The sequence below is a fragment of the Methyloversatilis sp. XJ19-49 genome, from assembly GCF_024580145.1.
Taxonomy (GTDB): Bacteria; Pseudomonadota; Gammaproteobacteria; order Burkholderiales; family Rhodocyclaceae; genus Methyloversatilis.
Map to the genome: position 1 here is coordinate 1 of NZ_JANINI010000003.1, position 115,343 is coordinate 115,343.

The following is a 115,343-nucleotide window of genomic DNA, read 5'->3' on the forward strand; positions in this document are numbered from 1 at the left end:
GGGCGCGCGCCGCAGGCCGTCCGGCAGCCGGGCGTCGCGCGCACTGGCCAGCCGGCGCAGCAGCGCGCTGTCGGTCACGCCGGTCGACGTCAGCGCCTGCGCCTCATCGCTGATAAGGTGGCCGAGTGATGCCAGGCGATGGCGCGACAGCACCAGTTGCGGCACGCTGCCGGTCAGCAGTTGCGCATCGGCCAGCGCATCGTCGGTCAGTCCTTCGACCGGCAGGATCAGAGTGTCGCTGCCGACGTCGGCCAGCAGCACCGGGACGCCGCGTCGCAGGTCAAACAGGGCTCGTTCGGCTTGGCGCATGTCGTTTTTCCGATTTGATATTGATGTTGTCTGAAGACGTCCGTTGTCGTGTCGAGGCAGTCACCCCATGAAGGAATGCATTGCGGATGTCGCTGACCGAAGTCGCCGAAGATGAAGCTTGGGCCCTGGTCCTTCAGGCCCGTTGCGTCGATTGGTCCGCAATCGGGCTGACAAGTTTCCGTCATGAGCACGTCACGCTCGACGTGGCACCCGGCGGCGCGTGGACAAGTACCCCGCCGGCCGGCCCCGCTGCGGCGGCGCTGTTCGACATCTTTATGCCGCTGGTGGCGCGTTGCGCGCCGCTCGCCATCGCGCAGATCGGCCAGAGCCTGGACGGGCGCATCGCCACCGAAAGCGGTCATTCGCACTATATAAATGGCGACGAGGCGCGTCGTCACCTGCACAGGGTGCGTGCCGTGGTCGATGCGGTCGTGGTGGGCGTCGGCACGGCGGATGCCGATCAGCCGCAACTGACCGTGCGCCATGTGGCCGGGCCGCATCCGGTGCGCGTGGTGCTCGATCCGCGGGGGCGCGCGCAGCGCAGCGGACCGCTTTTCGACCAGGCGGATGCGCCGACGCTGCATGTGGTCGCAGCCGGTCAGTGCGCCGACGTGTCCGCCTCCGGGCACGTCGAACGCGTCGAGCTCATCACGGATGCAGAAGGATTCGCGCCGCAGTCAGTGCTCGCGCTGCTCGCGTCGCGCGGCCTGAAGCGGGTGTTGATCGAAGGGGGCGGGGTGACCGTGTCGCGCTTCCTGCAGGCCGGCGCACTCGACCGGCTGCACGTCATGGTCGCGCCCCTGCTGATCGGCTCCGGCCGACCGGGTCTGACCTTGCCGCCGATCGGCACGCTCGACGCGGCGCTGCGGCCGCGCTGTCGCAGCTATGCCTGCGGCAGCGACACGCTGTTCGATCTTGAACTGGACGCGACGCGGGCGCGCTGACGCAGCAGAACGAGCGCGCCGGGCAGGCTGGACAGCAGCACCACCAGACCGTACGTCACGGAAATCGCCACGCCCTGCGCCGGGTCCAGCCCCGCAGCCGCCCAGATCAGCGCGGCTGCGCCTTCGCGCACGCCCCAGCCGGCGACCGACAGCGGGATCGCCATCGCGAACAGCACCCAGGGCACCAGCGGCCACAGTTCGGCAGTCGGCAGCGTCACGCCGATCATGCGCGCACAGCATATGTATACGGTGATGTAGCTCAGCACGACGCCCGCCGACGCCACGAGCTGCACCGGCCACACGTCGCGCGCCAGCAGGCCGCGCCCGAGCACGGCAGCGATGCGCCCGGACAGCGGGCCACGGCGGCGGCGCAGAAGAACCGCAGCCGCAGCCACAGCGACGGCCACGGCAAGCAGCACGCCGAAGGTCCAGCCGCCGGTGCGACCATCGATCGCGCGCGCCAGCGCGGACTGCAGCGGCAGCGATGCGGCCAGTGCCGCCAGCGCGCACAGCAGCAGCACGAACTGGCCGGATGCGCGCTCGATCACCACCGCCTGCCAGGCTGCATGACCGGCATCCAGATCCCGCGCATGTCGCCAGGCACGCGCGGCATCACCAGCCACGCCACCCGGCAACACCTGGTTCAGAAAGGTGGCCAGGTAGTACTCGGCGTACGCCTGCCGCCAGTCCAGTGGCGCGCCCAGGCGCGTGGCAGTGTAGCGCCAGCGCCAGGCCGAAAGCGCCACCTGCGGCACGCTCAGAAGGATGGCGGCGATCAGCCAGCCGGGCGATGCGCCGCCGATGGCCGCGCCGATCGCTGCGCTGTCCAGCGTGACGGCGAGCCCGATCAGCAGTGCGGCACCGATCGCATAGCGCCAGAGGACGCGCCCCCGGGTCATGGGCGGACGCCTGGCTCGGCGTACAGATCGAAATGGCCGACTTCGATCCGGGTCGAATCGCGCGCCAGCGCCAGTTGTCGGCGGGCGTGCCAGGCTTCGATGCGCGCGGCGGCATGCGGGCATTGTTCAGCGGCTGCGGCGCGCCAGCCGTCGAGCAGGGCGGCCGCGAGCGCGCGCTGCCCGGGGTCGTCGGTATGCAGCAACCAGGGACTGTCGGCCAGCGTGACGCGATACCCCTGCGCCTCGAGCAGCGTGGCCAGCCGAGGCGCGGCGCGCGCGCCGAGTGCCGGGCCTGACGTCCTGCCCGCACCATCGCCGGCGCCCTTGTGTCTTTGCTGGTGTGCGTTGAATGCCGTGCGCACGAAGGCGTCATCGGGATCGACGACCTCGCCATCGTCGATCGCCCAGTGACCATCGACACTGAGCGTGATCAGTACCGCGCAGCCCGCATCGGCGCAGGCGTCGGCGAAGCGGATCAGCCAGCCCTCGTCGACCAGATCGATCAGCGCCGAAGCGCTGACCAGATCGCTGCCGGCGAAGTCGTCTTCGGCCAGCATGTGCAGCGCACGCAGCAGGGTGTCGACCCCGACCGGTCGGCCGTCGCCGTCGCACAGCGCGCCGCAACTGCCTTGCGCCAGCTCGAGCAGCGCCGGGTCGTGATCGACCAGTTGCCAGTGCTGCGGCCCGGGCAGCCGGGGCGCGAGGTAGTGCGGATTGGCGCCGCTGCCGCTGCCCAGATCGATCAGTCGCAGCGGCCGGCCGACCCGGCTGCACAGCCAGTCGTGCGCCAGCCGGTTCAGCGGGTCGGCGCGGGCGGCCGTGTCGGCCGGGCGGCGCAGGGCGAGCCAGCCAGCGTCGAAGACCGTGTCCGGGTGCGGTGCGTCGAGGCGCCGGGGCGGGGCGCTCATGCTGCGTGGTCCTCCACCGCAAGCAGGTTCCGCAGTGCGGCGGCGAAGACGTCGCCGGCGGCGGTCCAGTCAGGCAGGTCGGCGCGCCGGGCGCGCGCGCCTGCGCGCAGCGCGTGGCGGGCCGACGCGTCGCCGATCAGGTGGCGCAGCGCAGCCGCCAGAGCCGGCGCGTCACCCGGCGGTACGGCGACGCCGCTACCCGGCGGCAACGTGTCGGACAGCGCGCCGCCGGTCGTCGTGAGCACCGGCAGACCATGCGCGAGCGCTTCGGTGATTACCATGCCATAGCCTTCGTAGTGCGACGGCAGCACGAACAGGTCGGCCGCCCGCCAGGCAGCAGCTAGTGCGGCGTCGCTGCATTCGCCGTGCAGGCGGATGCGCGCGTCGAGGCCGGTGGCGGAAATCTGCGCGGCGACCTGCGCTGCGTGGCTCGGCGTACGCCGGGTCGAGCCGATGCAATCGCAGGTCCAGTCGAGGTCGGCGACCGATGCCAGCGCGGCCACCAGTACATCGTGGCCCTTGCGTGGCGTGATCGTGGCGACGCACAGCAGGCGCGGCGGTTGCTGGTCGGCAGCGGCCAGTGGCGCGGCATCGACGCCCGGCTCGACGACGGCGAGCGGCCTGCCGCCGACGCCGTAGTGGGCCAGCCGGCGCGCGGTGAATGGGCTGCTGGTGACGATGCCGGTCATGTGCGAAAGCGCCGCGCATTCGCTGTGCAGCAGGGCGCTGCGCCGGTCAGCGTCAAGACCGGTCTCGTCGGCAAGAGGATGATGGATCAGCGCGATCAGGCGCAGCCGCCCGGCGTGCGCTGCCGCGACGTCGGGCAGGCCGCCCAGTGCCAGACCGTCGATCACCACGGCGCTGCCGTCGGGCAGTGCGGCCAGCGTGCGCTGCAATCCACGGCGCGCCGTGTCGTCGGCGTCCGGGAAGCGGCCGGGCAGGCCGGTCACCTCGACTGTCCAGCCGCGTGCACGCAGCGCGCCCACGATGCGTGCGTCGTAGCGGTAGCCGCCGGTGTGCTGCGCCGGGTCGCCCGCGACGATGAAATGCAGCGTCACAGATCCGCTTCGTAGCCGGCCCAGGCAATATGCGATTCGTGCAGCGTCACCTTCAGCCGGTCCAGCCCGCGACCGCTGTCGCCCAGCCGGCCGTCGCGCGTGGCGGCGGCGATGCGGTCGAACACCACGCGCGCCATGAATTCGGTGGTGGTGTTCTTGCCGCTGAACGCCGGTTCTTCGTCCAGATTGCGGAAGTTCAGGTCGGCCAGCACCTCGTGCAGCACGGTGCTGGCGAGACCGATGTCGATCACCAGTCCGTCGGCGTCGAGTTCGGCGCGCTGGAAACACACGTCGATCAGGTAGGTGGCGCCGTGCATGCGCTGCGCCGGGCCGAAGATTTCGCCCTGGAAGCTGTGCGCAATCATGATGTGGTCGCGGACGGTGAGGCTGTACATGGGAGGTCCTTGGTAAAGGAAACAGGAATGAGTACTCAGGCGGCCGGGTAGCGGATGCGGTGGCACAGCACACCCGCGCCATCCGCGGCCAGCGCGGGCATCAGGTCGGGCAGATCGGCGAAATCGCTTTCGCCGCTGATCAGGATATCCAGACTGTGGTCGACGAGCAGCGACAGCGCGAGTTCCATGCGCCGCCGATAAGACCAGCGCGGCAGCCGCGCGGGTGGCAGGTGACCGACCTGGCTGGAACGCAGCGTGAGGCGCTTTGCGTGGAAGGCTTCGCCCAGTGGCAACGCGACCGCCTGCTGACCGAACCAGCTCATTTCGATCACGGTGGCTTCGAAGCCGGCGATCGCCAGCGCGCTGCGCAGACCGGCGGCGCTGCCGCTGGCGTGAATGACCAGATCGCACTCCCGGCTGCACTCGGCCGTGTCCGGTGCGCGCAAGGCGAGGCCGAGCGCCGCGGCCGGCGCGGCGCGACCCGGGTCGATATCTATCAGTTCGACCAGCGTGCCCGGGATGCGCGCACACAGCCAGGCCACCAGCGTGCCGACAACGCCGGCGCCGATCACCGCGATGCGATCGCCGACTGACGGCGCGGCGTCCCACACCGCGTTGATGGCGGTTTCCATATTGGCGGCGAGTACCGCGCGCGCAGCCGGCAGGCCGTCGGGCAGCGGTACGACCGCGTCGGCGTGCACCACATAACGCTGCTGATGCGGGTGCAGGCAGAACACGGTGCGGCCGCACAGCGCCGCAGCCTGTTCGCCCCTGCCGTCCTCGACAATGCCGACGCTGATGTAGCCGTACTTCACCGGCCCCGGGAAATCGCCCTGCTGGAACGGCGCGCGCATGCGCTGGTACTCGCTTGCCGGCACTTCGCCGCGGAATACGAGGCTTTCGGTGCCGCGGCTGATGCCGCTGTACAGCGCGCGCACGCGTACTTCACCGGCGCGCAGCACTGGCAGCACTTCGGTGCGCAATTCGCCGGTGCCGGGTGCGACGGTCCAGAATGCAGACGTGTGGTCGATGGACATGTCAGTTGGCACGGTTTTTCATCGTGAGCGAACGATTAGGTGCTTCAGGGTATCGAAACGCGAGTGGAAGTATGCAGGCCGATGGACGTGCCGCCACACCGGAAGGTTGCACGACGAACGACATGCAGTCCTCCGGACAGCGTTAAGGGAGATCGGCTTGGCAGCAGGACTGGGTAATGCGCGACCGTTGGACGCGGTGCCGTCGATGTGGGTGGATCTGCTGACGGGGGGGGCGTTGCTCGCCCTCCTTGCAGCCGTCCTCACGCATGCGCTTGATCTACCGCTGCGGGTCGGTGGTGCTGCACTTGGTGTGTACGTGGTGATGGCGGCACTGCTGCTGCGCCACGGGCCGGACAGACGCCGGCCGCTGGGCGCAGCGAACCGGGTGACGCTGTTCCGCGCGCTGCTGGTGGCCTTGCTGGCCGGCACGCTGGCGAGCCCTGCTGCGCTGGCGGCGCAGGCGACGCCATTCGCCATGCTGACGCTCGCGGCGCTGCTGCTCGACGGGGTCGATGGCTGGGTCGCCCGCCGTTTCGATTCGGCCAGCGAGTTCGGCGCGCGCTTCGACATGGAACTCGACGCTTTTCTGATCGCAGTGCTGTCCCTGGCACCGGTACTGCTCGGCAAGGTCGGGCCCTGGGTGCTGGCGATCGGCGCGATGCGCTACGCCTTCGTCGCCGCGATGCCGGTCTGGCGCTGGCTCGATCGCCCGCTGCCGGACAGCCTGCGCCGCAAGACGGTGTGCGTGGTGCAGGTGGCCTGTCTGCTGGTGTGCCTGCTGCCGGCCGTCGATGGGAGCACCACCGCCGCGCTGCTCGGCAGCGCGGCGGTGGTGCTCGCAGTCTCTTTTTTCATCGACATCCGCTGGCTGTATCGCCGGCGGACACACGCATGACATCGTCGGATTTCCGACTCCAACCGGGAGGGCTTTCCATGAAAACGACGCATCCGCTGCTGCATCACCTGTATCGCCCGCTGCTTGTCGCGCTGGCATGCGGCACATTCGGCACCACGGCACAGGCCGAACCGCGCACCTATGAAATCGATCCCGATCACTTTTCGATCGGGTTCGGCGTGGCCCACATCGGCTACGCCGACATTCTCGGCCTGTTCCTGAAGGGCAAGGGCAGCTTCGTCTATGACGAACAGACCCGCAAGCTGAGTTCGGGCCGCGTCGTGGTGTCGGCCGACAGTGTGTTCAGCAACCACAAGGCGCGCGACAACCACATTCGCGAGAACGATTTTCTGGATGCGAAGCAGCACCCGGACATCGTGTTCGAAGCCACAGGTTATGAGACGACCAGCCCGACCGCCGGCAAGCTGGCCGGGAAGCTCACGCTGCTCGGCCAGACCCGGCCGGTCACGCTGGACGTGACGCTGAACAAGGCGGCCAGTTATCCGTTCGGCCACAAGAAACACACGCTGGGCATTTCGGCGCGCACGACGATACGGCGCAGCGACTGGGGCATGACCTACGGCGTGGAAAAGGGGCTGGTGGGCGATGAAGTGGCGCTGACGTTCGAACTGGAGGCGATCAGGCAGTAGCCGGCTCGTCGCCGGCGGAGCGGACCTGAATCAGGCCGGCTCGCACGCGTACTGACGCGACATGTCCTGCTTCATCTGGTCGTACAGCGGTTGCATGAAGGCCGGCAGGTGCGCCATCAACTCGGTGCGATAGATGACGGAAGGCACACGTTTGCCGCGGTGCTCGATCGCCTGGCCGATCAGGTGGATGCGGAAACCGAGCGCCGACAGGTGTCGCGCCAGCCGTGCTTCGGTGAGCGTGAACAGGTGTTCGATGCCGTGCAGTTCCGCCGCCACGAGCAGACCCAGATAAAGGCCAACCGGTATGTACGGGAAACGCGGCTGATCGCGCGTGCCCATGTCCTCTTCTGAAATCGCCATCGGGCTGCCACTGTCGCCCTTGCGCTTGCGGTAGTCGGACAACACCGCAAGGCGCGAGATTTCGACCATGGCGCGTCGATCCACCTGTGCCGGATCGATGATCGACCGGTCTATGGCATCGGTGCAGAGTTTTTCGAACGGCAGCAATTTTTCCGGCGCATCCGGGTCGCACTGGACCAGCCGGACACAGCCCACGATGCGGCCGTGTGCCTGCGCACGCAGCGCGATGTGCAGTGATCGCGCATCGTAGCCGTCCGATTCTTCCTGGTCGGGATTGGTGTTTTCGTAGCCGAGTTCTTCGCAATACACCGCGTGGCGGACGCGAAACACCTCATGCTTGAGTTCGTCGCTGACGGCCGCTTCCACCGAGAAATACTTGGCGAAATTATCTTTTAGGTTTCCGACTTCGAGCAGAAACATGATGATCTGACCACGAAAGACGACGCTGGATGCGTTCCGCGACGTGACGGCAGGATGCGGCTACTCCACCTTTTTCAGATATTCCTTCGTGAATATCTTGTCCGGGAGTTCGCGCAACTGCAATGCACTGTATTCAAGCACAGATTGGTCACCTGCCCTGAGGGCATCCTGCATAGTCAGGCGAGTCGGACGCAATTTTCCGCCCAAGGTCTTGTATTCGTCGTACACGCAGGTCTTCAGAAGCTTTCCGGAGAGCGAATAAAACTCGGCCTTGTGTGGTGCGCCATTGCTCGCGCGGACCCAATAAAGCACACGTGCATAGGTCACCGAGCGATCCACGGCCGTGAGTTCAAGTGCATGGTGATCGACGCCGTCGATCTTCTCGACACCGATCATTCTGGGCGTGTAGTCACCCGAAAAATTGGCACGCGCCAAGTCACCGTTGGCCACCTGACCTGTCAGCCGCTGGGCGAGGGACAGGCGAACAGGCTGCGACACGGTCGGAAGGAATGCCCACAGGTCACGTTCCTTCATCAGCAGTATCTGCCCGCGCTCAGAAGCCGGTTCGATGGTCTGGATGATCGTGTTGCTGCTGCCCTTGGACAGGATCCTGAACTTGCGGAATTCTTCGCCGCTCGCGCTGTTTGACGTAATGCTGACTTCGACCTGGAAGGCCTCGCGCGGGAAGCGGATCGAGTCCGCCTTTTCAACTATACTCGCGGCATCCTGAGCAAAGGCAGGCTGGGCAACAAGAAATGCCGAACCGAGTGCGACCGAAGCGAGTATGCCTCGCGCAAGCGATCCCAGGCGATTCGGGATTGCTGCAGAAAGCAGGAAGCGTGTCGGCCGTGCAGCCGGACGGATGCAGGAAAGCAAAGCCATTCGTGATGTCTCCAGTGGCGGGCGTTCCGCCCTCAACTCTAGCCGGGCGTATTGATGAATAACGTCGTCCAGATCCGGAACGTGAGCCGCAGTTATATGCTGGGCGGCCAGCTGGTAACCGCGTTGAAGAATATCACGCTCGATATTGAGGACGGCGTGTTCATCGCCATCGCCGGCCCGTCCGGCAGCGGCAAGTCGACCCTGCTCAATCTGATCGGCTGCATCGATACGCCGACCAGCGGGCAGATACTGATCAACGGTCAGGACGTGTCCGGTCAGACGCCCGATCAGTTGGCGGGTCTGCGCGCGCGCACCATCGGTTTCATATTCCAGACCTTCAATCTGCTGCCGGTTCTCACTGCCTATGAGAACGTCGAGTATCCGCTGCTTCAGTTGCCGGAAGTCGGCAAGGAAGAACGTGACCGCCGTGTCCGCTATTTCCTGGACGTGGTCGGACTGGGCAAAAAGATGAATAATCGGCCGAATGAATTGTCGGGCGGCCAGCGCCAGCGCGTGGCGATCGCCCGTGCGCTGGCCGTGCAGCCCACCATCGTGCTGGCAGACGAACCCACCGCGAACCTTGATCGCAAGACGGGTGACGCCATTCTTGAATTGATGCGTGAGATCAACCGTACCTTGAAGACAACCTTCATTTTTTCCACACACGACAAGCGCGTCATGTCGATGGCCGACCGTCTGGTCCGCATCGAGGATGGCGAATTGACCGCTCTGGGCGTACAGAAATCGCCGGGTGAGTGGTCGTATGTCAAGCCGCCCAAGCCGGCTGCCGACAAGGCGGCGTGATGATGTCTCGAGTCATGCCCCCAATGAAGCGGAACGTGGTCCTTCCATTGCTGGCGGTCGCGCTGCTTGCTGCATTTCCGCCGGTGCACGCCGCAGACCCCCTGGATGACCTGTTCCTCGACGCGCCGGCTTCAGACACGCCGGCGAAGTCGGAAGCAGGCAATGCATTGCCTGATCTGGGCGAAGCGTCAGCGCCCGCGACCTCCGGCTGGAAGGGTTTCACGCAGTTTGAGCTGGCCCGTACGGTTGCCGGCGAAAGCCACTGGTCGAAGGCACGCTGGCGCAATGAACTGGGGCGTAGCGGCAGCTTCGGACAGGGCATCAAGTGGAAGGCTTTCGGGCGCGTCGATTACGACTTTGCCTACGGTTGGGAAGATGACTTCTACCGGGCGAATGTACGCGACGACAAGCGCAGCGAGTTCCAGTGGCGCGAAGTGTTCGTCGACGTGCCGCTCGGCAACATGGAACTTCGACTGGGACGCCAGCACATCGTGTGGGGCGAGATGGTCGGCCTTTTCTTTGCTGACGTCGTATCGGCCAAGGACACCCGCGAATTCTTCAACCCCGAATTCGACCAGCTGCGCATTCCGCAATGGGCCGCGCGCGCCGAGTATTTCATGGGCAACGTGCACGCCGAAGTCGTGTGGATACCCTATGTCAGCGTCGACAACATCGGGCGTTTCGGCGGCGACTACTACCCTGTCCAGCCCGAAATTTCCGGGCTGACAGCCGTATACAACGATCAGGTGCGTCCGGATCGCAAGTTGAGCAATTCGAACTACGGTTTGCGCGTGAGCACGCTGGTCAAGGGCTGGGACCTGTCGGCCTTCTATTACCGCAGCCTCGACGTCAATCCGACCTTCGCCCGCCAGATCGTCGGTCCGACCGCGGTGTATACGCCGGAACATGACTGGATACACCAGTACGGCTCGACGCTGAGCAAGGACTTCGGCCGCGTATTGCTGCGCGCCGAAGGGGTGCTGACACTGGACAGGCGCGTGCCGACGTCGTTGCCCGGCGCGGACGGGCTCGTCAAGCAGAACATGGTCGACTACGCGGTCGGCCTCGACTTCCCGCTCGAGAACGAAGCACGTTTCAACGTCCAGTACTTCGAGCGGTATCACAACGATCGCCCACCGGAACTGCTCGCGTCCAAGCGCGAGAACGGCATGTCGCTGCTTTATCACCACAAGTTCGGCGAACGCGTGGAAGGCGAGGTGCTGTGGGTGCAATCATTGGTGCGCAACGACTACATGTTCCGGCCGAAGGTCATCTGGCGCGTGCAGTCGAATCTGCGTGCCATGTTCGGCGCGGATCTTTTCGGCGGCAACTCGAACGGCTTCTTCGGTCGGTACGGCGAATCCGATCGCTACTACGGCGAAATGCGCTACTCATTCTGAGCCAGGAGCGGGGTCGTCAATGCGAGTACTGATTACGGGTGGTGCTGGTTTCATTGGCTCGCATACCGCCGATGCGCTTCTAGCATGCGGTCACAGCGTGCGTGCGCTCGACATCCTCGATCCGCAGATACATGGAGAGGGGCGACAACGACCGGTCTACCTTGCGCCTGAAGTCGAGTTGATGGTCGGAGACGTGTGCGATGCAGCCGATGTCGCACGCGCACTGGAAGGCGTGGATGCCGTTTTCCACTTCGCTTCGCTGACCGGCGTCGGGCAAAGCATGTATGACATGGCCCACTATGTGCGCGTGAATTGCCTCGGCACGACGACCCTGGTCGAGGGCATCGTCAAGGGCGGACACAAGCTCAAGCGCTTCCTGCTGTCGTCATCGCGGGCCATCTACGGCGAGGGCGCCTACCGGTGCGCCGAACATGGCGTGCAGTTTCCGGGCGCCCGCGCCAGGGAGCGTCTGCAGGCGGGCAGGTTCGCCATGCCCTGTCCGGTGTGCGGGGCTGACCTCGAAGTGATACCGACGCCCGAAAACAAGCTGGCAGAGCCGTTTTCGGTCTACGCGATCACCAAGAAGCAGCAGGAAGATTATGTGCGGTATGCCGCGTCGACCTTCGGTCTCCCGGCCACCATCCTGCGTTACTTCAATGTGTTCGGCTCACGCCAGTCCTTGCGTAATCCTTACACCGGCGTGGCGTCGATCTTTTACTCGCGCATCTGCGCCGGCCAGCCGATCTCGGTCTACGAAGGTGGCCTGCCGGTGCGCGACTTCGTGCATGTATCGGATGTGGTGGCCGCCAACCTGCTGTCGCTCACGCAGGACGTAGCGCCCGGCGCCGTCTTCAATGTGGGTGCGGGGGTGTCCAGCACCATCGCAGACATCGCGAATGCGCTCGCCCGCGCCGCCGGAAAGCCGGTGTCGATGGAGGACAAGGGCGAGTTCCGCGTGGGCGATATCTTCGGCTGCGTTGCAGATCTGAGTACCTCGCGCGCGCAGCTCGGCTACGAGCCGGCCTGCACACTCGACGCCGGCATGGCCGAATTCGAGGCCTGGGCGCGCACGCAGGCGTCCGAAGACCGTTACCAACAGACAGTTTCCGAGCTGACCCGCTTCGGTCTGTTCGGTCGCGCCGGAGGCGCATGATGACTGCGCGCCGCCGCGTGCTGTTCGTGGCGGAAGCGGTGTCGTTGGCGCACGTCGCCCGCCCGGTCGTTCTCGCTCAGGCGCTCGCGCCCGAATGCGATGTCAGTATTGCGGCGGCCGGGGCTTTCGACCTGTGCCTGCGCGGCACGGGTCTGTCGCGCATCGGCCTTGACAGCATTCCGCCCGCGCTTTTCCTTGAGCGTCTCGCCGAAGGTGCGCCGTTGTACACCCAGGCCGAACTGGCGCGATACGTCGAACAGGACGTCGAATTGCTCCAGCGGGAGAAGCCGGATGTCGTGGTGGGAGATTTTCGCCTGTCGCTCAGCGTGTCGGCGCGGTTGGCGGGCATTCCTTACATGGCGCTGTGCAATGCGCACTGGAGCCCGTGGTCTGTGCATCGGCGCTTTCCCCTGCCCGACATCACGCTCACCCGCCTGCTCGGCCCGGCCTTCGCCACACTCATATTCCGGATGGCGCAGCCGATTGCGTTCCGCCTGCATGCCCGACCGCTCAATGCACTGCGGCGCAAACACGGCTTGTCGACCTTTCCCGATGTCCGTTACGCCTATACCGACGGCGACTTAACGCTGTATGCCGACACGCCCTCTCTGGTGCCGGTCAGCGCAGACTGCCCATCGAATCATCACTTCATCGGCCCCATCGTCTGGTCACCGGATACGCCTTTGCCCGAGTGGTGGTCGCAGATTCCCGATGGACCGCTGGCTTATGTGACCCTGGGGTCGACCGGACGTGTTGACCTCCTGCCGGCCCTGTTCGAAGTGCTGGAGCACCAGGGCGTTCGCTGCATGACCGCCACGGCCGGGCGCTCGAACATCGCCGCCAGCAGTGCATCATGCTTCGTGGCGGACTATCTGCCCGGTGCCGCGGCGGCCGCGCGCGCGGATTTCGTCATCTGCAACGGTGGCAGTGCAACCGTCTATCAGGCGCTGTCGGAAGGTCGGCCGGTGATCGGGCTGTGCTCGAACATGGATCAGTTCCTCACCATGTCGCGGGTGCAGGATGCGGGAGCGGGCATCTGCCTTCGCGCGGGGACCGTAGAGAGGAATGAGTTGAAGGCCGCGGTTGAGCGCATGGTCGGCGAGCCGGGCTTCAAGGCTGCGGCCACGCATGTTCGTGCCGATTTCTCAGGTTTCGATGCAGGCATGCGATTGCACGACCTGATCAGGGCACACGGCAAGGTCTGAATCACTTACCTTGAAGAAGGCGGGGTTCGATCCGGCATTCGACTTCAGGACAAAAAAAACGGGAGCTCACGCTCCCGTTTTTTTCAATCGGATTTAACCGATCAGGCCTTGCGGCGACGTGCCAGGCTGAGTGCGCCCAGAGCGAGGCCAGCCAGAGCCAGCGTGCCGGGTTCCGGAACTTGCACCGGGCCGTTCGGATCGGTCTGGAACAGGATGTCCGGGCCAGCAGCCACGAAACCCGTACCCGGAACGAATGCCGTACCGCCATTCACTGCGCCGATGTTCGGAACGATGGTGCCGCCGATGAAGGTTGCCGACGGATCGACCGACGTGAAGGGCAGGTTCTGATTGATGTTCGAAATCAGGAACTCGATCAGTTCGCCATTCCAGAACGACTCATCGAACGTTGTCGGAACAACCGACAGCAGATCGATGATCGGCGTGCTGCCGCTGCCGGTCACGCTCGGGTTTGCCGCGAAGGGCGAAACACCGTTGCCATCGTCGCCATCATCACCCAGCGGGAAGATGCCAGCACCGGTTGCGAAGTTCGAGAACACACCGACCTGCGATGCGGCCGGAGCGACGACGCCTTCAAACACCTTGAGGCCGTCCGAGAAACCCAGGCCGGAAGCGTAGTTGGAAGCGACTGCACCGCCTGCGTCCAGATCCTGCACGAAGATGCGGAAGTAGTTCGTCGTCTGGACGGCGGCGAAGTCGAAGAATGCCTGGTTGGTCGGGAAGGTCGATGCTGAGCCGACGATTTCCGTGTACGCCAGTTCAAACGTCACTTCGTACTTGCCTGCGGTGCTGCCGGCACCGGTCCAGAGACCCGAGGTGGCTGCGCCGGTTCCGTCCTGGAACAGGTTCAGACGACCTTGCGAGTAGACCGTGAAGGCGTTGCCGGCGAGCGGGGTGCCGAGGGTGGTCAGATTGGTGCCGAGCACACCATCGTTGATACCGTTGGCGAGGCGGGCAAAGGCTTCGTTGCCGCCTTGGGCCAGCACCGGCGACGGTGCCCAGTCAAACGACGTGATGCCGCTGACCGTGCCGTTCGGGGTGGTGACACTGATCGGCGCTGCCTGCGCCGAAACCGAGAATGCAGTAGCGATTGCCGCGGCGATCGCAATCTTCGAGAACTTGATCATTTTTTAACTCCGACTGGTTGGTTACTGAACCCACGGAACTACTAAAGCAATCACCGGGCCAGTTTTAAAGTCATGAAATAACTCATTGAAAAATTGGATTTATATTTTCAGTTTTCCGGGCTGGAAGTCTGTCCGTTGAATCACGGGTCCAGATTTGTAAAGAATTCCGACATAGGTGTTGTGTCGGCTCAACCGGGATGCAGGACGGTCAGTTCGAGTCGGGCTGAAGGCGCTGCAGAGATTTGCGCAGGGAGCGTCCGGGCGCGTTGCGTGACCGGCCCACCCGGCAGAGCCAGGCTGCGCGATCGAGATCGGCTTTGCCGAGCATGGATTCAAGCGTCTCGCTCAGTGTCCGAGCGCTGGTCAGTGCGCTGTCGGACGTCGTGAAGCGCAGCCCGCTGCGCGTGTAGTGGCTGAAAATGAGGGGTGTCATTTCCGGCTGGTGCTGCAGGCCGAGCTGTTCGCAGGTCAGCCAGAAGCGTTGAACCGCGGCGCCCGCGATCACCCGCTGCTCGATTGTTGCCATGGGCTCCGGCGCGATCAGGCAGGCGTGCGCCGAGCATGCGATGCCGGGAATCAGGTCGAGCTGGACGCGAGGCGCGAAGGTGCCGGCGAGCCACGCGTTAAAAAACTCGACACGCGGCCAGCTGTGCATGACCCACTTCATCATTTTCGCCGTCATCGGATCCACCCCGACCGCCGCTTCGGGGATGCGGTCCTCGCTGAACCGCGCGCCCCACTCGATCACCCGCTTGTGGACTTCGTACGCTTCGCGGATGGTCAGGCGGATTTTCGCATTGGCGAAATTCAGGCGCGCGATCGACCAGCGTTCCGATCTTGATTCGAACCAGCGCACCTTGAGCGGATGTGCGGCGCTTTCTAGGGCGGTGCGCTCGGCACTCGTCAGTGGCGCACCGGGCATGGGGCGCCGCTGCACGCTTCGCTTATCTAGATATGCAAGGAGTGGATCTTCCTTCGATGTCGGGTCGGGTTGCAATCGAACGTCGTACAGAAGATGGGTGTCCGGCGTTCCGGCCCGACGAGTCCACGCGGCGCTCAGGCCGTGCCGGGTGGCGGCGATGCGCAGTGTTTCAAGCAGTGCGCCGTGCGCAAGCTGGCTGGCGTGCCCTTCGAGGTCATACACGCAGTCGTGTCGCGTGTCGAAGCCATGGATCAGGACATGGTCGTCGGCGAGGATTTCGAAGCGCCAGGGCTGGGTGTTGTCGCCGCTGGGCGCCCATCGGGCGAGGTCGAGGATCTGTTCGATGACGCGCATGGAGGTGCCTCGCGTGGGGTGGGGGGTCAGACCGAAGGTTTGCGCGCGAGCTGACGACGACCGATGGCCATGATCAGCCGCTGCAGCGGGTGGTTGTTGCCGCCCGGCCGCCAGGTACGCACCAGCTTGTTGCGGAAGGCGTCGTACTGCAGGCCCCAGGGCGCAGCGCGCACCTCGCCGCGACCGAGCAGCAGTTTGATCCCTTCGGCCGCGGCAAAACCCGCGCACAGATTGCACGCGATCATGGTCGAAGGGCCTCGTCGCGCGGCCAGATCGATGCGCGAGGGCTCGACCAGATACGGGCGGTGCAGGCCTGCGGGTGCCAGACCGACGAGAAAGCGCAGCGCCTGTTCTGTTTCGTCGCACCCTTCGAGCCGGAAGTACTCCTCGAAACTCATCCGGTCGGGCAGAAAGACGAGCAGCGCCGAACCCATGCCAAGCGGCGCCGCAGTGACAGCCGGAATGCGCAGCCGATGACATGCCGCGAACGTCGCGCGCCGTGCCGAAAAGGCGAAAAAATCGAGTCCATCTATATATATATCCGCACCGCGCAGGAAGTCGTCGGGAGATTCGGCCGAAACGCCTTGTGGAAAAAGTTTCAACTGGACTTCCGGGTTGATGTCTCGCGCCTGAGCGGCCAGCACGTCAAGCTTGCGCTGGCCCAATGTGCTCATCGTGGCGCCCACCTGCCGGTTGAAGTTGGCGACGTCGAAGGTGTCGAAGTCCGCGATGTGGAAGCGGCCGACGCCAAGTCGCGCCAAGGTCAGCAAGTGAATGCCGCCGACACCACCAAGTCCGGCGATGGCAACTGTGCTGTGGCGCAGTTTCTGCTGCTCAACCTCGGTGAACCACCCAAGATTCCGGCTGAATGCTTCGTTATAGTCAAACGCGGAGTGATTCATCGTCGTCCTGCCATTCGGCAATCGCTCCAGCGGAACTTCGCGCTGAAGGTTCACGGCTGCTGGAAAGTAAAAAACTGTTATGCTGGCAATACCTTAGCATCTTACCCCTCGAATCCGCATGAAGTTTTGGCTGCTTGATCTGCGACTGGCCATGCGCAGCGTGCTGCGGCAGGGGCGGCGCACGATGATTGCGATCGGAGCGGTCAGCTTCGGGGTTGTCGCCATGATCCTTTCGGCCGGATTCATCGAATGGTTGATGGACGGGATGCGCGAATCGACGATCAAGTCACAGCTCGGCCACATCCAGGTCGTCAGGCCGGGGTATGTGGAGCGCGGCACATCGGATCCGTTCGGCTTCATGATCGAAGGCGAGGATGCTGCGCGTTCCGCGGTGCAGTCCAGCAGCGGCGTGAAGGTGATCGCGCCTCGACTCAGTTTCAATGGCCTGGCGAGCAAGGGCGAAAACACCTTTGCATTCCTCGGGCAGGGGGTGTCGCCGCAGGCCGAGGCCGTGCTGTCGAGTTCGATCCGCATCAGTCGCGGTCGAAACCTCTCAGCAGACGGTGCGAACGAAATGATCATGGGGCGCGGCCTGGCGATCAATCTCGATGCCGAGGTCGGCGACACCATCGTGCTGCTGACCACGACAGCCGGCGGCAGCATCAATGCGGTCGAGGCGCCCATCGTTGGTCTGTTCACTTCGGTCAGCAAGGAATACGACGATTCTGCGCTGCGCATGCCGATCGCGCTGGCTCAGCAGCTGGTCAAGGTCTCAGGCGCACAGCAGTGGCTGGTGCTGCTTGAACGCACCGATGACACCGACAGCAAGATCAAGGAATTGCGCAAGGTTCTTCCCGCCGCCAAGCTCGAACTCGTGCCGTGGTATCAGCTCGCCGACTTCTACAACAAGACGCGCGACTTGTTCTCGAGTCAGATCAATGTGGTGAGGCTGATCATCCTGATGATCATCGTGCTGAGCATCTCGAATACGCTGTCGATGAGCGTCATGGAGCGGGTCAGCGAGATCGGCACCTGCATGGCGCTGGGCCTCACGCGCAGCCGCATCCTGCGCATTTTCGTGTCCGAGGGCCTGATGTTGGGTGTTGTGGGCGGTGGTTTGGGCGTCGTGCTGGGTTGTCTGCTGGCGGTCGGGATCTCGGCGGTGGGCATCCCCTTGCCGCCGCCGCCCGGCATGGAGGAGGGGTTTGACGGCAAGATCATGCTGACCTTCGATATCGTGGCGCAGGCCATGCTGGTTGCGGTGGTCAGCAGTTTCGTGTCCAGCCTGTATCCCGCTTGGCGAGCTTCGCGCATGAACATCGTCGACGCCTTGCGCCAGAGTCGCTGAGCCGCCATGTTCAAACTTGCCCTGCGCAACATCCTCCGTCAGAAATCGCGTACCGCGATGACGCTGGCGGCCATCGTGTTCGGCGTATCAGGTCTCATTCTGACCGGTGGTTTCGTGGCGGATGTGCTGACCCAACTGGGTGAGGCCACGATCCACAGTCAGCTCGGGCACGTGCAGGTGTTCAAGCAGGGCTTTTACGAGAAGGGCTCCCGTTCGCCGGAAAAGTACGTCATTGAAGACGCCGACGAGATCGCGCGCTTCGCGGCCAAGATGCCCGAAGCGGATACCGTGCTTCAGCGCATCCGCTTCGCCGGCCTTCTCAACAACGGCAAGGCGGACTGGGCCATCGTCGGCGAGGGCGTGGAGCCGGACAAGGAAAATCACCTCGGTACATTCGTCCGGATCACCGCGGGCCGGCAGCTGAAGGACGAAGATGCGTCGGGCGTGCTGATAGGCGACGGCGTGGCGAAGGCATTGGCTCTTGAACCCGGCGACACGGTCACGCTGATCATGAATACTGCTGACGGTGCCCTGAACACGACCGAACTGAACGTGGTGGGCGTTTTTCAAAGCTTTTCGAAAGATTTCGATACCCGTGCCGTAAGAATTCCCATTGCAGCAGCGCGGGAGTTGCTTGCGCGCGACGGTGCCAATTCGATCGTGTTGCTGCTGCACCGCACGGCCGACACTGCGCTGGTAAAGGATCTGCTGGTTCCGCGGCTGCAGTCGCTGGGATTCGACATCCGCGACTGGGTGGAACTGTCTGATTTCTACGCCAAGACGGTCGAGCTGTATCGCACGCAGTTCGGCGTGCTGCAGTGGATTGTGCTGATCATGGTGCTGCTCAGCGTGTTCAATACGGTGAACATGAGCGTTTTCGAGCGTGTGGGAGAATTCGGTACGCTGATGGCGCTGGGCAACACGCGTGGCTATGTGTTCAGGCTGGTCATGGTGGAGAACGCAATGTTGGGTCTGTTCGGCGCCGTGGTGGGGGTCGTGCTGGGTACTCTCGCAGCGCTGGCGATCAGCGAGGTCGGCATCCCGATGCCGCCGCCGCCGAACTCCAACGTCGCCTACACCGCTACAGTCAGGGTGCTGCCCCATACGGTTCTCCTCGCGTTCGGGGTCGGTTTGATCGCCACCTTGGTGGCCGCGCTTTTGCCGGCCCACAGGGTGTCGCGCACGCCAATCGTCGATGCGCTGCGCTACAACATCTGATGAGCCGTGACGCAATAGAGCGCGCTGTCTTGCGCATTGGCTATCATTCGCGGCTTGTCTCGCCGCTGTCCTTCTGGAGGATGCAATGCTTCGTTCGATCTTTCTGATGTCCGCCCTGCGCAAATGTGCGTTGCTCCTGGCGCCGCTTGCGCTGGTGGCCTGCACTTCGTCACCTTACCCGGCCGCCCCGACGCAGGCTTACAGTGATGGTTACAACTACATCCTGGGCCCGGGCGACTCCGTGAATATCGTCGTGTGGCGCAACCCCGAGATATCGTCGACGGTCACCATCCGGCCGGACGGCAAGATCACCGGCACGCTGTTCGAGGACCTGCCAGCCGCGGGTCGCGATCCCACAACACTGGCACGCGAAATCGAGCAGGTGCTGTCCAAGTACATTCGTGATCCCATCGTCAGCGTGATCGTGGCGGGCGGCATCGGCCCTTACAGCGAACAGATCCGGGTGATCGGCGAAGCGGCCAAGCCGCAGGCGCTGGCCTACAAGCAGAAGATGACCCTGCTTGACGTGATGATTGCGGTGGGCGGCATCACCGACTTCGCCGACGGCAACGCAGCGACCATCCTGCGCACCTCCGAAGGTGACAAGCAATACAACGTGCGTCTGAAAGATCTCATACGGCGTGGTGATGTCAGCGCGAATGTGGATGTCAAGCCGGGCGACATCCTGATCATTCCGCAGAGCTGGTTCTGAGCTCCATGAGCCACGACAAGAGGGAGGTCTTTGCACGTGGATGATCTTCTACGCCAGTTGTCCGGTTACATAAGGCAGGCGTGGGGCTACCGTTGGGTAGGTCTGCTGACGGCTTGGTTGATCGGAACGGTAGGCATGGGTGTCGTGCTGATCCTGCCGGATCAGTATCAAGCCTCGGCGAAGATTTATGTCGATACGCAATCGATACTGCGGCCGCTGATGTCCGGTTTGGCCATCCAGCCGAATGTCGATCAGCAGATCAACATGCTCAGCCGAACGCTGATCAGTCGCCCCAGCATCGAGAAATTGATCCGGATGGCCGATCTTGATCTCGAGGCGAAGACAAAAGCCGAAAAGGAAGCGCTGGTCGATGAACTGATCAAGAAGGTCGTTCTGTCAGGATCGGGGCGCGACAACCTCTACTTCGTGTCTTTCCGCGACGAGAAGCCTGCCCGCGCGCAAAAGGTCGTTCAGGCAATAGTGACGCTGTTCGTCGAATCGGGGCTCGGCGGCAAAAGACAGGATTCAGACCAGGCTCGCAAGTTCATCGAAGAGCAGATCAAGGCATATGAAGCCAAACTCTTCGAAGCCGAGAACCGCCTCAAGGAGTTCAAGCTGAAAAACCTTGAGCGTCCCGGTGGCGGGCAAAAGGATTTTTACGGGAGTCTCGGAGATGCCCAGCAGCAGCTGAATCAGGCACAGCTGGAACTGCGTGAAGCATCGAATTCCCGAGATGCGCTGTCCAGACAATTGCTCGGCGAAGAGCCGACGATTGCGTCAGAGTCCACTTTCCCGGGCATGACCTCGTCGAGCGGCGGGCCCTCAACAGCGGAGATAGACAGCCGCATCGCCACGCTGAATAACGACATTGAGGCGCTTTTGCAGCGGTATACCGATCGTCACCCGGATATCGTTCAGATGCGTTCGCGCATACGGACACTCGAAGCCGAGCGGAAGAAGATCGTTGAGCAGTATGCCGAGGAGGTGAAGGAGGCCGCGTCGAGCAAAGAACCGGCTGTCGCAAAGAAGATGGTGGCTGGTGCGCAACAGATACCCAATCCCGTTTATTTGCAGATCAAGGTTGCATTGGCATCGGCCGAAGCCTCGGTTGCTTCGCTGGGTGCCCGCGTAGCGGAGTACCAAAGCCGCCTCGAAAAACTGCGTCAATCGTCCCGGCTGGTGCCTGAACTCGAGGCTGAATTCACTCAACTGAATCGGGATTACGAGGTTCACCAGACCAACTACAACAATCTCGTATCACGGCGCGAGTCTGCATCGATGTCCGAAGAGATGGACGCGACCGGCGTGGCCGAGTTCCGGCTTATAGAACCCCCGCGGGTTTCCCCTGAGCCTGTGGCACCCAACCGCCTCATTCTGCTGACAGTCGTAATCGTCGCGGCGCTCGTCGTGGGCATTGCCTCTTCAGTTGTCGTTTCCCAGATACGCCCCGTGTTTCACGACGGACAAACACTCGCTGACGTTGCCGGTTTGCCGGTCCTTGGCTCGATTTCGATGTTGCTGGCCGATGAACGCAAACGATATGAGCGGCGACGTCGCATCGTGTTCCTCGGTGGCGTTGGCGGCCTGGTTGCGGCCTACGTTGCCATGCTTGCGTTCGTCTCGCTTGTGATGCGCAGTGCGTGAGGAAAAATCATGAGCATCATTGAACAAGCTGTTGCACGAATGGGGCTGCTGAAGCGAGCAGGCGTAGAGATCGGTTCCATTGAGGAAATCGATCTGCAAGAGGCGATCAACAAGCCGGAGGAACATGAGCCCCCGGAGCGGTCAGGCGCAGGCAGCACGGCTGCACGTGCCCCAGGCGGTAAAACGCCGGGCGAACTGCGGCCTGTCGACACGATGCCGGACGCCACGTCGCGTCGGGTGGAACTTGATCTGAATCGGCTGGATTCGATGGGTCTGGTGGTGCCCTCTTCGCCGCGCTCCCAGGTTGCAGAAGAGTTCCGGGTCATCAAGCGGCCAATTCTTGCAAACGCCCACGGCAAAGGCGCTGCGCCGGTAGATAACGGCAATCTCATCATGGTGACAAGTTCTGTCCCTGGTGAAGGCAAGAGCTTCAATTCCATCAATCTGGCGATGAGCATTGCGATGGAACTCGACAACCGGGTACTGCTCGTGGATGCGGATGTGGCCCGTCCATCCGTGCTCAACCTGCTTGGATTGCCTCCTGCAAAAGGCTTGATGGATGTTCTCCTCGATGACGAAGTCAGCCTGCCAGATGTGCTTCTGCGCACAAATGTCGAAAAGCTGACGATATTGCCGGCGGGCATGCCGCACAAGAACGCAACGGAATTGCTCGCGAGCGGAGCGATGCATGCGCTTCTCGTCGAACTCGCGCATCGTTATTCGGACCGCATCATCATTTTTGATTCTCCGCCGCTGATGGTGACAACCGAAGCACCTGTTCTTGCTCAATCGATGGGTCAGATCGTGGTTATTGTCGAGGCGGGGCGGACCACGCACGCAACGCTCAAGCAGGCGCTGTCACGAGTTCGCAACTGCCCGGTCAAGATGGTGGTTCTCAATAAGGCGCGCTATGCGCGTACGGATGGCTACTATGGTTATTACGGATACGGCTATGGCTACGAGGCTGACCGGAACCGAGTGCCGGGCGAGAAGGTTGTTGATTAGTCGGCAGAGCTTCCGCGGGGGGCGTTTTTTTGCTGCCGCGCTCCTCGTCGCCATGAGCAGCCTGGATGCGCCGGTTGCTCTGGCAGAGAACTGGAGGGTGACGCCCACGTTGTCGACCCGGATGGTTGCATCCGACAACATCAACTTCTCTGCGACAGATCCGAAGTCTGACACCGTGTTCGAGGTGAACCCGGGGATCAGCGTTCGACGGGTGAGCCCCCGGATCAACCTGGCGGCTGCCTATACGCCGCGCTACTTCCATTATGTGGACGAAACTTTCTCGTCCAGGGTGTCGCACGCCTACAACGTGAATGGTCGCTTCGAAGTCATCGATGATCTTTTCTTCATTGATGTGCGTGCCATTTCAAGTCAGAGAAACCGGTCGGTCTTCAACGCAGTGCCCACCGACAACGTACTCGCGGCGAACCAGCTCAACAACACCCGTACCTTTTCGATTACGCCTTCTTTCCGCGGCAAGGTGAGGCTGGGCGATATCGCCACCTGGTCCTCCAGTTTCTCGTCGGCTCGAACGGAATCGACCCGTAATCTGGGCAGCGTCAGCACCGAGACGTTCACCGGAGCGCTTGAAAGTGCGCCGGCCAAGATTGGTTGGCGGGCAGACGTCAGTTCGACGTCGACAGATTCGGATCGTGGCAACACCAAGCGCGACCGCATCACGGGCTCCCTCATCTTCCGCCCGGATAGCTCGCTGCAACTGTCCGTGCGCTATGGTCTCGAGAAAGGCAATGCTTTCAACGCCAGGGGCAATCCTTCCGCTCAGGGATATCAGGATACCTATGGCATGGGTCTGGTCTGGACGCCGACCCCTCGTACCTCCATCAAGGCGGATATCAACAAGCGACCCTTTGCCACGACGAGGTCACTGAACGCCACGCATAGGATGGCGCTGATGGCTTTCAGTGCAACGCATACGCGCACGCTGACAAATCGCGCGCAGCAACTTCTCGAACCGACAGGGGTGTCCGATCTTTTTGACAACCTTTCACAGACTGAGCCCTTCGCCAGTGTCACGGACCCCGTTCAGCGCGAGCAATTGATGAACGAGTTCCTCGTAAGTCGAGGACTCGATCGTTTTGTCGTCGGACTCAGTCCCATCCTTACGGATCTCGAATTCCTCCAGACCCGATCGCAGCTTTCCGTTACGCGCACAGGTCCGCGCAGCCTCGTGTCGTTGAGTGTCTTTCTGAACGAGAGCGACAGGGGAATTGGCTCGGGCGGCATCACGGGGGGAGATGACTTCGATCTCGCCAGCGTGATACGGCAGCATGGCTGGAACGCGACCCTGTCGCATCGCGTTGGATCAACGTCATCGCTGGTCCTCAACTACACATCCACCCAGTCGAACGGTCGATCGAACTCCCTGTCCGGGTTGAGCAGCAACAGGGATGTCCTGAATCTGACGTTGTCGACCCCGATCGGCGCCCGCACGAATGGTTCGATAGGTTTGCGCATGACACGTGCCACAGTCATCAGCGGAGATGTGGACGAAAATGCAGTCATTGCAACCTTGACTACACGTTTCAACTGATTGCACGGGGCGTGCCAGGTGAAGTGCTTCAGTCGGACAGGTCGCTCCACCACATTTCGCCTGCTTAATGTACGAATCCTTCTACGGCCTCTCCGGCAAGCCCTTCCAGCTCAATCCTGACCCATCCTTCTTCTTCGGCAGCAAGGGGCATCGCCGCGCGCTCGCCTACCTTGAGTACGGACTGCATCAGAGCGAGGGTTTCATCGTCATCACGGGTGAAATCGGCGCCGGCAAGACCACGCTGGTGCGCAGCCTGCTGCAGAAACTCGATGTCAAGAAGGTCGTGGCGGCGCAGTTGGTCAGCACCCATCTTGATGCCGAAGACACCTTGCGTCTGGTTGCGGCCGCTTTCGGCCTGCCTAACAAGCAACTGAAGAAGGCCGACCTGCTGTTGTCGATCGAAATGTTCCTGCTTTCGCTGACCGCAGCGGGCAAGCGCGCGTTGCTGATCGTCGACGAGGCACAGAATCTGACGCCGCGCGCCATTGAAGAATTGCGCATGCTGTCAAACTTCCAGCTTGGCGAGCATGCGTTGCTGCAGAGCTTTCTGGTCGGTCAGCCTGAATTCCGGGAAACCATGCAGAGCCCGGACATGCAGCAGCTGCGGCAACGGGTGATCGCGTCCTATCACCTCGGACCGATGGACCCGGCCGAAACCGAGGCCTACATCGAACACCGGCTCAAGCATGTCGGCTGGCGCGGGTCACCGGCCTTCCTGGCCGGCACGCACGAGGCCATCTTCAAGGCCACCGACGGGGTGCCACGCCGCATCAATACGCTGTGCGACCGGCTCATGCTGGCAGGATTCCTGACCGGCGCCACCTCGTTCTCGCCGGATGAAGTGGCGGTGGTCGTCAGCGAGATCCGCGATGAAGCCGGAGATGCGGCCGCAGCGGCTGCCGTGGCCAAGCATGGCGATTCGGGTGTTCCTCTGGCATCGTCGGGCCGGGCGTCCTTCGGTGGCTCCCACATGATCGGCACGCCCGAGCTGTTCGATATGGATCTTTCGCAATTCAAGCTCGATGCGCCTTCGGCGCAGCGATTGCGGGATTTTGTCAATGCGCAGCAGGCCGGTTACCTCGAAGATCGACTGGTGCGTATCGAGCGTTCGCTCGAACAGACCATTTCGATGCTGCGCGAGCTTGCCGACCGTTCGCTCGATAGCGGGAAGGGCGCAGAATGACTGTCGCGCACGCCGTATCCATTGCACCGGTTCTGTGCATCGTCGGTGCCCGCCCCAACTACATGAAGATGGCGCCCATCCTGCGCGCCTTCGACGAACATTCGCCCGCCATTCCATGGGTGCTGGTGCATACCGGCCAGCATTACGACCATGCGATGAACGAGCGCCTGTTCAGCGGCCTGCGCCTGCCGACACCGCAGCACAACCTCGAAGTGGGTTCCGGCACGCACGCCGTGCAGACAGCCGAGATCATGAAGCGCTTCGAACCGCTGGTCGACGACATCAAGCCGTCGTGCGTGCTGGTCGTCGGCGACGTGAATTCCACGCTGGCGTGCGCACTGGTCGCGGTGAAGAAGCACATCGCCGTGGTGCATGTCGAAGCCGGCCTGCGCAGCGGCGACCGCGCGATGCCGGAAGAGATCAACCGCATCCTGGTCGACCGCATTTCAGACCGGCTGTACACGACCGAACGCAGCGCACTGGCGAACCTGGTGGGCGAAGGTGTCGATGCATCCTGGGTGCATTTTGCCGGCAACGTCATGATCGACTCGCTGCTGTCGAGTCGTGCGCTGGCGGTGCCCCCGGCGTCGACGCTGACCGAACATGGCATCGATCCCGCGCTGATTGCCGGTGGCCGTTACGGCGTCGTCACGCTGCATCGCCCGAGCAACGTTGACGATCCGGAACAGCTCAAACGCCTCGCCGGCATGCTGTCCGAGGCCGCCGAGCGTCTGCCGCTGGTGTTCGCCATCCATCCGCGCACCCGCAGCAATCTCGAAAAGTTCGGTCTGGGCGCCTTGCTGGACAACCCGCGCATCGCACTGCTGCCGCCGTTGGGTTATCTGGAAATGCTCGGCCTGATGGATGGGGCGACGGTCATGATCACCGACTCCGGCGGTCTGCAGGAAGAAACGACAGCGCTTTCGGTGCCGTGCATCACCCTGCGCGAAAACACCGAGCGGCCGATCACGGCGGAGCAGGGCACCAATACCGTCGTGGGTTCGGACGCAGCCTTGTTCGTGCGCTGCCTCGATGACACGCTCGCCACCGGCGGCAAACGCGGACGCGTTCCCGAATACTGGGACGGCGCCGCCGCTCCGCGCATCGCCGCCGATCTGCACGCGTGGCTGCAGGCGCGCACCGCATCGTGAGCCGGACCTCGTGACGGCCATCCGCAACGCATTCACCGTCGACGTGGAAGATTACTTCCAGGTGTCGGCGCTCGCGCCCTACATTGCCCGCGCGGACTGGGATCGCATCGAGTGCCGCGTCGAACGCAATGTGGATCGCATCCTCGCGTTGCTCGATGCGTCGGGCAACCGCGCCACCTTTTTCACGCTGGGCTGGATTGCGCAGCGCCACCCGGCGATGGTGCAACGCATCGCCCGCGCCGGGCACGAAATCGCCAGCCACGGCAGTGCGCACCTGCGTGCCACCGACCAGTCGCCGGCCGAGTTCCTCGACGACATTTCGCGTGCCAAGAAGCTGCTGGAAGACATTACCGGCGTCGAAGTGCGCGGTTACCGCGCGCCGAGCTTTTCGATCGGCCACGCAAATCCGTGGGCGCTCGACTGCGTGGCCGAAGCGGGTTATCGCTACAGCTCCAGCATCTATCCGGTCAAGCATGATCACTACGGCATGCCCGACGCGCCGCGCTTTCCATTCGCCTCGCGCGACGGTCTGATGGAAGTGCCGGTCACCACCGTGCGAGTCGGAAGCCGCAATCTGCCGGCCGGAGGCGGCGGCTATTTCAGGCTGCTGCCGTATGCGGCGTCGCGCTGGCTGCTGCAGCAGGTGAACCGGCGCGACGGCCGACCGGCCATGTTCTATTGCCACCCGTGGGAAATCGACGCCGCGCAGCCGCGTGTCGCCGGTGTCGATGCGAAGTCGCGCTTTCGTCACTACATCAACCTCGACCGCACCGAAGGCCGGCTGGCGCGCCTGATGCGCGATTTCCGCTGGGGCCGGATGGACGAGGTGTTTCCGGAGATTGCACGTGCGACCTGAGGCGGAATTCATGACAGCTGCCAGCGTGAGCGTGCGCGCCGCGACCGATGCGGACCGCGCGAACTGGAACGCATTCGTGGAAGCGAGCCCGGCGGCAAGCTTCTTCCACCTGTTCGAGTGGCGCGACATCATGCGCGACGTGTTCGGCCACCGCACGCACTACCTGCTGGCCGAACAGGCCGGGCGCGTCTGCGGCGTGGTGCCGCTGGCGCAGGTCAAGAGCCGGCTGTTCGGACACTCGCTGGTGTCGCTGCCGTTCGGCGTATATGGCGGCGTGGCGGCAGACAACGAATCCGCTGCACTGGCGCTCGAAACCGAAGCGCAGCGCATCGCGCAATCGCTCGGCGTCGACCACCTCGAATTCCGCAACGTCACCGCGCGCCACACCGACTGGCCGACCGAGGACCTGTACGTCACCTTCCGCAAGGAGATCTCGCCCGACGTCGAGGCGAACATGAACGCCATTCCGCGCAAGCAGCGCGCGATGGTGCGCAAGGGCATCAAGAACGGTCTGGTCGCGAAGTTCGATGCCGACAATGCCCGCTTCTTCGAGCTGTATTCGGACAACGTGCATCGTCACGGTACGCCTGCGCTGTCGCGTCGCTACTTCGACACGCTGCGCACCACCTTCGGCGAGCGCTGTTCGGTCATGACGGTCGAAGGGCCGGACGGAGCCTTGCTCAGCAGCGTCATGAGCTTCTACTTCCGCGACGAAATCCTGCCTTACTACGCGGGCGACGCCGAGGCGGCGCGTGATCTGGCCGCGAACGATTTCAAGTACTGGGAACTGATGCGCCACGCCTGCGAGCGCGGCATCCGGGTGTTCGACTACGGCCGCAGCAAGCAGGGCACCGGATCCTATTCGTTCAAGAAAAACTGGGGTTTCGAGCCGGCGCCGCTGCACTACGAGTACTGCCTGTACAGGCGGGACAGCCTGCCGCGCAACAACCCGTCCAATCCCAAGTACAAGCTGATGATCGAAGTCTGGCGCCGCATGCCGCGCAGCTTTGCCAACGTCCTTGGGCCATTCATCGTTCGCAATCTCGGCTGAGTCGGGCGGCCTCATGGAAGCGCTGCTCTTTCTTGCTCATCGCCTGCCTTTTCCACCCAACAAGGGCGACAAGATCCGCTCGTATCACCTGTTGAAGCATCTGGCCCGGCGTTACGAAATTCATGCGGGTACGTTCGTCGATGACGAGGCAGACCTTCCGCATGTGACGACGCTCGCGACAACCTGTGCCCAGCTTCACACGGAGCAGATCCATCCGCGCACCCGCAAACTTGCATCCCTGCGTGCGCTGGCGACCGGCGAATCGCTGAGCGTTGCCTACTATCGCTCGGCGGCGATGCAGCGCTGGGTCGACGACACGATTGCGCGACACGATATCCGCAAGGTGGTCGTCTTCTGTTCGACCATGGCGCAATACCTCGATGGTCATCCGCAATTGAGGCGAATCGTCGATCTGGTCGATGTCGACTCGGAGAAGTGGTCCGAGTACGCAGCACGTCATCGCTGGCCGATGTCCTGGCTTTACCGTCGGGAGGCGCGCACCCTTCTGCAGTACGAGACGCGGGTGGTCGATGCTTCGAACATGAGTCTGCTGGTGACGCCGGCCGAGGTTGCCTTGTTCGAGTCGCTTGCCCCGGCGCTGAGAGGACGCGTTACCGCTGTGCCCAATGGCGTGGACGTCGATTTCTTCCACCCGTCGCAGGTCGGTGCCAACCCGTATCCCGCATCGGGGCAAGCGATCGTATTCACCGGTGCGATGGACTACTGGCCCAATATCGACGCTGCGAGCTGGTTCGCCACCGACGTGATGCCGCTCATCCTCGCCGTGCAGCCTTCGGCGCGTTTCTACATCGTCGGCATGAATCCGGCCGCCGAAGTGCGTGATCTCGAACGCCTTGGTCATGTCACGGTGACCGGGCGGGTGGACGACGTCCGCCCGTGGGTTGCACACGCTGCCTGTGCCGTGGCGCCGCTGCGTGTGGCGCGTGGCATCCAGAACAAGGTGCTTGAAGCGATGGCCATGGCGCGGCCGGTTGTCGTATCGACGACCTGCGCCGGCAGTCTCGACGCCGAAGCGGGCACTGATTTCGCTGTGGCGTCGGATGCCTGCTCGTTTGCCGAAGCCGTACTTTCGCTGTTCGATCCGGCGCATGCAGACACGGTCGGCAGCAGCGCGCGTGCGCGCATCGAACAGGTCTATCGCTGGGACAGCGCGCTGAGTGCCCTGGACGCGTGCCTCGATGCGCCCGCATGCGAGGCGGCCCAGCAATCACTCGACAAGGGAATTCAAATCCATGCTGAACCCGGCATCCTCCGCGCCCGTGGCTGAGGCGCGTCAAATCGCAGGGTCGTGGCGCAGTGCGGGTCCGGTGTTCCTGCTGCTGCTCGCGGTCCTGCTCACGCTGTACCGGGATACGGCCATTTCGATGGCGGAGATCTGGTGGCGATCCGAAACCTTCGCACACGGCCTTCTGGTGGTGCCCATCTTCGCCTGGCTGGCCTGGCGCAAGCGGGAGGCGATTTCGAATGTCTCGCCGCAGCCCTGTCTCTGGGGCCTTGCGGTACTCGCACTCTGTTTGGCTGGCTGGCTGGCTGCGGAAGTCTCTGGTGTTCAGGTGGTACGTCAGCTTTCCTTCGTGGCGTCCATCCCGGCGCTGGTCATTGCCGTGCTGGGCTGGCGCATCGCGTGGGTGATCGCCTACCCGCTGGCATTTTTGTTCCTCGGCGTGCCGATGGGCGAGAACCTGATGCTGCCGCTGATGAATTTCACGGCAGATTTCACCGTAAGTGCGCTGCAACTGATGAACTTCCCGGTCTATCGCGAAGGCACCTTCTTTGAACTGCCCTCTGGCAGCTGGTCGGTAGTCGAGGCCTGCAGCGGGCTGCGCTATCTGATCTCGTCGGTTACCGTCGGCGCGTTGTTCGCCTACGTGAGTTATCGCTCGATTTGGAGACGTGCAGCCTTCATCGTTGCGTCCTTCGTCGTGCCCATCATCGCCAACGGTTTCCGGGCGCTGATGATCGTGCTGCTCGCCCACTATTCCGACATGAAGATCGCGACCGGTGTCGATCACATCATCTACGGCTGGGTGTTCTTCGGCGTCATCATGCTGCTGCTGTTCTGGGTCGGATCATTCTGGCAGGAACGAGAAGCCGAAGATGTTCCGCCACAAGCCGGTTCGGCCGCGTGGCGTACGGTATCGGCGCTGCGGACGGGGGCTGTCGGCATCGGTGCTGCCGTGTTGCTGGCGGGGCCGCCGCTCTATGTCGCGCAACTCGCGCAGCGCCCGCTGCCGCTGTCGCCCGGATTGGTTCTTCCGGTCGAGCTTGGCGATGGCTGGATACTTGATCAGGGGGCTGTGCTGACAGACTGGCGCCCGCGGTTCCAGAATCCGGACCGGCAGACCACCCTGCAGTATCGCCGCAATGACGATGTGATCATCGTGCATCTGGCCTGGTACGGGCGTCAGCGTCAGGACGCCGAACTGATCAACTCCGGCAACTACATGATCGAGCAGGAGCATGACGTGTGGTCGAACGTCGGCGAGCGCATCCTTCCGGTTACGCCCCATGCGCTGCGCGAGACTGAACTGCGCTCATCGCGGCTGCGTCTGCTGATCCACGACTGGTATGTAGTGGGTGATACGCCGACCGCGAACGGCGTCATCGCGAAACTGCTGTTCGCGCGCAATCTGCTGCTGACCGGTGACGATGCGGGTTACGCGGTCGTGCTGTACACACAGAAACTTGAGGATCGTGCGATGTCCCAGGCGCTTCTGCGCGAGTTCGCGGCCCTGCTGGAACCCGGGCTCGAGAAAGCTGTTTCGCCGTGACGCGTATTGTTCATGTCGTTCATCATTTCGGCACGGGTGGCCTGGAGAACGGCATGGTCAACCTGTTCAACAACTTCCCCGAAGGCGAATTCGAACACCATGTGGTGTGCCTGCAGGGGCATTCGGACTTCGTCGAGCGCATCCGGCCCGGCCGCGTGATCTTCCATGACGTGGAGAAAAAGCCGGGCAAGGATCCGGCGCATTACTTCCGCCTGTGGCGTACGCTGCGCGCACTGCGCCCGGACATTCTGCATACCCGCAACCTGTCTGCGATAGAGGGCGTTCTTGTCGGCTGGCTGGCCGGGGTGCCGATACGTGTGCATGGCGAACACGGTCGCGATGTATTCGACCTCGATGGGAGCAACGTGCGCTACAACCGCCTGCGCCGCATCGCCCGTCCGTTCGTGCACCGATATCTGACGGTCAGCCGCGATCTGCAGAACTGGCTGGTGGACGCCATCGGCGTCGAGGCGTCGCGCGTGACGCAGATCTACAACGGTGTCGACAAGCAGCGTTTCAGTCCACCTGCCGTCCGATCGCGCGATCTGTTGCCGGAAGGCTTCCGGCAGGACTGCTTCGTGATCGGCAGTGTGGGGCGCATGGTGGGCGTGAAGGACTATCCGACGCTCGTGTCAGCCTTCATCCGTGCCTGTGCGCAGCCGGGTGGTGATGCCTTGCGCCTTGTGATCATCGGAGATGGCGTTGCTCGCCAGCCCTGCCAGCGCATGGTCGACGACGCCGGACGGGCTGCGCAGGTGTGGTTTCCCGGCGAGCGCAGCGATATTCCCGCACTGATGAAGTGCTTCGATCTTTTCGTGCTGCCCTCTCTGGGCGAGGGCATTTCGAACACGATTCTCGAAGCCATGGCGTGTGGTTTGCCCATCGTATCGACCCGGGTCGGCGGCACGCTGGAACTGGTCGATGATGCGGTCAATGGTCGCTTGTTCGACCCCGGTGACGTTGCCGCCCTGTCTTCGATCATCGGACATTACGCAGCCGAACCTGCGCTGCTCGCCGCGCACGGCAGTGCGTCACGGCAGAAAATCGAGTCGTCCTTTAGCATTGAAGCGATGGTTGCGGCTTACCGTAATACCTATCTCACGCTGTCGGGCAAGCAAGGTCGTCCTGGCGCATCCACCACCTGATCGGATCCTCCTGCATGTGCGGTTTCGTTGGCATTTTCGACACGCGCAACCGTCGCGACATCGCGCGTGACGTACTGCACCGGATGAACGAGTCGCAGCATCACCGCGGCCCGGACGAAGGTGACCTGCACATCGAGCCCGGTGTCGGGCTCGGACATCGCCGCCTGTCCATCATCGACGTCGCGAGCGGCCAGCAGCCGCTGGCCAACGAAGACGGATCGGTCATCGTCGTGTTCAACGGCGAGATCTACAACTTCCAGTCGCTCATTCCCGAACTGACGGCGCTGGGTCATACCTTCCGCACACGCAGCGACACCGAAGTGATCGTGCATGCGTGGGAGCAGTGGGGCGAAGACTGCGTGCAGCGCTTCCGCGGCATGTTCGCGTTCGCGCTGTTCGACCGCAACACCGGTACGCTTTTCCTCGCCCGCGACCGACTCGGCGTCAAGCCGCTCTTCTATGCCTTGCTGCCGGACGGCCAGCTCATCTTCGGATCGGAACTGAAGGCCCTGACCGCGCATGGCGGTTTGTCGCTCGCGCTTGATCCGCATGCCGTCGAGGAATACTTCGCGCTCGGCTATGTCGCCGATCCGCGTACCATCTACCGCCACGCGTTCAAGCTGGAACCGGCGCACAGCCTGTGCATCCGGCGCGGAGAGGTCGCACCGGCGCCACGTCGCTATTGGGACGTGGATTTCGGTTCGGTCATTGCCATCGACGAGGTGGAAGCGGAGGAAGAACTGATCCGCCGCCTGCGCGAGTCGGTCGGCCTGCGCATGATTTCCGAAGTGCCGCTCGGTGCGTTCCTGTCGGGTGGTGTCGATTCGAGTGCCGTGGTTGCGATGATGGCCCAGGCGTCGGACACGCCCGTGAACACCTGTGCCATCGCTTTCGACGATCCGGCGTTCGACGAATCCCGATTCGCCCAGCAGGTGGCTGACCGCTACCACACCAATCATCGCGTCGAAATGGTCGCGTCCGACGACTTCGATCTCATCGATACGCTGGCCTGGCTCTATGACGAGCCATACGCCGACAGTTCGGCGCTGCCGACCTATCGTGTGTGCCAGCTGGCGCGCAAGCACGTCACCGTTGCACTGTCGGGCGATGGCGGTGATGAAAGCTTCGGTGGCTACCGCCGCTACCGGCTGCACACGATGGAGGAACAGCTGCGCTCGCGCCTGCCGCTGGGCCTGCGCCGCCCGCTGTTCGGCACGCTCGGCCAGCTTTATCCGAAGGCCGACTGGGCACCGCGCGTGTTCCGCGCCAAGAGCACCTTCGAATCGTTGGCCCGCACGTCCGTCGAAGCCTATTTCCACTCTGTTTCCATCCTGCGCGATCCGATGCGCCGACAGCTCTTCAGCCCTCGCATGAAAGCGGAACTCGGCGGCTACAACGCGGTGGAGGTGTTTCACCGTCACGCGGCGCGGCATCGTTCGGACGAGCCGCTGTCACTGATCCAGTACCTCGACCTGAATACCTATCTCGTGGGCGACATCAACACCAAGGTCGACCGCGCAAGCATGGCGCATTCGCTCGAAGTGCGCGAACCGCTGATGGACCATCCGCTGGTGGAATGGCTCGCCACGCTGCCGGCATCGCTGAAGATCCGCGGACAGGAAGGCAAGTATCTGCTGAAGAAGTCGCTTGAGCCGCATCTGCCGCACGACATCATGTATCGCCCGAAGATGGGCTTTTCGGTGCCGCTCGCGCGCTGGTTCCGCGGCCCGCTGAAGCAGCGCGTGCGCGACGCGGTGCTCGGCAGCCGGCTGGCCGATACGGGCTGGTTCAACCGCCCGTATCTGGAGCATCTGGTGGATGCCCATCAATCCGGGCGCAGCGACTACAGCGCATCGCTGTGGATCCTGCTGATGTTCGACGCTTTCCTGCGAAATCAGGAGCGTCAGGGCAGACCGGCAGTGGAGCGGGTTGCATGACCGCTGCAGCGGCACCTCGCGGCGGATTCCTGCAACCGATACACCAGTTCCGAGCGATCGCGATAGTTCTCATCGTCGGTGCGCACGTGCTGCCCGTCGTCGAATGGAAATCGCATCTGGCCGAGCGACTCGTCGCCGGATTCACGAATGAGTCCTCGACCTTCTTCATGTTCATCTCGGGTTTCCTGTTCCAGCACCTGAGTCAGCGTTTCGAGTACCGGCGCTACCTGTGGACCAAGTTTCTCAATGTCATCCTTCCCTACCTGCTGCTTTCGCTGCCGGCCATCGCGATGTTTGTGTTCGTCACCCAGCGCAGCGGCTTGTGGCCCGGCTTCTACGACATGCCGAAATGGCAGCAGATCGCCATGTTCGTGCTGACCGGCAAACATCTGGCCCCGATGTGGTTCATTCCGCTGATGGCTCTGTTCTACCTTGTCGCGCCGCTGCTTGTCTGGGCGGACCGTCATGCGCGCAGCCTGTATTGGCTCATCCTGCCACTGCTGGTCTTCTCGGCACTGTCCGGACGTGGCGGCCAGTACGGACCGATCAGCATGTTCGTGTACTTCCTGCCGGTCTATCTTTTCGGCATGGTGTGCGCCCGGTATCGCGAGCGCGTGCTCGATTTGACCGAAAGGGCGCTGCTGCCGCTGTCCGCGTGCGCGCTCGTCCTCTACGCCCTGTTCGTCGCCGAGGTGCCGCTCGGTTTCACGATTCAGACCGTGCTCAAGCCAGTCATGATTCCGCTGATACTGTGGGCGCTTTTTCGCTGGGGAGGGCGGTTCGGCACGAAGCTGGACTACCTTGCGGAGATCAGTTTCGGCATTTTTTTCGTACATGCCTACTTCATCGCTGCCGCCCGGCTTGTGCTTGCCGGCAAGTCCGATACGCCCGGCACAGTGATTTCGCATGAAGTGCTTCTGCAGGGGGATCTCTTCATGTTCGTGGTTGCCATGTTTGTGGTGATTCTCGGTTCGATGGCGTTCATCCGGCTCGCTCAGCACCTGTTCGGACGACACAGCCGGATGCTTGTTGGAGCGTGAAAGCGATGCGTATTCTTCATGTGCTCGATCACTCGATTCCGCTGCACAGCGGGTATACCTTCCGTACCGCGGCCATCCTGCGCGAACAGCGCAGACTGGGCTGGGACACGCACCATGTGACCGGCGTCAAGCACACCGCCTCGGGGCCGCCGGTCGAAGAGGTCGACGGCCTGACCTTCCATCGCACGCCGTGGACCCCCGGCCCGCTGGACAACATTCCTGTGTTGCGTGAGCGCGCCCAGATGCGCGCCCTTGAAAGGCGCCTGCTGGAAGTCGCGACAGAACTCAAGCCGGACGTGCTCCATGCGCACTCACCGGTGCTGAACGCCTTTCCGGCCCTGCAGGTCGGGCGGCGGCTTGGCATTCCGGTCGTGTACGAAATCCGTGCCTTCTGGGAAGACGCGGCAGTCGACCATGGCACGACCACGGAAGGCAGCCTGCGCTACCGCTCCACCCGCATGATGGAAACCCGCGCCGTCCAGAAGGTCGACGCCGTGACGACCATCTGCGAAGGGCTGCGCCGCGACCTCGTCGCGCGCGGCGTACCCGAATCGAAGATCACCGTGATTCCCAATGCGGTCGACGTGGACAATTTCGCCTTCGGCGTCGCCGGCGATGACGCCCTGCGCGCGCAGCTCGGCCTGTCCGGCAAGCGCGTGCTCGGCTTCATCGGTTCGTTCTATGCGTATGAAGGGCTGGACCTGCTGCTGCGCGCCTTGCCGGCCATCCTGCGTTCTGCACCCGATGTCGCCCTGTTGCTGACCGGTGGCGGTCCGCAGGAAGACAACCTGAAGCGGCTTGCACACGAACTCGGCCTGCAGGATCACGTGATCTTTACCGGTCGCGTGCCGCACGGCGATGTGCAGCGTTATTACAACCTGGTTGATGTGCTGGTGTATCCGCGACATTCGATGCGCCTGACCGAACTGGTGACGCCACTCAAGCCGCTGGAAGCAATGGCGCAGGGCCGGCTGCTGGTGGCGTCGGATGTGGGCGGTCACCGCGAACTGATCCGTGACGGCGAGACCGGCGTGCTGTTCCGTGCAGGCGATGCGGACGATCTTGCGCGCAGCGTGCTGCAGCTGCTCGGCATGCATGAGCGCTGGCCGCAACTGCGCGCCGCGGGACGGCAGTTCGTCGAAAGCGAGCGCACCTGGGCGGCATCGGTCGCACGCTACCGCGACGTCTATGCGTCGCTCACCGGCCGGGCGGCTGCATGACGCAGGCGCTGCCGCACCTCGTCGTGTTCTCGACGCTTTTTCCGAACGGTGCGCAGCCGCAGGCCGGTGTGTTCATCCGCGAGCGCATGTTCCGGGTCGGTCGCCAGTTGCCACTGACGGTCGTGGCGCCGGTACCCTGGTTTCCGCTGCAGTCGCTGTTGCGATATCTGCGTCCGCATTTCCGGCCGGATGTACCGGCAGTCGAGGTGCAGCAGGGCGTGACCGTGCTGCATCCGCGCTTTCTTTCGGTACCCGGCCTGTTCAAGCGACTGGACGGTCTTTTTATGGCGCTCGGTGCTTACCGTGCGCTGGGCCGCCTGCAGAAGCAGGGCCGGCTCGATGTGCTCGATGCGCATTTCGGCTATCCGGATGGCTACGCCGCCAGCCTGCTGGCACGCTGGCTTGATTGTCCTTTCACCATCACGCTGCGCGGCACCGAAACGCGCCACGCCCGCACGTCCGGTCTGTCGTCCAGATTGCGTCAGGCGCTCGATCGCGCCGACCGCGTGTTTTCGGTGTCCGCGTCCCTGATCGAAATTGCGGCCGGTCTCGGCGTCGACCGGGCGAAACTGCAGGTGGTGGGCAACGGCGTCGATACCGGAAAGTTCTTTCCGATCGACAAGGCCTCCGCGCGACGCGAACTGTCGATTCCGGACGATGCAAAGGTACTGATCAGCGTCGGCGGCCTGACCGAACGCAAGGGCTTTCATCGGGTGATCGAACAGTTGCCGGCGCTGCGGCGCGAGTTTCCGGGTCTGCTGTACCTGATCGTTGGTGGTGCCAGCGCCGAAGGCGACTGGGGGCCGCGCCTGAAGGCGCAAGTTGCCGATCTGGGTCTGGCGGAGTGTGTGCGCTTTCTGGGCACGCTGCCGCCGGAAGCGCTCAAGCAACCCTTGTCGGCGGCCGATGTATTCGTGCTGGCGACCCGCAACGAAGGGTGGGCCAATGTGTTTCTGGAAGCCATGGCCTGCCGCCTGCCGGTTGTTGCCACCGATGTCGGCGGCAACCGCGAGGTGGTATGTCGCGACGATCTGGGTGCGATCGTTCCCTTTGATGACGGGCCGGCGCTGCAGGAAGCGTTGAGACAGGCGCTGGCGCGCGACTGGGACCGTGACCGCATTCTTGCCTACGCGAAGGAGAACGAATGGGACGGACGCGTCGCGACGCTGGTTGCAGCGTTCCGCGAGTTGTTCGCCGATCGGAATGCGCGTGGCACACAGGGAGACATCGGAGTTGGCTGAAGCGTCCTACTGGAAAAATGCGTGCGAACAGATCGAATATCGTACGCTGCTCGCCCGAAAATGGCTGGCGCATCGCGCGCCGCGCGAGGCACAGCCACGCCGGCACGTTTTTGTGGGTGGTATGCAGCGCTCCGGTACCAACATGCTGATGGATCTGATCGAGCGCAGCATGCAGACGGATGTCTTCCACGAGCGAGATCCGCGCGCATTCGACAACTACATCATGCGTGATCCGGATGTGATCCGCTCGCTGATCAATCAGTCGCGCGCGCCTCATTTCGTCATCAAGTGCCTGTGCGAGCTCGATCGCTTGCCTGCGCTGATGGATGAGTTCACGCCATCGAAGGGCTTGTGGATCGTCCGCGAGTATCGCGATGCGGTGAACTCGGCACTGGTGTCCTTCAGCCGCTTCACGCAGCAGGTCGAGCGGGTTGCCAAGGGCCAGGCCGACGGCGAATGGTTTGCCGGCGGCATGTCCGACGAAACGAAGCGCCTCGTGCGCGAACTCTGGCACGCCGACATGAATGAAGCGACTGCTGGCGCGTTGATCTGGTACTTCCGCAATCTGCTGTATTTCCAGATGGCGCTGGATCGTGATCCGCGAGTCAAGCTTCTGTCCTATGAGGCGCTGGTGACCCAGCCCGCCAAGGAATGCGAACAGGTATTCGATTTTCTCGGTCTGCCCTTTTCGCCTTTCATCACGAGCAAGGTGTTCGCCAGTTCGATCAGCAAGAAGAACCCGCCACCCGTCGCCGACGAGGTGGCACGATTGTGTGATGACCTGATGCAGCGCTTTTCCGCAGTGAGGAATGCGCATGGCTGATCTTCGTACCAGCCTGGTGTCGCACGTCGTTTTTCCGTTGCAGGAAAGGCTGAAGAAGCACACGACCGTGGCCGACCGGCAGGCGCTGGAGGCGTCGCAGTGGTGGCCGCACGAGCGATTGCAGCAGCTGCGTACGGATCGCCTCCGCGCGCTGCTCGTGCAGGCTGGCGCGCATGTCCCTTATTACCGAGCGCTGTTTGCCGGCATCGGCTTCGACCCCACCGCAGTGACTTCGCTGGATGATCTGCAGAAACTTCCCTTCCTGGACAAATCGCTCATCCGCGCGAATACCGACGCGCTGAAGGCGGACAATGCGCGCGGGCTGGCCCGGTTCAATACCGGCGGCTCGAGTGGTGTTCCGCTCATCTTCTACATCGGTCGCGAGCGCGTCAGCCGCGACGTGGCCGCGAAGTGGCGGGCGACGCGCTGGTGGGGCGTCGACATCGGCGATCCGGAAGTTGTGTTGTGGGGAAGTCCGATCGAGCTCGGCGCGCAGGATCGCGTGCGCCGGATGCGCGACGCCCTGATGCGGACCAGCTTGTTGCCGGCGTTCGAAATGTCGGACGCAAAGGTCGGGCAGTTCATCGACCATATCCGCAAGGCTCGCCCGCGCATGCTTTTCGGCTATCCGTCAGCGTTTGCGCACATCGCTGCGTATGCGCGGCGCACCGGTCGATCGCTCGACGATGTCGGGATCAAGGTCGTCTTCGTCACCTCGGAGCGGCTGTACGACCATCAGCGCGAACTGATCGAACAGACCTTCGGTTGTCCGGTGGCCAACGGTTACGGCGGTCGCGATGCGGGTTTCATTGCACACCAGTGCCCGGCCGGCGCCATGCACATCACGGCCGAAGACATCGTGCTCGAGATCATCGATCGCGAAGGTCGAGTGCTGCCGCTCGGCGAATCCGGCGAAATCGTCGTCACGCACCTGGCGACGGGCGAATTTCCCTTCGTGCGTTATCGCACTGGCGACGTCGGCGTGCTTGGCGCGCAGCCCTGTACTTGCGGACGCACCCTGCCGGTGCTCAGCGAAGTCCAGGGGCGCAGCACCGACTTCATCGTCGCAAAGGACGGCACGGTGATGCACGGGCTGGCGCTGATCTACATCGTGCGCGACATGCCGGGCGTGGCAGGCTTTCGCATCGAACAGGAAAGTCTGGACCTGACCCGCGTGAAGGTGGTCAGCGAAGCGGATTTTCCGGCGGATGGCGATGCACGCATCCGCGACGGCATGAAGGCGCGGCTCGGGGCGTCGGTCGAGATCGAGGTCGAACATGTGGCGAAGATCGAGGCCGAAGGATCGGGCAAGTTCCGCTACGTCGTGAGCCGGGTCAGCGTGTGAGCGGCGCCTACCGACATGCGTGACATCGCCGTTTCGCTTGCCGTTTTCGGCATGCTGCCCTTCATTCTGCGCCACCCGTGGATAGGCATTCTTGTCTACACCTGGCTCAGCCTGATGAATCCGCACAGACTTGCCTACGGCTTTTCGCTGAGCTTTCCATTTGCGATGATCGTCGCGCTGACCACACTGGTCGCTCTTCTTTTTTCAAAGGAAATCAAGAAGATAATCTGGACGCGTGAAACTGTATTGCTGCTGCTGCTCATTCTGTGGATGTGCATCACGACGATATCCGCGATGTATCCGACGCTGGCCCAGAACCAGCTCGAGAAGGTGCTGAAGATCCAGCTGATGATTTTCGTCGCCCTGGTGGTGATGCGCAGCTTCAATCGCATTGAGGCGCTGCTCTGGGTGTCTGCGGCATCGATCGGCTTCTACGGTTTCAAGGGCGGCATCTTCACGTTGCTGCGCGGCGGTGTATTCAGGGTGCAGGGACCGCCAGGCACCTTCATCGGTGGCAACAACGAAATCGGACTGGCGCTGGCGATGACGGTTCCGCTTCTCTATTTCATGCGTTCGCGCGTGGCCAACCCGCTTTTGAAGCTCTTCATGACGACCTGGGTCGTGCTGACCGCATTCGCTGCCATCGGCACACAGTCGCGTGGAGCGCTGCTGGGCATGGCGGCGATGACGATCTTCGTCTGGATCAACAGCCGGAACAAGATCATTACTGCCATCCTGGTCGGCCTGACCGGTTATGCCATCGCGAACTTCATGCCGGAATCGTGGTACGCGCGGATGAGCACCATCGAAACCCATGAGGAAGACAAGTCGGCGCAGGGGCGGGTCAATGCCTGGTGGACCAGCTGGAACATGGCGCAGGACCGTCCGTTCGGCGGAGGGTTTGATTGCTGGCAATCGCCTACATTTGCGCTCTATGCGCCCGATCCGACCAACGTCCGCGAAGTTCATAGCGTCATCTTCGAAGTGCTTGGAGAGCATGGCTTCGTCGGCCTGGCGATATTCGTGATGCTTGGTCTGGGTACCTGGCTGAGCGCTGGATGGACCGCCCGTCGCGCCCGGAAGATTCCCGACATCAAATGGGTATCCGACATGATGCGCATGGTGCAGGTCAGTCTTGTCGCGTACGCAACGGCAGGGCTGTTCCTGGGCCTGGCCTATTTCGACTATTACTACACGCTGATCGTCATCGTGATCACCTCGCAATGGCTGGTGAAGCGTCGTTTGGCGGATCTGCCCGACGAACAGTGGGCACTCGCCCGTCCGGAGGGACTGCTTCCGGGCGGGAGGCTGCCGTTCCGTCTGCCTTGGCAGAAGCCGGCCGGCAAGCCGGTCGCCTGACGACAACGAGCAGCTGGCTCAGCGGCTCAGCGTGCTGCAAATGCTCGTCGTGCGCTCGGCCACGGCCGACCACGAGAAATCGCGATGCGCGCGCAGTTCGGCGCGCCTGGCGCATTCGGCTGCGACGCCATTCGCAGGATTGAGCAGCTGGAACAGTGCATCAGTGACGGCCGGCAGGGAGTTGCCATCGCAGCGCAGACCGGTTTCGCCGTCAAGCACCGCCGATCCGGTGCCGCCAGCCATGCCGGCAAGTGATGCACGTCCGCATGCCGCCGCCTCGATGTACACCATGCCGAAACCTTCCGTGTCGGCACCGATGTCGCGATTGGGCATGGCGAACAGATCGCTCGCCGCGTACCACAGCGGCAGATCTTCGGCGCTGATCCCGCCCAGCAGGTGGATGCGTTCCGGCATCGGAGATTCGGCGCGAATCTGTTCGAGATAGTCTTTGTCTTCCCCCTTGCCGATGACCGCGTGATGTACATCCAGGCCACGGTCGACGAGTTCGGGCAATGACTGCATCACGTAATCGAATCCCTTGCGACGTGACAGCCGGCCGACCGACAGGATGAGCTTGGCCGACGGTTCGAGTCCGAGCGACGCGCGCAGTGCCGAGCCGTCGAGGCCGGGCCGGAAGCGTTCGGTGTCCACACCGGGATTGATGATGACCACGCGTTCCGGTCGCACGCCCATGCCGAGCAGCAGATCGCGCGTGAAGTCGCTGTTGGCGATCACCAGCTGCGCCGCGCAATACGCTTCGGTCATCGCCTTGACCCGTCGGGGCTGCCGCCAGGTCGTGATTTCCTCGCCGTGCGCGTAGATGACGACCGGCAGGCGCAGCAGACGGCCTGCGCGCACCGCCACCAGGCCTTCGGGCAGCACGCGTCCGGCGTGGATCTGGGTGACCGGATGCCGCCAGCCGACCGACAGGGTCTTGAAGAAGAACTCTGCATAGACCGGCAGCGATTCGGGCCGGATCCACGAATAACGCTTCAGGCCGAGGCGGTGCACAGTGTTCGGACTTGCAGTGTCGTGCTCAGCAGCGCCGGCGACGTCGGCGGTCAGGATGTGCGTACCGGCGCCGCCCATGCGGCGATAGACCTCGTCGAACCACACCGCCGTTCCGCCCTTGGTCGGCTGGAACAGTTCGGTGAGCACCAGATAGCGCGCGTCCGGTCGGGTTGCGTTCGCATTCATGGCGTCAGGTATCCAGCCGGGCGTCGGGGTGCGCGTCGAGCCACTGTTCGAGCATCATCAGCACCCATATCATCACGCCATAGTAGGACGCGTGTTCGCTGCGATGGCGCTCCAGCAGATGACCGACGAAGGCCGGCTGCACGATGCCGCGCTGCGCCAGCGCATCCAGCGACTGCGCCGCCATGCGACCCAGCTGCGGGTCCTGCTGCATCCACAGCCCGAAGGGCAGGCCGAAGCCGTGCTTGGACTTGGTGATCGTGGCCTGGGGCAGGAAATCCTTCAGTGCGTCCTTGAAGAACCAGCGCAACTGGCCGTTGCGCACCTTGTAGTCGGCCGGCAACTTCGCCGAAAATGCCATCAGGCGCTCGTCGAGCAGCGGGTAGTGCACTTCGATGTCGGCCAGTTCGCACATGCCGGATACCTTGCGCAGGTCGCTGTCTGCCAGCGTCTGCTTGAGGTCCAGATGCATCATGCGGTTGACCATGGCCTGCGACTGCGTCCGGCCATACACCTCGCGCGCAAACTTCAGCGGCCGTGCGGTATCGATGCCGCGCAGCAGGCCTGCCGGCAGAATCGCTGCGGCCCCTTCGCGCTCGACATGGTTGAACACCTCCATGCGGTCGGGCAGCGGAATGCTCGCCCGCGTGACGTAATTGCGGGCCTTGCGCAGCACACCCACCGCCAGCGCATCCGGCAGGCGACCGACACTGCCGTTGAGCAGTGCGCGCAGCGGCGCCGGCACACTGCCATAACGTTCGAAGACTTCCTGATCCGCGTAGCGCGCATTGCCGCCGAAGATTTCGTCGCCGCCGTCTCCGGCCAGCATCAGCGACCGTCCGTCGGCACGCGCCATCTGCGCGCAGAAATAGGTCGGCACTGCCGATGCGTTGCCGAAGGGCTCGTCGTAAAGGGCTGCGATCTTCGGAATCGCAGTGGCCACATCCGACGGCGTCACGTAGTACTCGTGCGTGCGACAACCGAAATGTCCTGCCGCAATGCGCGCGAATTCCATTTCGTCGAAGCCGTCCGCATCGAAACCGATCGAGTAGGTGTCCGGGCCGCGGCCGGCCACGCGCGCCATCATGCCGGCCACGGTGGAACTGTCGGTGCCGCCGCTGAGGAAGGCACCGACAGGGTCGCCGGTGCCGGCATCGCGCACCGAACTTTCGAGCAGTTCGCGGAACTCCGCCGCATAACGGGCGTAATCGTCCGGCGTGTCGTCCGCGTACGGCATCGTCCAGTAGAAACCGGTCTTGATCTCGCCCGCGCGCAGATGGACATACTGTGCCGGCAGCAGCTTGAACACGTCACGGTAGATGGTGGCCGGCGCCGGCACCATGTGGCTGTAGATGTAATCGTAGAGAGCCTGCGGATCGATGTCCGGCCGCACAGCCGGATGTGCGGTCACGGCGTCGGCATTGGCGCCGAACACCAGTGTCGAACCACGCTGTGCATAGCAAAGCGTGTGCGTGCCAACCCGGTCGATGGCGAGCAGGCCCTCTTCGCGATCGCTGTCGAGCACGGAGAGCGAGAACGAACCGTGCAGGGCGCCGAGCAGGGCCGGACCGCGTTCGCGCCAGGCGTGCAGCACCGACTGCGCCATGCCGGTATGCGCTGCACGCGCCTGCAGGTCGGCATCGGACCATGCCGGGCGCCCGGCCAGCGCGATCAGCAGCGCGCCGTCCTTGCACACTTCGATGGCGCCGGGATGGGCGCGCACCGCGACCGCCGCACCGGCGTTCAATCGATACTGAACGCTCGAGCTGGACAGACCGCCGAGCCGCTGCGCCATGCGTTGCACGCCGGATACCGGGTCGTCCACCTTCGCCGGTGGCGGTCGGGCACCTTCAAGCCAGCCGCATATCTTGCTCATCGTCATCCCTTTCGTTGCGGACGCAGCGCCCGATCGAATCGTCGAGGTGCGTCTTCATTCTTTTGCCGCCAGCAAATCGGTATAGAGTCGGCTGTAATCATGTGCAACCGATTCAAGCGAAAAACTGTCTTCCGCGATGCGACGGCCATTGCGACCCAGATCGCGACCCCCGGGTGACAGGGCGCCGATGACGGCACTGGCCAGGGCAGTCGCGTCGTCGGGCTGGTAGGTGTAGCCCGTGCGGCCGTCCTGCACGAGGTCGCGCGTGCCGCTGACATCGGCCGCGACGCAGGGCAGACCGCTGGCCATCGCCTCCAGCACGACATTCGGCAACCCTTCACGATGCGACGGCAGCACCAGCACATCGGCCGCGCGCAGGTAGTCTTCGATATCCGTCGCGTGTGCCCGCAGGCAGAAATGCCGCGGTGCCTCCGTCTGCAGGCCGCGCAGTCGCCCGATCAGTTCGCCGCTCGTATCCTCGCGGCTCTGCGGGCCGATCGCCAGCAGCAGTGCATCGGTGCCGAACGCATCCTGCGCCACCCATTGCCGCGCCAGCCATTCGATGTTCTTTCGATCGTCCATGACGCCGGCGTACAGCGCAAGCGGCCGGTCCGACGGCAGATCGAGCCGCGCGCGGGCGCGCTGGCGCTCCGCCGCGTCGACCGGATGAAACAACGCCGTGTCGACCCCGTTGGGCAGATAGTGGATACGTTGCGACGGCACGCCGCAATCGCTGAACTCGCGCACCAGGTCGCGGCTGATCGCGACGCAGGCATCGACCCGGCGCAGCAGCGCGAGGTGCAGGCGCCCCGACACCGTGCGTCCGATGCTGTACAGGTCATCGTTCGCCAGACTGGCCTTGACGATGGATTTCAGACCTGCAGCGCGGGCCAGCGGACCGACGATGGAATTGGTGTAATAGGCGCCGTGGCTGTGCAGCAGATCGAAGTCGCGACGGCGTTTCCAGACATACGCGCACAGGTTGAACCACAGTCGCAGTTCGCGATGCTTGCGGCGCCGGCCGGCGTACAGGCGCTTGACCGGAAAACCGTCGACGACATCGTCTTCAGGCAGGTCACGCCAGCGCACCGTGACGAACTCGACATGATGTCCGAGCCGGCGCAACTGGCGGGCGAGCATCAGGGCCTGCTGTGCGGCACCGCTGAACTCGGGCGGGAAATAGGTCGAGTACATCAGTATGCGCAAGCTCGGCGAGGCATCGGCCGGTGCGGCTGTGCCGTCCTGCCGATGAAGGGTACTGTGTGCGCGGTGCAGGCTCATGCGTGCCGGATGCGGGCAAAGGCTGAATGGGCGCTACTGTAGCCGAGGCAATGTGTCACCGGCGAGGGCAGATGCCGCACTGGCGCGCTGTGCGAGCCAGGCGGAGAGATTCAGCAACGCCCAGACGCGGTGCGCGGCAGCGTCGTCGCCGGCCAGAAAACGGTCGCGCCAGCGTGCGACTTCGATGGCATCCAGCGGCAGGCCTGCAAGGTCCGCCGCATCGCCCAGATAGCGGCGCACGAGGCGGCAGTCTCGGTGGCGCAGCACGCGGATCAGATCGATGTTGAAACCGCGTTTTGGCGTGTTCCAGATGTCCTCCGGCACATGCCGCGCAAGCAAGTCGCGCAACAGTCGCTTCGGACGGTCGGGGCGCCAGCACCAGTCCGCTGGCAATGCCCGCAGCAGGGCGGCGACCGCCGGGTCGCCGAACGGCTGTTCGACGCGCAGTCCGGTTGCCAGCGCTGCCTGCTGCAGGCGGTCATCCGGCAGGGCCAGACCCTGCAGTACCGACTGACGCCTCAGGTGCGATGCATCGCGCAGCGCCTCGTACTGGCGATGGAAGTTCGTCACGGACAGATCCGGTGCTCGGCCGGTCAGACGTTCGATGTCGTTCGGCGTGAAGCCCTGCCAGCGGATGAACAGATCCTGCGGTGCATCGAAATCGAACATGCGCGCGTAGCCGCCGAGGCCGGGCAGGGTATGCAGCAGCGAAGCGCCAGCGCGCCTGAGGGTCGGCGGCCAGGGGGCGATCCAGTCATGCGCCAGGCGGCGCCACCGCGCCGGCATTTCGCCGGCCAGCGCCTCCGCGCCGGTGCCGTCGAGCACCCGGTCCGCGTGCTGCATGCAGGCTTCGAAGGCGAGCCGGGTCGGCATGCCTGCAGGATCGCAGTAAGGCTGTTCTGCCTGTGCGTGGGCGCGGTGAAAGGTGCACTCCAGCGCCTCGATGTCGGGACGCACGATGTGATGTTCGACACCGAGGTGACGCGCCACCTGCGCCGCGGTGGCTGACTCGTCGAGCGAAGGCGTGTCGAAGCCGACGGTGACGGCCTTGACGGGAAAACCGCCGTGCCGGGCCAGCGCACACAGCAGAGCGGAGTCGATGCCGCCACTCAGAAAGCATCCGGGTGCCGGCGAGCCGTCGAGCCGTCGGGCGATGGCGGCGCTCAGGCTCGTCTCGACCGCATCGCAGGCGGCGCCGTAGTCGCGTGGCACGTCTGTGGATGCGGCCGGGGGCGATGCGGCGTGTTCTCCGTGCGCGTCGAAGCTAATCGCGCAGCCCGCCGGCAGGGCGTGGATGCCGTCATATATCGTGTTCGGCGCTGCGATATCGAGAAAGCGCAGATATTCGTGCAGGCCGCCGGGCGACAGCGCCGGTGCCGCCGGCATGCGTGCAACAAGCAGATCAAGGCGCGTCGCGAAGTGGATGCAGCCGTTGCGGTCGCGATGCCAGTACACGCCGACCGAACCGGCAGGATCGCGCGCCAGTACGAGGCGACCATCGACTGCGTCGCAGGTGGCCATTGCATAGCGGCCGTCCGGCAGCCCTGCCGCGCCCTGAAGCAGACCGTCGCCGTCGCCGCCCGGCGTTCCGAACAGCGTGCCGGCGATTGCCGCCTGCCCGCGCGCACACGTCAGCCGGACCCAGTCGCCGTAAAGTGCGAGCGCCTCGCCGTCACGGGCGCGCGGATTGAATTGACCGCAGGCGATAGTCATGCGCGCACGCCTTTCCAGACGTGGTTCATCGCGCGCAACGGGTGTCCCGCGAAGAAGGCCTGTCGGGCGAGTGTCCGGTGCTCGCGCTGCTGCAGCATCCGGATGCGTTGCGCGAGATGGTGCGCCTGCGGCAGGTTTTTCAGGCGCGCGAGTACCGCGATGTAGGCCTCGTGCATGGCACGCGTGTCGCGCGACAGGTTGTCGTCGTGGGGGCGGCGCCACAGCGCGGTCTGTGCGTGCCAGATCAGCGGGAAGCGGGCTGCCGCGCGCAGCCACAGATCAAGGTCCTCGACCCGTTGCAGCGCGCTGTCGAAGCCGCCCAGTGCATCGAATGCCTCGCGGCGCATGATGACGGTGCCGGTGGTGACGAAATCGGCGTCGAGCAGTTTGTCCAGCGCATCGATCACGCGCGCTGGGTCGCCGAAGAAAGTCACATCGCATCCGCCCTGGGTGAAAAGCGTGTGCTCGTGGAAGTGCTGGCTGCCATCCCGGTCGTCAAACTGGCGGCAGTCGCCGAACACCATGGCGGCATCGGGCGTCGCATCGAGCAGGGCGAGCCGGGCTGCGCAGCTGTCGGGCGGCCACAGGTCGTCAGCGTCGAGAAAGGCGATGTAGCGCGAGCGGCTGGCCGCCACGCCCGCATTGCGCGCAGCGGACGGGCCCGCCGCGCGGCTCTCGATGATGCGGGCACCGGCTGCGAGCGCGATGTCTGCGGTCTGGTCGCTGCAGCGGTCGGTCACGACGATGATGTCGGGCACCGTCGGCAAAGCTTGCGTGCGGACGCTGTCGATCGCCGCGGCGATCCAGCGGGCGGCGTTGTGTGCCGGGATGATGACCGACAACACCGTGCTCATCCGGGCGTCAGACCGTGCGTCCGGTGAACATGGCCAGGGCAAGCGATGCAACCAGCCGGCCATGCGAGCGCGGCGCAAGCTTGAGCGCCTGAATCAGGTCCTGCAATGCGGCCCGGCGATCGCCATCGCGATAGCGCCACTTCGCGTAATCGGCCAGCACGCTGGCGCGGCAGGCCCGCCAGTAGGCACCCTGCTTGGCCGCCGGCAGCAGCGGTCGGTTCTTGTCCAGACAATCGAGCGCGCCACGGCGCATCGCCTCCCGGTTGCGGCTGACGCTGCCGGCGTTGCGGGTCACCACGACCTGACGATCCGGAATGCAGGCATAGCGCGCGGCTGCAGCCAGGCGCACCCAGAGGTCGGTGTCCTCGGCGCCACGCAGCCGTGCATCGAAGCCATCGGTTCCGGCGAGCAGCGTCCGGCGCACCATGACCGACGAAGCGCCACCGGCCACCGCGGCATGGCCACCGAGGATGCGGGCCACCAGATCGTCGGTGCTGGCGGGGCAACCCCACTCGCCAACCACTGCGCCGTCCTCGGATTGCAGTTCGGTCGCAGAGGAACAGAAACCGACATCCGGCTCTGCGTCCATCAAGGCCACCTGCTGCGCCAGCTTCTCCGGCCGCCACCAGTCATCGCTGTCGAGGAAGGCGACCAGCTCTCCGCGCGCGGCAGCTATGCCGGCGTTGCGCGCAGCGGACATGCCGGCGTTGGCCTGGCGGATGACGCGCAGCGTGTCGCCACGGCGCGCCAGCAAGGCCGGCGTATCGTCGGTGCTGCCGTCGTCGACGACGATGGTTTCGAAATCGGTGAAGGTCTGTGCGCGCAGCGAATCCAGTGCGCGGTCAATGCACCACGCGCAGTTCCAGGCAGGCATGATGACGCTGACTCGCGGTGTGTTCATGACGCGTTGTCGTAACCAAGGCGTGCCTGCATCGGCGCGATGCGATCGAGGATGCGTTCGATCAGCTCCGGGTTCTGGCTTTTCCATTTGGCCTTCGAAGGCTTGCCCTTGACGATGCTGGTGGGGCGTTGATCGAGCGTGCGGCAGCGCTGTTCGATGTCTGCGGTGAAATCCAGGTCCAGCCGCGCATACACTTCGCGGAACATGTCGACCGGACGTTCGAACAGGTCTTCATAGCGCAACTGTATCCAGAGTTCCGGTGGCAACTCACGGGCTGCGTCGAGTGCAAGCTGGTTGGCGCTGATCCACTGGAAGGCGCACACCTCCTCTACCGGCGAATGGTTGTACGCCTGCCAGCCGGGTGCAAGAAAGAACGCCCAATCATTGTATTCGCCGCCGTTGATCGCGACCGGTTCCGGAAATTCTCCGAGGAACTGCGACAGGTGGAAGTCGCCGTCGGTACGGCCCAGCCGCCAGCCGTCGATCATCGAACTGATGTTGTCGCGACCGTCGCGCTGAATGAACACGAACTTTGCGTCCGGGAACAGCGCGTGCAGATAGCCGACGCGCATCACATTGATGCAGGTCTTGTCGAGCACGCGCCCCCCGCCCAGACGCTGGTAGAAGAAGCGCAGCGCGGCGGCACGATGTTCCGGCCTGGCGTGTTCGGCAGCGGCCGCTTCTGAATGCCAACCATTGTTCAGCGGACCATACAGTTCGTTCCAGAACTGCGGAATTTCGTAACCGAGGTTCACAAGCTGTTTTGACGCACCGAGCGTTTCGAAGGTGACCGTGGTGCCGGAGCGCGAACAGCCGATCAGGAACACGGGCGCCGGTGATGCGGGACGCGTGGCGTCCCACCAGGCACCGCGTGCCTGACGGCCCAATTCGATCAGATTCTTGGTGACGATCTCGGGGTCACGTAGCTTGTGCAGTTTGCTGAGCATGGACATGGGCTACTGGATGGCTTCCTTCAGCGATTCTTCAGCGCGCCGTGCAACTCACCCAGAGCAGCAGCAAAACGCACCAGATAATGACGGCGTCGCGCAGAGTCGAGTGACAGGGCAACCGACCCCATGCAGATGATGCACTTGCGAATCATGTAGACCGCCGGTTTGATGCGATCGACGCGCGCAGACGATGACGAACGATGGAATGCCTTGCGCACGACATAGCTGGTCTGGAGCCTCGCGCCGTCGACGTAGTGATACTGGATCATCTGCGGTATGTATGCGAGGCGGGCACCCTGGGTGAGACCGCGCAGTATCCAGTCGATGTCTTCCGCCCCGCCGAGGTCGTGGCCCTGCGGGCCAAGCTCGACTGAGAACAGGCCGATGCGTTCCAGCCATCCCGTGCGCGCGGCAAGGTTGCCACCGCCCGGAATCGCGGTGCCACGGCCCAGCGTTCGGGGCTCGTCACCCAGGTCAAATCGAGGCACCGGCAGGGGATACACCCGGTAGCGCCCTTGTTCGTGAACCCACGCGGGCTCGCTTCCGTCCCAGTCGGGCAGGATGCGTCCGCACAGCAGATCGATATCCGGCTCGCTCTGGAAAGCCTGACAGACGGCTTCGAGATATCCCGCGTCGACGCGGTGATCGTCATCGACGAAGGCAACGACATCGCCGTCCAGAGTCGATAAAGCGCGGTTCAGCGCGTGTGACTTGCCGGGCCGCATTTCGTGCTCGAAGGTCAACGGTCGCGCTCCCGACCGGGCAGCGAGATAATCCATCGTGTCATCGTTGCAGGCATTCGCAATGACACGAATGCCGATCTGCCAGCCGGATGGATGCCGCGCGGCATCGATCGAGGCCAGCACTTTTTCCAGCAAGGCGCGGCGGTTGTGCGTACAGATCAGGACAGTGAGAGAAGGCATGTTCCGGCGCTGGATCAGTTGCCAGAGGCTGGCGTTTCGGGCGCCGTGGCGGCGCTTGACGGCTTGCGGAGATAACCCCGGAGGGAACCGAAACAATGCGCGGCATTCATGCCCTGTCGCAGTGCCCCGCGCTGCCGTCGCACGCTCATGGAAAGCCAGCGCGCCATGTGCGCAAACAACTGTCGCAGCAGGAAGGGCGGCAGGCCGAGTACTTCGCGTCCAGCGCGATCAAGGCTGAATTCGCCGAATCGAAGTCCGGCCCGGTAGTGCAGGCGCAGGAAATACATGCGCTGCAATCTCCACTCCTCGATGAAATGTCGCGTCTTCATTTCGGGGCGGTAGCGCATGCGGGTTCCGCGCGACAGCAGCTCGCGGAACATCACCGCATCTTCGCCGCCGCCCACATCGACGCCCACCCGGTTGTACCGGCGATCGAAGCGCAGATCGGGATCGTCCCGGAAGAGGCGCATGTCGTAGGCGATGTTCGCTGTCCAGAGCAGCCGGCTGTCGTCGGTCAGCCACATCGACTCGTCGCCATGTTCGACCTCGGCGAGAAAACCCAGCAGGTCGTCCGACAGCCAGCGTGGCCGATCGAAGGGCGTGAAGTCGACCTGTACGCGTCCACCGACGCATTGCGCGCCTTCGTTGATGATGGCGTCGCACGCGGCATCGAGCAGACCGGGGGTCGGCAGTTCATCATCATCGATGAAGACCAGTATGTCGCTGCGCAGGGCCTCTGAAATCGCCCGGTTGCGTGCCGGTACGATGCCTTGCGCTGTTTCGGTCACATGACGCAGCGCGATGCCTGGCAGCGCGGCAAGCCGCTCAAGCACCTCGAGGGTGTTGTCCCGGCTGTTGTTGTTGACCGCCAGTATCTCGAACGGAATCGGGCATGCCTGCGCGCGCATCGCGGACACCAGTGCTTCAAGCCGATCGGCGCGATTGAAGGTGCAGAAAGCGAATGTGAGCATCATGTGACCATTCAGCCCCGGCGCGCAGAACCGCTGCGTGCGCGGCCGATGCCCTTGAGCAGCAAGCTGTGCAATCTTGCCGGAAGCAGGGCCGGCAGCATGTAGCACCAGTCTCTCGCGTTGCCGTAGCCGCTCGCCATCACTGCACGGAACAGTTGTCGCGCCATCGGCAGGTCACCCTTCCAGTAATTTTCGTAGGCACGGTACAGCATGTCGCCTTCGATCTGTTCGCGCACTCTCGCCCTGCCGAGCCGTTTCGCTTCGACCGGATGCGTAGCGAGGAACTTGCGCTGCACAAGAAGCTTGTCTGCAGCAGCCCGCAGGCGGCTCTTGGTGATCTGGGCACCAGCGTGGAAATGGTAGCAGGCAAGCACTTCCGGGATACGCACGAGTGGCATCCTGCAGCCAAGTCGAAGCCAGAGATCGAAATCCTCGCTGGAACGGAGGGCGGGATCGAAGGCGCCGTACTTGCGAATCGCGGCCAGACTGACCATCGCTCCATGTATCGGCCAGCGGCAACCGCAGAGCAACTCGGCGAGCTTGTCTGGCGTTTCGTAATCGGGTGGTACGAACGGCGGCTCGCCCTCATGGCCGGCACCGATGTTGTGCCAGCCGCAGTAAGCGAGTGCATCGTCCTGTCGCCCGCCAAGTGCGGCCGACATTCGGGACAGGAAGTCCGGGTGCCAGGTGTCGTCGGCATCGAGGAATGCAACCCATCTGCCGCGTGCCGAGGCAAGCGCATTGTTGCGCGCGGCAGCGGCCCCCGAGTGAAGCTGCCGCAGCGGCGTAATGCGCGGTTCGCTGGCGGCGAGTTGCTGGATCACCTGCCACGAGTCGTCCGTCGAACCGTCGTCGACGATGATCAACTCCCAGTCGGCGCGCGTCTGCATGCGCACGCTCGTCGTACTGCGTGCCAGATGGGCGGCCCCGTTGTGACATGGCATCACGACCGAAATACCGGGGGTCAAGGATGCGTGCTCCTGACCGCGGCGAACCCGCTGGTGCTCGAGTCTGCGTGAGGGTGTGAGGGATGTTGGGTCAAGGTCGGAGCAGGCGGGCGCGTATCTGCGGATCCCGAAATCCTATCAGCCACGGTCGTTCGCAGCCCCGATATACGTCACGGACAAGACCTGCTCAGGCCTTTCCGACCCGTGCGGCTAAAGTGCCTTTCCGCTGTTGCGGAGCACGCGTACGAGCATTTCATGGATCGCTTGCGGAAGCAGTGCCGGCAGCATGTACTTCATCTTGCCCGGGCTCCGGTACCCGTGCCGCAGCGCAGTGCGGAAGATGGCTCGTGTGGCCGGCAGGTCGCCGCTCCAGTAGGCCGCGAAGCCCCGCCGGACCAGTTCGTCTACCGTGATGCGCCGCAGGGTCTGCTTGTCGAAATGCGCGCTGATTTCCGGGTGTGCGCTCAGAAAATCCATCTGCACCTGAAAGTGCGAAAGTGCGACCAGTGCCCGGTTGCGCGTCATCTGCCCTTCATGGAAGCGGTAAAAGGCCAGCACTTCCGGAACCCGGACAAGCGGGGCGGTGGGCGCTGCGCGTATCCAGAGCGCGAAATCCTCGCAGCAGCGCAGCCCCGTATCGAACAGGCCGGCGGCGAAGAGCGCGTCCCGCCGGACAATTGCGGCATGCACCGGCCAGCGCACACCCGTGATCAGCTTCTCGATCCGGTCCGGCATGCCGGCAAAGTCGGCCGGCACGAACGGTTCATTCCTCGGACCGGAAACGCCGACGTTCTGCCATCCGCAGTAGGCGATGGTCGCATCGTTGTCGAGGAGTGCCCGGCAAAGCTTGGATGCAAAATCCGGGGCCCAGTAGTCGTCGCAATCCAGAAAGGCGAAGAGATCTCCGGTCGCGGACCGGATGCCGGCATTGCGGGCGGCGGAGAGACCCTGGTTGTGCTGATTGACCAGAACGATCGAATCGCCGTAGGCCGACGCGACCGCTAACGAATCGTCGGTCGAACCGTCGTTTACAACGATGATCTCCTTGTCCGGATAATCCTGCGCCAACGCTGAATCGATGGCCTTCGCGAGGTACTGCGCGCCGTTGTAACAGGGGATCACGATGGACAGCTTCATGGCGGCTCCCGAAGACGGTTTGCCCGACTGGGTGGTGGAGGGTTGTTCCGTCATTCCGCTTTCCCGTGTCTGGCAGACACCCTGGCTGCGAGATTTCGCCCGATCTGCTTGAGCAGGATGGACGAAGCAATCTCATGGCTACCCAGCGAAACCTTCCGGATCAGCGTGGAGGCGGTGTCGGTATTGAATACCGTGAGGCGCCGCAACGTGTAGGGGTTGCCGTCACGCATGGCCCACCCGGTGCGAGTCGTGCAGGCCGAGCTGTAGCCGGCGGATCTGACGGCTTCGGTACATCGCTCGTCGTACTCGCCATACGGGTAGGCAAAACTGCTGACCGACTGGCCGAGCAGATCCTCCAGCACGGACCGCGAATCGCTGACTTCGGAGCGTAGTTCGTCTGCATTGAGCAGGGTCAGTCGCCGATGGCTGACCGAGTGGGCGCCAATCTCGATACCCATCTGCTGCATCGCGCGCAATTCGCCGGTGTCGAGCATCCGGCCCCTGGGCTGACCTTCCTCTGTCCACTGCGGCGTGCGTCCGATCGAACCGGATGCGATGAACCAGGTTCCGCGCATGCCCCGGCTGCGAAGGGATTCCATGGCGTACAGGTTGTCGGCATAGCCGTCGTCAAAGGTGATCGCAACGCTTCGTGGCTGCAGTGCAGGCCCTCCGGCAAGCATTTCGGACTGCGTGACCGTGTGCCATCCGGCGGACAGCAAGGCGTCGAGTTGTGCGTCAAACCGGGCAGCGGAGACGGCCCATGGCCACGCTGGTACCTCCCGGCCCGGCGTGATCGCGTGATACATGAGCATGACCGGACCGTGCAGACCGGATGATCGACTGATCCATTGCGACAGCGGATCGATCATGTGTGCGTCTCCATGCAGCGGCTCATGCCTCGGGTCGCGCGCCGGGCAGTGCGGCGCGCAACAAGGCCTTCCAGCGATCCCGTTCCGATGCCAGCGACTTGATCGGCAGAACAAGAAAAGCCGACGTGTACAGGAGTGCCCCGGCGGAACCCGCCATCAGCACGATGAGCAACGGATGCGTCGTCGATGCATAGGGCGCCAGCAATGCCGTGATTGCCCACATTGCAAAAAACAGCGGGCCGTTCAGCATGGCTGCCGGTGTGATTGCCCGTGCAAGATCACGCCATCCGGTGCCGATGCAGCGCGACGCAAGCAGATACATGTGCATCGCGCAGTAGATGCTGACCAGAACCAGCATCGCCGACATCCATTCAAGGCCTCCGGAGAGCCCGGAAAGGGTGGCGATCGCCGTAAGCGCAAGCACGGCACACTGCACGTACAGTTCCCGCTGGAGCCAATTGTGAGCAGCCAGCACGGCACCCGACAGATTTTCGATGATCAGGAACGGCCCGCACAGCGACAACATCGCAAGCGGAGCGGCTGCGTCAACCCAGCGCGGCCCGTACACGCCCTCGATCAGCGGGTGAGCAAGCCAGAAAAGCATGATGTAGAACGGCAGCGTGTACACGCAGACCAGACGGATGGCGCTCAGGAACATGCTGCGCCCCTTTGCGGGTTCATCCTGATGTTTGGCGAGCGCGCGGAACAGCGCCTGATAGACCGAGCCGGTGATGAAACTGTTGGGCATGCGCATCAGGCTGTCGGACTTGTTGAACAGTCCGACCGACGTCATGCCCAGCGTGCGGCCGAGGATGAAATTGGTCGTCTGCTGACGGATGTAGATAACGATGTCGTTTGCCGACACCAAAAAGCCGTAGCGGGCGAGATCGAGCCCGTGGCGGAAGCCGAAATCCAGACCCGGGCGCCAGCGAGCGAACAGGCTGAACAGCACGGCGCTGACGATGGAACCTGAAAGCCCGCCCAGAACGAGGCTCCAGACACCCCAGCCGATGATCGCGAGCCCGATGCTGGTCGTGCTTGACACCAGCAGCGTGATGATCCGCACCGTCGTCTGCGCCTTGAAGCGCATGTTGCGGTGCAGGATGCTGTTCGGCAAATTGACCAGCGGACGCGTAATGAACGTGAGTGCGGAGACGCGCAGCAGATCCGTATAGAGGGGGAACTCGTACCAGCGTGCAAACAGCGGCGCCGAGAAGAAGAACACCGCGTAGATGCAGCATCCGATCAGCAATTGCAGTGTGAACACGACGTTGAAGTCGCGCTGCGTGACATCCTTGGCGCGCACCAGCGCCTGACCCATGCCGCCGCCCGACACGAAACCGGCGAGACCCGTGAAAATCTGTATCGTCACCAGCAGCCCGAACACCTCGGGCGCCAGCAAACGTGCCAGAACGATTCCGAACACGAATGTCAGCAACTGCGTGCCGGTGTTGCCGAGGAAGAGCCAGCTCACGCTGTGCCTGAAACTTTTTTCCGTGCTCATTGACTCGATGAAGTGTCGGTGAAGCGCCTTGCCCGGGCGTTGAGTCTCGCGGAATTCCTCGCGCACGACCTGCGCGCGAAGTATCTCACCCGCAGAGCGTGGCCTTCTGCCGAGCGCGTCACGACGGATCGGTCGGCGTCAGCCCCGGCGAGGGGCCGAGCGTTGCATGCTTCGCGCAGAACGCCCGGGAATCTGTGGTGTACTCGAACGCTATGTTTCGCTTACGGTCTTCATGGAGGTTGCACATGCAGTTTTTCGCCGATGCCGCGCTCCGCTCAATCACTGTGTTCTCCATGATGTGCGGTGCAGCCCTTTTCGCACCTGAAGTCGCGCAGGCCCGCAATGACAGCGCCACTTCGTGGTCGGAAGAGGACTTCGCACTTTACCCGGCTTACTGTCGTGCCAAGCTCGGCGATGCCAAGTCGCTCGAAGTGTTGTGGAGCAAACAGCTCGGGTCGAAGAACTACCTCCACATCCATCACTTCTGCTTCGGGCTCAAGGCACTGAATCTTGCCTACGCCAGTTACAGTGACGCGCCCCGACGTCGCAGTCTTGCCGGCGTCGTGATCACGAACTTCAACTACATCCTCAGGCACACCGAGCCGACGTTCTTCATGCGCCCGGAGGCGCTGGTGAATCTGGGGCGAGGTCACATGCTGCTTCAGGAATACACCGAAGCGCGCGAAGCATTCGAAGCAGCCATCAAGATCAACGGGTCGGAGGTGAACGCGTGGGTTGCCCTGAGCGACTTGTATTTTCAGATCGGCCGGAAGGGTGACGCGATGCGGGTGCTCGAGGATGCGCAGAAGGCCGCCGGCGAACACAAGAAAATTACCTTGCGCATCGAGGACTTGAAGAAGGGCGGTCAGAAATGACCGGACCGTTCTGCAGCAGCAGGTTGCGCTCAGGCCGCACGCTGCGCTGCAGACCGCGTTGTTCCGCTGCATGCCATGCAAACTGCGGATGAGTGACTATCGGATCCGGCGCCGCAACTGGCTGCGATAGAGCAACCGAAGGTGCCTCGCCCCCGGCGCTTCCGTCAGCGACCGGGCGAACTGATCCCAGGGCATTCCCGACCCTTCCGAAACCATGTTGTAGCAATAGTCGAAGCGGGCTTGCGCAAGCGCCTGCTTCAATGCGCGCTTCCGTTCGGGCAGTTCCTGGCCGATGCGATCGAGCAGACTTTGCTTCATCCGGATGTGGCCGAGCATGGATGCGACATGCTGCCCGCTGACAGAGAAGTAGCTCTGACCGTCACGCCGCCAGCGGTAGACGGGAAGGTCGAGGAGCGCACACCGGATCGAGCGCGCTGCGGCCTCGATGGCCCACGCTGATTCGGGCCAGTCATCCTTGTTCATGGGCTGCACCCGGGCAAGGATGCTGCGGTGAAAAACGGGTTTCTGGAAGGCGGCCGGCACGCTCTTCAGAAGCGCATCGAAAAGCGCATCACCGAAAATGATCAGTCCCTGATCGCTTGCCGACCTGGCGTTTGCCAGCGTCCGGTCCAGCGCGGCTCTCTGTCGTGCATTGACGGCAGCACCTTCGCCGCCGAAAGCTTCTACGCCGATGTAGAGGATTTCAGGGGCAAATGGGTGCTTCAACCCGCGGTCTGCGAGTTCCAGGGCTGCGGGCGCGAGTTGGTCGTCATCGTCGAGCTGGGCAATGAACTCGCCTCGCGCCAGCATGTGGCCAGAATTCCGCGCCGCCGCCACGCCCTTGGGATGTGCGTGTGTGTGCAGCGTGTAGCGGTCGCCAACGATGCTCCTGATCTCGGCTGCATCGACCGGCTGACTGGATCCGTCGTCGACCACGACCACTTCCCAGTCCGCAAAGGTCTGCGCAGCGAGCGACTCAAGCGCCTCCCGCAACAGATCGTGGCGATTGTGTGTCGGCAGTACGATGGAAAAACGGGGCTCCGGGCGCGTCATTGAGTGCTCCATAGCGATGTCACGGCCTTCACTCGATAAGACAGGGCGCGTGCAAATTCGCGCCTGCGGATACAGTGCCAGGCGGCGCTGCGCATCGCCTCGCGTTGCGCGGCGAGCGCGGCATTCATGTGCCGGGTCAGCCCGGCGGCGCGGAGATGATCAACGAGCGTTCCGAGCGCGTGTGCATCGCCCAGTGCCTTCTCGTAAACATCTCCGGATGTGTTGCCGGAATGCTGTCTGTAGCTGACCAGCGTCTCTGCCTGATAGATGACCGGTCCGTGAGCGGCTATGCGCATCCACATGCTGTAATCGTCAGACCAGAAAAAGCGCTCACGCAGAAACTTGCCTGCGAGTTCGTACGCCTGGCGCCGGACCATCACCAGCGAGGCACTGCGCACGAAGTTTCCCCGCAGCAGTGCGCTCAGAATCTGTCCGCTGCCGCGCAGGCCATAGCCCGATCCGGTGACTGCCGTGACGGTACCTGCGTCATCGATGCCGCGATGGTCGCAGTAAGTGGCCAGCGCGGCCGGGAAACGCTGCAACAGGTCGATCTGGCGGGCAAGCTTTTGAGGATCCCAGATGTCATCCTGGTCGATGAAGGCGAGAAACTCGCCGCTCGCCATCTCGGTGCCCCGAAAGCGCGCGAGCGACTGGCCGCCGTTTGGCTGGGAAAGGACGGTCAGGCGGTCACCGTAACGTTCGAGCAACTGCGCACTGCCATCGGTCGAACCGTCATCCACCGCGATCAGCTCGCAGGGCGCCACGGATTGCGCCAGCACTGAATCGATTGCTTCAGCCAGATGGCGTTCGCCATTGAAAACCGGCATGACGACGCTGATTGACGAAACTGTCATCGCTGGCCTTTTCAGGTGTCCCGCGTCGCGACGAAGGCGAATTGCTGAGGCTTGCATTCCTCCAGCCAGCGGGAAAAAACACGGAATGCGATCCGCCTGGGCAGCGATGAAGACCACCATGATTCATTTATGCCGGCGGTGGCACTGACCGTGTAGCCGCACTCGCCGAACATGCGCAGCGCACTTCTGCGGGTGAAGAAGCGCAGGTGAGTGCGGTCCCGGATGCCACGACCTTCATATCGGAAGTCACGCTCGAAAAGCATGTGCTCGAGATTGTCGATATGCAACAGATTGGGCAGCGAAACCACGAGTACGCCACCCGGCGCAAGCCAGCGCTTGACCAGGTTCAGCATGTCCCATGGCGATTCGATGTGTTCGAGTACATCGTTGAATACGATGACATCGAAGTACGCGTCAGGCAGTTTGCTGTCAGCGCCGAGTACTTCGGCAAGCACATGATCGATGCGCGTAGCGGCAACGCCCGCCGGTCCGGCCGACGGCTCGACGCCCCACACTTCGATGTCCTGCCGCTGCTTGAGTGCAAGGCCGAAGGCGCCGGTATGGCAGCCCACGTCTAGCAGACGACGCGCATGAATGGGCACGAAGCGCTGCATTTCGCTGCGCGGGGAGTCGGGATACTGGGTGAGGTTGTCCACGGGCCTAGAAGTCGAAGTAGATGAATCGCTGGGTGCTGCCGCCGAAAAATAGCAGACTTAGTACCATCGCGGCATACACCGTGCCACGCAGCACGGGATGGGTCTTTTCCCACCGCTCAAGCCGGTCAGCGGCAAAAGTCACGATGCTCGATTCGAGCAGAACCAGCACGCAAGTCAGCACGGTCAGCAGCCAGACATAGCTCCTGATCTCGGGCGCCTGCGCGGTGCTGCCGGAAAGCCCGGCCATGCGCGCGCAGACCTCGAACGCCGCGCCGACGCTTCCGGCGCGGAAGAACACCCAGGTGACCCACACCATCACGATGCTGCAGCCCCAGCTCAGCCCCGCCCACGCAATCTGCCCGGCAGTCGCCTGCGGTCTGGGCAGCCAGGGCTGCACGAGCCGGTGCAGCACCAGCCAGGCGCCATGCAGGAAGCCCCAGATGACGAAGGTCCAGGCCGCGCCATGCCAGAGTCCGCCGAGCACCATGGTGATCATCAGGTTGGCCAGCGTGCGCACCTTGCCGGCACGGTTGCCGCCCAGCGACACATACAGGTAGTCGCGCAGCCAGCGCGACAGGGTGATGTGCCAGCGCTGCCAGAATTCCTGCGGATTGCGGCTGATGTAGGGGTAGCGGAAGTTGCGCGGCAGCGTGACGCCGAAGGCGCGCGCGAGGCCGATGGCCATTTCGCTGTAGCCGGAGAAGTCGAAATAGATCTGCAGCGCGAACGCGGTCACGGCCAGCCAGGCCGTGGCGGTGTCCAGCTTCGCCGTATCGGCCCACAACTCGTCGGCCACTCCGGCGAAGTTGTCGGCGAACAGGATCTTCTTGATCAGCCCGCCGGTGAAGATGAGGGCGCCGATCTTCAGGTCGCGCGCCTGCAGCGGGGCCAGCTTCTCCAGCTGTTCGACCAGTTCGGACGCACGCAGGATGGGGCCGGCGACCATGTGCGGGAAGAAGCTGATGTAGAGCCACCAGGCGCGGAAGGATATGCGCGTGGTCCACTCGCCGCGATAGACGTCGATCATCACCGACAGCATGTGGAAGGTGTAGAAGCTGATGCCCAGCGGCAGCGCCCAGTGCGTCCAGCCGCTGTCCAGGCCGGTGTCCGGCTGACCGGCGAAGGCGGCGATCGCGATTGCCGTGTCGATCAGCATGCCCAGATACTTGATCGATCCGAGCAGCGCGAGGTTGAGCACCAGCGCCACGACCAGCGTGCGCTTGCTGCGCGTGCGCGCCAGAGCACTGTAGAACAGGTAGTTCAGACTGACCGACAGCACGAGCAGGATCAGGTAGGCCGGCTTCCACGAGGCGTAGAAGATCAGGCTGCCTGCCAGCAGCGTCATGGCGCGTTCGGTCTGCGTCCGGCACAGGCCATAGATGCACAGCAGGGCGGCGAGGAAGACGAAGAATATGGGCTGACTGAAGATCATTGCGCCATGCCTTCCCGCCAGGCCTTGCCCAGCGCTGCGCTGTACAGCCGAGCGCCGCTGTCGTTCAGATGCCCGGGATCGGCGAAATGGTCGGCGTCGAGCGCCGGTCGGGGGACCTCCAGCCAGCGGCCGCCACGTGCCAGCAGTCCGGGCATCATGTCCGCGTAGGGTCCGGGTGTGGCGCCGGGTCCGAATGCAGGGCCGCGTCCGTAGAGCGGTGTGGCGACCAGGTGCACGCGCGCACCGGCGCGCCGCAGCAGATCGACCAGCTCGAACATGGCATCCACCATGCGCGGATCGGGTGGCGCCCGCGTACCGGCTTCCTGCGCCATCAACTGTTCGCGGTTCTGGAAGCGCCCCTTGAAACCGGCCCGGTAGCCGAGCGTCAGTGCGACGCCGCCGCCGGCCGGTTCCACATCGCCGGTGGTGGCCTGCAGGAAGCGCAGCAGCTTGTCCGGTTCGCGCAACTGGCGCAGGTTGCCGGCGTAGTACCAGCTGCGCAGCACCGAGCCGAACAGTTCGGTCCTGAATCCTGCCTTCATCAGCGCGTCGCGCGCCGCCAGAAAGCCGTAGTAGCCGAGCGAGTCTTCATGCTGGAACAGGGTTTCGTCGAGCGTGATGAACACGTCCGACGGCACCGGCGCGCCGCGCGCCAGCAGACGGGTGGCGACGCCGTGCAGCACCAGCGCGTTGGCGCCCGGCATGCCGAGGTTGAAGGCACCGCCGTCGGGCGGCTGTTGCGCAGCAGCCAGCATCGTGTCCGGCGCAATGCCGTTGTCAGCACGGCTGTTGCCCAGTATGAGCAGTGCCGGACGCGTCTGCTCGACATGGATGATCTTGTCGGTGGCGCGCGCGACCGCGAACACGGCGCGGTAACGCTGCACGACCGCATCACTGTGCAACAGAAGTTCGAAGCACAGCAGCAGCCCAAGCGCAATCCAGGCCGCAGGACCGATTGCGGCGATCCATCCATTTCTCATTGCGTCATCCAGCTGCGGAGCAGATCGACCCAGCCGAGTGCCGGGGCACGTTCGCCTGTGCCGTCGACGGTCAGTGTCCGGGGTACGCCGTCGGCCCCGGTCAGCATGACGTCAACCGCCAGTCGATCGCTCGGAAATGCCAGTCTGAGCATCCGGCCGGGCAGAAGGATTTCGGCACCCATGCTCTCTGGCGTTTCGATCGGCCGGATGTCCAGTGCGGGCAATTCGCTCAGACTCGGTCGCAGCACGACCAGGAAGCGGTCTTCTATTGCCGGCAGCTGCGGCATGATTTCCAGTCTCCAGGCACCCGGATCGAGTTCGGATGGTCCGCGCGCGATGTTGGCTGCGAGAGTGCCGTTCTCGTCGAAATTCATGCCGTCGACGAAATACTCGAAGCCCGGCCCGCCGATCGTCACCAGGCGTGCATCGCGCGGAAAGATCACTTCGCCCTTCAGTTGCGGCAAGCCGGTGACCGATGCGGTGGCCGGACGCTCCAGTGTGAATTTCCGGCCGTCGATGCGCGGCTGGAAGGCGCTGTGCAGCAGCCAGCGCTTGACGAAATCGGCGCGCGTCGCCTCGACGGTATCGTGGATGATGACGATGTCCGAAAGCCGGTCATAGACAAAGATGCGCCAGGCTTTCTCGACCCGTCGCGAGCGATGATGGAAGCTGTGCACGCCGCTCTGCGCATTGGTGTAGGCGGCGGTGATGTCGGTCAATGCGACCAGCAGGCCGTCCTGTTCGACCACACGCACCAGGCGGCCGGTGTGGAAGTCGAGGAACTTGCTTTGCCAGTCTTCGAGATCGGCTGGCGCCGCATGCAGGTTCCAGGCTGAACCGACGCGCCGCTGACCGCCATCGTTGGCGATGGTGCGCGGCGGTTTGCCCTGACGCACCGGCATCTGCACGATGTCCGCCGGGTCGGTCACGGTGATCGTGTTGTGGGCGATCGTCTGGTACTGGTAATTCAGATGGTGGTCGCCGGCATAGCCGCAGTAGCAGCCGCTGTCTATCGCCAGCGGCGCGCCCTTGAACAGGAGGAAGGCGCCCTGGTCGAGATGGCTGTGCGACCAGTAGTTGTTGCCGGCCTTGAAGCTGAAATGTGTTGCGTCGGCGTTCCAGCTGCTGCGCGCGATGACCAGCCCCAGGCCGTCGGAGACATGGGTCAGCGGCATTGCGCGTACCGCTTCCGGGTCGTACAGCGATCGATCGGTCAGCGGACCCCAGGGCCACGATGTAGGCTGCAGCTTCTCGCTGGCGCGGGTGCTCAGCGTGTAGGCAGCCGCATGTCGGTATTCGAGCGCCAGCGCGTCGGCGTCGAAAACCTGGCGACGACCGAACCGGCCATCGCCCCAGCGCATGGACGTGCCATCGGGAAGTGTTCGGTACACCAGGAAATCGAGGAAACCGCGGATCGCCGGCTCGCTCCTGAACAGATCTTCGCCAGTGGCCGAACGCCACATGGCCGGCAGCTGGTAAATGGCCTGACCGATGCCGATACCGACATATTCGTTGCCCTCATGCCAGCCGCCGTGCTGTCCGCCCACCTGGCGCCATACGGGCAGCACGCGATTGATCCAGAAGTCGTAGGTGAACGCCATCAACGGGTCAGTTCGCGGATCATCGCCGTGAATGGCGAGTGTGCAGGCCATCAATGCCTGCAGCGGCGAGTTGTAGAGATATACGTTGTAGGGCGAAAGCGCTTCCTTGCGGATCACGTTGATCTGGAAGTTGCAGGCTTCGATCACCTTGTCCTTGAGCCTTGGCATCAGATCGGCAGGAATGCGGTCGTGCAGCCAGTCATAGGTCTGCGCGATCGGTTTCGTCTGTTCGTGGCCGCGCCAGGCGGGCCGCAGTCTGAGCACACGCTCGACAATGGCGCGTACATCCTGTGTTTCGGGAGCGAGCACTGCCGCCACCAGCGATGCGCTCAGATCGCCCTTGCCACCCTGCGCCCGGAGCACCAGTTGCCGCACGTACTCCGGGTTTTCCGCCTTCAGCCGTGCCACGTCGGCCGAAGACGGGTAGGGCAGGCGGGGATGTGCCTGGCGAAATCCCGGCAGTTCGGGAACGCGCAAGTCCTCCGGTGCCGGCAGTACAACCTTGCTGCGGGCCGCAGCGGTTACGGTGGGGGGCGGAGTGCGCGCCAGCGACCAGACGGCGGTTGCGCTGCCGAGCAGCGCGGCGGCGACCAGCGTGCCCGCCAGTCGTGAACCCCGCCGGGAACTGGCGGGTGGCGCCGATGCCGCTGCAACAGGCCGGGCGTGGCGGACCGCCAGCAGTGCTGTGAGCACTGCCATCGCCACCGTGGTGATGTCGGGCGTACGCCCCGGAATGTGCTGCTGCATCCATTCCAGCGCGAACGAAAGTCCGCCGCACGCCACGATGATCACCAGCGCCGGAAGCCGCCCCGTGTTGCTGAGCGCAACGAGTGCCGCAGCGAGTATCAGATACGGCCATACGCTGTCGATCAGCACGCTCAGCCCGAGCATCGGATTGTTCATGTGGGCAACGAATGGCGCCCAGTTGAGGTGGCGCAGCGCACCCGGCGATGGGGTCAGTTCGCTGATCACCAGGGCCAGCGTGACGGCCAGCGCAGCCATGACCGGCCGCATCGGCTTGAGCCGGCGTGGCCAGCCGAACCCGAGCATGAGACCGGCCGTGGTGCCGACGATCATTTCTGCCGACAGCTGGCGACTGATCACCACGACCTTCAGCATCATGACGGCAAAGGCCAGCAGCCAGAACAAGCGTGTCAGCGATACCGGGCGGTTCCGCGCATCACGCGCCAGTAGAACGAGGGCGAAAACCTCCAGTGCGCTGCCCAGTGCTTGTGCCGGAATGAACGTCGCCGGGTCATTCAGGGTGGCGGCCAGCGGGGCGAGCCCGCTGCGCAGCGACCCGAGATCGAAGGCCGGAACGAAGGGCGTGAGTTGGGCAAGCATCCAGGCGATCAGCGCTGCCACGGCCAGATCCGCCTCGGGTGTGGCGGCAAAGGTGCGCGCGCGCCAGTCCATCAACAAGGCAACCGGCTTCCACCGCGCTGTAAACATGCTCGCCAGAATCGCACCCACGAATCCGCCAGTCGTATTCAAGGCGAAATCCGCGAATGACGGCACCCGCTGCGGCAAGTGCGCCTGCGCGGCTTCGACACCGAAACTCAGCGCCGCCGCGCAGGCGGTGGCGAACAGCACCGAGGGCAATACCGGCCAGCGAGACGTCACCCGCCGTAGTCCGATGCCCAGCGGAATGTAGATGAGCGCATTGACGACGAGATCAGGCACCGACAGCGCGCTGTAACGCCACACCACGAGAAAGCCGAAGGTTTCCGCTTCTGCTTGCCAGCTGGTCAGCGGGTAGAGACTGCCCCACAGCAGAAGCAGTATGTAAACAAGACATGCCGCAAAAACGCTTCGGGTCCTGTGCGAATCGTTGGGCATGGGCGGTGAGGGGGTGATGTGGACAACGTAGCGGTCGAGCGCGCTCCAGTGAGCACGCGATCGCGCCGATTATCCTGACCTGGTAGGGGTTCGGGTAGGGAGGAGGGCGCAGTTGTGATTGTCCCGAGTGCCATCAGTCACGGACGGTACAAGGACGTTTTCGGGACAGGAGGGGCGGCTGTGAGAAAGTACGCACCCAGAGGAGAGGGTTGATGCACGGAATGTATCTGGTCCTGCTGCTGTGGGGCGTTGCACTGTTCGCGATCAGGCGCGATCTTTCGCTGTCCTGGACCGAGCCCTGCCTGCGCCACCCGGTCATGGTTTTCGAGGGCGATGACTGGGGTTACGGGCCGCTCGAACAGGTCGATGCGCTGCGCGAAATCGCGGCTGAGCTCGCTGGGCATCGCGACCTGACCGGACGTCATCCGGTCATGACACTGGGCGTGATTCTGGCAGGACCGGGGGCGGCCGCGACACCCGATGAAGCGCTAGGCGTGGCCCGAGTCGCGCTGGACGATGTGCGCCTGAAGCCGGTACGCGATGCAATGGCGCAAGGGGTGAGCGCCGGTGTGTTTGATCTGCAGTTGCACGGCATGGAGCACTACCACCCTGAAGTACTGGCGCGTGCGGCGCAGGTGGATCCGCAGGTACGTGCCTGGATTGCCGGCGCGCCCTTCGTGGCGACCGAGCAGCTGCCATCGCCCCTGCAGAGTCGCTGGATCGATGCGTCCACGCTGCCCTCGAGAGCATTGGACGAAGCGGACATCCGCACCCGTGTCACCGCCGAGGTGGCGATGTTCGGAAAATGTTTCGGTACCCTTCCCGAAGTGGTCGTACCGCCGACCTTCGTCTGGAACGAATGTGTCGAGCGCGCGTGGGCGGCGCAGGGGCTGGCCGTACTTGTGACGCCGGGCGAGCGCTATGAAATGCGCGGCGCGGATGGCCTGCCGGTGGATACGGGCATCTGCCTTCGCAACGGCCAGCGCTGTACATCCGGCCTGCTCGCCATGGTGCGCAACGACTACTTCGAACCGCTACGCGGACATCGTGCCGGCCACGGTCTGGAAAGTCTGGCCACGAAGTGGGCACAGCGCCGGCCGCTGCTGCTGGAAACTCACCGGTCGAATTTTGTCGGCGCGACGGCGCAACGTGCGGAAAGCATACGTGCCATCGGCGCTCTCGTGTCGGCTGCGCTGCGGTCGCAACCGGAGCTGCGTTTCCTGACCGTCGCGGAGCTCGCGCGACACTATGCGCAGGGCGGCGACCTGATCGATCGGCGTCCGTGGACACGTACAATGGCCCTGCTTCACCGACTCGATCGTCCAGGACGCCGGCGCAAGATATTCGCGGGGCTGGCTGTACTGACATTGGTCGCCGCTGTGGCTGCCTTGGCCACGGCGACGTGAGCGGACGTGTCAGCCGGCGAGATGTTCGGTGATGAACTGATGCAGCGAGCCGAAGGTGGCAAAGGTGCTGCCGTCGATGTCGGCGTCTTCCAGCGTCAGGCCGAACTGTTCTTCGAGTGCCGTGATCACTGCGATGACGGCCATCGAATCGAGTTCTGGAACGGCGCCCAGCAACGGCGTGTCGTCAGCCAGTGCGTCGGCGCGCGCGCCGAGGTCCAGCTCTTGCCGCAGCAGTTCGCGCAAGGTGTGCCGCGTGTCCACTCTGCTCTCCCTGTATTCCGCCGTCTCGCGGGCGTGTCGTTCGCGTTTGTCACTCCGGGGGCGCGATAGTATAGGTTTTGCCGTCCTCGCGTCCTGCCGATTGCCTTTCATGCCCGTTCCAACCTTGCTGAACCAGCTGGTCGAGCACGCTGCTGCGCGTGACGGTGATGCCTGCGCACTGCGCGCCAACGGCGTCGACATGTCATACGCAATGCTGGCGCAGCAGGTTCAGGCCTGCGCGCACGGGCTGCTCGAGTTGGGCGTGCGCCGGGGCGACCGCGTCGGCATCTTCCTCGAAAAGCGTTTTGAAGCCGTAGTTGCCAGTTTCGGGACCGCCGCCTGCGGCGCTGTGTTCGTGCCGATCAATCCGCTCCTCAAAGCAGCGCAGGTCGGCCACATCATGCGCGACAGCGGCGCACGCGTATTCATTACGTCGGCGCAGCGGCTTGCTTCGCTGGGCGCCCTGCAGAAGGCGTGTCCGGCCCTGGCGCATGTCGTGCTGGTCGACGGCGATGCACCCGGTGCCCAGCCATGGAAGTCCTTCATGGATGCGCCTGCGCGTGGGCTTCACCGCGTGATCGACAGCGATGTGGCGGCCATCCTGTACACCTCCGGCAGCACCGGACAGCCCAAAGGCGTGGTGCTGTCGCACTTGAACATGGTGTCGGGCGCCTGCAGCGTGACCAGCTATCTGGGCAATCATGCCGGGGATACCTTGCTGGCGGCGCTTCCGCTGTCCTTCGATGCGGGCTTTTCGCAGCTGACGACCGGATTTCTGACCGGCGCGAGGGTGGTGCTGATCAACTACCTGATGGCCCGAGATGTCGTCAATGCGCTGGCTGCCGAGCGGGTGACCGGTCTGACCGCTGTACCGCCTTTATATATGCAGATCGTGCAGCTGTCGTGGCCGGACTCCATCGATTCGCACCTGCGTTACTTCGCCAGTACCGGCGGGCGCATGCCGCGTGTCACGCTGGATGCGCTGCGCGCGCGCGCGCCGTCGGCCAGGCCTTTCCTCATGTACGGTCTGACCGAAGCCTTCCGTGCGACCTATCTGCCGCCCGAGCAGGTGGACAAGCGGCCGGATTCCATCGGACGCGCCATTCCGAATGCCGAGGTTCTCGTGCTGCGGGAAGACGGTAGCCCGTGTGCGCCGGGGGAAGCGGGGGAACTTGTACAGCGTGGTGCGCTGGTGGCACAGGGTTACTGGAACGATGCCGTGCGCACGGCGGAGCGATTCCGTCCTCTGCCGCCGACTTCGGGCGTGCGACCGTCCGGGCTGATGCGGGAGGAAGTCGCCGTGTTTTCGGGCGATACGGTGCGCATGGACGAGGACGGCTTCCTTTACTTCGTGGGTCGTCGCGACGACATGATCAAGACGTCCGGGTACCGCGTAAGTCCGACCGAGATCGAAGAGTCGCTGTTGATGACCGGCCGCGTGTCGGAATGCGTCGCGTTCGGTATCGAGGACGCCGAACTTGGACAGGTCATCGCCGTTGCGCTGTACTTTACCGGCGCGCCGGATGTGGTCGCGTTGCGCGCGCTGTGCCGCACGCACCTGCCCGCCTACCAGGTGCCGGCCCATTTCATCGTGTTCGACGACTCCTTGCCCCGCAATCCGAACGGCAAGCTGGACCGGACCACCATCGAGGCGGAAGCTCGTGGCCGCCTGAATCTCCCAGCAGGACATGAATCGTGACCTTTACGCCCATGCAAGCCGCACCATATTCGCCAGCAGACGATTTTTCCAGCGCTGACGGCGAATTGCTGATCAATGGCCTGAAGGTGTCCCGGGTTGCCGCGATGGCGGGGCGTACCCCCTTCTACGCCTACGATCGCAGCCGGATCGAGGCGCGGGTGGCGCTGTTGCGCAGTTTGCTGCCAGCCGGGGTCCAGTTGCACTACGCGATGAAGGCCAATCCGATGCAGGCGCTGGTGGGATTCATGGCGCAGCGCGTCGACGGGCTCGATGTGGCATCCGGTGGCGAGCTGAGGGTTGCGCTGGACGCCGGCATGGCTCCGTCGCGCATCAGTTTTGCAGGCCCCGGAAAGAGCGCGGACGAATTGCGTCAGGCGCTGGCGGCGGGCGTGCTGCTCAACGTGGAGTCGGCGCGCGAGGTTGAATTGCTGGCCAGCCTGTCGGAAGAATACGGCTGGCCGGCACGCGTGGCCGTGCGCATCAACCCGGACTTCGAAATGCGTGCTTCAGGCATGCGCATGGGCGGCGGTGCCAAGCCCTTCGGTGTCGATGCCGAAGCGGTTCCCGCGCTTCTCAGACGCATCGGCGGGCTTGGTCTCGCGTTCGAAGGCTTTCATCTGTATGCCGGATCGCAGAATCTGAATGCCGATTCGCTGATCGACATGCAGCGGCGCAGTTTCGACTTGATGCTGCGCCTGGCGGACGAAGCGCCCACGACGCCAAAGATACTGAATCTGGGTGGCGGATTCGGCATTCCCTACTTCCGAAACGACCATCCGCTTGCCCTCGAACCCGTATGTGAAGCGCTTGCCCGCATTGTCGATGAAGTACCGACGAAGCTTCCGGGGGCCGAGCTCGTGCTCGAACTCGGACGCTATCTGGTCGGGGAAGCCGGTGTTTACATATGCAAGGTGATCGACTGCAAGGTATCCCGTGGCCAGAAATTCGTCGTGGTCGATGGCGGCATGCATCATCATCTCGCGGCCGCGGGGCTTTTCGGCCAGGTCATACGCCGCAATTATCCGGTGATCGCCGCAAACCGGATCGGCGCGCCTTCGAACGGGCAGGTCAATGTGGTCGGCCCGTTGTGCACGCCGCTGGACGTTCTGGCCGATAAGGTCGATCTGACCGAAGTACAGCCCGGCGACCTCATAGCCGTATTTCAATCGGGTGCCTACGGCTTCAGTTCCAGCCCTACAGCCTTCCTCGGGCACCCCGAGCCTGCCCAACTGCTTGTCTGAAGTCCGTCAGCTCCACTTCAGAGCGACGTTGCGGGGCCTCTTTTCTGTGGAGTTTTGTGTCTTGAGGCATTGGGAAGCACGCTGAAACGGCGTCGCAACGTGCTTCAGTTATCACATCACCCTGTTGCAGCCTCGTCTTGTGATGGTATTCACGCTCAAAAGGCTACGCCGCACATATCGTTCGCGCTCCACCGCTCACGGCGTCGTTCCCAGCAACCCGTTGCGTGACACGACGCGAACCAAAATGAGCAGCTCTAAAAGGGGTCTACCGTGGTCAGGTTGTTCAGTCACTATGTTCCGTCCGTAACGCTCATGAGACTTGTTGCCGAAGCCCTGGTCCTTTTGATTGCCGGCTTTGGCGCGGCGTGGATCAGCGCACCGGGGAGCGTTCAGTCGCTGTTGCCGGCGCTGGTGCCTGCGGCGGTGTTCGCTGCCGTTATGACTGTGCTGATGAGCACGCTCGGCCTGTATCAGCGCGAACAGCCGCGCAACCTTTCGGAGCTGGTTGGACGCGTGCTGTTTGCGTTCCTGCTGGGCCTCCCGGTGGCTTACATGGTGTTCCGACTGCTGCCGCAGGGCAGCATGGCGATGCCGGCGCTCGACATTTCGCTGTGCCTCGGCTTCGGCGGCATCCTGTTGCTGCGCGCGGCGTCCTTCGTGCAGGCAGACGGTGCCGGCATGTTCACCCGCCGCATTCTGGTCGTCGGCACGGGCTCCGAGGCGGCGTCGGTCTGGGCCAGTGTTTCGACGTCGGCCAGTGCGACGCACACCATCGTCGGCTTCGTTTCGGTCGGGGCAGACACTTCGGTGGAAGTACCGAGTGCCATGGTGATGCCGGAAGGCAGCTGCGTGATGCAGCTGGCGCGCGATCACCGTGCAAATGAAATCGTGGTTGCAGTGCGCGAGCGTCGGGGTGGTGTGCTGCCGCTGCGCGAATTGCTGGACTGCAAGCTGGCGGGCGTGACGGTCAACGACCTGTCGAGCTTCTTCGAGCGGATGCGCGGTCAGGTGCGTCTCGATTCGCTGCGCGCCAGCTGGCTGATCTACGGCGACGGCTTCCGCCAGGGCATAGGCCGGACGGTCGTGAAGCGGCTGTTCGACGTGCTCGCAGCGTCGGTGTTGCTGGTCGTGACAGCGCCGGTGATGTTGCTTGCTGCCATCGCCATCGCACTGGAATCGGGCTTCCCGGTCATCTACCGCCAGGAGCGTGTCGGCCAGGGTGGTCGTACGTTCAAGGTGCTGAAGTTCCGCAGCATGCGTCTGGATGCCGAAGCCGATGGCAAACCGCGCTGGGCGAGCAACAGCGATGATCGTGTCACGCGTGTCGGCCACTTCATCCGCAAGACACGTATCGATGAACTGCCGCAGATCTTCAACGTGCTGCACGGCGACATGAGTTTTGTCGGCCCGCGTCCGGAACGTCCCTACTTCGTCGATCAGCTGACTGATCAGATCCCGTTCTACGCCGCGCGCCACTCCGTCAAGCCGGGCATCACCGGGTGGGCTCAGGTCCGCTACGCCTACGGTGCTTCGGTCGATGACGCCGTTCAGAAGTTGCAGTACGACCTGTACTACGTCAAGAACCATACCCTGTTCCTGGACATGCTGGTTCTGCTGCAGACGGTACGTGTGGTACTTACCGGCGACGGCGCGCGCTGAACAGGTGCGAAGCTTCGTCAGGCGCGCGGTAAGACGCGTGCGGTGACGCGCCCCCTGCCGGCGGGCACAATGCAGCGGTCACTCCTTTCGCTACCGGCCCGTCGATGGAATCCTTCCCCGTAACGTTCGCGCTGTACGCCTATGGCGTGGCAGCGGTCGGGTTCGCCCTGTTCGGACTGCAGCTGATCATGGGTGCTCGCCAGTCGCCGCGCGCCCGCCTGCTGTCTGTCTGCATGTTGTCGGGTGCCGCTTGGTCAGCATTTGCTGCCTTGAACCTGCTGCACGGTCATCCGGTAATGCGCACGCTGGTCTATGCGGCGGATGCGCTGCACACCCTGCTGTTTCTGCTGTTCCTCGCCGCATGCGTCATCGACCCCGAAGGCCGCCGGCCTTTGCCGACGCTGCTCAAGCGGCCGTCCTGGCTCATCCGTTTCGTACTGATCTCCGTGCTGCCGTGCGGCGTGGGTTACGTTGTGCTGTCCTGGCTGGTGCCGACCGGCGCCGCATCGCTCATGTGGCTGATGGGATGCGGACTCGGGCTGAGCCTGCTCGGCGCCGTGATGATCGAACAGTTCTACCGCAACACCCCCCAGCAGTGGCGCTGGGGCATCAAGCCGATGGCGCTTGGCCTCGCGTTTTCCACCACCTTTGACCTGTATTTCTTCTCCGAGTCGCTGATGTTCCGGCAGCAGGACGCGACCCTGTGGGCATCCCGCGGCCTCGTGCACGCGCTCGCAATTCCGTTGTTTGCCGTTTCTTCGGCCCGCGTCAGCGAGTGGTCGATCCGGCTGAATGTATCGCGCGAAGCGGTGTTCCATACCTCTGCACTGGTCATGTCGGGCGGTGCGCTGCTCATCATCGCGCTCGCCGGCTATTACGTGCGCTATTTCGGTGGCGAATGGGGGCAGGCCTTGCAGACCGTCGTGCTGGCCGTCGGCGCCCTCGGATTCCTCGCGTCGATTGCTTCCGGCAGCGTGCGGGCGTGGCTGCGCGTATTCATCAACAAGCACTTCTTCAGCCTGCGCTACGACTACCGGGCCGAGTGGCTGAAGCTGGCCGACACCCTGTACAGCGCGTCCAGCGTCGACGCGCTTCGTCAGGCCTCGATCCGCGTCATGGCCGATCTGGTCGAAAGTCCGGGCGGCATGCTGTGGTTGCGCAGCGAAGCCGGTCATTACGCACCCGCGGCGCGGCTGAACGTGCCCATGATCGATGCGCGGGAACCGGCCGACAGCCCGCTGATCCAGCTGCTGCTGGGCAAGATGTGGGTGATCAACGTCGAGGAGCACCGTTCGCGCCCCGGGGTGTACGGCAACCTGAGGCTCCCTGAGTGGGTCGCGCAGACGCCGGACGTCTGGCTCATCTGTCCGCTGGGCAGCGAGGACATGCCACTCGGCTTCGTCGTGCTGTGCCGTCCGCGTGCGCTGCTGGATCTGAACTGGGAAGTGCGCGACCTGTTGAAGACGGCCGGACGTCAGGTGGCCGGCGTGCTCAATCAGACCCAGGCCATGGAGGCGCTGATCGAGGCCAAGAAGTTCGAAGCCTTTTCCAAGATGAGTGCGTTCGTCGTGCACGACCTGAAAAACCTCATCGCCCAGCTGTCCCTGCTGCTGCGCAATGCGAAAAAGCATCACGACAACCCTGAATTCCAGCAGGACATGATGGACACCATCGAACACGCCGTCGGTCGCATGAACGGCATGTTGCTGCAGCTGCGTTCCGGCACCCAGCCGATCGAGCAGGCTTCACCGGTCGAACTGACGCCGCTGCTCGAGCGACTGCACCGAGCGCGGGCGCGCAGCGGCTGCGAACTCGAACTCGATGCGGAAAGCGGCCTGATGGTGCGCGCCCATGAAGATCGTATAGAGCGTGTTGTGGGGCATCTTGTGCAGAATGCACTGGATGCCACGCCGCAAAACGGTAAAGTCAGTATCCGTGCGCGCCGCATGGAAGCCGGTGTCGTGATCGAGGTCGAAGACTCCGGTTGCGGCATGACCGAAGAGTTCATGCGCGAGCGGTTGTTCAAACCCTTCCAGTCGACCAAGGCGAATGGAATGGGGATCGGCGCATACGAAAGTTTTCGCTACGTCCACGATCTGGGCGGGCGGATAGAAGTGACCAGCGAACCGGGTCGGGGCAGTCTGTTCCGGCTCGTTTTTCCTCTGCAGGCGGCTGAAGCAGCCGTCGCTTGACCGGGAGTGACATGGCAGACAAGGGGCGGACACTGTTGATCGTCGAAGACGATCCGGCGCTGCAGAAGCAGATGCGCTGGAGTTTCGACGACTACGAAGTCGTACTGGCCGGCGACCGCGAATCGGCGCTGGCGCAGATCAGGCGCCACGAACCTTCCGTGATCACGATGGATCTCGGGTTGCCGCCGGCGCCCGACGACGTGACAGAAGGCATGGCGCTGCTCGGCGAGATCATGGCGCTTGCGCCGCAGTCCAAGGTCATCGTGCTGACCGGCCAGAATGACCGTGCCAATGCGCTGCGTGCGATCGGCATGGGTGCCTACGATTTCTACGCCAAGCCCTTCGAGCCCGACATGCTCTCGCTGCTGATCGAACGTGCATTCAGGCTGCACGACCTGCAGTCGGAGAACATCCGGCTCGCCAATCAGCACCTGGGCGTCGAAGGCCGATTCATCACGCGTGACGCGGACATGCTTCGCGTGCTGCGGACGATCGAAAAGGTATCGGCCACGCGCGCCACCGTGCTGCTGCTCGGCGAAAGCGGGACCGGCAAGGAAGTCCTGGCGAAGACGCTGCACGACCGCTCGGATCGGGCGAACGAGCGCTTCGTGGCGATCAACTGCGCGGCCATCCCCGACAACCTGCTCGAAAGCGAACTGTTCGGCTACGAGAAGGGTGCCTTCACCGGCGCCACCAAGCAGACGCCCGGCAAGATCGAGGTCGCCAACAAGGGCACGCTGTTCCTCGACGAGATCGGTGATCTGCCCGGCGCATTGCAGGCGAAGCTGCTTCGTTTCCTGCAGGAACGCGTCATCGAACGGCTGGGCGGTCGCGACGAGATTCCGATCGATGTGCGGGTGGTCTGCGCCACGCACCAGGACCTGCAGGCGTTGATCGGCGAAGCGCGTTTCCGCGAAGACCTCTATTACCGCCTGGCCGAAATCGTCGTCACGATTCCGCCACTGCGCGCTCGCGAGGGCGATGCCGCTCTGCTTGCGCACTCCTTCGCAAAGCGGTTTTCCGGCGAGCAGGGGCGCAGCGCACTGACGTTGTCACGCGAGGCAGTTGCAGCGATCGAGGCGCACAAATGGCCAGGCAACGTGCGCGAACTCGAAAACTGCATCAAGCGGGCGACCATCATGGCCGATGGAAGCCAGATCACGGCCGCCGATCTCGGACTGAAGCCGGCCGATCAGGAGGATGCATTTTTCAACCTGCGGCAGATCCGCGAAGAAGCCGAGCGACGCGCTGTCGTCAGCGTGCTTGCGCGGGTGGATGGAAACATGGTCAAGGCGGCCGAAGTGCTCGGAGTCAGCCGCCCGACCCTGTATGACCTGATGAACCGTTTCGGTTTGCGCTGAAAGCGCGAGGAGTGTCTGTCTTGAATCGATTTCTACCGCGTGAACGCATTCCGGTGAGCCGCCTTGCGGCAGCCTTGTGTTGCGTTGCGCTGCTTGCTGCATGCGACAGGAACCTGCCGCCCGCGGAACTCGTTGCTGAAGCGCGTGCTGCCATCTCGCGCAGTGATTACCAGACGGCTTCCATTCAGCTCAAGAACGCCTTGCAGCAGGACGCCAGCAACGCCGCTGCGCGCTACGAGCTCGGACGCGTCAATTTCAAGCTCGGTGACATGCCTTCGGCGATCAAGGAACTGCAACGTGCGCGCGAACTGAATCATGACGAGAGCGAGGTCGTTCCCTTGCTGGCGCGTGCCATGGTGGAAGGCGGAAGCTTCGTCGATGTCATTTCGAATTTTGCTTCGACGAAAATGCCCACGCCGCAATCCGAAGCCGATCTGAAGGCGGCGCTCGGCTATGCGTATATGGCAACGCGTAACAATGAAGCGGCGGCGGCGAGTTTCGAGCAGGCGATCGCCATCGACAATCAGCATCTCTACGCCAGTCTGGGCAAGGCGAGGCTGGCGGCAGTCACCAAGGACGTCGAGAGTGCGCGTCGATTGCTCGACAACGTGATTGCTTCCGACAAGGCTGACGAAAATGCCTGGTTCCTCGATGGCGAATTGAAGACCGCAAAGGGGCAGTTCGACGAGGCGATGGCGTCCTATCGAAAAGTCTATGAAATCAAGCCGGACAATATTCGGGCGCGCTACATCGTCGTGCACGCACTCGCCAACCAGGACAAGTTCGCCGAAGCCCGGACCGAGCTCGCCGCGTTGAAGAAAGCCGCTCCCAAAGCGCCCGAAGCGCTTTATCTGGAAGGTTTTCTGCTGATCAAGGAACGCAAGTTCGCCGAGGCAAGGCAAACGCTGAACAAGCTGCTGTCGATTGCGCCGGACTACGTTCCGGCACTCGGACTGGCGGCCCTGACCGAATTCGAGTTGAAGTCGTACGCACAGGCCGAACAGTACGGCGAAAAGGTGTTGGCCGCAGGTGGGGATTCGTTGTTCATCCGCAAGATACTGATCGGCTCATATCTGCAGACGGGGCGCTTGGCCAAGGCGCAGCAGACCCTGGACCCACTGTTGCAGAAGATCCCCGAAAACGCCGAAGTGCAGGCGCTGGCCGGGCAGGTGTACTTGATGGCAGGGGATACCGAACGAGCCGAAAAGGCCTTCGCGGCATCGGCCCGCCTCAAGCCGGATGACTCTGCAATCCAGTCCAGACTGGGCTTGAGCCGCCTTGCTGCAGGCGATCGCACGGGCGGCATCGCCGCACTCGAAAATGCCGTGCGCCTGGAGGTGGACGACACGCGCCCTGATGTCCTGCTGATCGTTGCGCATTTGCGCAATCGCGACGCTGACAAGGCACTCGCCGCAATCGACGCACTGGAGAAGAAGAAGCAGGGCGACCCCATGACGCCGAATCTGAGGGGTACGGCTTATCTGCTTAAGAAGGACTCCGACAAGGCCCGCGCGAGTTTCGAAAAGGCGCTCGAAATGGAGCCTTCGTTCTTCCCGGCGGCCTCGAACCTTGCCCGCATGGACTTGCTGGAGAAGGATACGGCCGCTGCCGAGTCACGCTTCCGCGGCATCTTGGCAACGTCGCCACAGCACCCGGATGCGCTGCTCGCGCTCGCTGGTTTGAAAGCACGCACCAAGGAAGGCGCGCCAGAAGCATTGGCGCTGGTCGAGCAGGCGATCAAGGCAAACCCCAAGCTGTTTGCACCACGGGCGGCACTCGTTCAGTTGCTGTCTGCCATGGGTGAGCGGAAGAAAGCGCTGGCAGCTGCAAACGAGGCGGCCACGGCCTTGCCGGACGACACGCAGGTGCTCGAGCTGCTGGCATCCACCCAGACGCTCGCCGGCGAGAACGACGCTGCCATTCTGACGCGGGGCAAGCTGGTCGCGAAATCGCCGTCGAGCGCGCAACCCCTGCTGCGTCTTGCGGCAGCACAGATAGCTGCAAAGCGCGAATCGGAGGCAATCCAGAGCGTGCGCAAGGCGTTGTCCCTGGAACCCAGGTCGCTCGATGCGCAAAGCATGCTGGTTTCGATTCACCTCGAACGCGGCGCGCTCGACGATGCACTGAAGGTCACGCGGGACATTCAGCGCCAGAATCCCGATCTGGCGCTGGGCCATGCGATGGAAGGCGAAGTGCTTGCCCGGTCGGGCAAGGCGGATGCGGCAGTGAAGCCCTACCGCGAGGCGCTTGCCCGTGAGCGCAATGCACGCAATGTCATAAGGCTGCACGGCGCTCTCATTCGTTCGAACAATGGTGCAGCGGATGCAAAGGCTGTTGTGGATGGATGGCTGAAGGACAAACCGGAAGACAACGCAGTGCCGGCTTATCTCGCAGAGCAGGCATTGTCGCAAAAGCGTTATGACGAGGCTGGGCAGCGTTATGAAGCGCTGCTGAAGCGAGTGCCGAACGATCCGGTCGTGCTGAACAACCTCGCGTGGCTGGCGGCACAGCGTAAGGACGGCAAAGCCAGGGACTACGCCGAGCGCGCGTATGCGGTAGCGCCCGACAATCCGGCCGTGCTCGATACCTACGGCACCATCCTGTTTGACAGCGGTGAGACAGAACGAGGCCTGACGATGCTGAAGCAGGCCGTCGCCGCGGCGCCGGGCGCATACGATCTGCGACTGAATCTTGCGCAGCGGCTGGCCAAGGCAGGCATGAAGTCGGAAGCGCGCAAGGAGCTTGAACCACTGGTGGCATTGGGTGACAAGTTTGCGCGGTCGGCGGAAGTGGCCGAACTGATGAAGAACCTTTGATCGCGGAATGGGGAACGAAGCGATGACCAAAGTTGCCGTGATTGGCCTGGGCTATGTGGGGCTGCCGCTGGCGGTCGAGTTCGGGAAGAAGATGCCGACCATCGGGGTGGACATGTCGGCCGCCAAGGTTGCGGCCTACCGGGAATTCTATGATCCGACCGGCGAGGTCAGTCCTGAGGACCTGCGGGCTGCGACGCAGCTGACGGTGAGTACCGACGGGGCTGCGCTGAAGGATGCGGACTTCATCATCGTTGCCGTGCCGACACCGGTCGACGATGCGCACCAGCCTGACTTCTCGCCGCTGGTGGGTGCGTCGGAAACCTGCGGTCGCCACATGAAGCGCGGCGCCACCGTGGTGTTCGAATCGACCGTCTATCCGGGTGCCACGGAGGAAATGTGCATTCCGGTCATCGAGAAGTTTTCCGGCTTCAAGTGGCCGCAGGATTTCAACGTCGGCTATTCGCCCGAGCGCATCAACCCGGGCGACAAGGAACGCACGGTCACCAAGATCGTCAAGGTGGTGTCGGGCGACAGCCCGGAAACGCTGCGCAAGGTGTCGGATCTATACAAGAGCGTCATCACCGCCGGCGTGTATGAAGCGTCGAGCATCAAGGTGGCCGAAGCCGCCAAGGTGATCGAGAACACGCAGCGCGACCTCAACATCGCCTTCGTGAACGAGCTGGCCATCATTTTCGGCAAGATGGGTATCGATACCGAAGAGGTGCTGCGTGCCGCCGGCACCAAGTGGAATTTCCTGCCCTTCCGTCCGGGTCTGGTCGGCGGTCACTGCATCGGCGTCGATCCGTACTACCTGACGCACAAGGCCGACATGCTGGGCTACCACCCGCAGGTCATCCTGGCCGGCCGTCGCATCAACGACGGCATGGGCAAGTATGTCGCCGAACAGACCGTCAAGCAGCTGATCCGCAGCGGCGCGTCGGTCAAGGGCGCCAGGGCAATCGTGCTCGGTCTTACCTTCAAGGAAAACTGCCCCGACCTGCGCAATTCGCGCGTGATCGACGTGATCCGCGAACTCGAAACCTACGGCATCGAAGTGCTGGTGCATGACCCGGTTGCCGAAACGAAGGAAGCCGAGCACGAATACGGCGTGTCGCTGAGGTCGTGGGACGAACTGCCGAAGGTCGAAGCCATCGTTGCCGCCGTGTCGCACAAGGAGTTCGCGGCCCGCCCGCTGAGCGATTTCGTGTCCAAGCTGAAGCCGGGCGGCATCGTTGCCGACATCAAGTGCCAGTTCGATGCCGAAGCGCTGCGTGCGCAGGGCGTCGCGGTATGGCGTCTGTGAGCCCGGAATGACGCAGTTGTCCGCACTTCCGGCTGGCGTCGTCGCAGCGCTGACGGCGCAACCGCGGCGCTGGCTGGTGACCGGTGCTGCAGGCTTCATCGGCTCGCATCTGGTCGAAGTGCTGCTGCAGGCGGATCAGCAGGTGGTGGCGCTCGACAACTTCTCGACCGGTCACCAGCGCAACCTCGACGAGGTGGTGGCGGGCGTTTCGGCTGCGCAGCGTGCCCGGCTCGAGTTCGTGCGCGGCGACATCCGTGATCTGGCTGCCTGTGCGGCCGCCTGCGCCGGCGTCGATGTCGTGCTGCATCAGGCCGCACTGGGCTCGGTGCCGCGTTCGCTGGCCGATCCGCTGGCGACGCACGATTCGAACGTCAATGGCTTCCTGAACATGCTGGTGGCGGCGCGCGATGCCGGCGTGTCGCGCTTCGTCTACGCGGCCTCCAGTTCCACCTATGGCGATTCGCCGACGCTGCCGAAGGTGGAAGATGTCATCGGCCGGCCGCTGTCGCCGTATGCCGTCACCAAGTACGTGAACGAGCTGTACGCGGATGTGTTCGGCCGCTGCTACGGCCTGCAATGCGTCGGCCTGCGCTACTTCAATGTGTTCGGTGCGCGCCAGGATCCGGAAGGCGCCTACGCGGCGGTGATTCCGAAATGGGCGCGCGCACTGCTGCTGGGTGACACCGTGCGCATCAACGGCGACGGCGAAACCAGTCGCGACTTCTGTTACATCGACAACACGGTGCAGGCCAACCTGCTCGCCGCGCTGACGACGCGCGCCGACGCGGTCAACACCGTCTACAACGTGGCGGCACATCGCCAGACCACGCTGAACCAGTTGTTCGACGCCATGCGCGCAGAGCTCGTTGCTCGCTTTCCCGACATTGCAAAGGCGCAGGCGCAGCATCAGGACTTCCGCGCCGGTGACGTGCGTCATTCGCTGGCCGACATCGGCCGCGCGAAGACGCTGCTGGGCTATGTGCCCAGTCACGACGTGACTCGCGGTCTGGCCGAAGCGATGGACTGGTACATCGCGCGCTTTGCGCCCGTTGCGACGGCCTGATCATGAGCGCCCGGATGCGTCGCAACTTTTCATTTGCAGTCGCGCTGTGCACGGCGGTACCCGCGTTCGCACTCGAACCTGAGGCCGCTGCGCGTTCGCTGCTCGCCGAGGCACGCCTGTTCGAACACGGCGAAGGCGTCAGTCGTGATCCGGCGCGCGCGGCAGCCCTGTATTGCCAGGCGTCCAAGCTCGGCGAAGCGGAGGCGCAGTTCAATCTGGCCTGGATGTACGCCAACGGTCGCGGGGTCGAGCGCGATGATGCGCTGGCCGCCACCTTCTTCGACCTGGCCGCGCGGCAGGGCCACGAGCACGCGCAGCGCATGCTGCGCTTCACCGGTGAGCCGACGCGCGAGTTGCCCGACTGCATGCGCGACCCGCCGGAGCCCGAGCCGGTTGCGATCGCAGGCATCGCCCCCGATCTCGAAGCTGCATTCGGCACCACGCCGGACAGGCGCAAGGTGATCGAAATCGTGCGCGAACTGGCGCCGACCTTCGACATCGACCCACATCTGGTGCTGGCTGTCATCGGCACCGAGTCGAATTTCAACCCGAAGGCGAGATCGCCGAAGAACGCCCAGGGCCTGATGCAGCTGATCCCGGAAACCGCGCAGCGCTTCAATGTGCGCGATGCCTACGATCCGGTGCAGAACATCCGCGGCGGCCTGGCCTATCTGCGCTGGCTGCTGGCCTACTTCGAAGGTGATGTCGAACTGGCGACCGCCGGCTACAACGCGGGCGAAGGTGCGGTCGACCGCTACAAGGGCGTGCCGCCATACCGCGAAACCCGCGAATACGTGAAGCGCATCCGCAGCCTGTTCAACAAGCCGGACCATCCCTACGATCACCGCGTCACCACGCCATCGCCGGTGTTGCCGAAGATCGTGTCACGCCGTGGCTGACGCCCGGCGCCGTCTCGCCTGCGCAGCGCTGCTGTCGGCACCGCTGCTGGTGCATGCCGCACTGCGCGAGGCCATTGTCCGCATCAAGCCGTCCATCGTCGTCGTTGGCACGCTGATGCGTTCGCGTGCACCAGCCTTCGAGTTGAAGGGCACAGGTTTCGTCGTCGGCAACGGCACGCTGATCGCGACCAATGCGCATGTGACCAGCGTGAAGCTCGACGACGAAAAGTTCGAAATCCTGTCGGTGCTGGCGCAGGTCGATGGAAAACCGCAGATACGCGAAGCGCGCATCGTGGCCTCGAGCCCGGAACATGATCTTGCGCTGCTGCAGATCCAGGGCGCGCCGCTGCCGGCGCTTGCGCTGGGTGACTCGTCGCGGGTGGCCGAAGGCCAGTCGATCGCCTTTACCGGCTTCCCGATCGGCAGCGTGCTGGGCTTCACCCCGGTCACCCATCGCGGCATCGTGTCGGCCATCACCCCCATCGTGATTCCGGTCGACAACGTGAGCCAGCTGAATGTGCCCAACCGCAACCGGCTTGCGCGTGGCAGTTTTCCCGTGTTCCAGCTCGATGCCACCGCCTATCCGGGCAACAGCGGCAGCCCGGTGTTCGACCCGGACACCGGCGAGGTGATCGGCATCATCAACATGGTGCTGGTCAAGGCCGGCAAGGAAAGCGTTCTGGCGCAACCGAGCGGAATCACGTATGCCATTCCGGCGTCGCATCTCGCCGCCATGATTGCCGCGCAGCGCTAGTGTCTGCCGACATCGGACGCGGTCCGCGTTGGATGTCGGCAGACGTCACACGGTGGCCGGTCTGGTGCGGCGACGGCCGCTGTTGTAATCTGCGCGCCTGACGGTGTCGTTCTGACCCATCGGCAATCACGCAGGCGTCGCTCCCCGTACATGTCCCTGTTCGCGCTTGGTCTCAATCACCACACCGCACCCCTGGCGGTGCGGGAGCGCATGACCTTCCTGCCGGAAACGCTGCCGGATGCGCTGGGCGAACTGACCCGCGGCAGGCCGGTGCAGGAAGCGGCGATCCTGTCGACCTGCAATCGTACCGAGCTGTACTGCGCGACCAACGACCCCGATAGCGCACTGGACTGGATGGCGGAGTACCACCGCATCGCGCCGTCCGACATCGCTCCATATGTATACCGGCTGGAGCAGCCCCAGGCGGTGCGCCATGCCTTCCGCGTGGCGAGCGGCCTCGACTCCATGGTGCTCGGCGAGCCGCAGATCCTCGGCCAGATGAAGCAGGCGGTGCGCGTCGCCGAAGACGCAGGCACGCTGGGTGCGCTGCTGCACAAGCTGTTCCAGCGCAGCTTTGCAGTGGCCAAGGAAGTGCGCTCGACGACCGCGATCGGCGCCAACATCGTGTCGATGGCTGCGGCGGCCGTCCATCTGTCGGAACGCATTTTCGGCAGTCTTTCGTCGCAGCGCGTGCTGTGCATCGGCGCCGGCGAAATGATGGAACTGTGTGCCGCCCACTTCGCCGGCTGTACGCCGCGCAGCATGGTGATCGCCAATCGCACGATCGAGCGCGCACAGGCTCTGGCGCAACGCTTCACCCGGGCTGACCTGAAGGTGGCGGCGGTGAAGCTCGACGAAATCGGCGAGCGTCTGTCCGAATTCGACATCGTGCTGTCCTGTACGGCCAGTCCGCTGCCCATCATCGGTCTCGGTCTGGTGGAACGTGCGCTGAAGGCGCGCAAGTACCGTCCCATCGTCATGGTCGATCTGGCGGTGCCGCGCGACATCGAAGGCGAGGTCGGCAAGCTCAACGACGTCTTTCTCTACACCGTCGATGACCTCGCGCAGATCGTCGATTCCGGCCTGGAATCGCGGCAGGCGGCCGTGGTGGAGGCGCAGGGCATCATCGATGCGCGGGTCGCCAACTTCCTGCAGTGGGTGCAGGCCCGCGAAGCGGTGCCGGCCATCCGTGCGCTGCGCGGTCACGCCGAAGACATGCGCATGCTGGAACTGGAGCGCGCACTGCGTGCCCTGACTCGTGGCGAAGCGCCTGACCGCGTACTCGACACGCTGTCGCGCAACCTCACGAACAAGCTGATGCACGGCCCGACCCGCCTGCTCAACGAAGCGCCCTCGGAAGCACGCGGCCAGATCGAGGATCTGGTGCAACGCCTGTACCCGCTGCACGACCGCGAAGGCTAGCGGCGCCCGCCGTCTTTCCTTTCCGCCGGCTTAACCGGCGCCCAGATACTTTTCCGAACACCCCGCATGAAACCGCGCATCGCCGACAAGCTCGAACATCTGTCGCAACGTCTGGCCGACCTCGACGCCGCGCTGTCCGATCCCGACGTGACGTCGGACATCGACCGCTACCGCCGCTTCACCTGTGAACATGCGGAACTGACGCCGGTGATCGTGCTGTACCAGGCCTGGTGCAAGGCGCGTGACGACGGCGAGGCGGCGCGTGCGCTGCTGACCGATCCCGACATGAAGGAACTGGCCCAGGCGGAAATCGACCAGTCGGCCAGCGACATGGCACGGCTCGAAGCCGATCTGCAGCGTGCTCTGCTGCCGAAGGATCCGGACGACGGACGCAACGTGTTCCTGGAAATCCGCGCCGGCACCGGCGGCGACGAATCGGCGCTGTTCGCGGCCGACCTGTTCCGCATGTATTCGCGCCACGCCGAGCGCTGCCGCTGGAAGGTCGAAATCGTGTCGGCGAGCGAATCCGATCTTGGCGGTTACCGCGAAATCATCGCGCGCGTGGCCGGCGACGGCGTCTATTCGCGGCTCAAGTTCGAGTCCGGCGGCCACCGCGTTCAGCGCGTGCCGGTCACCGAAACGCAGGGCCGCATCCACACTTCCGCGTGCACGGTGGCCGTGATGGCCGAGGTGGATCAAGTGGCGGAAGTCGACATCAACCCGGCCGACCTGCGCATCGACACCTTCCGTGCGTCCGGTGCCGGCGGTCAGCACATCAACAAGACCGATTCGGCGGTGCGCATCACCCACGTGCCGACCGGCATCGTCGTCGAATGTCAGGACGACCGCAGCCAGCACCGCAACAAGGCGCAGGCGATGGCGGTGCTGGCAGCGCGCATCCGCGACGCGCAGGTGCGCGAGCGCGACAGCCAGATCGCCTCGACGCGCAAGAGCCTGGTCGGCAGCGGTGACCGCTCGGAGCGCATCCGCACCTACAATTTTCCGCAGGGCCGCATCACCGACCACCGCATCAACCTGACGCTGTACAAGATCGACGCCATCATGGACGGCGACCTGACCGAACTGCTCGACGCACTGGCGCACGAACACCAGGCCGAACAGCTTGCGCAGCTGGCGGAGGAAGGCGCGTGAAGCCTCTCTTTTCGCGTCGTGCCGGGTAACGGCTTCCGATGACGCTGGACGACTGGTTGCGCAACGCTCGTACCCGCCTCGACGGGCGGGATGCGCAGGTGCTGGCCGCGCATGCGTTGGGCTGCGACCGCGCCGGGCTGATCACGCGTGGCCGCGAGCAGCTGGCGGAACCTTCGGTCGTCGCGCTCGATGCGCTGCTCGAACGGCGTGCCGCGGGCGAACCGGTGGCCTATCTGGTCGGTCGGCGCGAGTTCTTCGGGCTCGACCTTGCAGTTGCACCCGGCGTCCTGATTCCGAGGCCGGACACCGAATTGCTGGTCGAACTGGCGCTGGAACGCATCCGCGACCTGGATGCGCCACGTGTGCTCGACGCTGGCACCGGTTCCGGCGCGATCGCGCTGGCCATCAAGGCGAACTGCCCGCAGGCGCAGGTGACGGCGCTCGACCGGTCGGATGTCGCGCTGCAGATTGCACGTGGCAACGCGCAGCGGCTGGGCCTTGAAATCGGCTTCATCGCCTCGAACTGGCTCGAAGGCGTGGCCGGGCACGAATTCGACTGCATCGTGTCGAATCCGCCGTATATCCGGGCGGGCGATGAACACCTGGCGCAGGGCGATCTGCGCTTCGAACCTGAAGCGGCGCTCATCGGCGGCGCTGACGGGCTGGACGACCTGCGCCGCCTGTGTGGCAGCGCGCCGGAAAGAATCGCGCCCGGGGGCTGGTTGCTGTGCGAGCATGGCCATGATCAGGCGCCGGCGGTGCGTGCGCTGATGCGCTGCACCGGGCTGACCGATGTAAGCTCGTGGCGTGACCTCGCCTGCATCGAACGCGTCACCGGCGGCGCGATGGGCCGGTAAACTGCGCAGATGCGCGGATCGATTCACGCAGGCGGATGAATGTGTCGCTTCATCCGGAACGATTTTGCCCTGTCTGCGTCACGCGCGGCAGGGCTTTGACTTGAACCATTGAAAGGAAACACTATGAGCGTCCAGGAACAGATCAAGGAAACCGTCACCAGCCACCCGGTGGTGCTGTTCATGAAGGGCACGCCGCAATTTCCGCAGTGCGGCTTTTCGGCCACGGTGATCCAGATACTGAAGCACGTCGGCGTGCAGAACCTGCACACGATCAACGTGCTGGAAGATCCGGAAATCCGTCAGGGCATCAAGGAATACGCCAACTGGCCGACCATTCCGCAGCTCTATGTGCGCGGCGAATTCCTCGGCGGCTGCGACATCGTCAAGGAAATGTTCCAGTCCGGCGAACTGCAGAAGGAGCTGGAAGGAACCTGAGGGGGGTACCCGGGGCAAAGCGGCTGCAGGCGTCAGTCCTGCAGCGATCCGCTCACGACCGGCGCGCTCGCCCTGAGTTGGCAGAACAGTTCGAATCCGGCCGGCCACGGTCCGTGGCCGGACTCGGTATTGACGTGCCCCGCCTCGCCCAGGTCGACGAGGCGCGCGCCCCATCTGTCGGCCCAATGCGCGGCCGACATGAACTTCATCCATGGATCGTTCCGGCTCGCGGCCAGTACCGTCGGGAATGGAAATGGCGTATCGGGAATGCGCGCCGTGATGCCGAACTTGTCAGGACTCGCCGGTGCGACCAGCAGGGCGCCGGCAATCCGGTCCGCCAGCCTGCTGGCGGCGACCACCGACGCCAGGCAGCCGAAACTGTGCGCTACCAGCCACACCGCCTTCGTCTGCGCGACGATGGCCTGTTCGACCCGCGCTGACCAGAGGTCTATGTCGGGTCGGGCCCAGTCATCCTGCTCGACGCGCTGCGCACCGGTCAGCGCTTCGATCCAGCTCTGCCAGTGCGTCGGCCCGCTGCCGTTGAGTCCCGGCACGACAAGTACCGGGTCCGCCGTTTCACTCACTTCCAGCTTCCTCGCCGTGACAAGCGGACCGCGCATCGGGCCGCCCCCGTCATTGCCCGGGCGCGACGCCCGCGGTGGTCTTGCCGTTGCGCGCCAGTTCCGTGCCCGACTTCGTCAGGCTCACCATGTCGCCCATGATGTGCGCAGCCTCGTCAAGCAGAACGTCGCGCGCCGCCTTGCGTGACTTTTCTGCGGCCAGTTCCGCGCTCAGGCTGCGCTCGCCGGCCTGCAATCCGTCGTCGCGCGGCAGCGCGGGACCGTCGGTGTCGGCATCGCCGACGCCCTTGGTCTGCGAACGGGCCTTCAGCCGGGCTTCCTGCGATTCACGTTCCTTGCGCCGCTCCGTCTCATTGAGCGAGATTTCGGTGCGCTTGCGAATGGCTTCGACTTCGGCGATGTCTTCCAGCAACTCGCGGTAACCGGTGTCGCTCGCCACCCGGGCGCTGTGCCGCGTGGTCAGCGCCGGCAGCAGTTCGCGCGTGCTGCCCACCGGCTTGAAGTCAGCCGGTTCGATCTGCGTCCAGGGCAGCGCGTTGTCGTAACTCGATTCGCCGAAGCGTTCGCGGTCGGCAAACGACGCGAGCGGGATGTCAGGCGTCACGCCGCGCAGTTGTGTCGTGCCGCCCGATACGCGGAAGAACTGGGCGACGGTCAGCTTCAGTTCGCCATAGGTCGGCTTTTCGCTCTTCGCCATTTCGTCCATGTCGAGCAGGGTCTGCACCGTGCCCTTGCCGAAGCTCTGTTCGCCGATGACGATGCCGCGACCGTAGTCCTGGATCGCCGAAGCGAAGATTTCCGACGCCGACGCCGACGCGCGGTTGATCAGCACGCCGACCGGACCGTCCCAGGCAACGCCCGGGTCGCGGTCCTGCTCGATGCGCACCTGCCCCTTCGGATTGCGTTGCTGCACGACCGGGCCGCGATCGATGAACAGACCGGTCAGCCGCACCGATTCGTCGAGCGATCCGCCGCCGTTGTTGCGCAGGTCGATCAGTACCGCGCCGACGTTCTCAGCTTTAAGTTCGGCCAGCAGTTTCGCCACGTCGCGGCTGGCACTGCGGTAGTTCTCGTCATTCTTGTGACGGGCATCGACGTCCTGATAGAAGGTGGGCAGCGTGATCACGCCGACCTTCTGCTTCACATCGTCACCGACCTCGATCACCGATTTGGCGGCGGCCTGCTTTTCCAGCTTGATGGTGTCGCGCACCAGCGTGATGCGCTTGTGCTTGCCGTCCGGACCGGCGCCCGCCGGCAGGACATCCAGGATCACCTTCGTGTCCTTGTTGCCGCGGATCAGTTGAACGACATCATCCACCCGCCAACCGAGCACATCGGCCATCGGTGCGTTCTCGTCCTTGGCCACGCCGGCAATGCGGTCGCCGATCGCCAGCTGCTCGGAGCGCGCGGCCGGGCCGCCCGGCACCAGTTCGCGGATGGTCACGTACTCGTCGCGCTCCTGCAGTACGGCGCCGATGCCGACCAGCGACAGCTTCATCGTGATGGCGAAGTCGGCCGACGCACGCGGGCCGAGGTAGCTGGTGTGCGGTTCTATCGATTCGGCGTACGCATTCATGAACAGCTGGAACACGTCGTCGCTCTTCGAGCGCGCCGTGTGCGACATCGCCAGCTCATAACGCTTGGTCAGCGTGTCGCGGATCGCCGCATCGTCCTTGCCGGCCAGCTTCAGGCGCAGCCAGTCGTTCTTCACCCGCTTGCGCCAGATTTCATTCAGCTCCGCCTCCGAGCCGGCCCAGGGCACGTCGGTGCGCACATAGCGGTAGCTGTCCGGCTTGTTGAAATCGAAGCCGTTGGCCAGCAGTTCGCGCGCACCTGCCATGCGTTCGCGCACCCGCTGCGTGTAGCGCGTGAAGATCGCAAAGGGCGCATCCAGCTTCTGCTGCAGGATGGCATCGTCGAGAAGGGTGCGCACCGCGCCGAAGGTGTCGATGTCCGATTGCAGGAAATAGATGCGCTCCGGGTCGAGCGTCTTCAGGTAGCGGTCGAAAATCCGGCTCGACATCGCGTCATCGAGCGGCACGTTCTGATAATGAAAACGCGACAGCAATTCCGCGCTGGCCTGCGCTGCCAGCGCATGTGCCTCGACCGGCCGCAGCGGCGGCGCCATGGTCGCGGTGGTGGCAGCCTGCGCCGAGGTGGCCAGTACAAATGCGATCCAGAAGGCTTTCAGTTTCATCAGGGGTACTCCGGGGCGATGATCGAACAATGTCTGCAGACGTTCTCCACAGACCGCTGTTCAGGGCAAATCGTTCGGAAACTCTGGCAAAGACCCGCTCCCGATGCCAGCATTGCCCATGTTACCCACCGCTACGGCCGCGCGGGGCGGGCAGATGCCTCATCTGCCCTGTTGCAATACAAAAGCCATGCTTCCCGCGCCTGTCGGGCTGATCAGCGCCTGAATTCAGTCGTCGCCTGCGCAGGTCAAGCGCTTCGTTCGATCGCGGGAAGCAACAAGAACGCATGTGCTTTGCGAAAAGCGGGACACGCCGCGCTGCGCTGACGGTGCCGACCGGTTTGCCTGCAGCTTTCTTCGGGTCGAATGGCATCATCCGGGGCTGGCTCATGCCACCAGGACCTCTTCCACCGCCCGCTGCCGCCTTCTTGCGCGAAGACTCTGCCATGCACCCGCTTTCCCGCCTGTTTTCGCACGCCCGCCAGTACCGCCGCGATGTTCGCATCGCCTCGCTCTATTCGGTGCTGAACAAGTTCTTCGATGTGCTGCCGGAAATCCTGATCGGCGTGGCGGTCGATGTCGTGGTGAACCAGAAGGCGTCCTTTCTCGCCGGACTCGGCATCGTCGATCCGAAGGACCAGCTGGTGCTGCTGGCCATCCTGACGGTGCTGATCTGGGTCGGCGAATCGGCCTTCCAGTACCTGTACGACGTACGCTGGCGCTCGCTTGCGCAGAATCTGCAGCACGATCTGCGGATGGAGGCCTACCGCCATGTGCAGCAGCTGGACATGGCCTACTTCGAGCGCAATCGCAGCGGCAACCTGCTGTCCATCCTGAACGAGGACATCAACCAGATGGAGCGCTTCCTCAATGGCGGCGCAAACGAGCTGATCCAGGTGTTCGTCGGCTCGCTGATGGTGGGCGGCGTGTTCTTCGTGCTGACGCACGAACTGGCCTTTCTCGCGCTGATTCCGGTTCCGCTCATCCTGTATGGCGCCTTCTGGTTCCAGCGCCGGCTGGCGCCGCGCTACACGGCGGTGCGCGAATCGGCCGGTGCGCTGGCCACGCGGCTGAACAACAACCTGCAGGGCATCGCCACCGTCAAGGCCTATGCGGCTGAAGAGTTCGAAGCCGGGCACATCCGCGAAGGCTCGAATGACTACCGCCGTCGCAACGGCGAGGCGATCCGGTTGTCGGCGGCCATCACGCCGGTCATCCGCATGGCCATCCTCGCCGGCTTCACGGTGACACTGCTGTACGGCGGCTTCCTGGCGCTCGAAGGCGACATCGGCGTCGGCAGCTATTCGGTGCTGGTTTACCTGACGCAGCGCCTGCTGTGGCCGCTGACCGGGCTGGCCGAACTGACCGATCTCTACCAGCGCTCGATGTCGTCCATCCAGCGCGTGATGGACCTGATCGACACTCCGGTGAGCATCGGCTACGAAGGCCACGCGCTGCCGCGCGAGGCGGTGCGCGGCGAACTGGCGTTCGAGCAGGTGCGCTTTGCCTACGATGGCAGCGCGCGGCCCGCACTCGATGGCATCGACCTGCGCATCGCTGCCGGCCGGACGGTGGCCTTCGTCGGCAGTACCGGCGGCGGCAAGAGCACGCTGATCAAGCTGCTGCTGCGCTTCTACGAACCGCAGCAGGGCCGGGTGCTGCTCGACGGCCAGCCGATTTCGGCGCTGCGCCTGCAGGACGTGCGGCGCGCCATCGGCTATGTCGCGCAGGACACCTTCCTCGCCGACGCGTCGGTCGCCGACAACATCGCCTACGGCATGGCCGACGTGCCGCGCGATGCCATCGTGCGGGCGGCGCAGTCGGCCGAGGCGCACGACTTCATCCGCGCGCTGCCGCAGGGCTACGACACCGAGGTCGGCGAGCGCGGCATGAAGCTGTCCGGCGGCCAGCGGCAGCGGCTGGCGCTGGCGCGCGCCATTCTGAAAGACCCGCCCATCCTGCTGCTCGACGAGGCGACGTCGGCGGTGGACAACGAAACCGAAGCCGCCATCCAGCGCTCGCTCGACCGCCTGGTCGTCGGCCGCACCACGCTGATCGTCGCGCACCGGCTGTCCACCGTGCGTCAGGCCGACATCATTCACGTCATCGACGACGGCCGCATCGTCGAATCCGGCGACCACGACGCGCTGGTTGGGCAGAACGGCATCTATGCGTCGCTGTGGCGGCTGCAGACCGGCGAGCGATCTCCTGCCTGAGGCGGGCAGACGCGCCGCGTCGGCGGGCGGACATCCGCAGGCGCGCTTCGGCGGGCTTTTTCCCGTCTTTTCCGCCGATCGCCCGGCGCGGGGTGATCGCAGAATCGGCATCCTGTTCATCTCACGATTGATCTGCGAACGTGGCAGAAGAAAGCGATCTCGAAAAAACCGAACCCGCGTCACAGCGCAAGCTGGAGAAGGCGCGCGAGGAGGGGCAGGTTCCGAGCTCGCGCGAGCTGGCAACCTTCCTGGTCACCATGACCGGTGTCGCCGGCCTGTACGGGCTGGCCGGCTGGATGTGGCCACGCAGCGCGCAGCTGCTGCGTGACGGGCTCACGGTCGACCGGCGCGCCATCTTCGATCCGTCTGCGATGTTTGCCATCCTGATCGACCGCATCATCGACGGGCTGATCGTGCTGGCGCCGCTGATGCTCGCGCTGATGGTCGCCGCGCTGGCCGCACCCTTCCTGATGGGCGGCGTGGTTTTTGCGCCCAAGGCGCTCGGCCCGAAGTTCTCCAAGCTCAATCCGCTGGCCGGTCTGAAGCGCATGGTGTCGAAAACCGCGCTGGTCGAACTGGGCAAGGGTGTGGGCAAGGCCACGCTGGTCGGCAGCGTGGCCGCCTGGGTGGTGCTGCGCGACCAGGACATGCTGTTCGCCATGTTCAGCGCGCCGGTCGACGTGGCGCTGGCCGCGACCGGCGACCTGATCATGACCGCCACGGTGATCCTGGTGGCGGGCATGGCGCTGATTGTCGCCATCGACGTGCCGTTCCAGCTCTGGCATTACCAGTCGGAGCTGAAGATGACCAAGGAAGAGGCGCGGCAGGAATTCAAGGAGCAGGAGGGCGACCCGCAGGTGAAGGGCCGCATCCGCCAGCAGCAGCGCGAAATGGCGCGCAGCCGCATGATGGCCAATGTGCCCAAGGCCGACGTCGTGGTGACCAACCCGACCCATTTTTCTGTGGCGCTGAAATACGACGTGGCCAAGGGCGGCGCACCGCGTGTCGTGGCCAAAGGCGCCGGCGAAGTGGCACTGCGCATCCGCACGCTGGCCGCCGAAGCCGGCGTGCCGCTGGTCGAGGCGCCACCGCTGGCGCGCGCATTGCACAAGCACGTGGAACTGGAGCAGGAAGTGCCGGCGCGGTTGTTCCGTGCCGTGGCCGAAGTGCTCGCCTATGTGTATCAGCTGAACGACGCCTTCGCCAAGGGCGTCGAAAAGCCCCGTCCGCCCGACGACCTGCCGGTGCCCGCCGACCTCGATCCGGGAGTCGCGTAGTACGCTACGCATTTCTCCGGCTGCCGCGCCAGAAATATGTGCCGGAAAATGGCCGGCTCTACTAAAGGTTTTTTCCCCGAAAGTCGTAAAAGTCCCGAGGGCATCAGGGGATGTCTGATGAAGCGGCATTCCCTTCCAGACGCAGGAGTGACCTGTGCGGGTACCCTAAAAAAGGAAACAGTCATGAAGAACCTGTCCATAGCGGCTCGCCTGGGCCTGGGTTTCGGCTTGATCGTGCTGATCTTCGCTGCCGTCGTCGTGTTCATCGAGATGCAGTCGATGCATATCGCCAGGGTGGCACACGAGGTCAGTGAGCGCACGCAGCCCAAGGTTGATGCAATTGCAGACCTGAACGACGCGATACAGCGTGTACGGGTCTATTCGCGTTCGGCCATCATCGAAACCGAAGGTACGCAGCTCGCCGCCGTGCGCGCCAAGCTCGACAAGTACGAAGCCGCAGCCGAACAGGCGGCGATTAGCCTTTCGACGCTGGTGGCGCAGCCTGACACCCCGGCCGACGAGCTTGCCGCGGCGGCGGCCATCGCCGATCGGCTGGCCGCGTTCAGCCGGATTTCCGACGACGTCGCCGCGCTCGCCTTTGCAAACCGCAACGCCGAAGCCAATGAACTGCTTCATTCCGCGCACGGCCCGGCTGCCATTGCGCTGAACGAGGCGACCAACTCTTTACGCGAGGCGGTGCGCGGGCGCAATGCAGCATCGATTGCGTCGCTGGAATCCGGCGCCGACGCGCTCAAGATGGCGGTGCTCGTTGCCGCCGTGCTTGTCATCGCGGCAAGCATCGGCATTTCCCTGGTCATCACACGCAGCATCACGGCCCAGCTTTCGGACACATTGGCTGCCGTGAAGCGCATCGCCGATGGCGACCTGAGGCTCGATCTGCATCCGGAAGGGCGCAGCGAACTGGCCAGCGTGCAGGTCGAGGTGCAGGCCATGCAGCAGGCGCTGCGCCAGATGGTGAACACCATCGGCAGTGCCAACAGCCGTTTGAGCGATTCGGCGCTGCAACTGTCGGGCGCGACCGATCAGGTCAGAAGTTCGTCGGAGTCGCAGGCGGAACTGGCGGCGGCCATGGCGGCGTCGCTGGAAGAAATGTCGACCTCGATCACCCATGTCAGCGAACTGAGCCAGGAGGCCAACGCGACCTCGGTCGAGGCAGGACATCGCGCATCCGAAGGCGCAGCCGACATCCGAGCCATGGTGTCGCAGATCAGGCAGGTCACCGAAGGCATAGAAGCCAGTTCGCAGCGTGCCAACGACCTGGGCGACGAAGTTTCGCGCATCTCCACCATCGTGCAGGTCATTCGCGATGTCGCCGATCAGACCAATCTGCTTGCGCTCAATGCCGCGATCGAAGCGGCGCGGGCCGGTGAAATGGGCCGCGGTTTCGCTGTGGTGGCCGACGAAGTGCGCAAGCTGGCCGAACAGTCGGCGCGCTCCGCCAGTGAGATCACCCAGATGGTGCAGCGTATCCAGTCCGGCGCTGCCGATGTATCGGAGCACATGCAGAACACGGTGGGGCGCGTGCGTGATGGTCTGCAGATGGCTGAAACCGCCGGCGCAAAGGTGCTTGCCATTGACGGCCATGCGCAGCAGGTGGTGGGCACCATTTCCGAGGTGTCCGGCGGTTTGAAGGAACAGGCCATCGCCAGTCAGGATCTGGCACAGCGCGTCGAGCGCATCGTGCAGATGGTGGAAGAGAACGCCAGCGCCGCCGGCTCGGTGGCCGGTTCGGCACGCGATCTGTCCGATCTGTCCGCTGAACTTGACGGCACGGTGCGTCGTTTCCGCCTCGCCCACTGATCGTCCAGGGCAGCAGTCGGGAGGGGGGCCGGATCCGCAAGTGCCCGGCCCCTTTCCCTTCGCTTCCCTCGCGCAGTGACACGTACCGAACGGGTTGTGCTGTAACGGATTTATCGCGAAGCGCCGCAGCCCATGACGTAGACTTCGGGGCTCCGATCTTCACTCAGGTTTCCGTCATGACCCTGCAACCCGTCATCCTGTGCGGCGGCTCCGGTACCCGCCTCTGGCCGCTGTCGCGCGAACGCTATCCGAAGCAGCTGCTGCCGCTGGACGGCGAGCGCACGCTGCTGCAGGACACCGCCCTGCGTGCCGGTGCGCCCGGACTGACGATTGCCGCACCGCTCATCGTGTGCAACGAGGAATACCGTTTCCTGACCGCCGAGCAGCTGCGCCAGATCGACGTGCAGCCGGCGTCGCTGCTGCTCGAACCGATGGGTCGCAACACCGCGCCGGCTCTGGCGCTGGCTGCGCTCGCCGCCGGAGCGGCCGACCCGGTGCTGCTGGTCATGCCGTCCGATCATGTGATCCGCGATACCGCCGCTTTCCGCGACGCGGTGGCACTCGGTGCCGCACATGCCGATGCCGGTGCGGTGGTCACCTTCGGCATCACGCCGGACAAGCCGGAAACGGGCTATGGCTACATCCGGACCGGTGCGGCGCTCGCCGGCGGCGCGGCACGCACACTCGACCGCTTCGTCGAGAAGCCCGACGCGGCAACCGCCGAGGGCTATCTGGCCAGTGGCGACTATCTGTGGAACGCCGGCATCTTCATGATGAAGGCCAGCGTGGCGCTGGCCTTGCTGAAGCGTTTCCGGCCGGACATCGAAGCGGCCAGCCGCACCGCCTATGAGCGCGGCGCTGCCGATCACGATTTCTACCGCGTCGACAAGACCGCGTTCGCGGCCTGCCCGTCGGACTCGATCGACTATGCCATCATGGAACCGCTGGCCGCCGGCGAACCGCGCGTGGCGCCGGCCGTCGTCGTGCCGCTCGATGCCGGCTGGTCGGATGTCGGCGCGTGGGACGCGCTTTGGCAGGTGGCCGCCAAGGACGCCGACGGCAATGTGTCGCGCGGCGACGTGCTGCTGCAGGACACGCAGGACAGTCTGGTGTTCGCCGAAACCCGCATGGTGAGCTGCCTCGGCATGAAGGATGTGGTGGTGGTGGAGACCTGCGATGCGGTGATGGTGGTGGCGAAGGACCGCACGCAGGACGTCAAGCGCATCGTCGCCCATCTGAAGGCGAACAAGCGGCCGGAGGCCGAAAATCACCGCAAGGTGTATCGCCCGTGGGGCTATTACGATTCGATCGACGCCGGTTCGCGTTTCCAGGTGAAGCGCATTGTCGTCAATCCTGGCGCATCGCTGTCGCTGCAGATGCACCACCACCGTGCCGAACACTGGATCGTCGTCAGCGGTACCGCACGTGTCACCTGCGGCGAGAACATCCTGCTGCTGTCGGAAAACCAGTCCACCTACATCCCGCTAGGCACGACGCACCGGCTGGAAAACCCGGGCAAGCTGCCGCTGGAAATGATCGAGGTGCAGTCAGGCAGCTATCTCGGCGAAGACGACATCGTGCGCTTCGAGGACACCTACGGCCGGAAGTGAGCGCACGGGCAGTGCGGGCGCGGAGGGCGCCCGCACGCACGGGAAGTCAGACAAAGGGTCAGACGACAAACTTCTCCAGCCGCTGCCGCATGCTCTGCGACAGGCTGTTCATCGCGTCGGCGGCGTCGCCGACACTGACCACGGCGTACCGGTTGCTTTCGCTCATGCCGGCGATGCATTCGACCTGTCGTGCGATGCTTTCGCTGGCCGAAGTCTGTTCCAGCAGCGCGCGTGAAATGTCTTCCGTGGCGCCGAGCACCTTGCGTGATTCGGCCTGAATCTCGGCGATCGCCTGACCTGCGTCATGGGTCGACGCGCCAATCTGTTCGAACTGATCGAAAAGCGTCGTCATGTTGCCGACCGCGCTTGTGGTGACAGATTGGACGGTGTCCACCGCGGCATCGATCTCGCGCGTCGCCACGGCAGTCCGCTCAGCCAGCTTGCGCACCTCGTCTGCCACGACTGCGAAACCGCGTCCCTGTTCGCCTGCACGAGCGGCCTCGATCGCCGCATTCAGTGCAAGCAGGTTGGTCTGGTCCGCGATGTCCTTGATGGTTGCCGCGATCTTGCCGATATGCGCCATGCTCGCGCCGAGCTCATTCATGCCTTCCATCGTCGAGTGAACGTCCTGTGCGGCTTTCGACATGGCTCCGGACGCCGACTCGATCACGCCACCGCCGAATTCTGCCCGCTCCATCGATGATCGGGACACATCGCGCGCGCTGCCGGCGCTGTCGCTGACATGCGCCACGCTGACAGCCAGCTCTTCGGCGGCCGCCGCCATGTTCGACGTCGAGTCATTCTGCTGGGACACAGTGGCGGCAAGCGTCGATACCGAACCGTGCAACGAAGATGAGTGACTGGCGATGTGCTGCGCGTTGTCGCGCATCAGTCTGAGTACGCTGCGCAGCTCGCCGAAAAGGGCGTTGATCGAGGCACCGGCTTCCGACAGCTCGTCGCCGAGATGATCAGGCGCCTTGACGGTCAGATCGAGTCGCTCACGTGCGGTCGCCAGCGTGGCGCGCAGCGACTGCAGGCTGTGCGCCAGCCGACGTACCGTGAGCACCACTCCGGTCACCAGGATCAGCGACAGCAGGGAAACGGCAATCACCAGCGTCGTGAGCCCGGTCTGGTAGAGCGCGGCGGTATGCGCCTGCGTGCGCACGCCCAGTGCCTTCACATCTTCGGCCATGCCCTGCGTCAGCGCGGTCATCGCATCGGCCGTGCTGCGGTCGATGCCCTTGACTGCCCGGTCCACCTTCTTGCCGGATTCGGGATCGGCGGCATCAAATGATTGCAGTGCCGTGCGATAGCTTGCCAGCATCGCGCCGTGAGCCGCGATCAGCGCATCGACTTCCGCAGCGCGCGGCGAAGCGCTCTCCTTCAGGCGGGCGCTGATGCTGCCCAGCCGCTCGGCGACCGCGGCGGCCTGCGTTTCGAAGCCGTCGCGATAGCGCGTGAACTGTTCAGGGTCGTTGCCGCGGATGAGCGTGTTCTTCCATTCCTGTACCTGCGTCTTGAAGTCGATGCCGGCGTTCTGTACGTCGAGCACGATGTCGACCGCCCGGCCCATCTGCGCGAGGTCGATGGCGACACCCCGGTCGAGACGCGCCAGCTGGAAAAGGCCGAAACCGCCGGCCATGAGCAGCCCGAAAAGCGATGCGGCACCGAGCGCGATCAATCTGCTGCGCAGTGTCTTGAGTGCAAACATGGACGTGCTCCCTGAAATCCGGATAAGCAGTGGATATCGGCAGCAGGAAGTGTGACTTGATGCACGTTTTCAGGGCGCTGTCCGCACCGGGGCACTGCTGCTACTTGCGCTTGATCAGCCCGGCGGCGCCGATGGCGATCAGCACGGCCGGCCACCAGGTGCCGAGAATCTCGCCCAGGTCACGCAGCGAAAAGAGCTCCAGATTCGACGCCAGCAGCAGCGCGCCGATGAGAATGAGGCCGATCGAACCGATCATGGGGTGTCCTGTGTGCGGTCTGGGTGGTCGGAAGGCGGCGTCCGAACGACACGCCGACGCCGGATGGTAGTGCGAGTCGGCACGTTTGAGGCGACTGCGGCTGCAGCCGTGCGGCTTGCGGCATACTTCCGGCTTCTTCAGTCATCCCCGCAGCACACCATGGCCCAATACGTGATGTCGATGCTCCGCGTGAGCAAGGTCGTTCCGCCGAAGCGCACGATCATCAAGGACATATCGCTTTCCTTCTTCCCCGGCGCAAAGATCGGCCTGCTCGGCCTGAATGGTTCGGGCAAGTCGACGGTGCTGCGCATCATGGCCGGCGCCGACAAGGAATTCGAGGGCGAAGTGCAGCACCTGCCGGGCATCCGCATCGGGTATCTGCCGCAGGAACCGGAGCTCGATCCGGCGAAAACGGTCAAGGAGGAGGTGGAATCGGGCCTCGGCGACATCATGGAAGCGCGCACCAAGCTGGACGCGATCTATGCCGCCTACGCCGAGCCGGACGCTGATTTCGACAAGCTGGCCGAAGAGCAGGCGAAGTACGAAAACGTGCTCGCGACCGCCGGCGCCGACATCGAAACCCAGATGGAAATCGCCGCCGACGCGCTGCGCCTGCCGCCCTGGGACGCGAAGATCGCGCCGCTGTCCGGCGGCGAGAAGCGCCGCGTGGCGCTGTGCAAGCTGCTGCTGTCCAAGCCGGACATGCTGCTGCTGGACGAACCGACCAACCACCTCGATGCCGAATCGGTCGAATGGCTGGAACAGTTCCTGGTGCGGTTTCCCGGCACCGTGGTGGCGGTGACGCACGATCGCTACTTCCTCGACAACGCCGCCGAGTGGATTCTGGAACTTGACCGCGGCCACGGCATTCCGTGGAAGGGCAACTATTCGAGCTGGCTGGACCAGAAGGGTGCACGCCTGAAGCAGGAAGAGAACACCGAATCGGCGCGCCAGAAGGCGCTCGCCACTGAACTCGAGTGGGTGCGCGGCAACCCCAAGGCGCGCCAGGCCAAATCGAAGGCGCGTCTGGCGCGCTACGAGGAAATGAGCAGCGTCGAGTACCAGAAGCGCAACGAAACGCACGAAATCTTCATTCCGCCGGGCGAGCGCCTGGGTGACAAGGTGATCGAATTCAATGGCGTGTCGAAAGGCTTCGGCGACCGCCTGCTGATCGACAACCTCAGTTTCAGCGTTCCGCCGGGCGCCATCGTCGGTGTGATCGGCCCGAACGGCGCCGGCAAATCGACGCTGTTCCGCATGATCCAGGGTCTGGACAAGCCTGATTCCGGCGAAATCGTGGTCGGGCCGACAGTGAAGATCGCCGCGGTCAACCAGACACGCGAAGGTCTCGACGGCACGAAGACCGTGTTCGAGGCGGTCGCCGACGGCGCCGACATCCTGACCGTGGGCCGTTTCGAAATGCCCAGCCGGGCCTATATCGGCCGCTTCAACTTCAAGGGCGGCGACCAGCAGAAGATCGTCGGCAACCTGTCGGGCGGCGAGCGCGGTCGCCTGCATCTGGCCAAGACACTGATCGCCGGCGGCAACGTGCTGCTGCTCGACGAGCCGTCGAACGACCTCGACGTGGAAACGCTGCGAGCGCTGGAAGATGCCCTGCTCGAATTTTCCGGCTGCGTGCTCGTCACCTCGCACGACCGCTGGTTCCTCGACCGCATCGCCACGCACATCCTTGCTGCCGAGGGCGACTCGCAGTGGACCTTCTTCAACGGCAACTACCAGGAGTACGAAGCCGACAAGAAGAAGCGCCTCGGCGAAGACGGCGCCAGACCGCACCGCATCCGCTACAAGCCGATCGCCCGCTGAGCCGGTGTCGGCCGGTAGCGGTACCGGCCGACACTCACGTTGCAGACGTCCAGCGATCTGCCGTTAAGGCTGCAGCGTCTTACTTGCCTTCCAATCCATGACTTCCCGGCAGACTCCACTGCAGCGCAACGATGCCGATGCGTCTGCCGCCTCGACGCCGTTGCCCGCCCAGACCGTGAGTGGTCACGCGCGCGGCCGCGTGACCGGCAAGCACCGTCTGCTGCTGCTGCTCGGCCTGCTGCTGTCGCTCGGTTTCGTCGTGACGACGCTGGTCAGTTACTACGTGTCGAAGAACGGGATCCACCGCTCCATCGTCGACAGCGAACTGCCGCTGACGTCGGACAACATCTATTCGGAAATCCAGAAGGATCTGATCCGCCCGGTGTTCATCGCGTCGATGATGGCCGGCGACACGTTTCTGCGCGACTGGGTGTTGCGCAGCGAACGCGATGTGCCGGCGCTGACCAAGTTCCTCGGCGAAGTGCGCAGCCGCTATGGCACCTTCACCAGTTTCTTCGTATCGGAGCGCACGCGAAACTACTATCACCCGGACGGATTGTTGCGCAAGGTGAGCGAAGACAACCCGCAGGACAGCTGGTATTTCAGGGTGCGTCGGCTTGAAGAGCCCTACGAGATCAACGTCGATACCGACACGCGCAGCCGCGACACGCTGACCGTGTTCATCAACTACCGCGTTTATGACTACGACGGCGGCCTGATGGGCGTGACCGGCGTCGGCCTGACGGTCGATACCGTGCGCAAGCTGCTCGCCAGCTACCAGCAGCGCTATCAGCGCAGCATCTATTTCGTCGATCAGCAGGGGAAGGTCGTGCTGTTCGGCGAGGCCCCCTGGCATGGCGCGGATCGTCTGGACGAGGTCGATGGCCTGCGGGACATCGCGCCCGCCATGCTGGCGGCGGAGTCAGGTTCCTTCCAGTACCGCAGCGGGGGGCGCGACTATCTGCTCAATGTGCGCTATGTGCCGGAAATGAAATGGTTCCTGGTGGTCGAGAAGGTCGAGAACGACGCTCTGGCCGACATCCGGCGCACCCTCTACATCAACCTCTGCCTGTGCGTGCTGTTCACGCTGGCGACGGTGTATCTGGCCAGCCTGACGCTGGATCGTTACCAGCTCCGCCTGGAAAGGATGGCCACCACGGATCGCCTGACCGGCCTGCTGAACCGGCACGCGTTCGAGATCATGATGGTGCAGACATTGGCGGATGCCCGGCGCGCGCGTCAGTCGCTGTCAGCGATTCTGTTCGACATCGATCATTTCAAGGCGCTGAACGATCGTCATGGTCATCTGGCGGGGGATCGCATGATCGAGCACGTCAGCGGCCTGATCCGCGCCAGCCTGCGCGAATCCGACCTGGCGTGCCGCTGGGGTGGGGAAGAGTTCCTGCTGGTGCTGCGCGATTGCCGCGAAGCGGACGCTCTGGTGCTGGCGGACGACATCCGGCGCCGGATCGCCGATTGCCCGCTGCCGACCATCGGTGAATCGCTGGCGGTGACCGTCAGTGCCGGCGTCACCACCTGGCGGGCCGAGGATACGCCGGAGATACTCGTGGAACGTGCCGATCAGGCGCTGTATGCCGCCAAGCACGCCGGCCGCAACTGCTCGCGAGTCGCCTGAAAGGGGCGACGGGCGCCGTGCACAATTGCACGCTGCGTTGCTGCAGGACTGCGATACCCTGCGGCAACCTTGAGGAGATTGCGTTGAAAAAGCCCCTGTTTGCAGCGAGTGCCGTGGTGTTTGCCACGCTGTCCATACCGGCTCAGGCCATTGATGTGGTCTTCGATTACACCTACGACACAGCTGGATTCTTCACCAGCGACAAGCGGGTGGTGCTTGATCAAGTGGCACAGGTGTTCAGCCTTAACCTGCTCGACACGCTGACCGCGATCACGCCCTCAGGCGGCAACACCTTCTCGGCACGCTTCTACAATCCGCAGGATCCGTTTGGCGCGACGCTGCTGATCAACAACTTCAGCGTCCCCGAAAACGAAATCCGCATTTTCGTCGGCTCGCACGCTTTCGGCGGCCAGACGCTGGGTGTTGGCGGCCCGGGCTTCCAGAGTGTCAGTGGCAGCACGGCTTTCATCAACAACGCGCTGTCGCGCGGCGAGCCGGGCGCGCTGACCCCGGTCGAAACCGATTTCGGGCCGTGGGGCGGTTCGATCAGCTTCGGTACCAACATCAACTGGTATTTCGACAGCGACGTGTCGACCGTCGAAGGCTTCTCCGGCTTTGACTTCTACACCGTGGCGATGCATGAAACCGCGCACGTATTCGGTTTCGGCACGGCCGACAGCTGGTTCGACGCGGTGGTCGGCGACACCTTCACCGGCGCGGTTACCACGGCGACGAACGGCGGTGCAGCGGTTGCGCTGCAGGGCGACGGCTCCGATGCCCACTTTGCGACCACGCTGCGCGGCGTCGCCAATGGCAGCCAGCAGATTCCGCTGCTTTCGCCCTTCATTCCTTCTGGCCAGCGGCGCTACATGACCGACCTCGACTGGGCGGCCATGGACGACATCGGCTGGGAAGTGGCCAGCCTGCAGGCCACGGTGCCGGCGCCGATACCCGAGCCGCGCACCTGGGCGATGATGCTCGGCGGCGTAATGCTGATCGGCATGATGGCGCGTCGCCGCGCCTGATTCCGCACCGGCTGCGACACGAACCGGCTTCGGCCGGTTTTTCATTTGTGGCGCGCTCGCGGATAATCGCGCCTTTACGGCTCATGCCCTGTCGCGTTTCCCGATGACCTCAGACCGCCGCATTCTCGAACTGCTCGCGCCCGCGAAAAATGCCGATTTCGGCATCGAGGCGATCAACCACGGCGCCGATGCGGTGTATATCGGCGGGCCATCCTTCGGTGCGCGAAAGGGCGCCGACAACGAGGTTGCCGACATCGCGCGTCTGACGGCACACGCCCATCGTTTCCACGCGAAGGTGTTCGTCGCCTTCAACACCATCCTGCGCGACGACGAGCTGGAGCCGGCGCGGCAGACCATTCACCAGCTGTACGACGCTGGTGTCGATGCGCTGATCGTGCAGGACATGGGCCTGCTGGAAATGGAGCTGCCGCCGATCCAGCTGCACGCCAGCACGCAGACCGACATCCGCGACGCGGCCAAGGCGCGCTTCCTGCAGGACGTCGGCTTTTCGCAGATCGTGCTGGCACGCGAGCTGACGCTGGAGCAGATCCGCGACATCGCATCGAACACCTCATGTTCGCTTGAGTTCTTCGTGCACGGCGCGCTGTGCGTGGCGTTCAGCGGTCAGTGCTTCATCAGCCATGCGCACACTGCGCGCAGCGCCAACCGCGGCGAATGTTCGCAGGCCTGCCGTCTGCCCTACACGCTGACCGATGCCAGCGGCGCCGTCGTGGCGCATGACAGGCACCTGCTGTCGATGAAGGACAACGACCAGAGCGCCAACCTGCGCGCGCTGATCGACGCCGGCATCAGTTCGTTCAAGATCGAGGGACGGCTGAAGGATCTGGCCTACGTGAAGAACATCACCGCCCATTACCGCACGCTGCTCGATGACATCCTGGATGACTTGCCGGCGCACCGGCGCGCATCCAGCGGCCGCTGCACCTTCTTCTTCACGCCGCAGCCGGAAAAGTCCTTCAACCGCGGCGCGACCGACTACTTCGTCAATGGCCGGCAGCACGGCATCGAAGCGTTCGAAGCCCCCGGCTTCGTCGGCGAGGAAGCCGCGACCGTGACCCGGGTTGCGGTCGACCACATCGAAGTCGAGTCGCAGGTCGACATCCACAACGGCGACGGTCTGAGCTATTTCGACAGCCACCGCGAACTGCAGGGCCTGCGTATCAATACCGTGCACGGGAAGCAATTGTTCCCCAACGTCATGCCGGATGACCTGAGGCCGGGGCTGACGCTGTTCCGCAATCGGGATCAGGCGTTCGAGCGCGCGCTGGAGAAAAAGTCGAGCGAACGAAGGGTTGCGGTTGATCTGCGGTTTGCCGACACGCCGGATGGTTTTTCATTGACGCTGACCGACGAGGACGGCTGTACGGTGCGGTCTGACATCACCCACGACAAGCAGTCGGCACGTGACGCGGAACGCGCGCTGAGTGGCATCCGCGAAGCCATCGCCAAGCTCGGCAACACGATGTTCGAAGCGCGCACGGTGACGCTGGACACGCAGCAGGCGTGGTTCCTGCCGGCGTCTGTGCTGAACGGCCTGCGCCGCGACGGCTGCGAAAAGCTGGAAGCGGCCCGCGTGAAGGCGCATGCACGACCGCTGCCGCTGGCGGCGGTCGAACCGCCCGTGCCATTTACCGACACCGAACTGAGCTATCTCGCCAACGTGTACAACGAAAAGGCGCGCACCTTCTATCGGCGGCATGGCGTGCAGCTGATCGCCGACGCCTACGAGCTCAACCACGAGCCGGGCGAGGTGTCGCTGATGATCACCAAGCACTGCCTGCGCTACAGCCACAACCTGTGTCCGAAGGAATTGAAGGACTACGACCTGCGTGGAATGGTGAAAGCGGAGCCGATGACGCTGATGAACGGCAACGACCGGCTCACCTTGCGCTTCGACTGCAAGAAGTGCGAAATGCATGTGGTCGGCAGCCTGCGCAAATCGGTGCCTCAGGCGCCGGCGATACCGGTGACCTTCCATCGCAGTGCGCCTGCCGGCGTCAAGGTGACGCGCAGCGCGAACTGAAGTTTCAGCCGCCGATGCCGCTGATGACGATGGATGCCGTGCGGCTCGCCGCGCGAAGGCATGCCGACCGTTCAACCGCCCGCCTGTCGATTCGAACATGAGCCCGAAACCGAATTGCCCCTCCTGCCGCGTCCCGATGGACGTGCATACCTTCTCGCACCATGGTGGCGGGCCGCTCGAACTCGACATCTGCTACGCGTGCCAGGGCATCTGGTTCGATACGCACGAGAACCAGCAACTGTCGCCGGCATCGGTGAATGACCTGTTCAAGCAGCTGCACGAGCATCGCGACGTGCAGCGCAATCCGGTGGCGCCGGTAATGGCCTGCCCGCGCTGCGGCAGCAAGCTCGAGCATGGCTACGACATCGTGCGCAGCGGTCGCTACGCCACCAGTCGATGCCCGCATCGCCACGGCCGCTTCAGTACGTTTGCATCGTTCATGATCGAAAAAGGTTTCGTCCGGCAGCTTACCAAGTCGGAAATCCATGATCTGAGCAAGCGGGTCGGCGCCATCTACTGCACCGGCTGCGGCGCGCCGGTCGACATCCGCAAGGACCACGCCTGCCCGCATTGCCGGTCTGCGTTTTCGCTGATTGATCCCGATGCGGTGAAAAGCGCGCTCAACGGCTATCGTATCGCTGAAGAAAAGCGTGCAAATCGCGATCCGGAGGCGATTGCCGACGCGCTGATCGAGACCGAAAGGCGCGAACAGCAGGCGCGCCGCCCGGCACGTTCGTCGCGCGCCAACCCGGCGCTGGACGCCACGTCTCTCGATGTCGGCGATCTGGTGATGGCAGGCGTTTCACTGGTCTGGAAAATCCTCACATGATCACCGTCCATCATCTGGCGCATTCCCGTTCGCAGCGCGTGCTGTGGCTGCTTGAAGAGCTCGGACTCGACTACGAGGTGAAGCGCTACGAGCGCGATCCGGAAACGTCCTACGCGCCGCCGGAACTGCGCGCCGTGCACCCGCTGGGCAAGTCGCCGGTCATCACGGACGGTGATCAGGTCATCGCCGAATCGGGCGCCATCATCGAATACCTGGTCGAGGTGTATGGCGCAGGTCGGCTCAGGCCCGCGCCCGGCAGTGCAGATGCGCGCCGCTACACCTACTGGCTGCATTTTGCGGAGGGCTCCGCCATGCCGTACCAGCTGATGCATCTGGTGTTCCAGAAGGTGCGCAATGCGCCGGTGCCTTTCTTCATCAAGCCGGTGGCGCGCGGCCTGGCCGACCACGTGCTGAAAACCTTCGTGCAGCCGAACATCGAAGACCAGCTGCGCTTCATGGAATCGGAGCTGACGACGAGGCCGTGGTTTGCCGGCGACGCGTTCACCGCAGCCGACATCCAGATGAGCTTTCCGGTCGAGTCGGCAGCCAGGGGCGCCGGCCTCGGTGCGTCGCATCCGCGTCTGACGGACTTTCTGTCGCGCGTCCACAGTCGCCCGGCCTGGCAGCGCGCGCGAGCGCGCGGCGGCCCCTACAGCTTCGCCGACTGATCGGCTTGCTTGGCGCGCGCTTCGTCCTCGTCCATGTGCCGCTTGAAGAAGCGGGCGAACCAGAAGCTCATGAAGAGGGTGAATGCGATGACCAGCAGGCTCATCAGTCCGTAGTCTGTGGATAGCAGATCAGTCAGGGCTTTCATGATGCAGACCTCGGTGGATGGTTGTCATCATTGGACCGCCGGGCCGACCGATGGGGACTGATTCAGGTCAACCGGGCGCCTGTTTGCCGGCTACCCAGGACAGCAGGTCGCTCAGGAAGCGCCAGACACGTGGCAGCAGCCACAGCATGCACAGCAGGAATACGCCGAGGAAGCCGAGAAACACGATCGGATAGGCGAACGCCAGCCAAAGGCCGCCGACTGCAGCGCCGTCTTCACTGGTCGAGGCGATCAGATTGCTGACCGGTTCCGGCGAGGTATTGATGGCGATTCGGCTGCCCGCCTTCGTCAGATGCGTCCCTGCCGTCAGCGAGCCGCCGAGCAGGGCGCCTGCCAGCACGACCGGTGTGCTCTGGTCGGCGAGGGCCCATGCGGCGAGCAAGGCGCCGGCAGGAATGCGGATGAAGGTGTGCACGCCGTCCCACAGGCTGTCCAGCGCCGGAATCTTGTCCGCGAAGAATTCGATGCACAGCATCAGACCGGCCGCCGCGAGCACAAGCGGATGTTCGAGCGTGTCGAGGTCGCCGGGCAGATCGACCCAGCCCAGGCGACCGGCCAGTCCGGCGAGAAAGATCACCGCATACAGGCGCAGGCCACTGGCCCAGGCAAGGCCTGCGGCGGCGGCTATCGTGTCGATGGTGTCCATGCGGTCGCTTTCCGGGTCGCAAGGCAACTGCGCGCAAAAGACGATCAACTTGCGCAGCATGCCTTCCCTTCAATCCTAGCCCAACATCGGGCCTGTCCTCCAGCTTGCCGTTGACAAGATAAGGCGCCTAACTATAATGCAGCTAATCATGCTTCAGCTCCGCGATCTCCCGACCCCTGACGTACTGCGCAAGTTTGCCGCCCGCTATCCCGAAGCGGACGTCAGCGCTGTGGCGTCCTTTCTGACCCTGCTGCGTGTCGCGACCGAACTGTCGCAGGCGCTCGACGGATTTCTTGCACGCCACGGGCTGCTGCAGGGCCGCTGGTGGGTGCTCATCCTGTTGATGCGCGAGGAGGCATTCGAATCTTCGCCCTCGGCGCTGGCGCAGAAGGCCGGCGTCACGCGTGCCACGATGACCGGCCTGCTGGACGGGCTGGAGCGCGACGGGCTGGTGCAGCGCGTGTTCGATACCGCTGACCGGCGCCGCCTGACCGTTCGCCTGTTGCCGGCCGGGCAAGCCGTGCTCGATGCAGTCATGCCCGATTACTACCGCCGCGTGCGCACATTGATGGCCGGGCTCGATGAAGAACAGCGTGTTGCGCTGCAGGCGATGCTCGGCGTCGTGCAGTCCGGTACGGGCGCCTTTGCCTGAATTTTTTCGCCGCTCAAATTAGCCGGCAGATCATTTTTCCCCGACTCAATTTTTCAAGACTTTCCCAAGGAGATTCACGTGACCCTGCAAGCCCTTCGAGCCGCCGTTGCCGACCTCAATCAGCGCTGGGACGCGGCCTTCAATCGTGGCGACGCCGCCGCACTGGCCGCGCTGTACGACGAGCAGGGCGCCGTGCTGCCTGCCGGCGGCAACGCCGCGCTGGGTTCGGCGCAGATCGAGGCGCTGTTCGCCGGTGCCATCGATCAGGGACTGCACAACCACCGCATCGAACAGCATGCGGTGATCGGCGACAGCGAAGTGGCCACGCAGCGTGGCCGCTGGAGCGCACAGGCCAACGGCGAAGGCGGCCTGCAGACTTTCAGCGGCCACCTGACCATGGTCTACCGTCGCCAGCCGGACCGCAGCTGGCGCCTGATCACCCACATCTGGAACTGAGGCGTCCGTGCTGCACAGCCCGTCCGCGCGCGCGCTGGCAGCCCTGATGCTGCTGGCCGTGATCTGGGGCTACAACTGGGTGGTCATGAAGATCGCGCTGGTCGACATCGGCCCCTTCCAGTTCGGCGCGCTGCGCACGCTTTTCGGTGCGCTGGTGCTGTTCGGCCTGGTGCTCGCGATGCGTCGTCCGGTGCGCATCGTCGAAATGCGCGCGGTGGCGTTGATGGGCCTGCTGCAGACGACCGGCTTCACCGGGCTGATCATTCTCGCGCTGGTCAGCGGCGGTGCAGGCAAGACGGCCGTGCTGGCCTACACCATGCCGTTCTGGGTGATGCTGCTGGCCTGGCCACTGCTTGGCGATCGCCTGCACGGCTGGCAGTGGCCGTCGGCTGTCGCCACGCTGGTCGGCCTGCTGTGCATTCTTGATCCACTGCATCTGGCGGGTGACCTGCTGAGCAGCGTGCTGGCGACGCTGGCCGGCGTGTGCTGGGCGCTGGCGGTGATCGTCGCCAAAAGGCTGCAGGCCCGGGAGCCCGACCTCGATGTGCTGGCCATCGCCGCCTGGCAGTCCCTGATCGGTGCCGTACCGCTGGTCGTCGTGGCGCTGTGGTGGCCGGCCGAGCCGATCAACTGGACACCGTCACTGATCGGCGCGCTGCTCTACAACGTCGTGCCGGGCACCGTGATTGCGTGGCTGCTGTGGCTGTACGCGCTGCGCCGGCTGTCGGCCGGAACCACCAGCATGGTTTCGCTGGTGACGCCGGTCATCGGCGTACTGTCGGCCGCCTGGCAGCTCGGTGAGCGGCCCGGCACCGGCGAGCTGGCAGGCATGCTGCTGATCGGCATCGGCCTTCTGCTGCTGTCGGCCGAGGCATGGCGACGTGGCCGGGTGCACTGATTCCGGCGCTGGCTGCATCCGGATCAGGGATGCGCGGGTAGTGGACGCATGCGGGGCGCCTGACCGGGCCTCGCGCAGATGTTGTGTCCACAGCCAATCAGGAGTCCATCCATGCAAAAGAAGATACTTGGCGCCGTTGTCGCCGGACTGATCATCGCCGGCTGCAGTCAGATGAGCGCACCGCCGCCGGTAGCGGCGTTGAACGACGGTCAGTTGCCGCTGCCGGCCGACTACCGGACCTGGCCGACCTTCCTCCACGCGGTGCAGCGCGAGGACGCGAAACAGATCCGCGACATCTACATGAATCCGAAGGCGAAGAAGGCCGCACCGGGCGAGGCTTTTCCGCAGGGATCGACCTTTGTCATGGAGAACTGGTCGGTCAAGCTCGATGGCGCCGGCAAGCCGGTCAAGGGTGCCGACGGCAAGCTGGTGAAGGACAAGCTGGCCGCGGTGTTCGTCATGGGCAAGAACCCGGGCTGGGGCGCCGACGTACCCGCAGCGCAGAAGAACGGAGACTGGATCTACAGCGCGTTCAAGGGCACCGGCGAACTGAACGGCGAAGCAAAGTACGACACCTGTCGCACCTGTCACACGCCGTTGAAGGACAAGGACTACGTGTTCCGCTACGACGAGCACTTTGCTGCCGTGAAGTAGGCAGGCGCTCAGCCGCCCAGGTCGATCCGGCCGACGCTGCGCAAACCGCCGCGCCGGTCGGGTTGCACCGCCACCGCCGCGCCCATGGCGAGGTTGTCACCGGTCAGTGCCAGGATGTTGACCTGGTGCGTCACCAGCGCCACCCGACGCGATCCTTCCAGTGTTCCGAGCCAGCTGCGCAGCGCAGCGGTCTGGCGTTCGCGCGCGCTGCCGTCGTCGAAGAATGAATTCAGCGCCTCCAGCACCTCGACCGGATGACCGGGAAACATCAGCGATGCCGTATCGACGCAGCGGCACCAGCGGCTGCTGAACACCGCATCGAACACGACGCCCCGCTGCGCGAGCCATATGCCCGCCCGTCGCGCCTGTTCGCGTCCGGCCGGTGACAGGTTGCGCTGCGAACTGCAGGCGTCGAGCCGGTAGCCCGGCGGATCGCCGATGCCCGGCTCGGTGGCTGCGTGGCGCATCAGCAGGGCGCAGCCCCCGTTTTGCAGTGCGAGCAGGGCAGGGGCCGGTGCATCCGGGTGCGCCCGTCCCGGGGCCAGCAGCGCCGCACCGGCAGCGAACGTGAAACGACGACGGTTCATGGCAGTATCGTGCCCGGTTGAGGCGTAAGGTATGGTTACTTCGACCGGTCACATCGCTCAGGTTCCATGAATGCCATGGCGTACGCAGCACAGCGGAAAACGGGGAGATCAGCATGAAGCGATGGATGAATGCAGCCTTGTGCAGCCTGCTTGTCAGCACGGCGGCGCACGCCGACGTGCTGACAGGTACGCGCACGATCACGCTCGGCAATGCGCAGGGCGAGCGGATCGTGATCGGTCAGATCACCTTCACGCCTGAAGCTGATGGCAAGTCGCGTTTCAGGATCGTGCTGGACGAAAAGCTGGGCGAGTATTTTCTGGCGATGCGGCCGTTCCGCTGCCTGACCGGCCCGAAGCAGCGCCTGTGCAATTTCCCGGTCGAGAATGAGGCACCGCTGGTCAGCCCGGCCGATCTGACGCCGCTCGAATACGCGCTGATGTTCATGCATACGCTGCCTGCCGCGCTGCACGTCAATCCATTCAACGGTGCCTACTACCGCATGAAGATCGATGGCGAGCGCATCGACGGGCGTCTGCATGATGTCGACATGGATCCGTTCATCGCACCGACCAGCGTGCCGCTCGAACGCCGAAAGCGGCCGCTGCGCGACGAGGATCTGACCCTCGCGGACGAGCGCTCGCACTGGCTGCCGCAGCTCACCATCGAGTGAACGCGGCTGCTCGGCCTACTGATTGACCGGCATGCCGAATTCCGGTCCTTTCGAGCTGCTGTCAGGCCAGCGCTGCATGATGCTCTTGTAGCGCGTGTAGAAGCGCACGCCCTCTTCGCCATAGGCGTGCAGATCACCGAACAGGCTCTGTTTCCAGCCGCCGAACGAGTGCCACGCCATCGGCACCGGAATCGGTACGTTGATACCCACCATGCCGGCTTCGATGCGTTGCCCGAATTCCTGCGCGGTGCGACCGTCCCGCGTGTAGAGCGATACCCCGTTGCCGTATTCGTGGCGATTCACCAGCGCGACGGCATCAGCGAAATTCGCCGCCCGCACCACGCACAGCACCGGGCCGAAGATTTCTTCCTGCCAGATGCGCATGCCGGGCGTTACATGGTCGAACAGCGTCGCACCCAGGAAGTAACCGCTTTCCCGCCCGGCCACCGTGTGTCGCCGCCCGTCGAGCACCAGCGTCGCACCTTCCGCGATGCCGCTGTCGATCAGCGACACGATGCGTTCGCGGTGCGCGGCGGTGACCACCGGCCCCATGTCGGCGCCCGCGCTTTCGCCGTCGCCGATATTGAGTGTCTGCGCTCGCACCTTGATCGCCTCGACCAGCGCATCGGCGATGTCGCCGACCGCGACGGCCACCGAAATCGCCATGCAGCGTTCGCCGGCCGAGCCGTAGGCGGCGCCGATCAGCGCGTCGGCCGCCTGGGCGATGTCGGCGTCCGGCATCACCACCATGTGATTCTTCGCGCCACCCAGTGCCTGCGCACGCTTGCCGTGACGTGCCGCGGTTTCGTAGATGTGGCGCGCGATCGGCGTCGAGCCGACGAAGCTCACGGCACGCACGTCCGGATGCACCAGCAGCGCGTCGACCGCCTCGCGGTCACCCTGCACGACGTTGAACACGCCATCCGGCAGCCCTGCGTCGCGGAACAATTCGGCGGTCAGCAGCGACGGTGACGGATCGCGTTCCGACGGCTTCAGGATGAAGCTGTTGCCGCAGGCGATGGCCACCGGGGCCATCCACATCGGCACCATGAAAGGAAAATTGAATGGCGTGATGCCGGCTGTGACACCCAGCGGCATGCGCTGGCTCCAGTTGGCGATGCCGCCGCCGACGTTGTCCGAATGCTGGCCCTTCAGCAGTTGCGGAATGCCGCATGCGAATTCGATCACCTCCAGCCCGCGCTGCACCTCGCCCTGTGCGTCAGGCAGCGTCTTGCCATGCTCGCGCGTGATCAGGCGCGCAAGATCGGTGCTGTAGCGCCCGACCAGCTCCTGCATGCGGAACAGCACGCGCGCACGGCGCAGCGGCGGCAGTGCGCCCCATGCGGGTTGTGCGGCGGAAGCGCTGGCCACCGCTGCCGACACGTCGCCTGCGGTGGCCAGCAGCACGCGGCGCGCAACCCGGCCGTGGGCCGGATCGAAAACGTCGGTATGGCGGGTGCTGTCCAGCGTCGTACGCCGGCCGTCAATCCAGTGGGGCAGGGTGTGGTCGGGTGTATTCATGATCATCCGTTGCGGCAATCGAAGCCGATATTGTGCGTCACGCCCGGGCGAAGGTCCCGCCGCAGGGCAGCATCCAAACGGCTGCCGTCCGTACAGTCGCTCCCGATGCGCAAGTGTCGCTGCCGTCGTGCCCGGTGCTCAGAGGTTGTGCCGTGTGTCGCGTCCTGCCCGGCGCCGTGCCAGCAGGTCACCGGCCAGACCGATCATCACGCGCACCATGCCGTAGGCCATCCAGCGCAGCACGCGTTCGTGGATCGGGCGGTTCTTCCATTGTCGATGCCGCAGCTCGCGGCCGCCATGGCTGGCCGCCTGCAGCAACTTCTGCCGCAGCTCCCGGGTGAAACCGGCGTCGCTCACCACCACATTGGCTTCGCGTGCCAGCATGAGGCTGAACGGATCGATGTTGCTGGAGCCGACCGTGGCCCATTCGTCGTCTACGACGGCCGCCTTGGCGTGCATGAAACTGCGGCGGTACTCGACGATGCGCACGCCCTTCGACAGCAGTGCACCGTAGAGCGCCTGAGAGGCGTAGTGCATCAGCAGGTATTCGACCCGCCCCTGCAGGATGAGCGTCACCGTCACGCCGCGCTCCGCAGCCCGTACAAGTGCCTGGCGGAAGCGCCGGCCGGGCAGAAAATAGGCGTTGGCGATGATGATGTCGCTGCGCGCGCCGTTGATCGCCTCGAGATAGGCGTCCTCGATGTCTCGCCGGTGGCGCAGGTTGTCGCGCACCAGCAGCGTGGCGCGGATCTGTCCGGCCTGCCGGTTGGCATACTCCCGCAGGCGCGGCAGTCGCGGCCTGAACTGCAGCGTCGCCCAGGCCACGCGTTCCCAAAGTTTCTGGCATTCCGCGTGCATGCGTGCCACCAGCGGCCCGCGCACCTGAACCGCAAAGTCGAAGCGCGGCGGCGTGTGACCAGGTGTGTGCATATCGTCGATGATGTTGATGCCGCCGGCAAAGCCGGTGCCGGCATCGATTACGGCGAGCTTGCGGTGCATGCGCCGAAGCCGGTTGCGCCGCAGCGTGACCCAGCTGATGTCGGGGCGGAAGATCAGCGTATGCGCGCCGGCGGACTCCAGCGCCACCCGGTGCGTGCTTTCGAATTCGCGTGCACCGAAGCCATCGACCAGAATGCGCACACGCACACCGCGTTGCGCCGCTCTCGCCAGGGCGGCGGCGATGCGCTCGCCGATACCGTCATTTGCAAAGATGTAGGTTTCCAGAAAGATTTCCTGGCGCGCCCCGTCGATCGCCGCTTCCAGCGCAGGAAAGTATTGTTCGCCGCACACCAGCAGGCGAATGTCGTTGCCGGGCAGGAATCGACTCATTCCAGGCTCACTGCGGTCTCACGGCGTTGTCACGCTGCAGTCAGCGACAGTCGTGCGGTCAGCGCCGCATGATCGGAAATGCGCGACCAGGGTCGGCCGGCATGCAGCTTCACTTCGCCCACGTCGAGTCCGCGCACATAGATGCGGTCCAGCCGCAGCATCGGAAAGGCCGCCGGATAGCTGCGCGCAGGGCGGCCGTGGAACAGGCTGTGCGCCTCCTGCAGGCCAAGTGCATCGGCCCACTGGCCTTCGGCTCGGTTGTGCCAGTCATTGAAGTCACCGGCCACGATCAAGGCTTCCGCGGTGGGTATGGTCGAAGTCACGTGCTCGGCCAGCATGGCGTATTGCTGGGCCCGGCCGCGTGCGGTCAGGCCCAGATGCACGCACAGCGCATGCACGCGCCGGCCGGGCACCGGTTCGATCACGCAATGCAGCAAGCCGCGCTGTTCGAAGCGGTGTGCCGACATGTCGTGGTTGTCGGTCTGCGAGATCGGGTGGCGCGACAGGATGGCGTTGCCATGGTGACCGTGGTCATACACCGCGTTGCGGCCATAGGCGGTCGCCGGCCACATTTCATCGGCCAGGAACTCGTACTGCGGCTCGATCGGCCAGTCGGCGTGACGCAGCGCGTGCCCGTGGTGCTGACCCTGCACTTCCTGCAGGAACACCAGGTCCGACGACAGGTAACGCAGGCGGTCGCGCAGCTCGTGGATCACCATGCGGCGGTTGAACTGCGAGAAGCCCTTGTGGATGTTCCAGGTGCAGATGCGCAGATCTGTCGTCATGGATCGAGCGGGTGGCCGCGCCCGGCTTCGGCGAGCTTCATCATGTGGCGCGCAAACGCCGGGTCTTCGCCGCGCAGCAGGGTCATGAGCTGGTTGCGGAATGCGTCGCAGCCCAGCCACTCGCGCATGTAGTCGTCCCACGACGCCCAGCGGCGCGCGGCCAGCCCTTCGGCTTCGTCGGTCCAGGCGACCAGATAGGCGCGCTCGAACAGCGAAATGAGCATCTGGTAGATGATGTGCATGCGCCGTTCCTGCTCTTCGCTGAGGTGCTGCGGTGCTGCTGTTTCGCGCAGCGGCAGGTCCGGATTCGCCAGCACGATCTTCAGGAAGTCGATGTAGGCGTCCGACAGCATCTGGTACGCCTCTTCGTCTTCGTTGTCGCGCTCGCGCCGCTGCTGGTAGATGAAGGTGACGACGGCGAGCGGCAGGCCCAGTGCGGTCACGACGTAACTGGCCAGTTCCCAGCGCTGCATCCAGTCCATGGGGAAGCCGCCCTCAGGGCGATGCGGCCAGCATGCGGTCGAGCGCGAGTTTGGCCGGCACCGCTTCATGTTCCGGCACGCTGATCCGGTTCACCACCTGGCCTTCGGCAAGATTCTCAAGACACCAGGCGAGATGCTGCGGATCGATGCGCTGCATCGTCGAGCACATGCATACGGTGGGCGCCATGAACTGCACGGTCTTGCCTTCGTGCTTCACCTCTTCGGCGAGGCGATTCACCAGGTTCAGTTCGGTGCCGACCAGCCACTTCGTACCCGGCGCGCCCGCTTTCACCGTTTTGAGGATGTATTCGGTCGAACCGACGTAATCCGACTGGCGACACACTTCGAGTGCGCTTTCCGGATGCGAAATGACGAGACCGTCCGGATGCTGGTTGCGCCAGCGCAGGATGTGCGCCGGCTGGAACATCTGGTGTACCGAACAGTGACCCTTCCACAGCAGGATCTTCGCCTGCGCCACCTGCTCGCGGGTCAGGCCGCCGTTTTCCAGGTCCGGGTCCCACACCACCATGTCGTCGAGCGGGATGCCCATCTTGTAGCCGGTCCAGCGCCCGAGGTGCTGGTCGGGGAAGAACAGCACCTTTTCGCGTCGCGCCA

The 115,343-nt window shown here is 64.1% G+C and carries 100 protein-coding genes and 1 pseudogene (1 of these 101 running past the window's edge); 58 read left to right on the forward strand and 43 right to left on the reverse strand.

Annotation, left to right across the window (positions count from 1 at the left end; genetic code table 11):
* Nucleotides 1-309: pseudogene (locus tag NMQ16_RS04485) on the reverse strand (GTP cyclohydrolase); the annotation flags it as partial.
* An 86-nt stretch (nucleotides 310-395) separates the two neighbouring features.
* On the opposite strand from NMQ16_RS04485, the gene NMQ16_RS04490 reads away from it, so the two are divergent.
* Nucleotides 396-1,253 (forward strand): RibD family protein, encoded by an 858-nt coding sequence (locus NMQ16_RS04490; protein ID WP_257079308.1) that lies wholly within the window; start codon nucleotides 396-398, stop codon nucleotides 1,251-1,253.
* On the opposite strand, the gene NMQ16_RS04495 is transcribed toward NMQ16_RS04490, so the two are convergent.
* From NMQ16_RS04495 to NMQ16_RS04515, 5 genes are read right to left on the reverse strand one after another with little or no spacing between them, the layout of a single operon-like run.
* Nucleotides 1,193-2,152, reverse strand: coding sequence for a lysylphosphatidylglycerol synthase transmembrane domain-containing protein (locus NMQ16_RS04495; protein WP_257079309.1), 960 nt, complete (start codon nucleotides 2,150-2,152; stop codon nucleotides 1,193-1,195). The two genes, NMQ16_RS04490 and NMQ16_RS04495, sit on opposite strands and share 61 nt — an antisense overlap.
* Nucleotides 2,149-3,060, reverse strand: a complete 912-nt coding sequence (locus NMQ16_RS04500; protein ID WP_257079310.1) for a hypothetical protein — start codon at nucleotides 3,058-3,060, stop codon at nucleotides 2,149-2,151. Before NMQ16_RS04500 ends, NMQ16_RS04495 begins: the two co-directional genes overlap by 4 nt.
* Nucleotides 3,057-4,118, reverse strand: a complete 1,062-nt coding sequence (locus NMQ16_RS04505; RefSeq protein WP_257079311.1) for a glycosyltransferase family 4 protein — start codon at nucleotides 4,116-4,118, stop codon at nucleotides 3,057-3,059. The genes NMQ16_RS04500 and NMQ16_RS04505 overlap by 4 nt, the downstream gene beginning before the upstream one ends.
* On the reverse strand, nucleotides 4,115-4,513 hold the full coding sequence (locus NMQ16_RS04510; protein WP_257079312.1) for a 6-carboxytetrahydropterin synthase: 399 nt from the start codon (nucleotides 4,511-4,513) through the stop codon (nucleotides 4,115-4,117). The genes NMQ16_RS04505 and NMQ16_RS04510 overlap by 4 nt, the downstream gene beginning before the upstream one ends.
* Nucleotides 4,514-4,548: 35 nt before the next feature.
* Complete coding sequence (locus tag NMQ16_RS04515) at nucleotides 4,549-5,550, reverse strand: zinc-binding alcohol dehydrogenase (protein ID WP_257079313.1); 1,002 nt, start codon at nucleotides 5,548-5,550, stop codon at nucleotides 4,549-4,551.
* 157 nt (nucleotides 5,551-5,707) lie between these two features.
* On the opposite strand from NMQ16_RS04515, the gene NMQ16_RS04520 reads away from it, so the two are divergent.
* Nucleotides 5,708-6,445, forward strand: coding sequence for a CDP-alcohol phosphatidyltransferase family protein (locus NMQ16_RS04520; protein WP_257079314.1), 738 nt, complete (start codon nucleotides 5,708-5,710; stop codon nucleotides 6,443-6,445).
* A gap of 38 nt (nucleotides 6,446-6,483) precedes the next feature.
* Complete coding sequence (locus NMQ16_RS04525; RefSeq protein WP_257079315.1) at nucleotides 6,484-7,095, forward strand: YceI family protein; 612 nt, start codon at nucleotides 6,484-6,486, stop codon at nucleotides 7,093-7,095.
* A 30-nt stretch (nucleotides 7,096-7,125) separates the two neighbouring features.
* Here NMQ16_RS04525 and NMQ16_RS04530 read toward each other — a convergent pair whose 3' ends face one another.
* Both NMQ16_RS04530 and NMQ16_RS04535 read right to left on the reverse strand, forming a co-directional pair.
* Complete coding sequence (locus tag NMQ16_RS04530) at nucleotides 7,126-7,875, reverse strand: PEP-CTERM/exosortase system-associated acyltransferase (RefSeq protein ID WP_257079316.1); 750 nt, start codon at nucleotides 7,873-7,875, stop codon at nucleotides 7,126-7,128.
* 60 nt (nucleotides 7,876-7,935) lie between these two features.
* Nucleotides 7,936-8,757, reverse strand: a complete 822-nt coding sequence (locus NMQ16_RS04535; RefSeq protein WP_257079317.1) for an outer membrane lipoprotein-sorting protein — start codon at nucleotides 8,755-8,757, stop codon at nucleotides 7,936-7,938.
* A 54-nt stretch (nucleotides 8,758-8,811) separates the two neighbouring features.
* Between NMQ16_RS04535 and NMQ16_RS04540 the strand changes: the two genes are divergently transcribed.
* The 4 genes from NMQ16_RS04540 to NMQ16_RS04555 are packed head-to-tail and all read left to right on the forward strand — an operon-like array spanning nucleotide 8,812 to nucleotide 13,319.
* Nucleotides 8,812-9,561, forward strand: a complete 750-nt coding sequence (locus NMQ16_RS04540) for an ABC transporter ATP-binding protein (RefSeq protein ID WP_257079318.1) — start codon at nucleotides 8,812-8,814, stop codon at nucleotides 9,559-9,561.
* Between the two features lie 14 nt (nucleotides 9,562-9,575).
* Nucleotides 9,576-10,961, forward strand: a complete 1,386-nt coding sequence (locus NMQ16_RS04545) for a DUF1302 family protein (protein WP_257079319.1) — start codon at nucleotides 9,576-9,578, stop codon at nucleotides 10,959-10,961.
* A gap of 19 nt (nucleotides 10,962-10,980) precedes the next feature.
* Nucleotides 10,981-12,114: an NAD(P)-dependent oxidoreductase gene (locus NMQ16_RS04550; protein ID WP_257079320.1), complete on the forward strand. Its 1,134-nt coding sequence runs from the start codon at nucleotides 10,981-10,983 to the stop codon at nucleotides 12,112-12,114.
* Nucleotides 12,114-13,319 carry a nucleotide disphospho-sugar-binding domain-containing protein gene (locus tag NMQ16_RS04555; RefSeq protein ID WP_257079321.1) on the forward strand — a complete coding sequence of 402 codons (1,206 nt, stop codon included), beginning with the start codon at nucleotides 12,114-12,116 and terminating at the stop codon, nucleotides 13,317-13,319. The genes NMQ16_RS04550 and NMQ16_RS04555 overlap by 1 nt, the downstream gene beginning before the upstream one ends.
* 101 nt (nucleotides 13,320-13,420) lie before the next feature.
* Here NMQ16_RS04555 and NMQ16_RS04560 read toward each other — a convergent pair whose 3' ends face one another.
* The 3 genes from NMQ16_RS04560 to NMQ16_RS04570 all read right to left on the reverse strand — a co-directional run bounded on the left by NMQ16_RS04560 (nucleotide 13,421) and on the right by NMQ16_RS04570 (nucleotide 16,642).
* On the reverse strand, nucleotides 13,421-14,464 hold the full coding sequence (locus NMQ16_RS04560; protein WP_257079322.1) for a PEP-CTERM sorting domain-containing protein: 1,044 nt from the start codon (nucleotides 14,462-14,464) through the stop codon (nucleotides 13,421-13,423).
* A gap of 208 nt (nucleotides 14,465-14,672) precedes the next feature.
* Nucleotides 14,673-15,740 (reverse strand): nitroreductase family protein, encoded by a 1,068-nt coding sequence (locus NMQ16_RS04565; protein ID WP_257079323.1) that lies wholly within the window; start codon nucleotides 15,738-15,740, stop codon nucleotides 14,673-14,675.
* Between the two features lie 26 nt (nucleotides 15,741-15,766).
* On the reverse strand, nucleotides 15,767-16,642 hold the full coding sequence (locus tag NMQ16_RS04570) for a ThiF family adenylyltransferase (RefSeq protein WP_257079324.1): 876 nt from the start codon (nucleotides 16,640-16,642) through the stop codon (nucleotides 15,767-15,769).
* Nucleotides 16,643-16,760: 118 nt separating this feature from the next.
* Here NMQ16_RS04570 and NMQ16_RS04575 point away from each other — a divergent pair, with 118 nt between their 5' ends.
* From NMQ16_RS04575 to NMQ16_RS04670, 20 genes are all read left to right on the forward strand, one after another.
* Nucleotides 16,761-17,990, forward strand: a complete 1,230-nt coding sequence (locus NMQ16_RS04575; RefSeq protein ID WP_257079325.1) for an FtsX-like permease family protein — start codon at nucleotides 16,761-16,763, stop codon at nucleotides 17,988-17,990.
* A gap of 6 nt (nucleotides 17,991-17,996) precedes the next feature.
* Nucleotides 17,997-19,208, forward strand: a complete 1,212-nt coding sequence (locus NMQ16_RS04580; RefSeq protein ID WP_257079326.1) for an ABC transporter permease — start codon at nucleotides 17,997-17,999, stop codon at nucleotides 19,206-19,208.
* 85 nt (nucleotides 19,209-19,293) lie between these two features.
* Nucleotides 19,294-19,920: an XrtA/PEP-CTERM system exopolysaccharide export protein gene (locus NMQ16_RS04585; protein ID WP_069038239.1), complete on the forward strand. Its 627-nt coding sequence runs from the start codon at nucleotides 19,294-19,296 to the stop codon at nucleotides 19,918-19,920.
* Between the two features lie 36 nt (nucleotides 19,921-19,956).
* Nucleotides 19,957-21,564, forward strand: a complete 1,608-nt coding sequence (locus NMQ16_RS04590; protein ID WP_257079327.1) for an XrtA system polysaccharide chain length determinant — start codon at nucleotides 19,957-19,959, stop codon at nucleotides 21,562-21,564.
* A gap of 9 nt (nucleotides 21,565-21,573) precedes the next feature.
* Entirely contained in the window at nucleotides 21,574-22,569 is a 996-nt protein-coding gene (locus tag NMQ16_RS04595; RefSeq protein ID WP_257079328.1) for an XrtA-associated tyrosine autokinase, read from the forward strand.
* Nucleotides 22,517-24,118: a TIGR03016 family PEP-CTERM system-associated outer membrane protein gene (locus NMQ16_RS04600; RefSeq protein ID WP_257079329.1), complete on the forward strand. Its 1,602-nt coding sequence runs from the start codon at nucleotides 22,517-22,519 to the stop codon at nucleotides 24,116-24,118. The genes NMQ16_RS04595 and NMQ16_RS04600 overlap by 53 nt, the downstream gene beginning before the upstream one ends.
* Nucleotides 24,119-24,185: 67 nt before the next feature.
* Entirely contained in the window at nucleotides 24,186-25,301 is a 1,116-nt protein-coding gene (locus NMQ16_RS04605; protein WP_257079330.1) for an XrtA/PEP-CTERM system-associated ATPase, read from the forward strand.
* The gene (gene wecB, locus NMQ16_RS04610) at nucleotides 25,298-26,452 is read left to right on the forward strand and encodes a non-hydrolyzing UDP-N-acetylglucosamine 2-epimerase (protein WP_257079331.1); all 1,155 of its coding nucleotides are present in this window, start codon (nucleotides 25,298-25,300) and stop codon (nucleotides 26,450-26,452) included. Before NMQ16_RS04605 ends, wecB begins: the two co-directional genes overlap by 4 nt.
* 10 nt (nucleotides 26,453-26,462) lie before the next feature.
* Nucleotides 26,463-27,308 (forward strand): XrtA system polysaccharide deacetylase, encoded by an 846-nt coding sequence (locus tag NMQ16_RS04615; protein ID WP_373566755.1) that lies wholly within the window; start codon nucleotides 26,463-26,465, stop codon nucleotides 27,306-27,308.
* Complete coding sequence (locus NMQ16_RS04620) at nucleotides 27,298-28,359, forward strand: FemAB family XrtA/PEP-CTERM system-associated protein (protein ID WP_257079332.1); 1,062 nt, start codon at nucleotides 27,298-27,300, stop codon at nucleotides 28,357-28,359. Before NMQ16_RS04615 ends, NMQ16_RS04620 begins: the two co-directional genes overlap by 11 nt.
* 13 nt (nucleotides 28,360-28,372) lie before the next feature.
* Nucleotides 28,373-29,647 carry a TIGR03087 family PEP-CTERM/XrtA system glycosyltransferase gene (locus NMQ16_RS04625; RefSeq protein WP_257079333.1) on the forward strand — a complete coding sequence of 425 codons (1,275 nt, stop codon included), beginning with the start codon at nucleotides 28,373-28,375 and terminating at the stop codon, nucleotides 29,645-29,647.
* A 40-nt stretch (nucleotides 29,648-29,687) separates the two neighbouring features.
* The gene (xrtA, locus tag NMQ16_RS04630) at nucleotides 29,688-31,151 is read left to right on the forward strand and encodes an exosortase A (protein ID WP_373566756.1); all 1,464 of its coding nucleotides are present in this window, start codon (nucleotides 29,688-29,690) and stop codon (nucleotides 31,149-31,151) included.
* Nucleotides 31,148-32,296, forward strand: coding sequence for a TIGR03088 family PEP-CTERM/XrtA system glycosyltransferase (locus NMQ16_RS04635; RefSeq protein WP_257079335.1), 1,149 nt, complete (start codon nucleotides 31,148-31,150; stop codon nucleotides 32,294-32,296). Before xrtA ends, NMQ16_RS04635 begins: the two co-directional genes overlap by 4 nt.
* Nucleotides 32,297-32,310: 14 nt before the next feature.
* The gene (locus tag NMQ16_RS04640; RefSeq protein ID WP_257079336.1) at nucleotides 32,311-34,233 is read left to right on the forward strand and encodes an XrtA/PEP-CTERM system amidotransferase; all 1,923 of its coding nucleotides are present in this window, start codon (nucleotides 32,311-32,313) and stop codon (nucleotides 34,231-34,233) included.
* A complete protein-coding gene (locus NMQ16_RS04645; protein ID WP_257079337.1) occupies nucleotides 34,230-35,273 on the forward strand; it encodes an acyltransferase in 1,044 nt (347 codons plus the stop codon). The genes NMQ16_RS04640 and NMQ16_RS04645 overlap by 4 nt, the downstream gene beginning before the upstream one ends.
* 5 nt (nucleotides 35,274-35,278) lie before the next feature.
* The gene (locus NMQ16_RS04650; protein WP_257079338.1) at nucleotides 35,279-36,493 is read left to right on the forward strand and encodes a TIGR04063 family PEP-CTERM/XrtA system glycosyltransferase; all 1,215 of its coding nucleotides are present in this window, start codon (nucleotides 35,279-35,281) and stop codon (nucleotides 36,491-36,493) included.
* A complete protein-coding gene (locus tag NMQ16_RS04655; protein ID WP_257079339.1) occupies nucleotides 36,490-37,734 on the forward strand; it encodes a glycosyltransferase in 1,245 nt (414 codons plus the stop codon). The genes NMQ16_RS04650 and NMQ16_RS04655 overlap by 4 nt, the downstream gene beginning before the upstream one ends.
* A complete protein-coding gene (locus NMQ16_RS04660) occupies nucleotides 37,727-38,557 on the forward strand; it encodes a sulfotransferase (protein WP_257079340.1) in 831 nt (276 codons plus the stop codon). Before NMQ16_RS04655 ends, NMQ16_RS04660 begins: the two co-directional genes overlap by 8 nt.
* The gene (locus tag NMQ16_RS04665) at nucleotides 38,550-39,902 is read left to right on the forward strand and encodes a phenylacetate--CoA ligase family protein (RefSeq protein WP_257079341.1); all 1,353 of its coding nucleotides are present in this window, start codon (nucleotides 38,550-38,552) and stop codon (nucleotides 39,900-39,902) included. Before NMQ16_RS04660 ends, NMQ16_RS04665 begins: the two co-directional genes overlap by 8 nt.
* A 15-nt stretch (nucleotides 39,903-39,917) precedes the next feature.
* Nucleotides 39,918-41,261: a putative O-glycosylation ligase, exosortase A system-associated gene (locus NMQ16_RS04670; RefSeq protein WP_257079342.1), complete on the forward strand. Its 1,344-nt coding sequence runs from the start codon at nucleotides 39,918-39,920 to the stop codon at nucleotides 41,259-41,261.
* A gap of 18 nt (nucleotides 41,262-41,279) precedes the next feature.
* Here NMQ16_RS04670 and NMQ16_RS04675 read toward each other — a convergent pair whose 3' ends face one another.
* The 13 genes from NMQ16_RS04675 to NMQ16_RS04735 form a co-directional block, all read right to left on the reverse strand.
* Nucleotides 41,280-42,458, reverse strand: coding sequence for a glycosyltransferase (locus tag NMQ16_RS04675; RefSeq protein ID WP_257079343.1), 1,179 nt, complete (start codon nucleotides 42,456-42,458; stop codon nucleotides 41,280-41,282).
* A gap of 4 nt (nucleotides 42,459-42,462) precedes the next feature.
* The gene (locus NMQ16_RS04680; protein WP_257079344.1) at nucleotides 42,463-44,331 is read right to left on the reverse strand and encodes an asparagine synthetase B; all 1,869 of its coding nucleotides are present in this window, start codon (nucleotides 44,329-44,331) and stop codon (nucleotides 42,463-42,465) included.
* 54 nt (nucleotides 44,332-44,385) lie between these two features.
* Nucleotides 44,386-45,612, reverse strand: coding sequence for a glycosyltransferase family 4 protein (locus tag NMQ16_RS04685; protein ID WP_257079345.1), 1,227 nt, complete (start codon nucleotides 45,610-45,612; stop codon nucleotides 44,386-44,388).
* A gap of 33 nt (nucleotides 45,613-45,645) precedes the next feature.
* The gene (locus tag NMQ16_RS04690) at nucleotides 45,646-47,325 is read right to left on the reverse strand and encodes an asparagine synthetase B (protein WP_257079346.1); all 1,680 of its coding nucleotides are present in this window, start codon (nucleotides 47,323-47,325) and stop codon (nucleotides 45,646-45,648) included.
* The gene (locus NMQ16_RS04695; protein WP_257079347.1) at nucleotides 47,322-48,179 is read right to left on the reverse strand and encodes a glycosyltransferase family A protein; all 858 of its coding nucleotides are present in this window, start codon (nucleotides 48,177-48,179) and stop codon (nucleotides 47,322-47,324) included. The genes NMQ16_RS04690 and NMQ16_RS04695 overlap by 4 nt, the downstream gene beginning before the upstream one ends.
* A 7-nt stretch (nucleotides 48,180-48,186) precedes the next feature.
* A complete protein-coding gene (locus NMQ16_RS04700; protein ID WP_257079348.1) occupies nucleotides 48,187-49,080 on the reverse strand; it encodes a glycosyltransferase family A protein in 894 nt (297 codons plus the stop codon).
* Nucleotides 49,077-50,033, reverse strand: a complete 957-nt coding sequence (locus tag NMQ16_RS04705) for a sulfotransferase (protein ID WP_257079349.1) — start codon at nucleotides 50,031-50,033, stop codon at nucleotides 49,077-49,079. Before NMQ16_RS04705 ends, NMQ16_RS04700 begins: the two co-directional genes overlap by 4 nt.
* Before the next feature lie 20 nt (nucleotides 50,034-50,053).
* Entirely contained in the window at nucleotides 50,054-51,049 is a 996-nt protein-coding gene (locus NMQ16_RS04710; RefSeq protein WP_257079350.1) for a glycosyltransferase family 2 protein, read from the reverse strand.
* On the reverse strand, nucleotides 50,968-51,927 hold the full coding sequence (locus NMQ16_RS04715) for a glycosyltransferase family 2 protein (RefSeq protein ID WP_257079351.1): 960 nt from the start codon (nucleotides 51,925-51,927) through the stop codon (nucleotides 50,968-50,970). Before NMQ16_RS04715 ends, NMQ16_RS04710 begins: the two co-directional genes overlap by 82 nt.
* 8 nt (nucleotides 51,928-51,935) lie before the next feature.
* Nucleotides 51,936-52,892, reverse strand: coding sequence for a glycosyltransferase family A protein (locus NMQ16_RS04720; protein ID WP_257079352.1), 957 nt, complete (start codon nucleotides 52,890-52,892; stop codon nucleotides 51,936-51,938).
* A 189-nt stretch (nucleotides 52,893-53,081) separates the two neighbouring features.
* Nucleotides 53,082-54,008, reverse strand: coding sequence for a glycosyltransferase (locus tag NMQ16_RS04725; protein ID WP_257079353.1), 927 nt, complete (start codon nucleotides 54,006-54,008; stop codon nucleotides 53,082-53,084).
* Between the two features lie 50 nt (nucleotides 54,009-54,058).
* On the reverse strand, nucleotides 54,059-54,877 hold the full coding sequence (locus NMQ16_RS04730) for a polysaccharide deacetylase family protein (RefSeq protein ID WP_257079354.1): 819 nt from the start codon (nucleotides 54,875-54,877) through the stop codon (nucleotides 54,059-54,061).
* A 22-nt stretch (nucleotides 54,878-54,899) separates the two neighbouring features.
* Nucleotides 54,900-56,381, reverse strand: coding sequence for a lipopolysaccharide biosynthesis protein (locus NMQ16_RS04735; RefSeq protein WP_257079355.1), 1,482 nt, complete (start codon nucleotides 56,379-56,381; stop codon nucleotides 54,900-54,902).
* 245 nt (nucleotides 56,382-56,626) lie between these two features.
* Here NMQ16_RS04735 and NMQ16_RS04740 point away from each other — a divergent pair, with 245 nt between their 5' ends.
* A complete protein-coding gene (locus NMQ16_RS04740; protein ID WP_257079356.1) occupies nucleotides 56,627-57,256 on the forward strand; it encodes a tetratricopeptide repeat protein in 630 nt (209 codons plus the stop codon).
* A gap of 96 nt (nucleotides 57,257-57,352) precedes the next feature.
* Here the strand turns inward: NMQ16_RS04740 and NMQ16_RS04745 are convergent, their stop codons facing one another.
* The 6 genes from NMQ16_RS04745 to NMQ16_RS04770 are packed head-to-tail and all read right to left on the reverse strand — an operon-like array spanning nucleotide 57,353 to nucleotide 65,671.
* A complete protein-coding gene (locus NMQ16_RS04745; RefSeq protein WP_257079357.1) occupies nucleotides 57,353-58,309 on the reverse strand; it encodes a glycosyltransferase family 2 protein in 957 nt (318 codons plus the stop codon).
* Complete coding sequence (locus NMQ16_RS04750) at nucleotides 58,306-59,283, reverse strand: glycosyltransferase (RefSeq protein WP_257079358.1); 978 nt, start codon at nucleotides 59,281-59,283, stop codon at nucleotides 58,306-58,308. Before NMQ16_RS04750 ends, NMQ16_RS04745 begins: the two co-directional genes overlap by 4 nt.
* Nucleotides 59,175-59,819 carry a class I SAM-dependent methyltransferase gene (locus NMQ16_RS04755; protein ID WP_257079359.1) on the reverse strand — a complete coding sequence of 215 codons (645 nt, stop codon included), beginning with the start codon at nucleotides 59,817-59,819 and terminating at the stop codon, nucleotides 59,175-59,177. Before NMQ16_RS04755 ends, NMQ16_RS04750 begins: the two co-directional genes overlap by 109 nt.
* Nucleotides 59,820-59,823: 4 nt before the next feature.
* On the reverse strand, nucleotides 59,824-61,251 hold the full coding sequence (locus tag NMQ16_RS04760; RefSeq protein ID WP_257079360.1) for an MBOAT family protein: 1,428 nt from the start codon (nucleotides 61,249-61,251) through the stop codon (nucleotides 59,824-59,826).
* Nucleotides 61,248-62,231, reverse strand: coding sequence for a hypothetical protein (locus NMQ16_RS04765; RefSeq protein WP_257079361.1), 984 nt, complete (start codon nucleotides 62,229-62,231; stop codon nucleotides 61,248-61,250). Before NMQ16_RS04765 ends, NMQ16_RS04760 begins: the two co-directional genes overlap by 4 nt.
* Nucleotides 62,228-65,671 (reverse strand): VanZ family protein, encoded by a 3,444-nt coding sequence (locus NMQ16_RS04770; protein WP_257079362.1) that lies wholly within the window; start codon nucleotides 65,669-65,671, stop codon nucleotides 62,228-62,230. The genes NMQ16_RS04765 and NMQ16_RS04770 overlap by 4 nt, the downstream gene beginning before the upstream one ends.
* Before the next feature lie 212 nt (nucleotides 65,672-65,883).
* Here NMQ16_RS04770 and NMQ16_RS04775 point away from each other — a divergent pair, with 212 nt between their 5' ends.
* Nucleotides 65,884-67,077, forward strand: a complete 1,194-nt coding sequence (locus NMQ16_RS04775; protein WP_257079363.1) for a hypothetical protein — start codon at nucleotides 65,884-65,886, stop codon at nucleotides 67,075-67,077.
* 9 nt (nucleotides 67,078-67,086) lie between these two features.
* On the opposite strand, the gene NMQ16_RS04780 is transcribed toward NMQ16_RS04775, so the two are convergent.
* Nucleotides 67,087-67,338, reverse strand: a complete 252-nt coding sequence (locus tag NMQ16_RS04780; protein ID WP_069038200.1) for an acyl carrier protein — start codon at nucleotides 67,336-67,338, stop codon at nucleotides 67,087-67,089.
* A 109-nt stretch (nucleotides 67,339-67,447) separates the two neighbouring features.
* Between NMQ16_RS04780 and NMQ16_RS04785 the strand changes: the two genes are divergently transcribed.
* The 14 genes from NMQ16_RS04785 (at nucleotide 67,448) to grxD (ending at nucleotide 86,191) form a co-directional block, all read left to right on the forward strand.
* Complete coding sequence (locus NMQ16_RS04785) at nucleotides 67,448-69,037, forward strand: acyl-CoA ligase (AMP-forming), exosortase A system-associated (protein ID WP_257079364.1); 1,590 nt, start codon at nucleotides 67,448-67,450, stop codon at nucleotides 69,035-69,037.
* Nucleotides 69,038-69,048: 11 nt separating this feature from the next.
* Nucleotides 69,049-70,278 carry a pyridoxal-dependent decarboxylase, exosortase A system-associated gene (locus NMQ16_RS04790; protein ID WP_257079365.1) on the forward strand — a complete coding sequence of 410 codons (1,230 nt, stop codon included), beginning with the start codon at nucleotides 69,049-69,051 and terminating at the stop codon, nucleotides 70,276-70,278.
* A gap of 312 nt (nucleotides 70,279-70,590) precedes the next feature.
* Entirely contained in the window at nucleotides 70,591-71,937 is a 1,347-nt protein-coding gene (locus tag NMQ16_RS04795; RefSeq protein ID WP_257079366.1) for a TIGR03013 family XrtA/PEP-CTERM system glycosyltransferase, read from the forward strand.
* A 104-nt stretch (nucleotides 71,938-72,041) separates the two neighbouring features.
* Complete coding sequence (gene prsK / locus NMQ16_RS04800) at nucleotides 72,042-74,129, forward strand: XrtA/PEP-CTERM system histidine kinase PrsK (protein WP_257079367.1); 2,088 nt, start codon at nucleotides 72,042-72,044, stop codon at nucleotides 74,127-74,129.
* Between the two features lie 11 nt (nucleotides 74,130-74,140).
* Entirely contained in the window at nucleotides 74,141-75,490 is a 1,350-nt protein-coding gene (prsR, locus tag NMQ16_RS04805; RefSeq protein WP_257079368.1) for a PEP-CTERM-box response regulator transcription factor, read from the forward strand.
* Nucleotides 75,491-75,510: 20 nt separating this feature from the next.
* Nucleotides 75,511-78,306, forward strand: coding sequence for an XrtA/PEP-CTERM system TPR-repeat protein PrsT (prsT, locus tag NMQ16_RS04810; RefSeq protein WP_257079369.1), 2,796 nt, complete (start codon nucleotides 75,511-75,513; stop codon nucleotides 78,304-78,306).
* 22 nt (nucleotides 78,307-78,328) lie between these two features.
* Nucleotides 78,329-79,609: a nucleotide sugar dehydrogenase gene (locus tag NMQ16_RS04815; RefSeq protein WP_257079370.1), complete on the forward strand. Its 1,281-nt coding sequence runs from the start codon at nucleotides 78,329-78,331 to the stop codon at nucleotides 79,607-79,609.
* 7 nt (nucleotides 79,610-79,616) lie between these two features.
* Nucleotides 79,617-80,672: an SDR family oxidoreductase gene (locus NMQ16_RS04820; RefSeq protein ID WP_257079371.1), complete on the forward strand. Its 1,056-nt coding sequence runs from the start codon at nucleotides 79,617-79,619 to the stop codon at nucleotides 80,670-80,672.
* 2 nt (nucleotides 80,673-80,674) lie between these two features.
* A complete protein-coding gene (locus tag NMQ16_RS04825; protein ID WP_257079372.1) occupies nucleotides 80,675-81,571 on the forward strand; it encodes a transglycosylase SLT domain-containing protein in 897 nt (298 codons plus the stop codon).
* Nucleotides 81,564-82,325 carry a serine protease gene (locus NMQ16_RS04830; protein ID WP_257079373.1) on the forward strand — a complete coding sequence of 254 codons (762 nt, stop codon included), beginning with the start codon at nucleotides 81,564-81,566 and terminating at the stop codon, nucleotides 82,323-82,325. The genes NMQ16_RS04825 and NMQ16_RS04830 overlap by 8 nt, the downstream gene beginning before the upstream one ends.
* Nucleotides 82,326-82,475: 150 nt before the next feature.
* A complete protein-coding gene (gene hemA / locus NMQ16_RS04835) occupies nucleotides 82,476-83,747 on the forward strand; it encodes a glutamyl-tRNA reductase (protein WP_257079374.1) in 1,272 nt (423 codons plus the stop codon).
* A gap of 66 nt (nucleotides 83,748-83,813) precedes the next feature.
* On the forward strand, nucleotides 83,814-84,899 hold the full coding sequence (gene prfA, locus NMQ16_RS04840; RefSeq protein WP_257079375.1) for a peptide chain release factor 1: 1,086 nt from the start codon (nucleotides 83,814-83,816) through the stop codon (nucleotides 84,897-84,899).
* A gap of 38 nt (nucleotides 84,900-84,937) precedes the next feature.
* Nucleotides 84,938-85,756, forward strand: a complete 819-nt coding sequence (prmC, locus tag NMQ16_RS04845; RefSeq protein WP_257079376.1) for a peptide chain release factor N(5)-glutamine methyltransferase — start codon at nucleotides 84,938-84,940, stop codon at nucleotides 85,754-85,756.
* 123 nt (nucleotides 85,757-85,879) lie between these two features.
* Nucleotides 85,880-86,191, forward strand: coding sequence for a Grx4 family monothiol glutaredoxin (gene grxD / locus NMQ16_RS04850; protein ID WP_257079377.1), 312 nt, complete (start codon nucleotides 85,880-85,882; stop codon nucleotides 86,189-86,191).
* A 32-nt stretch (nucleotides 86,192-86,223) separates the two neighbouring features.
* Here the strand turns inward: grxD and NMQ16_RS04855 are convergent, their stop codons facing one another.
* Both NMQ16_RS04855 and NMQ16_RS04860 read right to left on the reverse strand, forming a co-directional pair.
* Complete coding sequence (locus tag NMQ16_RS04855) at nucleotides 86,224-86,775, reverse strand: alpha/beta hydrolase (protein ID WP_257079378.1); 552 nt, start codon at nucleotides 86,773-86,775, stop codon at nucleotides 86,224-86,226.
* Between the two features lie 49 nt (nucleotides 86,776-86,824).
* Nucleotides 86,825-88,969, reverse strand: coding sequence for a carboxy terminal-processing peptidase (locus NMQ16_RS04860; protein ID WP_257079379.1), 2,145 nt, complete (start codon nucleotides 88,967-88,969; stop codon nucleotides 86,825-86,827).
* Between the two features lie 443 nt (nucleotides 88,970-89,412).
* On the opposite strand from NMQ16_RS04860, the gene NMQ16_RS04865 reads away from it, so the two are divergent.
* The 4 genes from NMQ16_RS04865 to NMQ16_RS04880 all read left to right on the forward strand — a co-directional run bounded on the left by NMQ16_RS04865 (nucleotide 89,413) and on the right by NMQ16_RS04880 (nucleotide 95,890).
* Nucleotides 89,413-91,182: an ABC transporter ATP-binding protein gene (locus NMQ16_RS04865; protein ID WP_257079380.1), complete on the forward strand. Its 1,770-nt coding sequence runs from the start codon at nucleotides 89,413-89,415 to the stop codon at nucleotides 91,180-91,182.
* Nucleotides 91,183-91,322: 140 nt separating this feature from the next.
* Complete coding sequence (gene flhB, locus NMQ16_RS04870) at nucleotides 91,323-92,459, forward strand: flagellar biosynthesis protein FlhB (protein WP_257079381.1); 1,137 nt, start codon at nucleotides 91,323-91,325, stop codon at nucleotides 92,457-92,459.
* Between the two features lie 183 nt (nucleotides 92,460-92,642).
* On the forward strand, nucleotides 92,643-94,280 hold the full coding sequence (locus NMQ16_RS04875; protein ID WP_257079382.1) for a methyl-accepting chemotaxis protein: 1,638 nt from the start codon (nucleotides 92,643-92,645) through the stop codon (nucleotides 94,278-94,280).
* Between the two features lie 176 nt (nucleotides 94,281-94,456).
* Nucleotides 94,457-95,890 carry a mannose-1-phosphate guanylyltransferase/mannose-6-phosphate isomerase gene (locus NMQ16_RS04880; RefSeq protein ID WP_257079383.1) on the forward strand — a complete coding sequence of 478 codons (1,434 nt, stop codon included), beginning with the start codon at nucleotides 94,457-94,459 and terminating at the stop codon, nucleotides 95,888-95,890.
* Nucleotides 95,891-95,948: 58 nt separating this feature from the next.
* On the opposite strand, the gene NMQ16_RS04885 is transcribed toward NMQ16_RS04880, so the two are convergent.
* Nucleotides 95,949-97,601: a methyl-accepting chemotaxis protein gene (locus tag NMQ16_RS04885; protein WP_257079384.1), complete on the reverse strand. Its 1,653-nt coding sequence runs from the start codon at nucleotides 97,599-97,601 to the stop codon at nucleotides 95,949-95,951.
* A 100-nt stretch (nucleotides 97,602-97,701) separates the two neighbouring features.
* Entirely contained in the window at nucleotides 97,702-97,857 is a 156-nt protein-coding gene (locus NMQ16_RS04890; protein ID WP_190295055.1) for a LiaI-LiaF-like domain-containing protein, read from the reverse strand.
* A 159-nt stretch (nucleotides 97,858-98,016) separates the two neighbouring features.
* Between NMQ16_RS04890 and ettA the strand changes: the two genes are divergently transcribed.
* The 6 genes from ettA (at nucleotide 98,017) to NMQ16_RS04920 (ending at nucleotide 105,883) form a co-directional block, all read left to right on the forward strand.
* A complete protein-coding gene (ettA, locus tag NMQ16_RS04895; RefSeq protein ID WP_257079385.1) occupies nucleotides 98,017-99,681 on the forward strand; it encodes an energy-dependent translational throttle protein EttA in 1,665 nt (554 codons plus the stop codon).
* A gap of 97 nt (nucleotides 99,682-99,778) precedes the next feature.
* Complete coding sequence (locus NMQ16_RS04900; RefSeq protein ID WP_257079386.1) at nucleotides 99,779-101,317, forward strand: sensor domain-containing diguanylate cyclase; 1,539 nt, start codon at nucleotides 99,779-99,781, stop codon at nucleotides 101,315-101,317.
* A gap of 83 nt (nucleotides 101,318-101,400) precedes the next feature.
* A complete protein-coding gene (locus NMQ16_RS04905) occupies nucleotides 101,401-102,342 on the forward strand; it encodes a PEP-CTERM sorting domain-containing protein (protein ID WP_257079387.1) in 942 nt (313 codons plus the stop codon).
* Between the two features lie 103 nt (nucleotides 102,343-102,445).
* Nucleotides 102,446-104,386, forward strand: coding sequence for a U32 family peptidase (locus tag NMQ16_RS04910; protein WP_257079388.1), 1,941 nt, complete (start codon nucleotides 102,446-102,448; stop codon nucleotides 104,384-104,386).
* 97 nt (nucleotides 104,387-104,483) lie between these two features.
* Nucleotides 104,484-105,215 carry a zf-TFIIB domain-containing protein gene (locus NMQ16_RS04915; protein ID WP_257079389.1) on the forward strand — a complete coding sequence of 244 codons (732 nt, stop codon included), beginning with the start codon at nucleotides 104,484-104,486 and terminating at the stop codon, nucleotides 105,213-105,215.
* Complete coding sequence (locus NMQ16_RS04920; protein ID WP_257079390.1) at nucleotides 105,212-105,883, forward strand: glutathione S-transferase family protein; 672 nt, start codon at nucleotides 105,212-105,214, stop codon at nucleotides 105,881-105,883. Before NMQ16_RS04915 ends, NMQ16_RS04920 begins: the two co-directional genes overlap by 4 nt.
* On the opposite strand, the gene NMQ16_RS04925 is transcribed toward NMQ16_RS04920, so the two are convergent.
* Nucleotides 105,865-106,029, reverse strand: coding sequence for a DUF3149 domain-containing protein (locus tag NMQ16_RS04925; RefSeq protein ID WP_083223925.1), 165 nt, complete (start codon nucleotides 106,027-106,029; stop codon nucleotides 105,865-105,867). The genes NMQ16_RS04920 and NMQ16_RS04925 overlap by 19 nt on opposite strands.
* Before the next feature lie 67 nt (nucleotides 106,030-106,096).
* Entirely contained in the window at nucleotides 106,097-106,693 is a 597-nt protein-coding gene (locus NMQ16_RS04930) for a DUF4126 domain-containing protein (protein WP_257079391.1), read from the reverse strand.
* A gap of 148 nt (nucleotides 106,694-106,841) precedes the next feature.
* On the opposite strand from NMQ16_RS04930, the gene NMQ16_RS04935 reads away from it, so the two are divergent.
* The 4 genes from NMQ16_RS04935 to NMQ16_RS04950 all read left to right on the forward strand — a co-directional run bounded on the left by NMQ16_RS04935 (nucleotide 106,842) and on the right by NMQ16_RS04950 (nucleotide 109,353).
* A complete protein-coding gene (locus NMQ16_RS04935) occupies nucleotides 106,842-107,345 on the forward strand; it encodes a MarR family winged helix-turn-helix transcriptional regulator (protein WP_257079392.1) in 504 nt (167 codons plus the stop codon).
* A 78-nt stretch (nucleotides 107,346-107,423) separates the two neighbouring features.
* Nucleotides 107,424-107,801: an SgcJ/EcaC family oxidoreductase gene (locus NMQ16_RS04940; RefSeq protein WP_257079393.1), complete on the forward strand. Its 378-nt coding sequence runs from the start codon at nucleotides 107,424-107,426 to the stop codon at nucleotides 107,799-107,801.
* Nucleotides 107,802-107,808: 7 nt separating this feature from the next.
* Nucleotides 107,809-108,699: a DMT family transporter gene (locus NMQ16_RS04945; protein WP_373566757.1), complete on the forward strand. Its 891-nt coding sequence runs from the start codon at nucleotides 107,809-107,811 to the stop codon at nucleotides 108,697-108,699.
* Between the two features lie 111 nt (nucleotides 108,700-108,810).
* Nucleotides 108,811-109,353 carry a cytochrome P460 family protein gene (locus NMQ16_RS04950; RefSeq protein WP_257079394.1) on the forward strand — a complete coding sequence of 181 codons (543 nt, stop codon included), beginning with the start codon at nucleotides 108,811-108,813 and terminating at the stop codon, nucleotides 109,351-109,353.
* 8 nt (nucleotides 109,354-109,361) lie between these two features.
* Here NMQ16_RS04950 and NMQ16_RS04955 read toward each other — a convergent pair whose 3' ends face one another.
* Nucleotides 109,362-109,940, reverse strand: coding sequence for a histidine phosphatase family protein (locus NMQ16_RS04955; protein WP_257079395.1), 579 nt, complete (start codon nucleotides 109,938-109,940; stop codon nucleotides 109,362-109,364).
* A gap of 113 nt (nucleotides 109,941-110,053) precedes the next feature.
* On the opposite strand from NMQ16_RS04955, the gene NMQ16_RS04960 reads away from it, so the two are divergent.
* Nucleotides 110,054-110,611 carry a hypothetical protein gene (locus NMQ16_RS04960; RefSeq protein WP_257079396.1) on the forward strand — a complete coding sequence of 186 codons (558 nt, stop codon included), beginning with the start codon at nucleotides 110,054-110,056 and terminating at the stop codon, nucleotides 110,609-110,611.
* Nucleotides 110,612-110,626: 15 nt separating this feature from the next.
* On the opposite strand, the gene NMQ16_RS04965 is transcribed toward NMQ16_RS04960, so the two are convergent.
* From NMQ16_RS04965 to nadA, 5 genes are all read right to left on the reverse strand, one after another.
* Nucleotides 110,627-112,132, reverse strand: coding sequence for a CoA-acylating methylmalonate-semialdehyde dehydrogenase (locus NMQ16_RS04965; RefSeq protein ID WP_257079397.1), 1,506 nt, complete (start codon nucleotides 112,130-112,132; stop codon nucleotides 110,627-110,629).
* A gap of 138 nt (nucleotides 112,133-112,270) precedes the next feature.
* A complete protein-coding gene (clsB, locus tag NMQ16_RS04970) occupies nucleotides 112,271-113,461 on the reverse strand; it encodes a cardiolipin synthase ClsB (RefSeq protein WP_257079398.1) in 1,191 nt (396 codons plus the stop codon).
* 29 nt (nucleotides 113,462-113,490) lie between these two features.
* Nucleotides 113,491-114,246 (reverse strand): endonuclease/exonuclease/phosphatase family protein, encoded by a 756-nt coding sequence (locus tag NMQ16_RS04975; RefSeq protein WP_257079399.1) that lies wholly within the window; start codon nucleotides 114,244-114,246, stop codon nucleotides 113,491-113,493.
* Nucleotides 114,243-114,728 (reverse strand): hypothetical protein, encoded by a 486-nt coding sequence (locus tag NMQ16_RS04980; RefSeq protein ID WP_257079400.1) that lies wholly within the window; start codon nucleotides 114,726-114,728, stop codon nucleotides 114,243-114,245. The genes NMQ16_RS04975 and NMQ16_RS04980 overlap by 4 nt, the downstream gene beginning before the upstream one ends.
* A gap of 13 nt (nucleotides 114,729-114,741) precedes the next feature.
* A protein-coding gene (gene nadA / locus NMQ16_RS04985) for a quinolinate synthase NadA (RefSeq protein ID WP_257079401.1) crosses the window boundary here: on the reverse strand, nucleotides 114,742-115,343 show its 3' portion. It continues 502 nt past the right edge of the window; the window shows 602 of its 1,104 coding nt (coding positions 503-1,104); its start codon lies off the right edge, out of view; the stop codon is at nucleotides 114,742-114,744.

Coding starts and splice junctions, on each gene's coding strand:
- NMQ16_RS04490 (WP_257079308.1), top strand. CDS start 396: ATGTCGCTGACCGAAGTCGCCGAAGATGAAGCTTGGGCCCTGGTCCTT.
- NMQ16_RS04495 (WP_257079309.1), bottom strand. CDS start 2,152: ATGACCCGGGGGCGCGTCCTCTGGCGCTATGCGATCGGTGCCGCACTG.
- NMQ16_RS04500 (WP_257079310.1), bottom strand. CDS start 3,060: ATGAGCGCCCCGCCCCGGCGCCTCGACGCACCGCACCCGGACACGGTC.
- NMQ16_RS04510 (WP_257079312.1), bottom strand. CDS start 4,513: ATGTACAGCCTCACCGTCCGCGACCACATCATGATTGCGCACAGCTTC.
- NMQ16_RS04515 (WP_257079313.1), bottom strand. CDS start 5,550: ATGTCCATCGACCACACGTCTGCATTCTGGACCGTCGCACCCGGCACC.
- NMQ16_RS04525 (WP_257079315.1), top strand. CDS start 6,484: ATGAAAACGACGCATCCGCTGCTGCATCACCTGTATCGCCCGCTGCTT.
- NMQ16_RS04530 (WP_257079316.1), bottom strand. CDS start 7,875: ATGTTTCTGCTCGAAGTCGGAAACCTAAAAGATAATTTCGCCAAGTAT.
- NMQ16_RS04535 (WP_257079317.1), bottom strand. CDS start 8,757: ATGGCTTTGCTTTCCTGCATCCGTCCGGCTGCACGGCCGACACGCTTC.
- NMQ16_RS04540 (WP_257079318.1), top strand. CDS start 8,812: ATGAATAACGTCGTCCAGATCCGGAACGTGAGCCGCAGTTATATGCTG.
- NMQ16_RS04545 (WP_257079319.1), top strand. CDS start 9,576: ATGCCCCCAATGAAGCGGAACGTGGTCCTTCCATTGCTGGCGGTCGCG.
- NMQ16_RS04550 (WP_257079320.1), top strand. CDS start 10,981: ATGCGAGTACTGATTACGGGTGGTGCTGGTTTCATTGGCTCGCATACC.
- NMQ16_RS04555 (WP_257079321.1), top strand. CDS start 12,114: ATGACTGCGCGCCGCCGCGTGCTGTTCGTGGCGGAAGCGGTGTCGTTG.
- NMQ16_RS04560 (WP_257079322.1), bottom strand. CDS start 14,464: ATGATCAAGTTCTCGAAGATTGCGATCGCCGCGGCAATCGCTACTGCA.
- NMQ16_RS04565 (WP_257079323.1), bottom strand. CDS start 15,740: ATGCGCGTCATCGAACAGATCCTCGACCTCGCCCGATGGGCGCCCAGC.
- NMQ16_RS04570 (WP_257079324.1), bottom strand. CDS start 16,642: ATGAATCACTCCGCGTTTGACTATAACGAAGCATTCAGCCGGAATCTT.
- NMQ16_RS04575 (WP_257079325.1), top strand. CDS start 16,761: ATGAAGTTTTGGCTGCTTGATCTGCGACTGGCCATGCGCAGCGTGCTG.
- NMQ16_RS04580 (WP_257079326.1), top strand. CDS start 17,997: ATGTTCAAACTTGCCCTGCGCAACATCCTCCGTCAGAAATCGCGTACC.
- NMQ16_RS04585 (WP_069038239.1), top strand. CDS start 19,294: ATGCTTCGTTCGATCTTTCTGATGTCCGCCCTGCGCAAATGTGCGTTG.
- NMQ16_RS04595 (WP_257079328.1), top strand. CDS start 21,574: ATGAGCATCATTGAACAAGCTGTTGCACGAATGGGGCTGCTGAAGCGA.
- NMQ16_RS04600 (WP_257079329.1), top strand. CDS start 22,517: ATGGCTACGAGGCTGACCGGAACCGAGTGCCGGGCGAGAAGGTTGTTG.
- NMQ16_RS04605 (WP_257079330.1), top strand. CDS start 24,186: ATGTACGAATCCTTCTACGGCCTCTCCGGCAAGCCCTTCCAGCTCAAT.
- wecB (WP_257079331.1), top strand. CDS start 25,298: ATGACTGTCGCGCACGCCGTATCCATTGCACCGGTTCTGTGCATCGTC.
- NMQ16_RS04625 (WP_257079333.1), top strand. CDS start 28,373: ATGGAAGCGCTGCTCTTTCTTGCTCATCGCCTGCCTTTTCCACCCAAC.
- NMQ16_RS04640 (WP_257079336.1), top strand. CDS start 32,311: ATGTGCGGTTTCGTTGGCATTTTCGACACGCGCAACCGTCGCGACATC.
- NMQ16_RS04645 (WP_257079337.1), top strand. CDS start 34,230: ATGACCGCTGCAGCGGCACCTCGCGGCGGATTCCTGCAACCGATACAC.
- NMQ16_RS04650 (WP_257079338.1), top strand. CDS start 35,279: ATGCGTATTCTTCATGTGCTCGATCACTCGATTCCGCTGCACAGCGGG.
- NMQ16_RS04655 (WP_257079339.1), top strand. CDS start 36,490: ATGACGCAGGCGCTGCCGCACCTCGTCGTGTTCTCGACGCTTTTTCCG.
- NMQ16_RS04665 (WP_257079341.1), top strand. CDS start 38,550: ATGGCTGATCTTCGTACCAGCCTGGTGTCGCACGTCGTTTTTCCGTTG.
- NMQ16_RS04670 (WP_257079342.1), top strand. CDS start 39,918: ATGCGTGACATCGCCGTTTCGCTTGCCGTTTTCGGCATGCTGCCCTTC.
- NMQ16_RS04675 (WP_257079343.1), bottom strand. CDS start 42,458: ATGAATGCGAACGCAACCCGACCGGACGCGCGCTATCTGGTGCTCACC.
- NMQ16_RS04680 (WP_257079344.1), bottom strand. CDS start 44,331: ATGAGCAAGATATGCGGCTGGCTTGAAGGTGCCCGACCGCCACCGGCG.
- NMQ16_RS04685 (WP_257079345.1), bottom strand. CDS start 45,612: ATGAGCCTGCACCGCGCACACAGTACCCTTCATCGGCAGGACGGCACA.
- NMQ16_RS04690 (WP_257079346.1), bottom strand. CDS start 47,325: ATGACTATCGCCTGCGGTCAATTCAATCCGCGCGCCCGTGACGGCGAG.
- NMQ16_RS04695 (WP_257079347.1), bottom strand. CDS start 48,179: ATGAGCACGGTGTTGTCGGTCATCATCCCGGCACACAACGCCGCCCGC.
- NMQ16_RS04700 (WP_257079348.1), bottom strand. CDS start 49,080: ATGAACACACCGCGAGTCAGCGTCATCATGCCTGCCTGGAACTGCGCG.
- NMQ16_RS04705 (WP_257079349.1), bottom strand. CDS start 50,033: ATGTCCATGCTCAGCAAACTGCACAAGCTACGTGACCCCGAGATCGTC.
- NMQ16_RS04715 (WP_257079351.1), bottom strand. CDS start 51,927: ATGATGCTCACATTCGCTTTCTGCACCTTCAATCGCGCCGATCGGCTT.
- NMQ16_RS04725 (WP_257079353.1), bottom strand. CDS start 54,008: ATGAAGCTGTCCATCGTGATCCCCTGTTACAACGGCGCGCAGTACCTC.
- NMQ16_RS04730 (WP_257079354.1), bottom strand. CDS start 54,877: ATGATCGATCCGCTGTCGCAATGGATCAGTCGATCATCCGGTCTGCAC.
- NMQ16_RS04735 (WP_257079355.1), bottom strand. CDS start 56,381: ATGAGCACGGAAAAAAGTTTCAGGCACAGCGTGAGCTGGCTCTTCCTC.
- NMQ16_RS04740 (WP_257079356.1), top strand. CDS start 56,627: ATGCAGTTTTTCGCCGATGCCGCGCTCCGCTCAATCACTGTGTTCTCC.
- NMQ16_RS04745 (WP_257079357.1), bottom strand. CDS start 58,309: ATGACGCGCCCGGAGCCCCGTTTTTCCATCGTACTGCCGACACACAAT.
- NMQ16_RS04750 (WP_257079358.1), bottom strand. CDS start 59,283: ATGGTGGTCTTCATCGCTGCCCAGGCGGATCGCATTCCGTGTTTTTTC.
- NMQ16_RS04760 (WP_257079360.1), bottom strand. CDS start 61,251: ATGATCTTCAGTCAGCCCATATTCTTCGTCTTCCTCGCCGCCCTGCTG.
- NMQ16_RS04765 (WP_257079361.1), bottom strand. CDS start 62,231: ATGAGAAATGGATGGATCGCCGCAATCGGTCCTGCGGCCTGGATTGCG.
- NMQ16_RS04770 (WP_257079362.1), bottom strand. CDS start 65,671: ATGCCCAACGATTCGCACAGGACCCGAAGCGTTTTTGCGGCATGTCTT.
- NMQ16_RS04775 (WP_257079363.1), top strand. CDS start 65,884: ATGCACGGAATGTATCTGGTCCTGCTGCTGTGGGGCGTTGCACTGTTC.
- NMQ16_RS04785 (WP_257079364.1), top strand. CDS start 67,448: ATGCCCGTTCCAACCTTGCTGAACCAGCTGGTCGAGCACGCTGCTGCG.
- NMQ16_RS04790 (WP_257079365.1), top strand. CDS start 69,049: ATGCAAGCCGCACCATATTCGCCAGCAGACGATTTTTCCAGCGCTGAC.
- NMQ16_RS04795 (WP_257079366.1), top strand. CDS start 70,591: ATGAGACTTGTTGCCGAAGCCCTGGTCCTTTTGATTGCCGGCTTTGGC.
- prsK (WP_257079367.1), top strand. CDS start 72,042: ATGGAATCCTTCCCCGTAACGTTCGCGCTGTACGCCTATGGCGTGGCA.
- prsR (WP_257079368.1), top strand. CDS start 74,141: ATGGCAGACAAGGGGCGGACACTGTTGATCGTCGAAGACGATCCGGCG.
- NMQ16_RS04815 (WP_257079370.1), top strand. CDS start 78,329: ATGACCAAAGTTGCCGTGATTGGCCTGGGCTATGTGGGGCTGCCGCTG.
- NMQ16_RS04820 (WP_257079371.1), top strand. CDS start 79,617: ATGACGCAGTTGTCCGCACTTCCGGCTGGCGTCGTCGCAGCGCTGACG.
- NMQ16_RS04825 (WP_257079372.1), top strand. CDS start 80,675: ATGAGCGCCCGGATGCGTCGCAACTTTTCATTTGCAGTCGCGCTGTGC.
- hemA (WP_257079374.1), top strand. CDS start 82,476: ATGTCCCTGTTCGCGCTTGGTCTCAATCACCACACCGCACCCCTGGCG.
- prfA (WP_257079375.1), top strand. CDS start 83,814: ATGAAACCGCGCATCGCCGACAAGCTCGAACATCTGTCGCAACGTCTG.
- prmC (WP_257079376.1), top strand. CDS start 84,938: ATGACGCTGGACGACTGGTTGCGCAACGCTCGTACCCGCCTCGACGGG.
- grxD (WP_257079377.1), top strand. CDS start 85,880: ATGAGCGTCCAGGAACAGATCAAGGAAACCGTCACCAGCCACCCGGTG.
- NMQ16_RS04860 (WP_257079379.1), bottom strand. CDS start 88,969: ATGAAACTGAAAGCCTTCTGGATCGCATTTGTACTGGCCACCTCGGCG.
- NMQ16_RS04865 (WP_257079380.1), top strand. CDS start 89,413: ATGCACCCGCTTTCCCGCCTGTTTTCGCACGCCCGCCAGTACCGCCGC.
- NMQ16_RS04875 (WP_257079382.1), top strand. CDS start 92,643: ATGAAGAACCTGTCCATAGCGGCTCGCCTGGGCCTGGGTTTCGGCTTG.
- NMQ16_RS04880 (WP_257079383.1), top strand. CDS start 94,457: ATGACCCTGCAACCCGTCATCCTGTGCGGCGGCTCCGGTACCCGCCTC.
- NMQ16_RS04885 (WP_257079384.1), bottom strand. CDS start 97,601: ATGTTTGCACTCAAGACACTGCGCAGCAGATTGATCGCGCTCGGTGCC.
- NMQ16_RS04890 (WP_190295055.1), bottom strand. CDS start 97,857: ATGATCGGTTCGATCGGCCTCATTCTCATCGGCGCGCTGCTGCTGGCG.
- ettA (WP_257079385.1), top strand. CDS start 98,017: ATGGCCCAATACGTGATGTCGATGCTCCGCGTGAGCAAGGTCGTTCCG.
- NMQ16_RS04900 (WP_257079386.1), top strand. CDS start 99,779: ATGACTTCCCGGCAGACTCCACTGCAGCGCAACGATGCCGATGCGTCT.
- NMQ16_RS04910 (WP_257079388.1), top strand. CDS start 102,446: ATGACCTCAGACCGCCGCATTCTCGAACTGCTCGCGCCCGCGAAAAAT.
- NMQ16_RS04915 (WP_257079389.1), top strand. CDS start 104,484: ATGAGCCCGAAACCGAATTGCCCCTCCTGCCGCGTCCCGATGGACGTG.
- NMQ16_RS04920 (WP_257079390.1), top strand. CDS start 105,212: ATGATCACCGTCCATCATCTGGCGCATTCCCGTTCGCAGCGCGTGCTG.
- NMQ16_RS04925 (WP_083223925.1), bottom strand. CDS start 106,029: ATGAAAGCCCTGACTGATCTGCTATCCACAGACTACGGACTGATGAGC.
- NMQ16_RS04930 (WP_257079391.1), bottom strand. CDS start 106,693: ATGGACACCATCGACACGATAGCCGCCGCCGCAGGCCTTGCCTGGGCC.
- NMQ16_RS04935 (WP_257079392.1), top strand. CDS start 106,842: ATGCTTCAGCTCCGCGATCTCCCGACCCCTGACGTACTGCGCAAGTTT.
- NMQ16_RS04950 (WP_257079394.1), top strand. CDS start 108,811: ATGCAAAAGAAGATACTTGGCGCCGTTGTCGCCGGACTGATCATCGCC.
- NMQ16_RS04955 (WP_257079395.1), bottom strand. CDS start 109,940: ATGAACCGTCGTCGTTTCACGTTCGCTGCCGGTGCGGCGCTGCTGGCC.
- NMQ16_RS04960 (WP_257079396.1), top strand. CDS start 110,054: ATGAAGCGATGGATGAATGCAGCCTTGTGCAGCCTGCTTGTCAGCACG.
- NMQ16_RS04965 (WP_257079397.1), bottom strand. CDS start 112,132: ATGAATACACCCGACCACACCCTGCCCCACTGGATTGACGGCCGGCGT.
- clsB (WP_257079398.1), bottom strand. CDS start 113,461: ATGAGTCGATTCCTGCCCGGCAACGACATTCGCCTGCTGGTGTGCGGC.
- NMQ16_RS04975 (WP_257079399.1), bottom strand. CDS start 114,246: ATGACGACAGATCTGCGCATCTGCACCTGGAACATCCACAAGGGCTTC.
- NMQ16_RS04980 (WP_257079400.1), bottom strand. CDS start 114,728: ATGGACTGGATGCAGCGCTGGGAACTGGCCAGTTACGTCGTGACCGCA.